This is a genomic window from Kyrpidia spormannii (assembly GCF_002804065.1).
GTDB lineage: Bacteria > Bacillota > Bacilli > Kyrpidiales > Kyrpidiaceae > Kyrpidia > Kyrpidia spormannii.
Genome location: NZ_CP024955.1, coordinates 2,879,237 through 2,994,579, shown reverse-complemented (window position 1 = coordinate 2,994,579; position 115,343 = coordinate 2,879,237). Strand labels below are relative to the sequence as shown.

Genomic DNA, 115,343 nt, shown 5'->3' with positions numbered 1-115,343 from the left:
TTTTCTATCGGCTGCGTTATTATTCATTCAAGGTCTCCCAAGCGGCCTCCTATCCAAAAACCTGGTCGACTCGGATCACGAGGTCGCTAAACATCGAAGGTGCCAGGGTGTCACCGGGCTGATATTCCCTCTGCCAGCGGAGGACGGTGCCGTCGTGGAGGTAGACGTGGATGCGATTTTCCATGGGATCGACGATCCAATACTCCCTCACCCCGGCCCTCTGGTACAGGTTCATTTTGCGGATGAGATCATTCGCCGCCGTGGAGGGAGACAGGATTTCGATGATCCATACGGGCGTGCCGATCACCCGGGGGCCGGGCGGCGCCGGGTCACAAATCACGAAAAGATCGGGCTGCACCACGTCTTTCGTTTTGGAATCCGGAGAGAAAGTCAGGTCCATGGGCGCGGCGAAGGCACGACACGCCTTGCCCCGCAGATATCCGCCGATTTCGACCGACAGTTGCATCAAAATCTCCTGGTGCTCCGTGCTGGGACTCGGCAGGAGGTAAGGGACACCGTCGATCAGCTCCCACCGTTCCTCGCCATCCCACGTTTGGTAATCTTCGTAGGTGTAGCGGCCGGAGCCGCTGGCGTTGGGTCTTGGCAACCTTCATCCCGCCCGAAGGAGAATTTCACCGTTCTGGGCCCAGTATAGCGCAAGTCTCGCCAGGGAAACAACGAAAATTCGTGCAGGTCAGTCGCACCTCTCGTTTGGCCGGGATCGCCCTGGGATCTTAACATCGTGCCGGCCCGGCCGATCTTTATGATAAAGGAGTCGGTGCGACGGACCCACTTCGGGGGGTGAGCCGGCGGCCGCCGGTGTCAGGGTGCTTGGGGCGGCTGGGGCGGGAGCAGACGCACGGCGCGACAGATGAGAGCCGAGGGGAGATTCACCATGCGCATAGACGGGAATTTGCCGGGCTGGCAACAGGTTTACGAAACGTGGCGGAACCGCCGGACCCCGGCCGGGCCGGGAGAGCGGGGACCCGCCCCCGGGGGAGGGGACGAGGTGGCTATCTCCGAGGCCGCCCGGGCCTTGGCCGGGGCGCCGGAGATCGGTTCTACGGTGGATCGCCGGGTGGCGGGTGGAGCCGGTCCGGCAGGTGGCACGTCCCAGGCAGCGCCGGCGGGGGAGAGCCGGGAGGAACGAGTCGCCCGGCTCAAGGAACAGATCGCCGCGGGCACGTATCAGGTGGACCCCGGGCGTTTGGCCGACCGAATGCTGGACTGGGTGACGGCCGCCCGTCGGCTGAGTCGGGATAGGAAGGACGGCCCGGGGCTCTCACGCTTCTCGGGACAGGTGCCCGGCCATGGGACCGGTCTACCCCTTGGCTCCGGGGATGGCCCGCTGGCTGGCCGGCTGCCTGGGGGAGCGCCCGCTGACCCCACGATACCTTCCGGGGATAGCCCGAAAGCCGTGCCCGGCGCCGGACCCGCGGCTGCGGATCGGGAAGGGGGCGGGGCGGGATGAATGAGAAGGTACAACATCTCGTGCAGGCGGTGGAGGATCTGCTCAAGGAGTACCAGGGTCTTGTGGAGGATGGCCAGCGTCAGCGGGAGGCGCTGGTCGCCGGGGATATGGAGGCTCTCGATCGGATTGTGCGGGCCATGGATGAGCGGATGAAGCGGATTGCCGCCCACGAGCGCCGCCGGCTGGAGATCGGGGAAGCGCTGGCCGAGCAGTGGGGCGTCCGGCCCGAGGAGCTTCGGTTGTCGACGGTGGCCGAGCGGGTCGACCTGGGCACCCGTCGGCGGATGGAGGAGATCGCCGGTGAATTCGACCGGGTGCTGACGGAGCTTGAGCGGGTGAACGGCCAGAACCGGGCCCTGACCGAGCAGTCCCTGACCTACGTGCGCCAGATGATCGACGTGATCACCGCGGCGCAGGATGTCGGAGTGTACAGTCCGCCTGACGGTGTGCGGGCCTACGGCCCTGATGCGGCGGGCGGCTCTGCCGGCGCGTCCGCCTACGGCCCCGGCCCGGCAGGGGGTCCCGTCGGAGCACCGGTGCCGCCCAAGAGCGGAATGCCGCAGGGCGGGGCGCGGCTGTTCGATACCCGGGCGTGAGGGGGAATCACTGTTGCTGTGGACATTCTTCGGATTGGAAACGGCCGTGCGGGGACTGCGGGGCCAGCAGGCGGCTATCAACACCACCAGCCATAATATCGACAATGCCAACACCCCGGGTTACACCCGGCAACGGGTGGATTTGGCCGCCTCCACGCCCATCGAGATGCCGTCTCTGTACAAAACGGCGACGCCCGGGCAAATCGGCACCGGGGTGCAGGTGGAGCAGATCACCCGGCTGCGGGATCAATTTTTGGACGATCAGTACCGCCACCAGAATCAGTATCTCGGGGAATGGAATGTGCGTCAGGATGCCTTGGACAAAATTTCCGCGATTCTGAACGAGCCGTCGGATTCGGGCCTGGCCACGGTGATGCAGAATTTTTGGAATGCCTGGGGCAAGCTGGGCCCCAATTCGGACGACCTCGCCGCCCGGATGCAGGTCAAGCAAACGGGGATTGCGGTGGCCCAGACGTTGAACCAGACGGCCAAGCAATTGTCCGATCTGGACGCCGACATCCAGCGGAGCCTTCAGGCGAAGGTCACCGAGGTCAATTCTTACCTTAACCAGATCGCGGCCCTGAACAATCAGATCGCCGAGATCCGCCAGGTGGGCGACCAGCCCAACGATCTGTTGGACCAGCGGGACCATTTGGTGGATCAGTTGTCGCAGTTGGCGGATGTCCAGGCCACCGAGTCGGGCGGTACCTATACACTCACCATCGGCGGGCAGACGGTACTCCAGAACAGCACCGTCACGGCCCTGGATCCAAACAACCTCACCGTTGGGGGCGGCGAACTCAAAGGTCTGCTTGAGGCACGGCAGGATGTGGCCTCTTATCGCGCTCAATTGGATGCCTTTGCCAACGGTCTGGCGAACGGGAAGATGACGATCAAACTGCCAGGGGACTGGACCTTGGTCGGCTCGGGCGGTGCCGCCCCGACTTTCCCCGTGGATGTCACCCTGGCGGATGGGCGTCAGTTCAAACAAGGGGACCAGGTGCCGGCGGACCTGATCACCACCACTCTGGCGGACGGCACCCAGGTGGCCACGATCCCCAAGGGGGCCACGGTGACCGTGAACGGACTGAACGGCCTGCACCGACTGGGGTACTCCCTGAACGGGCCCGGGGGCGATTTTTTTGTGTCGACGGATCCGAACGGCGGCCCGATCACCGCAGCAACCATTGCGGTGGCGCCGAATATCGTGAGTGACGTGGGGAACATCGCCTCGGCCCTGACCACCGCCCCCCAGAGCGGCACCGATCCGCTGACGGGCCTGGCCGGCGACGGGGCTCTGGCGATCGCCGTCAACAACATCAAGGACGCGAAGATTGATTACACCGGGCTCGGTGTGGCCACCCCCTTGACCAACGGCACGTTGGACGATTATTTTCAGGCGGTGATCGGCGGCCTCGGGGTGCAGAGCCAGGAGGCCGAGCGCCAGGTGGCCAACCAGGAGGTCCTGGTGCAGCAGCTCGACGGCAAACGTCAGTCGGTCTCCGGGGTATCCATTGACGAGGAGATGGCGAACATGATCCGGTTCCAACAGGCCTACGGGGCCTCGGCCCGGATGGTGACGGCCATCGACCAGATGCTGGACAAGCTGATTAACGGCACCGGGGTGGTGGGGCTGTAGCGGCCAGGGCAGCCTGGTGACAGGCGGGCACCCCGGTGACGTGTTCTTGGCACGGGGATGACGTGCACTTGGCACCAGTAGCTCCCGGTATTACCCCCGTGTCCTCCGGCGCGTCTACGGGGACGAGTCGGGCTCCGCCAGCACCGGCGTGATTGCGGGGGCCAGTCCCCGGGAGGACCCGTCGCGCCGGGCCTTCGGGGGCCGCCCCGTGGATACCTGACCCAACATCGCGTCCTTGGCGTGGGTCTCCCGGGTCCATCGCGTCTCCGGGGACGCCCACCACCTTGGGACCGCGCCGGTTCTCGGGAACCGGGTTCGGCGTCGTGGATGCCTCGGCAATGACGGGGCGGCCGTGGACGCCCGAAACGCCGTGTGCTCCGGGCACCGGAATGACTCCGCGCCCCGAGAGCCGGACAGCGCCGGGCTCCAAGCCGAAGTTGGTCCCACAATCCCGCCGAAGCGGGGAAGGAGGAACATGGCATGCGGGTGACCCAAGGCATGCTCACCCAGCAATTTTTGCTTGATTTGCAGAACAATTATCGCCGCCTGAGCCGGCTCCAGGACGAGGCGGCTTCGGGCAAGCGGATCAACCGGCCGGCGGACGATCCCGTCGGTGTGGGGTTCGCCATGCGCTACAAGGCCCAGGTTGCCTACTACGGACAGTATCAGCAGAATGCAGACATGGCCAAGGGCTGGCTCGATTACACCGACACCGCCATGAACCAAGCCGGGGACGTGATCAAGCGGGCCCGGGACTTGGCGGTGCAGGGGGCGTCGGACACGGTGCCGCCGGACGCCCGACAGGCCCTGGCCTCCGAGGTGGACCAACTGCTCCAGCAGATGGTGACCATCGGGAACTCCCAGTATAATGGGAAATATATTTTCAACGGTCAGGCGACCACTACGCCGCCTTATGATTCGGCGAACCCGGAGAATTCGGCCACCAACAACGGCCAGGTGCTTTACGACATCGGGGACGGGGTGCACTTGGACGTCAATGTGCCCGGCAGTCGCTTTTTCGGAGCCCCCAGCGAGGCGGACAATGTGTTCGCCGTCCTGAAGCAGCTCCGGGACGGGCTGAACAACAACGATACGACGAAGATCGAGGATGCCCTGGGCAAAATCGACTCGCGCTACAGCAAGATGCTGGAGGTGCGGGCCGACGTGGGCGCACGGTCGAACCGGGTGGATCTGGCACAAAATCGCCTGGCGGACATGGTGCAGAATTTACAGGGTCTGCTCTCGAAGACCGAGGATGCCGACATGGGGAAACTGGCCATCGACCTGAAAACGGCGGAAAATGTCCACATGGCGTCTTTGGCCGTCGGGGCACGGGTGCTGATGCCGAGCTTGGTGGATTTTTTGAAGTAGGACGCGGATAGGATGCTTTGCAACGTCACTTCGTCATAAGGCGCTTCAGTAGCGTCACGCATACAGGCTGCTCCAAAGAACGTCCCATTGGGTTTTGGCCATGGATGACACATTGTATTGAACAGCCCGTGAGACACTGCATGGGTCCGCTGGGGTCACCGAAGGTCCGGCCGTTTCCAATACGGGACAGTCCGTGTCATCAAGGGGGACGGTTTGTGATCTCGCAAATTCAGATCCATCAACAGTTTGCTCAGATCGGCCTCCGCACCGACCAGGCCCAATGGCGGATTTCCAGCCCTTCAGCGGAGTTGAACCTGCGCCAAGAACAACCCTGGGTGGAGATCCAGCAGATTCCCGGCACGCTGGAAGTCGATCAGAGAGAGGCGTTCGCCCAGGAGGGGCTGATGTCGATCTTCGACCTTACCCGAAGCGAGGCCGCCCGGGCCCGCCAGATCAATTTTGACGCCATCGCCGAGACGGCCCGGTGGGGGGACCGATTTGCACACATTGAGAGGAGCGGCAATCCCATCGCCGACTGGACCTGGCGCGATGTGACCGGGCCGTCCGACTGGATCCCGGCCCTGGTGCCCCAGCCCTTCTCGGTACATATCCGGTACGAACCCGGGCGGGCGGAGATCCAGGTGCAGCCGGGCCGGGTGGCTCTGGATCCGGCCGTCCATCCTCCGGAGGTGAGTTTCAGCCCCGGCGCCGTCCAGGTGTACACGCGCCAATACGCGTCCGTAACCGTAACCCCGCCGCTCCTGCCGGGGCTGTTGGTGGATGGGCGGGGCTAGATCTTTCGGACCCCGAGCCCGTTGGCCTTTGTCGCCTCAGATAGTTGCCGGTCGTCGCGTCCGCTGGCCCTGGCCGCCTGAGCTCTGTTTCGGTTGCTGCGGCTTTGGCCGCTCGTGTTCGGATCGCGTGCTGGCTGGTCTCTGTTGCGTTGTACGTTTCTTGTCGCGGGGGCGAGGATGGGAACCCAGATCTGGACAAGGAGGGGGAACGGCATGAATGCCACCACAGCGGGATCGAGCCGGACCGGCGGCTCGGCGGCTGACGTGCCGCTGATTCGCTTTGAGGGAGGCATTCCCGGTTTTCCGGACGTGCGTGCCTTTGTGTTGCAAACGATTCCGGACCACGAAAGATGGTTTCGCCTGATCGGGGAGGAGGGAGAGCCGGCCTTTCTCGTGGTCGATCCCTTTCTGATCGTGCCCGACTATGAAATCGAGGTGCCCGATGATCTGCTCCCCGGGGCCAAACAGGAAGATGTGATGGTGCTGGCCATTGTCCGGGTGCCGGAGGATCCCCGGGAGGCGACGGTCAACCTCCGGGCGCCTTTGGTGGTAGACATGCGGCATCGCCGGGGGGTGCAGTGGGTGCCGACGGAGTCCCCCCACAGCCTACGCCATCCCCTGTTTCCCCACCGGCCCGAGGCGGTCGGAGTCTGATGCTGGTCCTCAGCCGGCGTGCCGGAGAAGCCATTGTCATAGGCGAGGACGTGCGGGTGGTGGTCCTGGAAGTCCGGGGCGAGGTGGTGCGCCTCGGGATCGCCGCGCCCCGTTCGGTCGCCGTCCACCGGGAGGAAGTGTTTGAACAGATCCTGGAGGAAAACCGCCGGGCGGCCCAGAGCCGGGACGCCCTGGACCGGCTCTTTGGGGCGTTAGATACCGCTGGCCCCCCTCGCCCGGGTGATCCGGGTCCCAACGACGAGGGATGAAGGCGGGCGATGGAAAGGCGTGTTCAGAGCGGAAATCCGCTCTCCGAATCCTATTCGAGGCGATGTTCGCCGCCAGCGGCCGGACGTTGGCGCCCACCGGGTAAAACGCCGACTCAAAGATCAAACTCGGAGTTAAACAAGGGGCCTCCGCGTCCGATTATATAAAGTGACCGGACTCCGCCGGCGGCCGACGGCGGATCGGTCACCGGCAGGCACGGACGCCGCCGGATACACACCACTAGGGAGGGTAACGCAAGATGATCATCAATCACAACTTGGCTGCGCTTAATGCGTGGCGGCAACTGTCCATCAACAACACCGAGACCCAAAAGTCTTTGGAAAAACTGTCTTCCGGCTACCGGATCAACCGGGCGGGCGATGACGCGGCGGGTCTCGCCATTAGCGAGAAGATGCGGGGGCAAATCAGTGGTCTGGATCAGGCAACCCGCAACGCCCAGGACGGCATCTCTTTGATTCAGACCGCTGAAGGGGCACTGAACGAAACATCGAGCATTCTTCAACGCATGCGTGAACTGGCTGTGCAAGCGTCCAACGATACCAATACACAGGAAGACCGTAATGCCATTCAGCAGGAAATTACCCAACTGAAATCGGAAATCAACAGAATATCGACGACAACGCAATTTAATACCAAGAATTTGCTGGACGGAACCATTGGGAACAGCGCCGTTTTATCGAATGATAACCTGAAGTTAAAATCTGTTCAGGTCGTCGATGCAAATCTTGCTGCAGATACTTATACAGTTAAGAATGTTGCTGCCGCAACTGTTGGAGCGGATATTAAAACAAATACGACGGGACTAACGGCTGCTAATTTTGACTTTACTGATACGACGAAAGTCAGTGGCTTGGCATTGGGCGACTATACGCTTACGGTGACACAAGGTGCAACAGCCGGAACTTATGATCTCACACTACAAGATAAGAATGGTGTCACGGTTGCAAGTGCAACAGGGTGGGATCCCACATCAGCAGACGCAACTCTTAAAGGTTCAGTAAATGGTGTATCAACAACGTTCACCATCAAAAAAGGTGCTACTCCACAAGCGGGCACCATGACCTTTAACCTCAATGCAACTTATGCAGCTGCAGGTGATTTTACTATCACCAATTCTTCAAATGCAACGGTATATAAAAGCGCTGCCAGCTTGAAAATTACCGATAGCAATTTCCAAGCCGGCGGATTCCAGTTTAATATGACGGTGGACACTGCCTTAGCTGCCGCAGGCACAACTACGACAATCACGACGACAAACAACGCCCTGACTATGCACATCGGTGCGAACGAGAACCAGACCATGAAAGTCGCAGTAAGTAAAATGGATACGACCAGCTTGGGAATCGACAATATCGATGTGACGACTCAAGCGGGCGCCGAAGCTGCGATTACAGCTATTGACAATGCGACGCAAATGGTTTCCACCGAGCGTGCGAAGCTCGGGGCATATCAAAATCGTTTGGAGCATACGATCAACAACCTGAGCACGTCTTCCCAAAACATCACATCGGCCGAATCTCGTATTCGGGATGTGGACATGGCTCAAGAAATGATGAACTTCACCAAGAACAACATCCTCCAACAGGCCGCGACCGCGATGTTGGCCCAGGCGAACCAACAGCCGCAGTTGGTGCTGCAACTGCTGCGGTAACCCATGGGGCGTTTCGAGGACAAGGCGCCGTTCGCATCGGACGGCGCCTTTCGGCGCCCGGGATAGGGATGCAACGAGGTGGATCGGTATGTGGCGGCGATCTCTTGAGGTTCACGGGAAATGTCTGCGGCGGGGATTCAGGTTTTGGTGCCTGGTTACTTCGGTCGTGAACGCTTTCCCTTGAATCTGAGGAGGTCCTGCCATGGAAAAGTACAGGCTGGTGGCGCAGAGGTTATTGGAATTGTCGGACACGTGCTTGGAGGCTCTTGAACACATTCAAAAAGGGTTGAATGAAGGAAATGTCGAGAGTACGGCTTACCTTTTTGCAGATGTGGTGGAGGCAGTTCATTCCATGGATGAGGCTTTGAAGCCGTTTCTTCCCCGCCTTACCTATGCGGATCGACTTGAGTCGTACATGTTGGCGATCTGGAACACCATCGAGTCCATGGTGGATTTTTATGAGCACCGGAACGACTTGGGACTCGTCTTCCATTTGGAGGACAAATTACTTCCGGATTACAAACTATGGAAAGACCAGATCGACAAGGTATTGCAGCCGTATACCGTTTGCTGAGACAATCGGGTCGCCAGGTTGAGGACCCCAATAAAGGAGATTTGCTCCATGAACACTCAAGACCGCGGGAAGAAACGTCAGACACTGGTGCCGCAATACCTCCGCCAATTTTCCTGCATCGGTCCGGATTGTGAAGACAGTTGTTGTGTGGGATGGACCGTCTCTATTGATGAGACGACCTTCAAAAAATATAAGCGGGTGCGCGATCCCGAACTGGGTACCGTCTTTGAGAAACAGATCAAGCGGGTGAGAGCCAGCCGCAGTGCAGACAACTTCGGAAAAATAAAAATGAATCGCGATGGGTCGTGCCCATTTTTGTCCGAAGAAAAATGGTGTACGATCCAGCTTCGGCTTGGAGAGGAATTCCTGTCGAATACATGTGCCATATACCCCAGGATCAGCCATCAGGTCAACGGCGTTTTGGAGACCTCGGCGACTCTGTCGTGCCCCGAAGCGGCCCGGCTGGCGCTGTTGCCCCGCGAACCCATGGAATTCGATTTGTTAGAAGAAGGGGCCATTCAGAGGTATGTGATCTCTCGTATCCTCAATACGGCGGATCCGTCCAATGCGGCCAAACCTGCAAAATACTTTTGGGAGTTGCGGGTTTTCACCATTCAGGTGCTGCAAAACCGCACCTATTCTCTTGAGGATCGCCTGCTCTGGTTGGGATTGTTTTACCGGAAGGCGGACGAACTGGCCCGGAGGGGACAGGTGGACGGTACCCCGGCTTTGATCGGTTCCTACCTGCACTGGATGGAGCAGGGAGATCTTCACGAACACTTAAATGCCATTCCCGCGCAATCTCCTATCCAAATGAAGTTGCTCAAGGAATTGGTGGACATCCGTTTCTCTCACGGTATACCGAATCAGCGGTACCTGCAATGTTTGGCTGAATGCTTAATCGGCCTTCGGTACACGGCGGAAGAGCCGGTGGAAAACATCGCCGCGCGCTACGAGGAGGCCTATGCTCGCTTCTACGCGCCATTCGTGGAACAACACGGATACATGCTTGAAAACTATCTGGTTAACTATGTCTTCAAGAACCTTTTTCCGTGCGGCGGACGGCAGTCCGTTTTTGACGACTATGTGCTGATGATTCTTCATTACGCTCTGATCAAAATGCACCTCATCGGCATGGCGGCCTTCCACCAAGGACTGACACCGGACCAGACAATTCGGCTCATCCAATCTTTTTCCCGAACCGTCGAACACAACGAGACATACCTCCATCGCATCGAGGGCCTCCTGAAAGACAACGGTTACGCCACCTTGCCGTATATGGCGATCTTGATCAGGAATTAGAGGATGCGGCACACCATGGGATCATCAAGACGTGGTGAGACCCATGTGTACACACCAACCTTTTATTCTATCTGTACTGTGCATAGGATTGAGTACCACAAAATACTATATTAATGGAGACTTCAAAATCTATTTCATTATTTAAGTCAATGGGATAGGAGGAATAATGATGGGACGGGCAAAAAATAAGTTGATTGAGGAACAAGAACGGGGATGGTCGTCGGTAGGCGACAAATACGTCTGTGCCGAGTGTTTTGAAGACGAGGCAATCCGACGGTTCATTCGAGAACATGCAATGAAGCGCAGGTGTACATATTGCGGGCGAGTGAACAGAGGCAAGCCGATTGCCGCGCATATGGAGGAAGTTATGCAACTAATCGCAGACGGGATATTTTCCGAGTGGGAAGATGCGATGAACAGTCTTGGCTGGGACTCTAGTGAAGGAGGCTGGCAAGGAGAAGTTGTCGACACATGGGAACTCCTTGAATATACGGGCTTGATCATACATGAGGACTCTCTCCGAGAGGACATCCTCAACGCTCTGGGAATGGATACGGAATGGTGTCGCAAAGATCCTTGCGGGGAAACGGAGGATGAGGGGCTATATTTCGATGTATTTTTGTGAATATGTAAGACACGAAAATCGGTATTTTTTCATCAGGTTTCAATCGAGAGTGATCGGTCACGGGGTGCAACGTCATATGCGGCTGAAATCCTATTTTTTCTTGGTAGATTTGTCACCAAGTTAGGCATGATCAAAACTGTGCCGACCGGGAGTGTTTTTTTCAGAGGGAGGATAAACGACAACCTCCAGCCGTATACATCGGTTTCCGATCTTGGGCCGGTTCCAAAGAACAAGGCTGTTTCGTCCAACCGTATGAGTGCGGCGGGTATTCCCATGTTTTACGGCGCGGAGGATCGGGAAACTGTTCTGGCCGAGATAGCTACAGGGGACGAACCCCTGGACGCAAGTATTGGCGTAGTCCGTACATTGCGGACCCTCCGCGTGCTGGATCTGGTTGAAATGCCGAAAGAGCCAAGTCTGTTTGACCCCGAGAAACGCAGTTGGCGCGGTCCGATCATATTTTTGAATAATTTTGTCAGGAATATCTCAAAGCCGGTCGAAAAAGACGGTAAAGAACATCTGGAATACGTGCCCACGCAGGTGGTGGCGGAGTATTTTCGGTATGCTTTCAGACTGCCCGGAGGAGAACGGCTTGACGGGATCCTCTATCCGAGCACGCGCAGGCCGGGCGGCAAAAATTGCGTCCTCTTTTTAACCCAGAAAGATTGTACCGGCAACCTGAGAGATCCTAAGTTAGGAGAAAAGGTTCTGTCATTGGCGTCTACTGAAAGGATGATCCACTGTACTTGATGAAATGTATAGTAACGGGAACTAGTGCCCCTTCAGGCAATGTAGTTGGATAAATCGAAAGGGATGACCAGTTGTCTGTCGAATGATTATCCCAGGTGGTGATCATCATGTGCATCTTTGTCTGAGACTTGACGCCTGAAGAGGGCAACAAACTTGTGAAGATTGCTCTCAAAGGATCCAACCCCGTTGAAATGCGACGGGCTTTGGTCGTGTTGGCTTCCGCTCAAAAGATGAAGATGCCGGAGATCTTCGAGTTGTATCACCTCTCTCAGGAGCACATTCGTCATCTTATTCATGCCTTCAACCAGCATAGATTGGAGGACTTAAGACCCCGGTACAGGGGCGGACGACTGTGGACCTTTACCGAAGAACAACGAGTCGCGATCATTGAGTTGGCCCAGATCCCGCCAAACACCCTGGGTTTGCCCTTTACCCATTGGTCACTGTCCAAGCTCAAAGAGGAGGCCGAAAGGCGGGGCATCGTGACCTCCATTGGCATTGAGACTATCCGTGTCATTCTGGAGGAAGTCGACATCACTTACCAGCACACCAAGACATGGAAAGCCTCAATGATTCTGAGTTTGCGGCATCACCGCTCTAAACGGCTGTACGTAGTTTTGGACAATTTTTCACCTCACAAGCATCGTACTGTGACTGAGTGGGCTGCAGAAAACAATGTAGAACTGGTTTTTACACCGACCCAGGCCTCATGGTTGAACCGAATCGAATGCCATTTTGCGCCGTTACGATCGTTTGTGTTGCGTGGGAGTCACTATCCACATCACGAGGCGTTGGCCACAGCGATTCGGTCGTACCTGCGTTGGTGAAACAAGCACAGCCGCCATGTCAGACTTCTACGTGAGCAAAAGAAGATCAAGGTTGTTTGAAAGGGCACTAGGTAGTGAAGGTTAGAGAGGTTAGCCGAAAGGCCCTTTGCGCATTCTCGCCGTACGTTTAAACATGCTCCAGCGAGTTTGATATACTGTCGGATGTGTACATACATGACAGGCGGCGTGACAGACGGGGAATAGCCCCCTTCTACTTGATAACCATACTTTACCTGTGATTTCAGATTGGAGGCGATAGTATGGCAGACGTAACTTTTATTGACGCCTTTAGATCCCGTGAGGATCTCAAGATTTATGGTAACAATGGTCTCTTGTTATTTGCCCTCCAATTAAAGTGGAATATCGACGATATTCATGCTGTGGCTGCACAGTGTCTGACCGATGGCAAAGATGACAAAAAATGTGATCTCGTTTATGTTGATCGTGACAGAGGAGTAGCAGTAGTAGCTCAGACCCATTTTTCCAGCAAGTGGATTGGCGAAGCGCCTGCAAATAAGGCGTCCGATCTCAATACTGCTGCTGCGTGGTTATTAACACAGCCGATCGAAAGGCTTCCTGAACGCATTCGGCCTGCGGCCATGGAGCTACGGGATGCTCTTCAATCTAATCAGCTCGACACCATTGAGTTTTGGTACGTACATAATCTGAAGGAATCCCAAAATGTGAAACGGGAACTGATTACTGTCGAAACAACGGTCCATAATGCTTTACGCACATTCTTTGGGTCTACCGGACATCGGGAGGTTCGAGCTTCGGAAATTGGTTCGGATACAATCGAACAATGGTACAGGGATAGCAAAGCTCATATCTTGGTTACAGAACCTTATGCGATCCCTGTTCCCGGAGGATATTTGCTCGAAACTAAGAAATGGAAAGCTTATGCGACCTGTATTCCGGCTAAATGGTTACATGAAAGGTTTAAACAGCACAACAAACAATTGTTTTCGGCAAATATTCGAGACTATCTAGGGAGCCGACGTAGCGGCACCAATATCAACAATGGCATCAAACAGACGGCGGCCAGAGAACCCGATCAATTCTGGGCTTTCAACAACGGGATCACGGCGTTAGTCAATGATTTGTACGTAGAGGAAACGGACGAGGGAACAATGTTACATATTAAAGGGATCTCGATTGTTAACGGAGCGCAGACAACTGGTGCTGTTGGCTCCTTAGAACATCCTCCTAGTGATGAAGCGAAGGTTCCAGCACGCTTCATCAAGTGTAGTGATGAAAAGGTAATTCGAAGTATTGTACAATTCAATAATACACAGAATGAGATTAACCCTGCTGATTTTCGTAGCACGGATGCTGTTCAAGATAGGTTGAGAAAAGAATTCAAAAAATTTTATGGAGACACCATCGAATACCTTGGCGGTCGGCGAGGTGGCGAAGACGATACTATCCGTAGACGATCAAACTTGGTTCCCTCAGACACAGCGGCACAGTCATTGGCATCGTTTCATCAATATCCGGATCTGGCGTATAACCAGAAAGCTAATATCTGGCAATCCAATGATTACTACAACAAATTTTTTAACGACGAAACTCACGCGGATCATATCATATATGTATATACGTTACACCGGGCCATTTCTAATCTTAAAATTACGCTACAAAATAAAGGCGCCGACCAACTTACACAAAGCGAGAAGGAAATCTTGGACTTCCTTCGGTATAGAGGGTCCATTCATATTTTTATGTCCGCTATAGGGTCAGTACAAGAAATATTGTTAGACAAGCCGATTCCAACATTGTTTCTTTTGCGTTTCAAAGATCGATATCGTGATTTTCAGTCTTATGAAGGACTCTGGCAACCTATTGTTGAGTGTTGTCTGCCGTTCTGGGAGCTTCTAAAAACGCCTTTAGAAAACGGATTAAAGAACAGGAAGGAGATTCAAGAGGCGGTCGACCAGTTTCGAAACATGATTCAGGCGACAAGACGAGCGAACAAGTCGATATACGACCATTTTGCTGGAGTAGTATCTATTGATCAATGGGATCTGTGAGATTGCACAATGTCGTGGTTAGTAGTTAATCTTAAGCCCCAAAATTGGATTGGACAGCCTCCCTAATTTCTGAGATAATGAAATCAGGAGGTTGTTCAAGTGGAACGTAGGAAATTTACTCCTGACTGTCGGCAATAACAGCGTGGTCGCGCGCAAGTACGAAATTCGCCCGAATGTGAATGTGGTGAGCAAGTGGGTTCGCCGATATAAGGCTGGCCAACTCATGCAGGGCAGCAGTCCAAAAGGAAATGCCACCCACGTGACCCAGCAGGAATATGCCCAGCTCGTTGCCGAGAATCGCGAGTTGGACAAGCAGAATGCCCATCTCAAACAGCTGTTGGGCGAAAAGGACCTTGAAATCGCTATCTTGCGTGATCTGCTAAAAAAAGCCAACCCTCACTTGCGGATAAAGTAGCCATCGCGCACAAGTGGATCACAGCCGGGTACAACGCAACTCTCGTGCTGCGCATCGTGGGGGTCTCTCGATCCACTTATTATTACCAGTTGCACATGAGCCCAAGGCGCATACGACGGCTGGCGGACGTCCCATTCCTAGGTATTCGCTGACCAAGGATAACCGCAAAGTCAGCGATGAGCAGATCAAAGAGTGGCTCATGGAGTCCATCGCCGGAGATGGATATGCATACGGTTACCGGAAGTTGACTCACATGCTCCGACAGGACTACGGGTTCGTGATCAACGAGAAGAAGGTGTATCGTCTGTGCAAGGAATTGGATATCCTGCGCCCGCAGCGGAAGATCCGCCGGAACACCCGAGGAAACTGGCCCGGAACCGTACCATCATGGCACCCAATCAGCTCGGGGGGGCGATGTGAAGTACGGATATATCCCTGGCGAGGACCGATTCTTCTTTGTCTTGTCTTACCTCGATGTGTATGATCGCTAAATTGTAGGATACCATATCGGACTCACCTGTGAAGCACGGCATGCCGTGGAGACGTTTCGGGCAGCGTTGTGGAGGCGTCAGATTTTTCAGCGTAATGCTCCGCTCCCGATCATCCGCTCAGACAACGGGCCTCAGTTTGTGAGTCATCTGTTCGAATCGGAGTGTGAACGCTGGAAGGTCGAACACGAACGGATACCGCCCAAGATGCCCAACATGAACGCATACATCGAATCCTATCACCGGCTGCTTGAGGATGGGTGTCTGTCCATGTACGAGTTCGAGAGCTACACCGAGGCCTACCGGGCGGTGGAGGCGTTCATACGCAGGTATAACATCCGCCGGCTGCATTCGAGCCTGCACTACCTCTCGCTGGCCGAGTTTTACGGCCGTCATCTGGAAACAGGGTTGCAACCAAAGCGCCCTGTGAAGGACTGACGTACGCCATTGCGTACCATCGGCCTTTGCCCCTAATTACCCTCTGCCAGAGGGAGGAGGAGCTGTCAAGGGAGGGCCGAAGGTTCAGCGACAGCGGCCCTTGACAGCCCGACGACCGATGGCAATTTCTAGATGAGGGTAAAGGCCATAGCAAGAATCCGAAATAGCTCAATACCGGGAGCATGTGTCCAATCTGCAGGGGTTAATCCGGCCACGCAATTCTACACCACTACCTGAGACTTTAACTTTCGCTAGATTTTTTATTAGAGAGGAAGTGATTAAAATGAAAACAATCACTAAAGTATTAGAGGATAATCTGAGGTTAGATTTTCACAGCTATACCATGTTAGCTAGACTAGAATTGACGCTAAGGATGGCAGAGATTAGATGTCTGGATGCTTCAGATATTATTCCTATGGTAGTTTCCTTATGGGAAAATCCAGAGAAATACATGTACTGCAAGAGATTAATTGAGTTGGAACTTTCCGATGATGAACAAAGAGAATTGATAAATCAGTTTAACGAACTGGAAAAAATCTCAAACAAGTTAGGAAGTAAGCAAAAAATGAAGATTGATAGATTGATAATAAGGCTAAGCTATGCACTTAGAGGTAGGGTAGCAAGAGATTTTTTTTCAAAAGAAGTGTTTCATACACGAAAAATACGACGAATCAATGCATATAAAAGATTAGCGAATCTTGGCTTAGCAAAAAAATTAACGTCACAGCTCATAAAAGCATTTATTCATAATAAGGATCAAGAAGCATTGGAGCTTATTGCAAGAGATAGTAGCGCAATTAAATCTGTTGATTATAAATTTTTAATAATTAATTTGGATAGTGAGTACTGGAGAATGAGAGTTATTCAGAGTATTTTAGACAGTACCGACATTGATATTACTTTTTTGGAGCAATATCCGTGGGAATTGATTTATTCAATAGGCAGAAAACAGAGTGCAGAATATAAATTACTCCTTAAGAAAGTTATTAATGATTACAATAATGACTTGAGAATACTTGGAATTGCGGCCTGGGCATGTGGAAGACTTAAATTAATCAATGAACTAAATTATATCAAAGCCCGATTTTTATTTGAGATAAAAAAGAACAACGGGTCATGACATCGTTTCCACATTCTTGAGCCAACTTTTCGCCGACCTTTGGTTCATTACAGTTGGGGTCCCTGACTGGATCCCATTTTTCGCATATCGAAGAATGTCGAAACATGAAATTGATCATCTGCCTATTTCGACAAAATTCGACGTTATATCCACAAACAAGGCCTTCTCTGAGGATTCAGTTGTCACATGATATCGAAGACCCGCCCGCCGAGAGGTCGATTACCCACTTTCCGCTGGTGGCAATGAAGCTCCCATCAAGAGGTTATCCGTCCGGATCCGAATCCATCGAAGAATCTGGATCCCTGTCTCGGTAAGTCCTTGAAGATGATGGGTGACCGTCCCATCCGGCAGGCGCACGATCACAAGGGTTAACCCGTCAAACTCTTTCGGTAACGTCCGGGTGGTCGGAGAGCGAAACTTCGCACCCGCGATCGCCAGTGCCGTTTGTTGATCCTCCCGCACCCCTTGGCGCACCCGGTGTTGAATGATCGCGTACACCAGCAGCCCCAGTAAAAAGACATAGGCCAACGCCAAGACGCGTTTGGGCGTCTTGACGAAAATTCCGTGCACAAAATAGGGCTGTTTCAGGGCCCGAAACAGGTTCTCGACCTCGATCTGGCCTTTGTAATCCCGCAGCAGATCGGCATCGTCGGCCCGACGCGTCCGCGGGACGTTACTGATCAGGACAAATGTACTGTCCCTTTGCCGTCTCTGTTCAATGGCCTCTGTGTCGGGTTCCACCGTGAAGGTCACTCGCCACCGGACAACCTCTACGTTCCCTTGGTCGGGATCGGTTTTCCGAGGGCGCCCCACTCGCCGTTTCACGGCCGTTTCCTGAACGACCCGGCCTGTTACGCGATGAAATCCCCAGCGATTATGACGCCGCCGCCAATCCGTAAGCGTCAAATCCCCCACAGCGCGCCTAGCAAAGCTAGGCACAACTTGCCGGTGCAAGTCCGGCCGAGATAGGGGCCAGACCGCCTCGTAGCTAGCAGGCATCTGGTGGTGAGAGCCTAAGGATGAAGCCCTGCGAAAAGCCCCGATGGGTGAAGCGAAACTGCAGGCCGTAACATGAAGTGAATCCTGCCGCATCGTTAATGGAAAGTAAGCGTCAAACGAGGCCGGTGGCTGTAGGCTTTTTGGGCACGCCAAATAGGCCCCACCCGACCCAGGTGATGGGGCCTGCTCTTCAGTTCGGTGTTTACGTGCCCCCGGATGGCCGACGGCGGACAGACTCCGGCAGCTCGGGCGACCACGGTAACAGTCTATCCAAGACACTGGTATCGTTGACGTCCACGTTGGGCAACCGCTCAAACAGGTACCGAAGATATTCGTAGGGATTCAGCCCGTTTTCCTTGGCGGTCTCCACGATGCTGTACACCGTCGCGCTCGCCTTCGCCCCTTTCGGGGTGTTCGCGAATAACCAGTTTTTTCGACCAATCACAAAGGGCTTGATCGATCGCTCGCTCCGGTTGTTGTCGATCTCCAACCGCCCGTCTTTCAAAAACGCCTCCAACTTCCCCCACTGTCCCAAGCAGTACTGAATGGCTTGGCCAAAGGCGCTTTTGGGCAGGGCGTGTTCCTTTTGCTCCACCAGCCACGCCAAAAACTCATCCAACACCGGACGGCTCAACTCCAAGCGGCGGCGGTACCGCTCCTCCGGCGTGAGATCTTTCAGGTCTCGCTCGATCGCAAACAGCCGGTTGCAATAGGCCAAGCCTTCCTTGGCGGCCACCGGCGCCGAACGCTTCGAGGCCGGCAGGGATTTGAGTGCCTCGTCAAATTTCCTCCTGGCGTGCGCCCAGCACCCCACCAAGGTCACGTCCGCCAGTCCGTTGTACCCCGCATACCCGTCCACATGCAGGTACCCTTTAAACCCGTTCAGAAACGCCTTCGGATGTTCCGCCGCCCGAGTCCTCTGGTACTCATACAGGACGATGGGCGGACTGTAGCGTCCGGTGCGGTACAGCCACAGGTACGACGTCGTCTCTGCCGCCCGCCCCGGCTCCCGCAACACCTGCAGCGTGGTCTCGTCCGCATGCAGGATGTCTTGGTTCAAAAGCTCCCGGTGCATCCGCTCGTACAAGGGCTCCAGCCAATGCTCCGCGCTGTACACGATCCAATTCGCCAGGGTTTGCCGCGAGAGGGCAAGACCCTGGCGTTCAAACTGTTGCTCCTGCCGGTACAGCGGCATCCCCTCGACGTATTTTTGCGTCATCACGTAGGCTACCGCCGAGGGGGAGGCCAGACTTCCCGGTTGGACCGGCTTCGGCATGGGGGCCTTGACAATCGGGGTCTGGATCTCTTCGCGTTCGCAACGGCGGCAGGAGTACAACTGCCGCACGTGCTCCACCACTTTCACCTGCGCCGGGATGATCTTGAGTTCCCGCCGAACCTCGGTGCTCATCTCGTGGAGCGCATCCCCACACTGCGGGCAAACCTGTTCCTCTTCGGCCAGGCGGTGCTCGATCCGTTCCACCGGCAGCTCCTTCAGCTTCTCTTCCCGCTGACCCGGCTTTTTCACCCGGCGCACCGTCACTGTTTCCACCGTCGGCTCCGGTGGAGGCGTCTGTGCCTCCACTTCGGCCTCGTTAAACAGTTCCAACTGCTCGGAGGTCGTCTTGGAGCGCTCGCTGGAGGCGGCAAACCGGCGGCGTTGACTCAGGCGAAACTGCTCCTCATACCAGGCCACCTTGGCCGCCAACTCGGCATTTTCCTGTTCCAGGCGCTGGATTCTTTTCTCAAGGGATTCGATTGTCTCCGCAGCAACCACGATGTTGTTCATACCTATTGATTTCGGCACAAACGCTTCTTTTCCTGCCACATCCCACCACGACAGGAAAAGAAGTTTGGAGGCTTACAGGACGGTGCGCGCCGTCACCTCCCGATGGGCTTGGCTCTGATTCAGGGAAAGCCCGTCGAGCAGCCACTGCAACTGCCGGCGGTTGATTTTCAGGGTTTCCGACGGATTCTCGTCGGGCCACTGAAAGGTGCCCCGTTCCAAGCGCCGGTAATGGAGCCAGAACCCATTGTGGTCCCACTGGAGGATTTTGAGTTTATCCCGTTTGCGATGTCGGGTAAGTCGGTGGCCTTGCGGCCACCTCCTCCCCTAAGAACCGTGCATGACAGTTTCCCGTCACACGGCTCAAGCCATCCTGCAGTTTCATCGTCGTTCACGATCCCACACCACACGTCCGTCGATCAGACTTTCCTGATTGGAAAGATAGCGTTCTAGCTGGTCGGGAAGGGGATCATGGTTATAAACGGATCGGTACCTGTTATAGCACCATCGGTGCGTAACGACGACATTTGCAATCGTATTGCGGCCTCCGAGTCGCTCGGGAATCATCCGAACGAACAGGATAGGATTGTCTCCGTCGACCTGCCAGCGTCGGAAGTGTTCCGTAGAAATGGGACATCCACAGAGTGCACACCGTCCGTGGGTTTTGCGCACCACTGCCTTCTGCATGCCGTTCAACCGTTTCAGGAGCAGATGTTCTCGTCTTGCTTCAAAATACTCCTGGTCGCTTGGGCGATAAGGCGAACGTCGTCCCTGTATCTTCACGTGCCGGATGATGCGAATGTCGCTCATGATGGCGAGCGTGAGTGGGCCGTCCGCGAATACCCCCTTGCGATTTCCACGCCGAGGGAAGTACCTCCGGTGAATCCACCGGGCTCCTTTCCCCGGATGTCGTCGTTTCGCCCATCTCCAGAGCATCCAGTGAATCCTGTGGTCGCAGTAGTTAAAGATTTCCTTACTCACCTGGGTGCTGTAGTAGTTGCCCCATCCCCGGATCAAGGGATTCAGCAACCGGATGACCGTAGATGGCTTGGCCGACTTGTTCGCGTCCAGGATGCTTTTGATTTTCCGCAAAAAGGCTAGCACATTGGCCTTGGCGGGTTTAATCAATAGCGTCCCGCGGTACTTTCGGACGTTAAATCCCAGAAAGTCAAACCCGTCATCGATGTGTGTGATGTGGGTCTTCTCCAGGCTGAGTTCAACCCCGACATTCTCCGCAAGCCACTGGGCGATGACCGGTACAAACTGTTCGGCCTGCTCCTTGGTTTTGCACGTGACGATGAAGTCGTCCGCATAGTTGACGATGTGAATGCCGGGACTCGTGCGGTCTCTTCCAAATTTCATTTGCAACGCCTTTTCCCGCAACTCGTTCTCCATCCCTTGTAACGCAATAACCGCCAGTAAGGGGGATAACAGACCCCCTTGGGGCGTACCCCTGATGCTTGGAACAAGCCCATGTTCCGGATCAAAGACGGGGGCTTTCAACATGCGCCGAACGAACACGCGGTCTTCTGGAGCGAGCTTAGCCAGCAGTTTCTCGTGGTCGACGTTGTCAAAATACCCACGAATATCCCCTTCGATGACCCATTGGGGGGAGTTAGAGCGACAAAGGATGGTATAAACTTGTCCGATCGCGTCCCATGTCGACCGCTGTGGTCGGAATCCGTACGTATTGGGCGCAAATTGAATATCCCACTCAGGTTCCATGGCCATCTTGTGGATGGCCTGACACACCCGGTCGTGCATGGTGGGAATTCCCAAAGGTCGGAGCTTGCCATTCTTCTTACGGATGTACACCCGCCGAACCGGATCAGGACGACGATGTAGATTCACAAGCCTGCAGAGTTTACGGCGCTGCCTTGGCGTCGTGTAAATTTTTCCATCGACTCCTGGGGTGCGCCGTCCCCGGTTTTCTTGCGTCACGTGCCGAATGGCCAGAAGTTTGACGTGGTGGCTGGTCCGAATGAGCCACTTGTAGTGGCGCACTGCTTTACGATTGCCATTTTCGACTGCGTGAGCCAGTTGTCGCTGCAACCTGAGGACGTGACGTTCGATATCCTTCCATCCTGTCCACTGGTCCATATCATGTGGACGGGTCTCGGCCGTTTGGGCTTCCAACCATGCGCGCATGATAGGGTCTTCGTGGATTTCTCTGGGATTCTTACGAGTGTGGCCTGTTGACTCGTCTTTTGGGACGGCTTTTCGGTTCATAACAGACCACCCCTTTCGTCTCATGCTACAGGATTCCCGGCTGGATGACCTTGGGCAAGTCTGCACGCTTTCGCGTCGGGGTATCTCGGCCTTTCTGCCGCCCCTATCTGTCTCATTACAAGACAGCCTTCGCTTTTTGCCCATTCCTCTACCCCCTGAGGAGTTCGGCGTAACTTACGTTCCGCTTACTGTCTCGTTTCGGACAGACCCCATGGGGCTTACCTTGTTCCGTCGAGACCCCATCTCTGAAGTGTTTAGGTGCCCTGAATCCCGCGGTAGCACTCGGAACTGCGAATCGGCAATTTGCAAGTGCCGATTCCGGCTACATGCCTTTTGGCTCAAGCGTATCAGAGTGTTTCGCTTGTCTTCGCTGACGCGGTTTATAGAGGGTTCACGGATGTTCACCATGCACTTCGCAACCTGGCTCCGGCCCGAATTCACTCTATCTGGCGCGGCTACATTGTCCCGTGAGCTCTCGCAAGGCTGCGTTACCACTGCCCCACGTCACGGTAGGTTCGCGTCCGCAGTTCTGGACGGGTGGATTCGCACCACATGAATCTCGACGACTTTCAAGTCGCACTGCAAAACGCGAAAAGACACGGCGAAAACGGGTCCAGTTCGAACTGCTCTTTGACCAGCACAGCGAGCCCGTCGATGGACTTGCGCAAGTCGGTGCTTCCACAGGCGAGATAGACCCGTTGTCCGGGATTCTCTAACACCGGGACATCAGGGCCCGCACGAGGTCGGCGAGCCACTCGGGAGAACAGCCGGGCCGGGCTTCCAGGACGATTTGATGAACCCGGATCACCACAGAGGTCTCTGCGTCCAACGAGGTTTCGTCGATCTCAACGGGGAGCCATTGGGGCAACAGGGAAGCGCTGGGGGTCTGGGGCTTCTCCGAGGTTCGCAGTTTCCGCCGCCAATAGTACAATTGATGGGGTTGAATGTGGTGGGCGGCACACCAGGCGGCGGCGCTTTGGCCGCTGGCCTCGAAGTGGGCCACACGGTCTGCCCAAGTTTTCCGCAACTCGGTCCTTGTCATGGCGATGATCTCCTCCTCCTGCACTCAGGTGGTGTATGAGAGAATCATCGCATGCGGCTGATTGCTCGGCCAGGTGTGTCGGATTTGACGCTTACCCGGTGACAGCGAAATCATCCAAGGATCTGGTGACGTCTTGGCCGACCACGAGCATCACGGCGCGACCGATGTCAAACTTGGGTTGGAACAGCACTTGGCCAGAAATAATTTTTATGTAAAATTAGCAAAAATTAACGCCAGCACGAGTACCAATAATATCGGTATGATCCATATCAATGGAATCGAATTCCATATGTACGAGCGACGAAAATGACCTTTTTTATACCATTTCCAGCTCATCACTGAGGAACTGATCAACGCAACGGGATAGACCATGATGGCAAAAAAAATTGCGAGCAACAAGATGTTGTTTTCCGAACCGGGAGCATCGAACATCATGCCGGAGACGAAGAAAATGGCGCTCCATGGGATCAGGAAGAGAAAATAAAAAAATTGAAGAATCAGTAAAATAAAGAAAGCCTTGGTATTTTTCATGACAAAGCAACCCTCCAACTAAAACTTATGCTCATCAAGGCAACAGCAAGAGCGCGGAAAAACGGGTGACCCTGCTTAGGCGCCGCCTAAGCAGGGGTGGGTCCGATTCTCGTGGCTACCATAGTCAACTTGATGATTGCCACGCACAGGTGCGTCCCATGGCGTTACTACAGTGGTCCCTTTTTACGTTACCGTAGACAACGTCCAAGCGAGATGGCGCCGGACCGCCTCGTCTGGGTCCTGGCTACCTCGCGCTGCCAGGTTCGCCGTAGGTCAGTGCGAACACCGTATCCGTTAGCCAGCGCCGGAAGCCTTCGTTGTCGCTGAACTGTTTAAAGAGTTCGGTGTCATCCTGCAGCAGCGCGATCATGACGCGACCGAGCGCCTTGTCGTGCTCGATGCGCGCGTTCTGTTTGTCGGAATATTTGCGTGCGTTCTGGTAAGCGGCGTCGGCCGCCACACGTGCCGGAATCTCCTCGGTGATGAGTTTGCGCACCCGATCGGCGTCGGTCCAGGGGATGTTGCCGAACTGATCGTTAAAAGCCTTGATGATGTTCGAGAGACGGTCGAGCTCCGGTTCGGGTTTATGTCCCCCGCCCACCGTGGGCAGCGGTTCGATCTCGGCATCCGCATCGGCAAGCGCGATCCTCATGGTCGCCTGTTTCTCGACCCGGTAGCTGTCCATGTCGATCGCCTCGAGGATGCCCTTCGAAAGGTCCTCCTCTTTTGGCGCCGGCAATTTGGGCACCAGGAAGTTGAGGAAAATCGATAGCTTCTCCCACTCGGCGTTGGTGTAGGGGAGGATTGAAGACAGAAAATTATACGTTCGAAGAAACGCTTTGGCCTTGCCTTTGAAGTCGACCTGACCGTCTTCGTCGAGGTGCTCTATGTAGGTGGTCACACAGGCGTCAAGGATCGGGTCGAGACGGTCGCGGTCGGCGCCGTCCAGGTACAGTCGTACCAGTTCATCCACCTCTTCGGGCGCGTACACCTGGTACCCGTCCAGGTCGGCCTTGAGGTCGTGCAGCTTGTTCGGGTCGGTCTCGTCCGCGAGGATGGTCGTCCGGTAGTAGGGCTCGAAGGCCTTTTGGATCGCCTCCGGGTCGTTGACAAAATCGAGGACGAAGGTATCATGCTTCTGCGGGTGGGCGCGGTTGAGGCGCGAAAGTGTCTGCACGGCCTTGACCCCGGAGAGCACCTTGTCCACGTACATCGTATGCAATAGCGGCTCGTCGTAGCCGGTCTGGAATTTGTCGGCGCAGATCAAAAACCGATACGGGTCCTCCCGGATCTTGTCGGCGATCTGGTTCGAGGGAAAGCCGTTGAGGCTGGCCTCGGTGACCTGTTGTCCGCCATACTCGTGCTCCCCCGAGAAGGCCACAATCGCCCGATAAGGGCTTTTGCGCTCGGCAAGGTACGCCTTAAAAGCATGGAAATACTGGATGGCCCGCTCGATGCTGCCGGTCACCACCATGGCCCGCGCCCGGCCGCCGATCTTGCCTTTGGCAATCACCTGCTCGTGAAAATGGTCCACCATGATCTCGGACTTGAGCCGAATGGCGTGCTCGTGCCCCTCGACGAAGCGGCGCAGCTTCTTCTGCGCCTTTTTGACGTCGAATTCCGGGTCGTCCTCAATTTTCTTGATGAGCTTGTAGTAGCTGTTGACCGGTGTATAGTGGGCCAGCACATCCAGGATGAACCCTTCCTGAATGGCCTGTTTCATGGTGTAGCTATGAAACGGCCGGTGTTTGACCGTGCCGTCGGGCTGCGGGTCGGGTTCACCGAACATCTCGAGCGTCTTATTTTTCGGGGTGGCGGTGAAGGCGAAATAGCTGGCGTTCGGCAAAAGCTTCCGGGTCTCCATGAGCCGGTTGATCCGGTCCTCGAAGGTTTCCTCTTCATCCTCCGCACCGGCTTCCGACAAAGCCATGCTCATTTTGGCCGAGGTACGGCCCCCCTGCCCCGAATGCGCCTCGTCGATGATGATGGCAAAATGGCGCCCGCGGTGCTCGCCTCCGATTTCGTCGAGGATGAACGGGAACTTCTGCAGCGTCGTGATGATGATTTTTTTGCCGCCCTCGATGAAGCGCCGCAGATCGCCGGAATGTTCGGCGTGCCCCACCGTAGCGCTCACCTGGGCAAACTGCTTGACCGTGTCCCGGATCTGCTGGTCCAGGATGCGCCGGTCGGTCACCACGATAATGGAATCGAAAATAGGCCTGCCATCCCTCGCGAGACCGATCAACTGGTGGGCCAGCCAGGCGATGGAGTTCGACTTGCCGCTGCCGGCCGAATGCTGGATGAGATACCGCCGCCCTGCGCCATGTTTCCGGGCATCTGCGAGCAGCTTGCGCACCACGTCGAGCTGGTGATAACGGGGGAAAATCTGCTTGCGCGACTTCCTCCCGCTTTTTGGGTCCTTCTCCTCGACGAGTTGCGCGTAGTTTTCGAGGATGTCGGTCAGGCTCTCCCGGGTGAGGACCTCCCGCCAGAGGTAATCGGTTTTGAGCCCCTGCGGGTTGGGCGGATTGCCCGCGCCGTCGTTGTAGCCTTTGTTGAAAGGCAGAAACCACGACGCCTTGCCCGCAAGGTGCGTGCAGAACCACACCTCGTTGTCGTCCACCGCAAAATGTGCCACGCAGCGGCCCAGCTCAAACAGTTTCTCGCGCGGGTTGCGGTCGCGCCTGTACTGTTCGATGGCGTCATGGACCGTCTGCTTGGTCAGCCGGTTTTTGAGCTCGAAGGTGAAAACCGGCAGGCCGTTGATAAAAAGCACCAGGTCCAGCGCCCGCTGCATCTCGTCGCGGCTGTAGCGGAGCTGGCGCGTGACGGTAAAGCGGTTCTGCTCATAGAGCGCCCGCGCCACCTCGTTGCCGGGCGAAGGCGTGCCGTAGAAAAGCTCGATGCGGTGCGGCCCGTGCTGGATGCCGCCTCTCAGCACGTCCACCACCCCGCGCTTGCTCACCTCGCCCTGAAGGCGCGCCAGAAACTTCCGCCGGGTGGGGCTGTCGTGATCCAGATCGAGCGCTTCGGCCACTTCGGGCTGGGTCGAGCGCAGAAAGGCTGCGAGCTGAACCAGATCGACGCAGTACTCCCGGTCGTAGTCGGCCGGGTCGCCGGGGAGCCAACCCAGCCCGGCGTAGGCCGCCGGCGTTTCGGCGACGACCGCCGGAGTGCCGGCCGGCCGGGGCGTGCAGTCACTGCCCGCCAGCGCCCGGCAGATCAACGTTTCAAGCCCGGCTTCACTGGTATCGGTGGGTTTCATATTTCAACTTCCTCCTCCGCGAGAGCTTCTGCGGCGGCATCATCATCTGCCGTTTCAGCTTCGGCCATGTCTTCCGTGTCCCCCCACTCGGACTCCTCCTCGGGCGGTTCCTCCGGCAGCCGCGCAGCGACCTCGCGCACATCCACTTTGCCGGTGACTACATCGACAATCAAGCGCTCGAGGTATTCGTGCAACAGTTCGATTTCGCGGCGGGCGGCGGAGATGGCCGCGTCGATCTTGGCCGACTGGGCATCGAGGTATTCGGCGATGGCGGTTTGTTCCCTATATGGCGGCACAGGTATTCGCAGACTATGAACGATTTCGGAATTTATGTTGGGTTGTCCTCCACCATATCCTTGCCGGACAAGATACCCTTTAGCAGCAATGACCGCTGATTGTATAAAGCGAACTAGCACACCCCTACGTGGTTCAGCTAACACACAACATGCTTGATTGGTACAAGCCTCAATCCCGAGGATTGCTGTTTTGCCTATGGTCGCTCCATACATTGCGACTATCAAAGAATCTTTTGGATATAGACGAAGTGCAGAGAAGGTTTCTAGTGCTCTCGCATTGACTGCACGCGTAGTGTTCGTAAGGACTGAGTCATTTAAATCGCCAGTGACGACCCACGGGATGTCGCTCCCGTAAAACTCTTCTCCTGAAGGTGTGGTCCCACTTCCTGCTTTAGTGAACAAGGCCCTCAATTTCCGCAACTCCCAATGCGCCGGCACCTTTCCCAGCCATTCCACGCCGGAGTCCTTGTAGGCCGGGTAGGGCTGTCCCGTGCGGACGTCGATCTGGCCCGTAACGGCCTGGTGGATGAGGGCCTGCTTGTACTCCTCCAGCAGATTAATTCGCCGCTGTCGCGCCCGGATCACCCGCCGGATCTTCCGCTCCGCCCACTCCAGAAACCGCACGATGGCGGTTTGTTCGGGGAGGGGAGGAAGTGAGAAGTAGATGCACTTGAATTCCTCTGCCCGCAGACTCCACTGATCCGAAGTAATGCCATACGACCATCGCTCGGCCTCCGAAGCGAAAAGTGGTGTGCGAAGAAGAAAGTGCATGTAGCGGGGCAAGTTCTCGACGCTTCTTAGCCGCTGGACGATGTAAGCCGGGCTCACGATCCCCCGGTAAGCCGAGACACCCACCGCCCCCTGCCAGGCTCGCATCTTGTTGTACACCAGGTCACCCGGTTGAACGAGTTTGTAGTTGGACTTGTCCTCGTTCGAGGAGTCTTTCTTGGAGCTGTTTGCGAGCAAGTCTGCTTGACGCAGTACGCCGCGTGTGATGGTTACCGACAGCATTTGTTCGTCAGGGTGACCACGGTCATTGATTTCACGAAACACCGCACGCCCGGGCAACACCTCCCAATGCTCCGGCACCTGGCCGAGCCATTCCACGCCTGAGTCTTTGTAGGCGGGGTAGGGTTTGAGGATATCGGTCATTCGAGACATATAATTTTCCGTCATTTTTTCAGCTCTCACTCACCGCCGACTAACCTAAGTGTCCGCTTTACATAGGCATGCAATTCGTCCTCGTTTATCGGTTCTATGTCGGCATTTGGATTCTGCTGATGGTGGTACTTCTTGGAGTAGTCGTTTATCGCTTCCAGTTCGCTGAGATCGGCTCTGGCTAGTTGCAAACCGCTTGCCTCATCAGCCGCTCGTATTTTGGTAATAAAATCACCAAGCCACTCGTTCGGTTGAAAGTGTCCAGGAAAACGGGTTCTCAGCAGGCATTCGAGGAAGGGCCTAATGGCTCTAGCAACTGCGCGCGGGTCGCCTGTCCTGTCATCGTAAAACCCGTGCAGTGTCCTATAGTCTTTCTCATATGAACTTAGCACCTCCGCTTCAATGTCCCATTCCCCAATGACGGTGGCATTTCCCGTCTTGCTCATTCGGAGCGTCTTGGTGTTAGTAGTCGCGGAGGGACACTCGTCATGGAGCAACTTCAGGAAATGCGCGTCGTGCGAAAGGACGATAACCTGTTGCGCCATCTTCAAAAGCCGTTGAATGAGTTGCTGAGTGGAGGTTCGGCGGAATCGATCGAGACTCGTAAACGGATCGTCGAACACGACAATTTTCCGCTCAATGTCCGATTCCTGTTTTAGCACAGCCAGAAAGAAGGCCAGCGCCAAGGCGTTCCGGTCGCCGGAACTCAAGGCCGTCTTGAAGCAAGGCGTTCCGGCAGGAGTACGCGCGTCGCCGAGGTCCACGGGTTTCCTGTTGATCTCAATCTGATAGTGTGAACTCGGTGTGCCGCCTTTGTAGAGATGACGCGAATTGGTGATGCGGAACCCGGTGTTGAAATGGTCAAGGTACTCATTGATAGACTTCTCGTAGGTACGCATAATGTTTTCGCAATATTGATCAAGCTGTCGGCGGAGCTGCTGTTTCTCCTGATCAAGTGATGCCTTCTTCGCGACTGCATCTTTGTACGCTTGGCAAGCCTTCGCGATCTCCGGCTCAAACCGCTTTTTTCGTGCCTCCAGTTGAGCCAGTTCATTCTTAACCCCTACGATGTCAGGCTGTGAGCGCGCGGCAGCCTTCTGCTCGTTAACACGCGAATTCACCGCGTCCACGGCCGCGTTGTATTTAACGACGGCCGTTCGCAGGGCATCCACTTCCGCGAGGGCCGTAGTGAATTCCGCGTCCAACTTGACCGACTCGGTCGGGCTTTCCTGCTTTCTCGTGGCGAGCTTCAGGCACTTTTCGCGGAGTGTGGCGTACTTCTGCTGTATGTCCGAGAAAGAAATATGAGGCAAGTCAACAGCAGTGAACTGCCTCCAGAACTCCGCGAGGGCCGCGTTGGCGGCGATTGCTTGCTGCACCGAGCTAAGGGCCGCCTCACCAATGGCACTGTTCACCCGCTGGGTCAGTTGGGCGACTTCTTGCTTGAGGCCCCTGTAGGCCGCGCTGAAGTGCGAGCGATAAGCCGCGATCAAATCGTTGGCTTGCACCCCTTGCCCGCAGAAGGGACACCGGTCATCTTTGACGTAGGCCAAGCCTTGGGACAGCCAGGACTCGCCTTGATGTCCCATCTGGTGTCGTGCAATCTGTTCTCGTACCTTCCTTTCGGCATCGATGACGATATCCGTCAGTTGCTTTGACAGGATCTCAGAGAAGTTAGACGGCAGGGAAGGGAGTTGAACCTTTACAAACAGCTGCTTCTCCTGAATCTCGCCAGCTCTCGCGGCAGCACGCTGCCTGTTGCTCAACTCCTCAGTCTTCTGTTGTATCTGCGCCTCGATATCAGCGAGAGGTTGCCATTCCAGGTAGTCATCGAACTCGGTACCGGACGGCACGTGCTTGGAGATTGATTCCTTCTTCTCTCGTAGATTCGCGTTCAAATCTCGGATTTGCCTGTCCAGCTCCTCAATCTGCCTGGCGAGCTGGACGCCTTGCGCCCCTACGATGACGCGGTAGAGGTTCTTTTTGTGTTCATGCTCGACATAGTCGCCGGAGTAGACGTTCTCATTCACGAACACGGAGTCAAAGATGAGGATGTCGGGATGTGAGTTGGTCCAAGCATTGCCGTCGAACTTGTAGTCGGCATTGTTGAGCCGGATGTGCACAAATGGCGCATCCGTCGCCCACAGGGTCTGTCGCTCGGAGATGAACTCGGGCTGGCCGCTTTGCAGGGAGCGAAGTATCGCACAGAGAGTTGTCTTGCCACGGCCGTTTTCTGCATATACAAGCGTCAACTTGCGGAATGTTACGTCTCCCTTAGCGGCGTAGTCCAGAAAACGACCAATGTTTTTGATTCGAACGATCTTTTCAAGCATTGCTATTATTCACCTCCAATAATTCCTTGTAGTAATCCTTTGCTTGCCTCCTGCAATTTCAGCAAATCCGTGCGGATTTCTTCCAGCGAGCGCAGAGCCTTTGGCTTGTAGAAGTACCGGTTGAAGTTGATCTCGTAGCCGACCTTGACGCTTGCCGGGTCGTACCAGGCGTCCGGCACGTAGGGCAGGACTTCGCGCCGCAGGAAGGCCTCGATGGCCGTGCGCTGGTCTTCCGGGCTCGGCAAGTAGCCCGGTTGATGGCATGCCGGGCACTCGAGGAACGAGATCTGCTCGCTGTCGCGCAGCTCCGTGTCCGGTTCATACTCCACCACCCGGGGCTTGCCACCGATGACAACCTCAAACAGCCCGTGTAGCGGGTCGGGCTCGGTGCCGGGTTTGTGAATCTTTTTGATCACCGGCGGTGCGTCCTCCGCCCGCTCGGCCGTTTCCCGAAGCGCCTTGATCTCCTTGGCGGTGTAGGCGCGCTCGGGGTCGATGCCTTTCAGGCGAAGGGGACGTTCCACCGTCACCTTCCAGTAGCCGAAAGCCGCGTTGGGGAAGATCTTGGACTGCTCGGTTTCCTCAAGTTTGAGGAAGGTGTCGAGGACGCGACGGATGTCCTCTTCGGACAGCTCACAGTTCTTCTTGCCCAGGTTCTTGCGCAGGGGCTTGTACCACTGGGTGGCATCGATGAGCTGCACGCGGCCTTTGCGGTGCCCGGGCTTCCTGTTCGTGAGCACCCAGACGTAGGTGGCGATGCCGGTGTTGTAGAACATGTTCAGCGGCAGGGCGACGATCGCCTCGAGCCAGTCGTTTTCGATGATCCAGCGGCGGATGTTGCTCTCGCCCTGGCCGGCGTCCCCCGTGAACAGCGACGAGCCGTTGTGCACCTCGGCGATGCGACTGCCGAGCGGGGTGTCGTGCTTCATCTTGGAAAGCATGTTCACCAAGAACATCATCTGGCCGTCGCTCGAGCGGGTAATGAGCGACAGCTCCTCGCCCCGGTGCTGCACGACGAATCGCGGATCCTTGATGCCCGCTTTGCCGCCCATGCGCTCTAGGTCGCTCTTCCAGCTCTTGCCATATGGCGGGTTCGAGAGCATGAAGTCGAACTCACGGCCGGGGAAGGCATCGTTGGAGAGCGTCGAGTGCTCCGGCCCGCCGACGATGTTGTCGGCGGCGTCACCCTCACCCTTGATCAGCAGGTCGGCTTTGCAGATGGCGTAGGTTTCGGCGTTGATCTCCTGTCCGAAAAGGTGCACCGAGACCTGTTTGCCGCGTTCTTTCGCCAGTTGCAGGAGGGTTTCCTCGGCCACCGTGAGCATTCCGCCCGTGCCGCAGGCGCCGTCGTAAAGAAGATACGTGCCGGATTCGATCCGGTCGGCGATCGGCTCGAAGACCAGATGGGCCATCAGCCTCACGGCGTCGCGCGGCGTCCAGTGCTCACCGGCCTCCTCGTTGTTCTCCTCGTTGAAGCGGCGCACCAGCTCCTCGAAGATGGTGCCCATGGCATGATTGTCGAGGCCGGGAAGCCGGACGGTGCCGTCGCTGTTGAGCACAGGGTAAGGACTCAGGTTGATGGACGGGTCGAGAAACTTCTCGATCAGGGTGCCCAGGGCGTCGGCTTTTGCCAGGCGAGGGACCTGATTGCGGAACTCGAAGTTGTCGATGATCTCCTGCACGTTTGGCGAGAAGCCATCGAGGTAGGCACGAAAATCCGCCTCCAGTTGCTGGCGGCTGGCACGCGCCTTGAGGTCGCGCAAGGTGAACGGCGAGGTGTTATAAAATGCCTGTCCCGCCGCCCTGCGCAAGGCGGCGTCCTGGTGCGTGATGCCCGCCTTGTCAAGGGACGCCTTCATTTCAAGCACCGCCTGCTTGCTGGGCTCCAGCACCGCATCCAGCCTGCGGATAACGGTCATCGGGAGAATGACATCGCGGTACTTGCCGCGCACGTACAGATCGCGCAACACATCGTCGGCGATGCCCCAAATAAAGTTCGTGATCCAGGTCAGTTGGCCGTTCTCCATGTCAAATTTCCTCCATAGAAGTCACATGCTTTCTACTGACGGCGATCCACACTTCCACCGCTTGTCCCCCCGGAGGCGCTCGCCCGCCCCAATCGCTCATGTTCAAGTGAGGATAGTATAAGGACGCAGCTGGCCTTCAAGTCCTGGAAGGCATCATGGTGAAACGGGTCGCCGTGGACAATCTGGCTGTCATTTCCGCGTATAGTCACGTTGTTCTTTCAGAACCGCCAGGTGGCACAGGTGGACACCGCCGTATGTCAAGATGTCACCCCTAGCCTTGCCCCCGGTGTCGTTGCCCGTGGCGTGGGATTCGATGAACCCGATGGGCCGTTTAATGCGGTGCATGCGTTCGAAGCGCCGCTCGATGCGGCTCCGGTTCCACGGCAGGTCGTCGTTCAACCATGAGGTGCGCACGCTGAAGATTGATCGCCTCGCCCGCCGTGTCGGTTGCAACCAGCACCTGGACCCCGGCGTCGTGCGGGAACGCCCTCTGCGCCTTATGCCACTCCTCACGGTCCATGCCGCCGGGGATGTTGGCCATAGGCCTGTGGCCGGACGTCTTCCAGCCTCATTATAGCGAGCACCTCTTGCTGCCAGTGGACGCGTTCTCCCAGCTTTCGTAGAAATTTGAAGGCGACGGTCGCCTAAATCCGTATGGTATAACGGGATTGGGAACAGCAAAGAAAGGAGAAAGCGACCTATCAAATCAAAGTTACACCAGATTCTGCGAAATGACCAGAGCCTGTTTTCGGCACTTGATGCTCTCAACAGTTGACCATCCAAATGTCTCATCTGGACGTGATGGAAACAGCAAGGGAAGGACTCATGCCCCAGTGGTTCACAAAAGCAAACATCATCCGGAGCGCAAGGCCGCTCGACACGAAAAGGAAAAGGGTTCGGTCATGCCGGGGGCCGAAAGGTGGCGAGTCGAGAAAATTCGGGTACGCAGCGTCGACGGCCATGAGATCTCGCTTGAGACGTACCAGGCGTTTTAGGATCCAACGTTCCTCACTGAGGCTGTCCTGGAGAGGATGATCCACGGCCCGTCGACTCGAAACGATACATTTGGTCTTGAGCCGGTGGGGAGTGAGGTGGAAACGCCCGGCACGAGCAAGAGTGCAGTCAGCCGCCCTTTCATCGCCGCCACGAAAAAACTGTTAGAAAAGCTCATGCAGCGGCGCCCGGCTGACCGCCGGAACGTAGCCTTGGTCATCGACGGGATCGTCATGGAGGAGCACACCGTGGTAGCCGCACTGGGCATTGACGCAGAGGGAAAGAAGCAGATCCTATTCGTGTGGGAGGGGGCGACCGAGAACGCGACGGTGTGCAAGGGGCTGCTGACAGATCTTGTGGAGCGGGGACTGAGGACCGACGACGGGATTCTGGTGGTCATCGACGGCAGTAAGACCTTGAGTCCAGCAATGCGGGACGTGTTTGGAGAGACGGCGCTGGTTTGGCTGCCGTGGTGGGCCTGCATTCCCTAGGACGCCCAGTATCCCGATTCCCGCTTCTGGTCTAAAGTACACCATCTTTTTTCATGCTAGGCAACTACTTGCAATCACTGACAGGAACCATGCTTTTCTTTTTTTAATTCCCGTTGCCGCCCCCCAAATGTTCGTCGGCCGGGTGAAAGGGGTTCGCCAAGGACGTAAAGTTTGTCGAGTTATAATGGGCTCGGGCATAGGAGTATAAGATCTGTACCTGTTGAAAGCTCAAGTCCGCATCGTACGCCGTTACGAATGGAGCATTGGGAAGTTTGTACTAGCACTCGGACTGGCCGGCATTCGCGTGATTGCCATGGATCCTGTGAATCCTCCCCCCCACTGAAGTGGCAGGCATCCATACATAGGCACGGGAGAAGCCTCGGCATCCGGCAACGGGGCTGCCGCCCAAGCTTTCCTGACCCCTTAGGCTGGACGGGTTCCTGGATTCCCGGACGCCTACCGGGAACATCGTCCCGGCGGCGACCCCTCCCTTTCGGGAGTCGCAGGCTTTCGCAATATGGTTTAAGCGGTCTTTTGTTGCAACCGCTTTTCCTCCCGGATGAACCAAGCCATGCCGATGTTGATGGCGGCATTCACGTGGCTGTTGTGAACGGTGCCGCAGTTCCTGCACGCCAAGATGTTGCAGGTCCTTAAAGTATCCAGCGAACCGCACAGCGAACACCGGGTGCTGGTGCCATTCGGAGATACGAGGGCAACCAGTACACCCCGCGCTTTGGCTTTGTACGCGGTGTACTTCATGACCCTTCGGTGCAGCCAATAACCTACCCTCTGCCGTATCCTGGCCGAACCGTGCTTGTGCTTTCAAGTTCTCGAAAACAATGACCCGAGCATCCCACTCCATAGCAAGGTCAACTAAGCGTTTGCTCAGGTGGTGGGCATAATTGTCGTTTGCCGCATGGACCTTCCGCCAGAGCTTCTTGCAGGGCCGGTGACCCTCCGGGACGATTCCAAGGCCTCTCACGTTCCGGGCAATGAGCCCCAACAGGTGGTGGACATCCGTCGTGTTACACGCTGTCAGGTCGATATGCCTGACTTTGTAAACCGTACCGTCCTTGCCCACCAATGCGCATACCGCCCGGTTCTTGCGGCCCACATTCAAGTCCACGGCCAGTACCTTCGGGTTCTTGGACCGGTAGTAGTCGGCAAACTTCATCAGGTTGGACTTTTTCTCGAAGCACCAGGTAGAAAATACCCTCTTTTTCATAAATAGTGGGTACAGTCATCTCCCACGAATCATCCAGATGGAGCTTCCTCGAATGACTGGTGGGTTCCACTTCCACCGTGATGAACCGCCAGTCGCCCCCGTCCCAGACTTTTAGCTGAATTGTGTTGGTTTTGAGCGAACGATTCTTGAAGTCGCCTTTGTAACCGGGGAGCCTGTGATAAATCTTCAAATACGCTGTTTAGCTGAGATCATGTTTTTGAGTACAGGCATTTTCTTCACCTTCAACGGTTTTATTGTACTATAGAAGGGGTTACAAACAAACGTTTTCAAGGCATTTGGCCGTCTTGACCCCCATTAAAATGGGGCTGATGCGGCGGCCGGTTTCTCAATTCAAACTGCCCGGATACTGGTAGGTCCCGTCCGGGTTGATTTTGATGCTTCGATCGAATACGGCGTCCCATATGCTGTTAGAGATGGCGTTCATTCCTTTGGTGTCCAATAGTTGAATCGAGTTGAGTCTGTTGTAACTGAAAGTGAACAGCAACAGATTCGAGTCGCGGTCCCGTAACAGGAGAGCGGAATGATCCTGGTTCGTGTTCATGGAATAGCCGCGGTACAAGGAAAGCACACGGTCGAATGAGTCGCCGATGGAGGCGCCGCGTTTCGTGCCGAACTCGGGGTCCCGGGAAGAGATGTTGATGATCCGGCCGTTGAGGAAAGTGAAACTCAACTGGTTGCCGTAATCATAAACGGAGCCCGCAGTCCCCTGACTGATTCTTTGAAAATCTTTTCGGGTCGGCGCACCGAGCCTGCTGATCACCTTGTCTTGGGAATCGCCGAGTTGAAGGCCGTAGACGCCGAACTCATTGCGCAGAGATCCCGATAGGGCGGAGTTTCCTTGCCCGCCGAGCGATGACGTGCCGGAACGGGATCCGGCGGCGGTCGACTCATCGTACGTGGAACTGAGAAAAAAAACCAATGCTGAAGCGCTCATGCCCACAACGAACAGTAATCCCACCGCTCGGCGGGTGGCATATCGACCCCGGGAGGCCGCCCAGACGAGGGCTGAAATGAGGGTGAGAACGACAAACGCTAGCCCGAGAAGAAAAAGGATGATGCCCCAAGAGTGCAGGGGCGCATATCCCTTATCAGCGTCAAATGATGTGAGGGCGAGGGCAAGGAACGCCGCGGCCCCCAGCACAAGGGAGACCCAGCAAAGGGTCATCGGAAACCGGTTCCGGCGTTTCCCTGAGTGCTTCGATAGCCAATGCCTGCATCACGTCCCCGGCGGGATATTTGAACCGGTAGGGATGGTGGGGGTATTTTGCAATGCGTCGGCGGTATCGATCGATGTACTCGGCGAACTCCCGCTCGGCCTTTCGGGTTAACAAAATGTCTCCGCCGAGCACCAGCTCACCCAAGAATTGCTTGGTCGCCTGGTCTGTATCATGTTTGACATGCTCGGCGGCACGGCGGCATGAGCCAGCTATTGGTTCACTTTTCTGATTGGGGTCAAAATTCAGTGCTAACCCGGGGTCAATTCTACTTGACGATCAATATCACCGGATTGTCATTGAGAAAGACCCCACCACCGTTGCGTGATGGGGTCTTTTTTCGTTGGCGCATTGCTGGCGCAATCTTGGCGCTCAAGCATGGTGTTGGGTATGGTATAGTGGGGGTGGAAAGGTATGCCCGCTGGATGGTACGGAGCGGTGAGAATGGCGTTATGTAGACAGGTGGTTTTCCGGAAAAAATTTCTCCATCCTCTTGCACTATAGTATCATATATAGTACTATAAATGCAGGAGGTGGAGCATGGCAAGGGTAGAGAAAATCGTCCAAAAAATGAAGAGCCGCCCAAACGGGATTAGATACGATGAAGCCGTCAAGGTCCTGAGGCACTACGGATACGAGTTGGTTCGGACGAAAGGTTCGCATCGGCAGTTCAGAAACCAAGACGGCGATGTCATCACACTGAAAGAACAAAACCCATTGAAGGCGGCGTATGTGGAGGAAATCATCACAAATCGGGGAGTGACAGGCTCCTCGTCCGTTCAACTCCATTCTGCCCTTGCCAGAGAACAATGGCAAACAAAGATGTTTCGTATTACATGAATCTTCCATACACCATTCAGATTAAACCGCGAGACGATGGTGATGGTTTATACTACTTCGCCAAAGTTCTGGAACTGGACGGTTGTATGAGTGACGGGAAAACTCCGGAGGAGGCATTCCAGAACATCCGGGAGGCCATGGAAGGCTGGTTGGAAGTGAAACTCGAGCATGGCGATTCGATCCCAGAGCCGGAGTCTGACGACGAATATAGTGGTAAGTTTGTCGTGAGAGTTCCGAAGAACTTGCACCGAGAACTTGTTATGAAAGCACGTCAAGAGGGCGTGTCGTTGAACCAGTATGTGTTGTACAAGCTAAGTCGGTAAGTTTTCGAGCGGCACGATTAGGACTGTTATGTTACCGCTACCGTGAAAATCCATAGATTGTCATAGAAAAAGGCCCCTACAGAGTCCATCGGGTGGAATAGACTCTTAGAAGAGGATATTATTGTAAATCTACGCAGGTGTTCTGGCTTCCAGTGTTACCTTGTATCCGAAGCGCTCCAGACGTTTGATGCTGTTTTGGATTGCCGTTTCTCGTTGCTTTTCTTCGAAGTACAATGGACCGAGATCCTCGTAAGTCGTCTTTCGTTTTAGCAAATAGTACGCAATGACCAGGATCGTGTGCCCGACCGCCACAGCCGCTCGTTTATTCCCCCGACGCTGCGCGATGCGTCTGAATTGCGCAGATAGATAAGTGTTTCGTGTTCGTCCGGCTGCCTGAGCGGCCTCCACCAAGGCCCGCCTGAGCGTGGGATTGCCCTTGCGCGTGCGTCCCGATTTCCGTTTCCCCGCACTCTCGTGGCTCCCCGGACACATCCCGCTGCAGTGACTGCGGGAAAAGGGCTACCGCAGTTCCCGATCGACGCTGTCCGCCTATCTGGCTCGCGTACGCCGTGAACGGTACTCGAAACATCATGATTCACCGGTTCGGGTCCAACGACGGCTAGGACGGCGGGAGATGGCGAGGCTGTTGCGGCAACCCGAGGATGCGTATACCGATGAACAACGGCAGTTGTGGACAGTGTGGGTTCAGGATCAGCCGTGGCTTGCCGAGGCTCGCGAGTTGATCCAATCCTTTGAAGCGATGGTGCGACGTCGGCGGATCGGCTAGCTGGGTGGTTGAAGCAGGCCGAACATAGTGGCTTGGTGGAAATCCGTTCGTTTGCGCGAAGCATCCGGCAAAATGTGGAGGCGGTCGAACAGGCCCTGCGTCTGCCGTGGAGCAATGGGCAGGTGGAAGGCCAGATTCACCGGCTCAAGATGCTGAAGTCGAAGTGTTCGACCGGAGAAAAGGCGCGGGCCTGAACCGCTTCCTACGCCCGGCCAGCCTCAACATGTTTCCGAACCACGGCGATAAATTTCGCGAGAGCCGGGGACAGGAAAGCATCTTTGCGCCGGATGAACACCGTGGGAACCTTTCCGTAGCCGTCGGGCAGCTCGTGAACGGAGAGATCGTGTTGTTCGTTCCGAATAATGGATCTCGGCACCAGGGAAATGCCGAGGCCCGCCGCCACACAACCGAGGATCCCGTCCACCGACCCCAGCTCCACGACGGTTCGGTGCCCGATGCCGTGAGCGTCGAGCCACTGTTCCAATCGCTTGCGATAGGAGCATCCCTCACGAAAGACCACCAGATTGCGAGAAGAGAGTTCCTTCGGATCAAGGATGTTGTCATCCCCGGGTTTGGACACGAGAACCAGTTCCTCTTGAATGGTCGCCTCATCGGTGAGCAGCGGATGATGGACAGGGCCGGCCACAAATGCCCCCTCGATTTCAAAGTTCAGCGTCTTTTCCACCAAATGTTCGGTGGGTCCTGTGAGCAAGGAGATTTGGACTTTCGAGTACAGTTTGTGGTATTCGGACAGTATGGCCGGCAGGCGGATGGCCGCGGTGGTCTCCATGGCTCCGATGCGCAGCGGACCACTGGGTGATGAGTTGTCTCGAACCGCCTGTTCCGCTTCCTCGCACAAGTGTAGAATCCTTTCGGCGTAACGCAAAAAGACTTCCCCTGTGGCCGTCGGGGAAACACCCCGGGGATGGCGATGAAACAAAACGGTGCCCAAGCTGGCCTCAAGATGCTGAATTCGGGCCGTGACATTGGACTGGACATATCCCAGTTGACCGGCCGCCTTGGTGATACTCCCGGTTCTCGCCACGGTGACGAAAATGGTCAGATCCCGAATCTCCACATGCTCGCGCTCCTTTTGTTCAATCAATCATTAGGAAAGATGGTTATCATCTCGATCATTCATTTTACGAGATAAATTCCGCATTCTACAATGGGTGCAAAAATCCGGGGGTATGCCACATGTCTCGTATAAGAATAAGCCTCAATCAGGATTACCGTATTCTGGCAGGGGGAGTGTTGGCGTTGTTTATCGCTATGGGCATCGGACGATTTGCCTTCACGCCGATTCTGCCTTTCATGCAAGCCGACGAACATGTGTCGGATGCCCTGGCGGGTTATCTCGCGTCCAGCAATTACCTCGGATATCTGGTCGGTGCGTTTGTCGCGGGGTTGTCTCAGGTTGCCAAATACAGGGTACCGCTTTACCGCTATTCGTTGGCCGTCAGTATCATCACCACCGGCGCGATGGGGGTGGGCTCGGCTTCCTGGCTGTGGCTCGCCGTGCGCTTTCTTTCGGGAATCGCGAGCGGTTTGGTGTTTGTTCTTGTTTCGAGCATGGTGTTGGACGCCCTGGCCCATCGCGGCCGCCTCAGGTTGTCCGGCATTTTCTACGGCGGTGTCGGACTGGGAATTGCGGCAACCGGAATTGCAGTTGCAACGCTTGGCTCAGCGTTCGGATGGCGCGGGATGTGGTTGGCCATGACGGCGCTCGGCATAGGGCTCGGGGTTCCGGCTGCCCGGTGGATGCCCCGGCAGAGAACCGGGTTAGCTGCACCACAGCCTGGGAATCGATCAGGGGGGCGCGGTGCAGAGCGCGATTATTTTCCGTGGCTGCTGGCGTCCTATGGTTGCGAAGGCGCCGGATATATCATCACCGGCACCTTTCTTGTCAGTTTGGCGGCCGGAGTTCCAGAACTTCACGCCATTGCACCGTATGGGTGGATCGTGGTCGGGATCGCGGCGATTCCGTCCTGTTGGGCCTGGTCGGCCATCGCCGAGCGGAAGAGTGCTATAGTAAGTCTTGCGGCGGCTCTTGTTCTGCAGGCGGTCGGGGTGGTTCTTCCCGTTGTGATGCCGAATCCTGCCGGATTGATGATCGGTGCGATTCTTTTCGGCGGCACCTTTATGGGGATCACGACCATGGCCACCGGGCTCGCCAAAAGGCTTCGCCCTGAGGAAAGCAGTCGGGCCATCGGTTTGATGACCGGGGTCTACGGGGTGGGTCAAATCATCGGCGCCGCTGGGGCGGGTGTGCTCGCCGACCGATCCGGGGGATTTGCGTTGCCCATGGGGGTCGCGGCAACGGTGGTGCTGATGGGAGCCGGCCTGCTCGTCGCCGGGAAGGTGCACTGGGCCGTGGGACACACGGGGGTTTCCAACCACGGGGGGAGTGAGACATGGAAAAAGTGTTGACGGTCGATCCGTCCAATCACCGGGTTGCACGCGCCATGGCTCGCCAGGTGGCGGACATGGTGATCGACCATTTTGCCTCTTTGGCGAATCGACCGGTTTGGCATGAGGGGGACGCATGGCTGCCCGCCGACGGTCGGTCCGGAGAGTGGGCCGAGATTTTGATCGATATGCGGAGCGTTTTGGAACATTCGATGCAGGTGGCCCATCCCAAATTTTTCGGGCACATGGACTCCGGTCCGCTCTTGGTGGCTGTGCTGGCGGATTGGGTGGCCTCCGCTCTCAATCAGAATATGCTGGCTTGGGAACTTTCTCCTTTGGCCACGGCCGTCGAAGAGGAGGTGATCGCCTGGCTGTGTGCCTTATGCGGCATGGATCATGGCGAGGGGTCGCTGGTCAGCGGCGGAACCGTTTCCAACCTGACCGCACTGCTTCTGGCTTTGCAGTCCGTCACCCAAGGGCGGTTCCGGACGGAGGGAGTCTGGGCACTGCGACGTCGGCCCGTCATCTTTGCCTCTGATCAGGCCCATTATTCGGTCGTGAAATCGGCGGCGACGGCGGGCCTCGGAGAGCAATCGGTGGTCAAAATTTCCACCGATGACGCTTTCCGAATGGACCCGGAACGATTGCGAACGGCCCTTCGGGAGGTGAGAGCGTCCGATGCCTCCCCCGTCATGGTAGTGGCCACGGTGGGGACCACCAGTACGGGAAGTGTGGATCCGGTGGACGCGGTGGCGGACATATGCCGGGAGTATGGAGTTTGGCTGCACGTCGATGCCGCCCACGGCGGAGCGCTCTTGTTCAGTGAGCAGAAGAAGCACCTTTTGAAGGGAATCGACCGGGCGGACAGTGTGACCGTCGATCCCCACAAATGGTTGATGCAGCCGAAGAGCATGGGGGCGATTTTGACCCGTCATAAGGGAGCCCTGCGGAACCTGTTCGAATCCGGGGCGCCATATTTAACGCGAAAGAACGAGACAGCCGCTCGGCCGCAGAGCCGAGGTGGAATGAGCCTTCAGGGGTCTCGTCGATTCGATGCCCTTCGCCTGTGGGTGACGCGCCGATATTTGGGCGATTCGGGCCTGACAGAGCTGGTGGAACGCAACCTGGCTCAGGTTCGGGCGTGGGCCGACCTGTTGCGGGCTCATCCCGCGTTTGAACTGGCCCATGAACCCGAGCTCAACCTGCTGTGCTTTCGGTACAGACCCGCAGGAGTGGCCGACGAGCGCCTCGATGCGATCAACGAAGAGATTCAGCGAGAACTGATGCGCTCCGGGGAAGGGTTTCTATCCGTGACCTCTCTTCGCGGGCGCCGGTGGCTGCGCAGCGTGTTCATCAACCCGACGACCAGGGAGGAAGATATGCGGGCGGTGCTGGATAGCATTGAAAAGATCGGACAGCGGTTGTACGGCAGATGATTCCGGGATCCTGTACAGGAGGTGGGTTTCGTCGCCCCCGGCCGTTGTCGTCTCCGGAATATGCGAAGGACAATTCATCCTATCTGGGCAAGCTCGCGGCCCTGAGAAAGGGGAAGGACCCCGGTGAGGATGGCCGGGAGAAGGCGGCGAACGCGGCCGGAGTGATCGTTATAAAATTTACGCACCGCCGACCTGTTGCGGCGGCTCGGCGGGAATGAGTAGAGAGAATGAAAGGGGACGACATCGTGTCGAATCGAATTCGTGCGAGTAAGCCCGCGGCATACGAATTTGAAATTACGCTGTGCGATGTTCACCCGAGCGTGTGGCGGCGATTTTGTGTGCCTGCCAACATCACCTTTCAGCGCCTCCACGATGTCATTCAGGTGGTCATGGGGTGGGAGAATTATCATTTGTACGAGTTTCGATTCGGAAAGACCCGGATCAGTACTCCGGATGATGAGTTTGAAGTGGATGCCACGCACTTTGATGCTCGGAGGAAGCGACTGCCGTCCCTGGGTTTTGATAGGGATGACGTGCTCGGGTACTTGTATGATTTCGGCGACAATTGGATGCACGTCCTGCGGGTGATACGCCCGATCTACGATCTGGGAGACCGTCCCGCATACGCCTGTTTGGACGGGGCGCGATCCTGTCCTCCGGAGGATGTCGGGGGGCCGCACGGCTACGCCGATTTTCTAAAAATCATCAGTCAACCCAACCATCCGGAGTATGAACACATGAGACTCTGGAGCGGCGGAACGTTCAGCCCGATGCGGTTCGACAAAGAGGCCGTCAATCAGGAACTGCGGAGACGGTTTATGGAATGACGGTTTCTTGGGGCTGTCGGATTTTTTTCATTAACCCGATGAGAAATATCTTATAAATCCAATTCTCCGATTCTCATGGGACAAGGAGGTGTATGCCTGATGAACATCACGAATGTACAATCACAATCCCATTCGCCGGTCCGCGATGCGGCGACGGTCCTTCCCGTTCGCCCGGATGCCGGGAGCGGCTTTCTGGTGTACGCCCTGCGCCGACACCCCAAACTCCGCGCCTTTGCGGGAGTATGGGCGTTTCCCGGCGGATCGGTGGAGGAACAGGATCGCATCCCGAAATGGCGAATCCTTCTGGCTCCTTTTGATGAGCGTCAAGCCACCGAACAGACGGTGCATCGCGAACGAACCAGGCCGGCCATCGAAACGAGAGACTTCCGCCGGCGGTTTGGGGGCCAGGATATGCTGGGTGAAATCATGGTCGTTCCGGCCTACACTTTTGACTCTCAGGAGTACATTGCGAAATTGGGACGGGTTTATCTGGACCGGCCTGCATTGCACCTGGGAGAAAGACCGCAACGGTGGACGGAGCGGCTGCAACGTTTTTTGGACACCCTTGAGAAGCAGGAGCAGCCGGATGTGGTCTTGTTGGACAGTCGGAGTGGGCTGCACGACATTGCGGCGGCCTTGGTGACGGAACTGGGGGCCCACGTGCTTCTATTTGCCGCTGACACTGAGGCAACGTGGATGGGCTATCGGGTCCTTTTTCGCCATTGGCACACTTATGGGACGGCCCGGCGGATGAGGAATCGCCTCTCTTTGGTGGCGGCTCTGGTTCCCCCGAGGCGGCCGTATTATTTGGACCATTTTCGAGAAGCGGCCTGGGATCTGTTCCGGGACACCTTGTACGATGAAGTGGAGGATGAAACGGATCCGCCCGGTGAGGACCTTTTTTCGTTTGATCTCATGGATGACAATGCTCCGCACCAGCCCATTCCCATCTATTGGAATGAGGGGCTTGCAGCCGTGTCGTCGTTACAGAACGTCGACAAAAGTGTCGTGGGTTATGCTTACCAACGGTTTCTCCGGTGGTTTGACGATTGGATGGCCCAATGTGAGGGGGCGAAGCCATGAGTACGGGCAGGTTTTCTCGTTTGTCGCCGAGTGAGTTGCGCTTCCTGATGGATCATGCTTTGCCCAAAGATGTGTCTCTCCATGGTGAGGCACCGGATCCTGGAAACGTATATTTGCCCGCCTCCCATGCTAAAGCTTTGCGTCCGAATACCATGGTTGTCGAAGGTATGCGGGGGGCCGGCAAAAGCTTTTGGTGGGCTGCGTTACAACAACCCCCGATTCGGGAGTTGGTGGCGAAGCTTTCACCGGTGGCTGAACTAAAGGATCCGATCGAAGTTGCGGTGGGATTTGGAGAAACCCATAAACCTGACGAATACCCCGATCGCGATATGCTGAAACAACTCCTTCTTCAAGGCTCGGATCCGCGACTGATCTGGAAAACGGTGATCGTACACAAATTGTCCGGGACCGGAGACCCGTTGCGGCGCATGAATCTTTGGCAGGAACGCTACACATGGGTTCGGGACAATCCCGAACAGGTGGGGCGGCTCCTCGAGGCCCGGGACAAAGAATATGATGAAAAAAGCACGTGGTTTATCGTTTTGTTTGATGCCCTGGACCGGGCAGCAGACAATTGGAAAAATATGTACATCTTAATTCGGGGCTTGCTGGAGACGGCTTTGGAGTTTCGGCCGTATCGGCGCCTGCGGGTGAAGGCGTTCCTTCGGTCGGACCAATTGGATGAGAGTCGGGTGGCCAATTTTGCAGACGGATCAAAAGTGCTGTCTTCAAAAATCGTGCTTTCCTGGCCTCCACACGATCTTTATGGGCTATTCTGGCAATATCTTGGCAATGCCGCGGTGGATGAGGCGGGACAGTTTCGGGAAGCGTCCGCCGCATTGGGGTTGCGGTGGGAGGGAGTGGACATCGGAAAGCGAACGATTTGGCGGGTGGTTCCCCAGGTAATTCACGAGGAGACCCTGCAGCGGGAGGTCTTTCATGCGATTACAGGTCCCTGGATGGGACGGGATCATCGGCGCGGTTACCCGTACACCTGGATCCCCAACCACCTTTCGGATGCCATCTTTTACCGGATGAGCGACGGGCGGGTCAATATTCCGGATGTGTACCGTATCGGCTACGGTTTGGGACGCAAGGGCGGCGTCAAGCCGGTTCGCCCAAGGGACGGAGGGTGAACAGGGATATTGCCCGCCGGCCGATTCGGCTTCCGGAGTCGAAGCGGTTTTATATGAGGCGGATGCGCGAAGGAGAGCACGAACCGGTGGTGGTTGTCGACGCTCTCACCCGCTTTTCTTGCGTTCGAACGGGGCATCGTCGGTTTCACAAATTGCTGGAGCCATGTCTTATGCCGTACTTTCTTGCTTTCCGGCTGATCGTGGACACGTCGACTTTCAAGTGTTCACTGACTTCCTTCATGGTTTTATACCTTTGCATTGCATTGTGGATGATATTCCTCTCAAACTCCTCAACCAATTCTTTTAAGGATTTGTTTGCCGCGCCTTCCTCCGGCCCATCGTAGTGTCTCAACTTGTCCGGCAATCGTTCCGGTCGAATCAAGGGTTCCGAACAGGTCACCACCAACCGCTCCACAATGTTTTGGAGCTCTCGAATATTCCCGGGCCATGGGTAGGTTAAGAAATAGGGCATAACATCCGGATGGAATTGCACCTTGCGCCCATATTTCTGGTTATAAACGGATAAGAAATACTCCATCAAATAAGGGATATCTTCCGGACGTTCTTTCAAACTCGGGACCACAATCGATATGACGTTCAACCTGTAGAACAGGTCTTCCCTGAACAATCCTTGTTTAACCATTTCTTCAAGATTTCTGTTTGTGGCCGCAATGAAGCGGACATTGATTTTAATCTCCTTCACGGCCCCGATGGGCCTCAGTTGTTTTTCTTGCAAAACCCTGAGCAACTTGGCCTGCATATGAAGCGGAAGTTCTCCGATTTCGTCGAGGAACAGAGTCCCGTTGTTTGCCGCTGCAATCAGTCCGAGCTTCCCCTCCCGGTTGCCGCCGGTAAACGCCCCTCGCTCGTAACCGAATAGCTCGGACTCGATCAAGCTTTCCGGAATTGATCCACAATTGATAGCTACAAATGGTTTATCTTTCCGTGAACTCAGATTGTGTATGGTCCGCGCAATCACTTCTTTTCCAACCCCGGTTTCACCCAAGATTAAGACCGTTGAATCGACGTCCGCAATTCTAAATATCAGATCCATTATATCTTGCATAATTTGGGATTTCATGATCGGTGTATCTGCATTCGCCCGATTAAGCCGGTCTATTTCCATCTGATAATGCCTGATCGTATTTCTCAATTCCTCTATCTGATCCAGAAGTTCTTCACGTTCTGTAATGTCTCTTGAAATGTTGACTACCTTCACTAAGTCGCCCAGATCATTGTAGAGGGGGAAGGACGAAACGAGCAATCTTCGACCGGATCTGGTTGTCTGGGTCATGATGCCTCGCACGCCGGATCTCAAAACATTCACGGTTGAGGAGTGGTCGATGATCCCTTGTTCTTCAAGGATTGTCGCCGGCCTACCCACAAAGTCGGATTCTTTTACGCCCATGACTTTTTCGCACGCCGCATTGACCCGGAGTACGATTCCGTTTCCGTCGGTGATTGTGACCAGGTCCCCAACAAGATTCATGATGGTATCCAAGTCTTGCGATAGATCCAGATATATCTTGGAATGGGAAATAAGGTATTCGACTTGTTCTGCATCCAGCATGATGATAAGACCGAGTTTCGTTAAATGATCGGCTTCAAATGGAATTTCCAACAAATAAACAGAATGTCCGTTATCGGTCGTGGTCATACACACATTCGGCTTTTCGGTCTTGATCGACTTAATAATCGTGGATGTCATGATCTCCTGTATAGGTTTCTTGTTGGATTTTTGACTCGCAAGGCCGGCAAAGAGCTGTATACTCTTCTCATTGACGTAATGCACATTGCCGTTTAAGTCAACAACCACAAGACCAATCGGCAATCTGGAAAACAAATCTGCGAATTGCACGGTGGCGCGCTCCCCTCGTTGTAATACTCCAAGTTCATTGCAGATCTGCAAATACACCCTCGTTCTGGTCCTTCGCTGCATCAATTGCCCTTAAAACCGGCATGGGGTAGAATTATCTTACGACATATCTTTGCAGTATTGCAACTCAAGTTGATTCCAGATGCGTTGACAAAAATTTGGTATTCCTCCGCTATCACACGCCACAGATGCGAGCATGTCGGTCCGGCTTACCGGAGTCGGGCCGATTGTCTCCGCGACGCGAGATTTCTCTCCAACCCGACCACAGTTTGAAGTCTCCTACCAGCGACTTTCGTGAGTAATTGCACAGCATATGTGTTGGAGGCAATTCGTCGGAATACCCGTGCACTTGGCACGGCAATTGCAGAAGGCGTGTTGATGTTGGAGGTGAGGAGGCCAAGAAAAACGAGTACTGGACGGCATTTTGGCGCACACGGTGACGAACAATATCAGGCTTAAATCAATTTGAAAGGGTGACCTTGAATGGCCGAATCCACAGAACTGACCCAGCATTCAAAAAGAGACTCCCTGGCCCCCGTGGATGAGGGTGGGAGAATTTTCAGTCTTAAAAGCTATATCCCGTTTTGGATTTCATCGATGGTGGTCATTCAGCTCTTTATTATCGGGCAGTCGTTCATGCCGCCAAGTGGAAAACTGAACATTCTGCAGGCATTGACGGTTACCCTGGTGTCTTCCATTATCATTGGGTTCATGTTTGTCATCAATTCTCATCCGGGAATAAAATACGGCATTCCTTTCGTCGTGCAGTGTCGTTCGGCATTCGGGTACTATGGGGCGCGAATTGCCGTTCTCGTACGGGTGTTGCCCGCCGTGTTTTGGTATGGAATCGGATCGTGGATTGGTGCAGATGCTATGAATTACGTCAGTACCACAGTTTTGGGATGGGGCAACGTGTGGCTGTATTTTATCATTTTCCAGATTCTACAAACCGCGATTGCCTATTATGGAATAAAATCGATCAAATGGTTTGACTCAGCCTTGTCTTTTGTCATACTGGCATTCTTGGTTTACATCGTTATTCAGATTTTTTCGACCGGAAAGGTCCATTTGATCTCAAGTTGGGAAGCGTCGGGCAGTTGGGGAATGCCCTTTTGGACCGCGATCACAGCCTCGGTGGGGATTCTTATAACCGGGGCGATTAACAATGGAGATCTGGCGCGCTATCTTCGCAAGGAACCTGTGCAAAATTGGGTCGGTCATTTCGTCGGGATTGTCCCGATGTTCATCATTATGGTCGCGATCGGCATTCTCTCGGCTGCCGCAACCGGCATTTGGGATCCGATTCGGGCGTTGGTAACACTCGTCCCAAATACGGCTGTCGCGGTCGCGTTAATGATCTTCATCGTCGCCGCCCAATTTACGAGTAACTTATCTTTAAACATTGCGCCTCCCGCCCTTGTCTTGATGGAAATATTCAATATCAAGTGGGGCTTATCAGTAATCGTTGTGGGGATTCTCGGTATCATCACATTCCCATGGCTGTTATTGACAAGTTCGGCATTCAATACGTTCATCACCTTCTATTCTGCATTTCTTGGCCCTCTTCTCGGGATTCTTATCGCAGATTTTTACTTGGTTCGGAAACGTCATTTTGACCTCGACCGCTTGTACAACAGTCCTGTTAAGTTCCATATTTTAGGGTTTGCTTCCCTTATTGTGGGCGGAATATGCGGAGTGATATTCCTGCCCATTTCATGGATCGTTGGACTTCCCGTAAGTATGGTGATCTACTCAATTGGGTATCGCATTATACCTTACTATAAACGCGAATTGGCCGCCCATCGAGTCGACGAAAAAGCCGCCGTTTTTGAATGAACACATGGCCGGAGAAAGGCCGGGCCCGAGCTCGCCAAGAGGAAGTATGGCACAATGTTTGCATGATGCACTGGTCGAAGCCCTGACGAAAGGAGTACAGCTATGAAACTTGTGGGAGTGGACGTAGGAGGTACCTTTACTGACATCGTCGTCTGCGATACCACCACGGGCAAAACCGTCATTCACAAGCTTCCCACCAGCCTGGAGGACCCTTCTGTTGCCGTTGTTCAAGGCATTGAGGAGATATGCGAAAGAAACGGTATCAATAAATCGGAGATTGACCATGTGTTTCACGGCACCACGATTGCCACCAACGCAATCCTTGAGCACGACGGTGCAAGGACAGGGATGATCACCACAAAAGGATATCGGGACATCATTCATATCGGCCGCCATCAGCGCCCGCAAAACTATTCGATTATGCAAGAAATTCCATGGCAAAATCGCCCATTGGTGCAGCGCCGGTACCGCAAAGTTGTAACCGAGCGTCTTGTGCCACCGCACGGTGAGGTTTTGGTGCCGCTCAACGAAGAGGAGGTGCGCAGGGCTGCACGGGAATTAAAGGACGACGGGGTTGACTCGATCGTTGTTACATTTCTGTTCTCATACCTGAATCCCGAACATGAACAGCGAGCCCGAGAGATTATCCGGGAAAAATATCCGGAAGCATTTGTCACAATTTCCTCGGATGTATCTCCTCAGTTCCGGGAGTTTGAACGTTTTACGACGGCGGCCATAAACGGTTTTGTGGGTCCAAAGGTGAAGCGGTATGTGAGTAATCTCAAGGAACGGTTAAAGCAGGCGGGAATCTCCGGTGAACTACGCATTATGTGCTCGAACGGCGGGGTTTCCACACCGGAGTCCGTTTCCGAAAAGCCCGTCAATACTTTGCTGTCCGGTCCCGCGGCCGGGGTCCTGGGCGGTTCCTGGTTCGGCAACTTGTCCGGTCGCAAAAAACTCATCACTTTTGACGTCGGCGGAACCAGTGCGGATATCGGAATCATTACTGAACAAGGGTATTCGGAATCCACGGCTCGAGATACTTGGATTGCGGGGTATCCGGTGATGGTTCCCATGATCGACATACACACCATAGGCGCCGGAGGTGGAAGTATTGCATATGTCGACGAAGGCGGCGCGTTTAAGGTTGGGCCGCGCAGTGCCGGTTCGAACCCGGGCCCGGCGTGTTATGGGCATGGGGGAATAAAACCAACAGTCACAGACGCGAACGTCGTCCTGGGTCGATTGGATGAAGATAACTTTCTGGGCGGAGAAATGCGCATTTTTCCCAACGCGGCTCACAAGGTGGTTGGGGAACTTGCGGCGCAACTGAACTTGTCCCTGATTGAAACGGCGGAAGGTATAATTACAATTCTCAACAATAACATGGCGAACGCGATCCGTGCCAAAACCGTGCAGAGAGGCTATGATCCGCGTGAATTCTCTCTCGTGGCCTTCGGCGGCGCAGGCCCTCTTCATGCGGTGGAGGTGGCGAAAATCCTGAACATCCCCGAAGTCGTCGTACCCCTTCATCCGGGGATCACTTCGGCCATCGGTTTATTGACGACCGACTTAAAGTACGATGTGATCAAAACGGAATTTATGTTGAGTACACATCTTGACTGTGAACGATTGAACCGGGATATCCAGTTATTGGAAAACCAAGTTCAACAACAGCTCCGGGATGATGGAATTGCTGAAGAGAACATGAAGATTCAAAGGTCGGCCGACTGTCGTTACATTGGTCAGGGTTATGAGTTGCGGATTCCACTGCCGGACGGACATATCACCGAGGAGGCCTTGACGGCGGCTTTGCAACAGTTCCATCGCGTTCACGAAAGCGAATACGGTCATTTTTTTGCAGATAGTCCTATTGAGATTGTGAACATTCGTCTTACGGGTATTGGATTTATGCCGAAGGTTCAAAAGCCCGCGGCCGGGGAGGGCGGTTCATTGAGCGACGCTCTTGTGAAGACCAATCGCACAGTTTTCCGCGTGGGCGGCGAGCTCAGGACCTACGAAACCGCATTTTATAATCGAGAGAAAATACCTGTTAACACGAAGTTCCCGGGGCCGGCAATTGTATTACAGAAGGATACAACCACCGTCATTCCGCCGGACTGTGCGGCATTTGTGGATGATTCCGGGAACATGATCATTCAGGTGGGGGGATTCTAATGGGAGTTCAAACAAAATCCGCTGCGATTGATCCGATTACGGCGCAGGTTATTCGCGGAGCATTGGAGAATATCGCCGTGGAGATGGGGCACAAATTGGCCCGGATGTCTTATTCAAGTATTATACGTGAATCCGAAGATTTCGGATGTGCTCTCCTTGATGCCGACGGTCAACAGCTCTGTGAGTCAAGCCACAGTACTCCGCTGCAATCGGGCCCGATTCCCGGGTATGTTCGCGGCATCCGCAGAATTTTGGAAGAACGAGGCGACACGTTCCGTCCCGGTGACGTGATCATGCATAATTCGCCGTACCATGGAGCTTCGCACGGCCCGGATGTCGGATTTTGCATCCCTATATTCTATAAAGATGAGTTGATCGGATTTTCCGTCACCACCGCCCATCATTTGGATATCGGTGCCTTAACACCCGGCAGCTGTGGAATTGTCGATGCGGTGGACGCGTATGCCGAAGGGCTTCAGTTTAAGGCCATTAAAGTGTATGAACAGGGTAAGAAAAATGAGCAAGTATGGCACATGTTAAGAGACAACATTCGTGCCTCGCATATGGTTACCGGGGACATGGAAGCGCAAATTGCGGCCGCCCGGATTGGGGCGGACCGGTATTTGGAGCTTATTGCTAAATTTGGCCTTGAAAAAGTTCTCGCGGCAAGTGAAGACTTGATGAATTATTCCGATACGATGTTGCGCAATGCCATCCGCAACCTGCCCGACGGTGTTTACTATGCCGAAGGTTTTCTTGATGGTTATCTTGACAGTCCTGACCCAGAACGAAGAGATCTGAAGATCGCTGTTACGGTGACCATTGAGGGAAGCGAGATTACTGTGGACTTTACCGGGACCTCTCGTCAGGTTGACGACAGGCCGGTGAATATGCCGTTTGAAGGTACGGTTGATGTGGCGGTCTATTTAACTCTTCGTTCAATCTTGCTGGATTCAACGATATATGGCAACATCCCGCAAAACTCCGGTTTGACCCGGGCCATAAAAATCGTGGCTCCGGAAGGTACGTTGTGCAATCCGACATTCCCGGCTCCGACAATTGCAAGGTTTTGCTCGGGTAATATTGTGGCCGATACGCTTATGAAAGCGTTGGGACAAGTTGTTCCTCGGCAGATCAGTGCCGGGGTGGGCAACCTGAAAGTGATCGCGTACAGCGGATTAACGAACGGAAACTATTGGGTTTATATGGATATCATGGAAGGGAGTTATGGAGGGCGGTTTGGCATGGATGGGATGGATGCGGTCGACACCTTATATGCCAACACCCGCAACAATCCCATCGAAGATATCGAGTCGCACTACCCGCTTCGGATTACACGGTATGAACTGCAGGACGACGTCAGCGCACCTGGACAATGGCGAGGAGGTATCGGGTCCGTCCGGGAAGTTCAGTTCCTTGCCGATGGTAGTTTTTCTGTGGAAGGTGACGGGCACAAATATGCACCATGGGGGTTTATGGGCGGTATAGACGGACGTGTCGGGCAATTGTTGCTGACCACTGCGGAGGGGCGTGAAGAAAATCTCCCTTCCAAGATTCCAAATCGACGTGCGAAGGCCGGCGATAAGTTAACGATGACCGGTCCGTGCGGAGGGGGATACGGCGATCCGAAAAAGCGCTCGCCGCAACAAGTGTTGTCCGACGTATTGGATGGATATGTTTCCAAAGATACAGCCCTTCGAGCATATGGTGTCGTTATTAGCGAATCTGGCGAAATTGACGAAGACGCAACAAACCAATTAAGAGGTGCGGCACAATAAATAGGTGGTCGTGTTCAACAGTTGTCGCAAGTTGAAAGGAGTACCTGAATGCCCAGCAATCTGTCGATCAGCGCACCACGGATACAGTCGCGTTTATTCGAACTAGGACAAATTGGTCGGACCGGGAGTGGAGGCGTCACCCGACTGGCATTGTCTCAGGAGGACCTGCGGGCTCAAGATCTGGTGTCTTCCTGGATGAGGCAAGCGGGAATGGAGGTTCGGCGCGACCATTTTGGCAATTTGATCGGGCGCAAAGAAGGTGAAGAACCGAAAGCCCCCGCTATTGTGATCGGCTCGCATATTGATTCGGTTCCGAACGGCGGCCGTTTTGACGGCACTCTGGGAGTGATCGGCGGAATAGAAGTTGTTCAAGTTCTCCATGATGCGAATATCAGTCACAAACTTCCGATTGAGGTTGTTGCCTTTTGTGACGAGGAGGGGGCTCGATTTGAGAGCGGCCTGTTCGGAAGCCGAGGAATGGTCGGCAGGGTCACTGACGGCGATTTGAACAGAGTCGATGGAGACGGGATCAGCCGTTATGAAGCACTCTGCAATGCCGGGGTCGATCCGAGAAGAATGGCGGATTCCATCCGTCACCGGGGCGACATTGAAGTCTATTTGGAAATGCATATCGAACAAGGTCCATTCCTCGAATCGATTCATCAGCCCGTCGGAATCGTTACGGGAATTGCCGGAGTTGCCTGGTTGACGATCTCGCTCATTGGTGAGGCCGGACATGCCGGTACGGTACCGATGAACCTACGCCGGGATCCGATGATGGGAGCGGCGGAGGTCATTCTTGCCGTTGAACGGGCGTGCAAGAGCGGGCAAGTGACGACCACGGTCGGGACAGTGGGTAAGATTCACGCACAACCAGGAAGTTCCAATGTGATCCCGGGCATGGTTGAATTCACAGTGGACATTCGCGACATTGAACAAAGGCAAAGAGACGACACGATATTGCGGGTCAAATCCGCTCTTGACCGCATTTGCCGAGACCGGTCGTTGGAATACAGAATTGAAGAAGGGCTCAATATCCAATCTGTTCAGTGTTCGACGGAAGTCGTCGGGGTTATTGAGGAGTCCGCCAGGAAATTGCATCTGGATCCTGTAAAAATGGTGAGCGGGGCAGGACACGATGCCATGGCGATGGCCGACATATGCGATGTCGGGATGATCTTTGTTCGATGTCGGAACGGGATCAGCCACCACCCCGCAGAATGGGCGAGCCCGGAGGACATGGCAACGGGCACCCGGCTTTTGTTGGAAACCGTTCTATCATACATTGAATCCTGACTTTGTCTTCCCGTGGCGTAAAGGGAAGGGCAACCAAAAGAAGGCCCTTCCCTTTGGTCTTTCGCAAAAACCGGATTACAGGGGCTTCTTGGTTGCGATCGGGTCTAACTTGGCCGGTCGTTGTTCTGTCCTTATGTACTTTTCCGCCCTTCCCTTTTCAAGCCATTTCCGAATCGTTTTGCGATGCCCCCAGTTCTTCAGCAATTCTGAATCATGATTCCTCTCTCCTCCACGGAGTTTGTGATGGCATCGGGGAATTTTCAACTGATTCTATTGGGGATTTTATCACCGATCTTCACACCGTGAGTGTTCCCTGGCATGTGGTGACGGAGCTGGATAAAAGGTGTCCGGTCTTTTTTCTCCCCTCCCCGTCAATAAGGCGCGGGGGATTGGTGTATGGACGAAGGCATTACGGCACTTGCTTGCCGGGCCAAAGCGGACCCGGACATCTTCGTGGAACTGGTGCAGCGGTTTCACCCGTTAATCACGAGCATCGCCGCAATCCACAAAGCCGGCCGGTGCAAAAGTCGTGTACAGGAAATCGCAGTTTTGGTGCCGAAGAAAAGAAGGAGAAAGCTAGCAAAGGAGGTCTCCCATTGAGAGCTCCCCGAAAGAATAACCTTCGGAATCAATTATTCCATTGGCTATGGAGGCACGGGCTTTATGAGCTGTCTATAACAGTTTTAGGCGTGCTATGCCATGTATACACTGAAACACCCCTTCCTTCTTCCCTGAGGTTTTTTACCAGTCTTGCCAATGCACGGGGGCAAAAGATTGTAAATAAATGTAAATTGGGGGGGGGGGGGGGGGGGGGGTAAATCAACCAAAAATACCATTTAATAGAAATCAACGCGTTTTCATCTTGATGCCCAGGTCTCCTCCTTTGACCACTAAACATAATTACTTGGGAACAAACCCGGAAACAATCTTGGATGAGGTCAAAGAAGGAGGATCGGATATTGTTCAGATTATTTAATCATTTTAGGGTTTCGACAAAACTGTTTCTGTCAGCTCTTGCCAGTCTGGTAGCCCTGCTCGCAATGGGTATCATGGGGGTTATTAGCCTGGCGCAGATCGACGCACAAGTGCAAACGATTTACAGCGATAATGTCTTAGGCATCCAAAAAGCCGGGGACGCGGAACGGGCTGTCAGACGCATAGCGGTGGCCTGTGCTGATTACGTCCTGGCGGACGCCGCCGGCCAAAGCTCAGTGCGTCAGGACATCCAGAAGTACGATGCAGATTTTGCAAAGGCTATCGAGGCATACCTGCCCACCATTGTGCGGCCGCAGGAGCGCGACATCATCAATCGCCTCCGCCAAGCCTATGGTGACTACATGCAGGCCGTCAACCAGCTTGTAGCCGCCCAGAGTTCCGACTTGGCCGTGCAGGTGCTTCACCAGCAGGTCACTCCCAGGCGTACGGCAGTCAACAATGTGATTGGGGAACTGGTGCAACTCAACGCCCAGATGGCGGACGACATAAAAAAAGAAGCCGACGCCATGTATCACAGAGTGCAAGTAACCTTCGTCGTCGTGATCGTGGTTGGGGTTGGTCTCAGCCTGGGGCTGAACCTGCTCGTATCCCGTATAATCACCAAGCCCTTGGCCGTGGTTACCGCAGCGGCGGAAAAAGTGGCGGAGGGTGACCTGAGCGGGGAGACCGTTACAGTCAACACGCGGGACGAAATTGGCCAACTTACAGGCTCTTTCAACCAGATGGCCGGTAACCTGAAGTCGCTGCTTCGGCAAATCACCGACGCCGCTGAAACTGTCGCGTCTGCCTCGGAAGAGATGAGCGCCGGCACCGAGCAAAGCAGCCAAGCCGTCACTGAAGTCAGCCAGGCGGCGCAGGAACTGGCTGCCGGAGCAGGTTTGCAAAGCGAGAAGGTGCAAGATACCATGGCCTCGATCGAAGAATTTTCCGCAGCTATACAGCAGATCGCCGCAATCACCCAACAGGTGGCAAGTGCAGCCCAAGTTACCAGTCAGCGAGCCCAGGATGGCAACCAGGCCATGAGTCGGGCTGGGGCCGAAATGGACAAAATCAATACCTCAAGCAAGGAGATATCTGAGATTATTAACGAGTTGGGGAATCGGTCCCAAGCCATCGGCCAGATCGTGGACCTTATCAGCAGCATCGCCAACCAGACGAATCTCTTGGCTTTGAACGCTGCCATTGAGGCCGCACGAGCTGGGGAGCAAGGCCGAGGTTTCACCGTGGTGGCCGATGAAGTGCGCAAGCTCGCTGAGCAGTCCGGGCAAGCGGCCCGGGAAATCGCGGACCTCATCCGTCAAGTCCAGGAAGATACTGCGAAGGCGGTGGAAGTTATAGAAAGCAACACCCAATTGGTGGAAAACGGTTGGCGGGTGATCGTGGAAGGTGCAAAGGCTTTCCAACAAATCGAGGAGGACGTAAACAGCGTCTCCCGTCAGATCCAGGAAGTTTCCCGTTCCACAGAAGAACTGGCCAAGGGGAGTCAAGAGATGGTCAATGCCACTACAACTATCGGTGAAATCGCACAGCATGTGTCCGAAGCCAGCCAAAGTGTGGCTGCCGGCGCCGAGGAGCAATCGGCTTCCATTGAACAGTTGGCATCCTCCGCTGAATTCCTGGCCAGCCTTGGACAGCAACTGCAACAAGCGGTTTTAAAGTTCAAGCTGTGAGAAAGTTGAAGCGGAACAAATGAACACTTGTCAGTGCAGGCCATAAAACATATTCAGATTTTAAAAGAAAATAACAAAAATGCAACGCCAAATGGCGGTTAGTTAACAATGGTGTTTATAGTGAAGGGATACTTCGCTTGGCAGTCGTTTCTTTTTGACTCCTCCTCCTTGGGTTGCCAAGGGGGCTTTTTTATTCCTCGTTGGGTACATACACCCGCCTGTTGCCGATCACCTTCTGTCTTTTCGTGGTGCGAGGCGATCGGGTGCTGGAAACGGGTGACCGGATTGCCCTCAATTCCCGGTTCCCTTACTGCGGTTTAGAGTAAAAATGGGAGATCCCAAAAGGGGCCTCCCGTAGACATGTTTTCGGATTCGGCTTTATACTTCAAACCGCAATGTCAAGTTTTGCAGGGCGGAAGCTGTGTCAGACAACGAGATGGCGGATGCCGAGACTTGCTCGGCCACAGCCAATTGTTCTTCCGTTGCTGCAGACACCGTTTGGGTTCCGCTGGCCGTCTGCCGGGCAAAGGAACGAATATCGTCGATCTCCTGAACAATACGACTGACTGCACCGACAACCTGCTTGACCTGTTCGCCAGCCTTCTCCATGTGCCGAGCAGCTTGCCGAGCATTGTCGGCGATCCCTGAAAAGGTTCGCCCCGCCGCTTCCACGGTCTCGACACCATGCTTCACCTCCAGGACAGCCCCCTCGACAGCAACGGCCAGGCCATTCGTATCTTGACGGATCGCCTCGGTGAGCTGGCCGATTTCTTTCGCTGATGCTGCCGATTCCTCGGCCAATTTTCGGACCGATTCAGCCACTACGGCGAATCCCCGGCCCTGCTCCCCGGCCCTGGCCGCTTCCACGGCGGCATTGAGCGCCAGCAGGTTAGTCTGTTTAGAAATCCCTTCAATGATTTCGACGATGCGGACAATTTCCTGCAAACGGTTGTTGAGTTGGTCCATGGCCTCGGTAAGATAATTCATTTTGCCCTCCACCTGGGCTATGCTGCGAACTGCTTCATCCACCGTTCCACCGCCGTCCTCGGCGTAGGCGGCGGCTTCCGTGGCCAGGGAGAATACCTGATTAACGGCTTCTTCGGCGTTTCTAATGTCCTCGGATACTTGTTCTGCGACACGTACGAGGTTTTCGGTCTCCATGAACTGTTTTTGCGCTTCTTCCGCCACGGTCTGGGCCGCCGAGGCGATTTGTTCTGCGGATTTGCCGGTTTCTTCAGCACTCGCCGTGAGCTGTTGGGAAGCGGATGCAACCAGATTCGCATTGCCGCGAACTTCTTGGATCAATTCCGTAAGGCCATTCACAGCATGATTGAAGTGTCTGGCCAACTGTCCAAACTCGTCTTTTCTCTTCTCAAAATTCAGCCGTACCGTTAAATCACCGCGACCGAGCCGCCCGACGGCATCGCTGGCCCCTTGTATTAGTGTCATCCAACTTCTGCTTAAGATCCATGCCAGCAACAGCGCCGCGGCAAGATCGACACCGACGATGAGGCCGATCACGCGCTTGATGTTATTTGCGGCGGCCTGAAACTCGTCTTTGTAGGCTGTGGTCATAAAAATCCAATCCCAAGGGGCAAAGTATTGCACATACGCGATCTTCGGATAAGCCTGGGATTCCCCCGGATTCTGCCACAGATACTCGAGTTCTCCGTTCTTCATTTCGGCCACCCGTTTGCCTAGCCCTCCCTGGGCATCCCGGATGTTGGTCCCCTCCACCTTCGGGTGCATCACCGCGTTGCCCTGGGAGTCAATGGCCGATACATACCCGGTTTTCGCGACCCGGACGCGGGCTTGGCTCAAATCTCTGCTGCCATCCGGTTGTTTCGGTCCCAACAGCAATGTTCGGAGTTGTTCCTGAGCCTGCTCTTTGGTCATGACCCCGGCATCCACGAATTTTTGCAAGGAGGCCGCCAAGTTGACCGCCCCAACGGTGGCTTGTTCAAGTTCGTTCATCCCTTCGTTTGAGAGGGCCCTCTGGGTGGCAACATATGCGATGAATCCCGACGTGGTGGTTGGAATGATCATGCACAAAATAAGGATAATCGCAAGTTTTGTTCGGAAACTGGATAAGAACATCGTTTGTACCTCCTGTGATGGCATCGGGCATGGTGTTATGAAACAAACCACACGCTGGAACTCTCGTCGCGACGCGGCAGGTATCAAACCGAGGCCTAAACTTGAAGCATCGGTGCCAATTCTTCTATGCTGAGAGGAGGAGCCCAGAGATACCCCTGCCCCATTTCTACCCCACACTTATGGATGACTTCGCGTTCTTCTGCCCGTTCAACCCCTTCGGCAATGATCTTTCCGTACCCTTTTACGAATTCAACCACACGAACAAGGGTAGTCTGCTTGAAATATGAATCATGAATATGGCCAATGATCGATTTATCCATCTTTACAAAGTCCGGTTCGAGCTCAACCAAAGTCTTCCTCGTCTTATCCAAGGTTTTACAGTCGTCAATTGCAACACGTATTCCAAGGGAGCGCAACTGCTTGACCATTTCCTTTATTTCACCCGGGTTAAACTCGACATATTCTACAATCTCAATAATAAGTTCGTCGGATTTTATCCCATGTTTATGTAGCTGATTGCACAGTTCGGTTATAAAACGCGAATCATTCAAACTTGACGCCATTACATTCACGAAAATGTTGCTTATCTTGATCTTTGAGGGGGCATTGTGGAGAGTGGAAAGAGCGGTTTCTAGAGCTTTCAAATCGGCGTCCGCCGATAGTCCCCGCTCCCACGCTGAACGAAACCACTGCTGCGGGTCGAGTGGTTTGCCGTTGAGAGATGGACATGTTAAAGCTTCAACACCGTAGATCTCTCCCGTCGAGAGGTAAACAACGGGTTGAAATTCTGAGTGGAGTTTGTATTGGTTAAAAAACTCTCTAAACCCAAAGGGGTTGGTAATTTTTTTATCTAGAGGATAATTGTACCCCCCCTCCCCCGAGAGGGGAGGAATTTATTGCCACCGGTTGAAACGTCTGTGTAAATCATCACCGTTCCCCTTTCTATAACCAGAAATATCTCTCTCGGGAGTTCTCTGATCCGTTTTTGTGTCCCACGCCGAAACCCAAATGTAGCCGTTCTGCCATATCGCGGTCTTTTTCCACCTTGTCTTTCTAGAGCCGTAGGCTATCCCGTGCCAATTCTGTAATCATGATAGAAGGGTTGTCTGCCAGAGAGATCTCCTGCCCGGATGCAAGGATTCGCACGACCGGACGCTGCATGTGGGTATCAATCCGGATGACGATTCCCGGTTCACCATTGTTCAGTTGAACCATTGTACCTGGAGGATAGGATGGGATCCTATCGACGAACGCTTTGACGACTGATTCCAGATATTTTGTCCCGGATAAGGCCATTAGCGCTTCCAACGCTTCATGCGGAGGAGTTTCTCGAAGAGATATGAGATTCTCATACATGTTAGCCGCTCCGCAGATTTGAGCATATTCATGAATGGCAGTTCCTTTCAGTCCGCGGGGATATCCCTGTCCATCCAACGTTTCATGGTGTTGAAATGAAACATGCGCGGACCATAAACTCAAATCATGGATGCTGCGCAGAATATTGAACCCCGCTTCCGGGTGTTTCGTTTTCTCCGGTGTGATGGCTTTACCGATATCATGCAGGTAAGCCCCCAGCGCCAGATCACGCAATTGCAAATCGTTATAGTTCATTGCTTTACCAACCTGCAGTGAAAGCAGGGCAACATTTACAGCATGAGCATAAGGACGAAGTTCACTGGCTATCGATGTGGATGGTACCAGTAAAACGGTTTTGCGCCGTTTGACCTCCGAAATTAACTGGCCGATGGTTTTTTGGACCGAAACGAGCGGAAGCGGCTTTCTTGCTGCGACCTGGTTGTAGACGTTCTGCAGTCCAAGTATGGCATCCATCCATGTAGGCATATCCAGCATCTCTTCAAGCGTGATTCCATTGGATTCGGCATCTTCGACAAGGAAATGGGAGATTCCCATTTCCTTCAGTTTTTCCAAATATTTTGGATGAATAGTATTGCCGGCTCCAAGCAGGATCCGTCCTTTTCTGTCGTAAACAGGCTTTGCCAATTGCATGTTGTGATGATTGTAATCAGATACCTTAATCAGCCTCACCACTGCGCCTCCTTGCCAAGTTCAAAAACCATGAAAGGGTAAACCGCGAACAAGCGATTCCGTCATGATAAGGTCCCTGGAATCACTTGCTTATCCGTTCTGTCCGGTAGGCGGGTGGACTGACACGATCCCGTCCTGATAATCTACTGCCATTCCGAAAGCCTCACCGACAAAACGCAATGGCACCAAAGTCCGCCCCCCGGACAGCTCCGGCGGTACGTCAAGGGTGATGTTCTGTCCGTTCACCGAAGCCGACGGGTCGCCGATTCGCAAGGTGACGGTCTGTTTTTCACGCCGGATGGTCACCGTACCCTGATTCCAGTTCACCGTTGCCCCGAGGGCTTCAGCGATCTGCCGGATCGGCACAAGGGTGCGGCCGTCCTGGACAACGGGAGGGACGTCAAAACTGGGTTGTAAACCGTCCACAAAGACTTGGGTCCCTGTTTTGCCAAGGGCGTTATACATCTCTCGAAGTTGCGGCAAGACGGTGGTATCGGCCGGATTGTGCTTCAACGCCTGTTCCAGAGCCTGGGCTGCTCCCTGAATATCCTGTAACTTCTTCTTTACCGCGGCGAGGGTTTTGAGGACCTGTTCATCGGCTTGACCGGAAGCGGCTGCCTGCTCCAGGGTGTTCTCCACCTCGCGGTCGGCTTCCTCGTCGGTCTTCGCCCCCTGCTGTTTTGCCCAGTTTTCCAGGTTGGCGAGTACATCCTGCTGGGCTTCTGACGATTTGCCCGGTTTTCCTTCGTGCTTCTGAAGATTGGCCTTAATGATTTGGATGGCCTGCTGGATCCCAGGCGGCTGAGATGTCCCATTCGAGTCTGGAACCGAGATGGTGAGGGTGTCGGATGAGGTTCTGTTGTTAAAATCGCCATGATGTTCACCATCATGGTGCTTTCCATCACCATGCTCGCCGTCTCCCGCGTTGCCTTCATCGTTGGAGTCCTGTTCCCCGTTGTCGGGATTGTCTTTCTGTTCTTTAGAGTTCATCGTTTGGGAACTGCTGAGGGTTTTGTTGGCATCCGCAGTTGCATCATCGGACCCCGAAGAGAGCGCTGACAATCCGCTAGACTGGCCAACACCCGATCCGCTTCCCCCTTGGAGCGGCATAATCGTTTGCGAACCATGGCGTTCGAAATTTGCCTTTCCGTACCCTGCGGCAGAAGCGACAGGAGTTGTGAACAACACAGCAAAGGACAAAACCGCCGTGACTCGTTTCCATTGACCTGTGTCCATTTTCCGTCCTCCTTCTGATCTTGGCCTCGTTGGGTTAGTTCTCATCAACTTTCGTCGATCCGGTGTTGAATTCCTGCTCCGTGTAAAGGGGCCCTGAGGCGGGTGGGAGCTTTACAAGGACACGGACCACTACTAATACCGACAATTTTTGCCCGACGGGTCGATCAAGCGGACGAAGGTGTCGAAGGGGACGGGGGGAGACCAAGGGCCATTTGTGGAAAACCATCCTGAAGAAACAGTTGCAGGTGACCCAGGAATACTTCAACAGCAAAATCTGAGCGGTTCTTTGGAGAGGGCAGCGGCCCTCCCTCTTTTTCTCCCGCTGTCCGTACAGGACGAAGGGGCGGGTGCGGCAAGAAGTGCCGCGGCCAGCGAATGCGGCCAAAGTGAGCGCAATCTTTATGAGAGGCCCGCAAGAATCGCGGTTTTCTCCAGACCACCCCTCTCTCGGGGTCCGTTCTTTTGGGATAGGCGGAAGTCCATGGTATTGACAAAAGCATAGTCATATGCCACAGTTGTTTATAAAACAAGTAGGTTTACTATACATTAAAATGAGGAGGAGTCTTCAATGTCTGAGGTGAAGAAGCTATTTGAAGCAAACCGCACATACGCATCACAATTCTCCCAAGGCCAGCTTCCCATTCCGCCGGCCAGAAAAGTTGCGGTGCTCACATGCATGGATGCCAGAATTGACCCCCTGCGGGCTCTCGGTGCAAACCTCGGGGATATTCATGTGATTCGGAATGCAGGGGGACGAGTGACAGAGGATGCCATCCGATCGCTTGTCATTTCCGAACAGTTGCTGGGTACACAAGAAATCTTGGTGCTTCATCATACGGATTGCGGGATGCTGACATTTAGGAATGAGGACCTTTACGATAAAATCTCCCAGCGTCTGGGTCCGGATTCGGCCAAAGCGGCTTCAAATATAGACTTTTTGCCGTTTACCGATTTGGAACAAAGCGTCCGAGACGACGTCGAGACACTCCGCAATTCCCCCCTTATTCCGAGTGATGTTCTAATCTATGGAGCTATCTACGATGTGCACACTGGCGAAGTTATTCAAGTTTCGTAAATGACTGCTTCTCCCGGCCGGCCAGACAGTTGCGAACCGGCTGTTCAGGGAGAGACGCGTGCCTGGATGGTTGAGTCCGTACTGATGGCGATCCCGTACCCGAACGGGGTGGATGAGTAAGGAAAGGGCTCCGGGGTTTTCCTCGGGCCGTTTTTTTCTTTCCTGCCAGGCAAGTTTTGTGCCAGCCTGTTCTCGCCAGGCCGTACCGGTGACCCGGCTCCTTCTGCGTTCCCGTTCAAATCTGGGATATTTTCATCACGGAATGGTTGGTGTATGCTTGGAGCAGGGGGTCGATTGCGTACTTGGCTGGGGCGGTATGCGGGCCGGGTAAGAATAGGGAGGGGAACACATGGGTTTGTTTGATGCGCTCATGGGAAATGCCTCGGAGATCAGCGTGGCCGAGGTGAACCGGGAATTTGCCGCCATCATGGCGCCGGAGGAACGGGTGGAAAAGGCGTACAAACTCATCCGTGATTTATTGATTTTCACGAATAGACGATTGATTCTGGTGGATAAGCAGGGAGTCACGGGAAAAAAGGTGGAGGTCCACTCGATTCCCTACAGGAGCATTACCCACTTCAGCGTGGAGACGGCGGGGAATTTTGACCTGGAATCGGAGTTGAAAATCTGGGTGTCGGGGAAGGCCGAGCCCTTTGAGAAGACCTTTTCAAAGGGATTAAATATCTATGAGGTGCAAAGTGTGCTGGCTTCTTATGTGCTGAAGTAGTGGAACCGGCCCGTTCCCCCGTCGGCAAGGACTGCAACAGTGGAGCAACCGTTCCAACAGCTGCCTATAGCTGCCATGGGGATTCGCCAAATATCCGACCGTGACATTGTGCGTATTCCGATGCATTTGGACACCTAATCCGATAACTCTTGGACACTCAGTCCAATAACTTTTGGACACTCGTTCCGATAAGTCTTGGACAGGCAGATTGCCCACCGTGCAACTATTGCTTATTTAACAGTTTTCTCGGCCTGTGGCAAGCCATTTCTTAATTTTCGCATGGATCCCCCCTTCAGCAGGAGCTTGTGGGCGTTGTGGACGAGGCGGTCGAGCACAGCGTCTGCGACGGTGGGGTCAGCAAACGTGCCGTACCACGCCTCTATCGGCAGCTGGCTTGCCACACACGTCGAATGGTTCGATGTTCGGTCGTCCAGAATGTCGAGCAGCTCCCTTCCCTCTGGCGTGCTCATCGGTGCCAGTCCCCAGTCGTCCAGAATGAGAAGGTGTGCGCTGGCCAGTTGCCGCGCAAGACGTGAGTAGCTCCCGTCTGCCTTGGCTACGGCGATGTCTTGGAGCAGTCTGGATAGCCTATAGTATCGTACGCGGTATCCCTGACGGCAGACTGCTGTTCACCTTTGTTCGGCTTTTTTCTTACCAGTTCCGAAATGGTGTACGTATCCAGCAGGTACCTCACCATTCAACCTCCCGGGGGGCGTCGCCCTTACGCTCCATATCCAAATCCACGTCGACAAGCGGAGAGTTCCTGAAAAATTCCACCAGATTGGTCTTCGGCTGCGTGAGTCGCTCATACTCCTCCACAGACAGGACCACGACCGCCGGTTTGCCGCGGACGGTGATCGTCTGGGGCTCGCTGCGCACCGCTTTCTGGATGAGCTCACTCAGCCGATTTTTGGCTTCTTGCAATTGCCACACGTTTCCCACCGCAACTCACCCCGTCTCTATCCAGACTGTCTAGGCGTCGTATATGCCGGTTCCGCGTTCCTGTCATCATGGTATCTTCGGATCGGACGTTTTCAACCCAAGACCATGGAAAGAAAAGGCGGGGGGAAGCCTGTCCGGCCCGGGGACGGCCGGTGAACTGTGGCGCTTTCGGGCTGAGCCGTTTCAGGACCGAGCGCGGCTACTGGCTGATGTGCTGAGAGGACCAAGGCAGGGCCCGGAAAGAGCCGGGCCCCGTAGCCGGACAAAAGCAGGTACATGGGGGAATGTATGCTACCTCGTTTCAAAGCCAAAGGCGGCGGCGCCCTGCACCGCGTCCATCATTTGCTGCAAACCGCCCAGCCACTGGCCGGGAAACACCCCGATCAACAAGGTCAATCCTGCGGCGATCACCACCAGGGCGCCCACGGGCCAGGAAACCCGAAGCGGGGGCAACTCCTCCTCGGACCGGGTCCAGGCGTGGCGCAGGAGGTGGAAGTAATAGGCGTAGGAGACGACGGTGGTGGCGATCAACACAAACCCGAGCCACCCCTTGCCTCCGGCCAATGCCCCGGTGAGCACGTACCATTTGGCAAAAAAACCGGCGGTGAGCGGCATTCCGGCCAGGGAGAGCACGAGGATCGTCAGGGCGGCGGTGAGCAAGGGCGAGCGCCGGGACAGGCCGTTCAGGGCCGCCATATCGGTACTCCCCTGGGCCCGGGCCACCTGGTCGAGCACCGCGAAAACGCCGACATTCATAAACAGATAGGCCCACAGATAAAAGGCCAGTTGCTGAAAAGTCATGGCGTTGAACGCGGCGAGGGGAATCAGCAGATATCCCGCGTGGGCGATGCTCGAATAGGCGAGCAGCCGTTTCGTATTTTTCTGCCGCAGGGCGATCACGTTCCCCGCGACCATTGAGGCGGCGGCCAAGATGGCCAGCATGGTGCTCATCTCTCGCCAAGAGGGAGAACCGGGACCGCCCGGCGCCGCGAGGACCCCTTCCAAGATCCGCGCCAGGGCCGCAAATCCCGCCGTTTTGGAGACCGCCGCGAGAAAAGTCGTCACTGCGATCGGCGCCCCTTGGTAGACGTCCGGTGCCCACATATAAAAAGGAAGGCTTACAATTTTGAACGACAGGGCGGCCAGCACGAACATGAACCCCACCATGAGCAGGGGTCCGGCGAACTCCCCCGGCGCCGGGGCGGCCAGGCGGCGCCCGATCTCGCCAAGATCGGTGCCGCCCGTCCATCCCACAAGGTATGAGGCGCCGAAGAGGAAGACCGCCGTCGCCGTGGCGCCGCTCAAAATATATTTCATCGCCCCCTCGGCAGAGGCGCGGTTCCCCTTTCTCATCCCCACTAATACATAGGAAGCGATCGATAGAGTCTCCAAGCCCACAAAAAGGAGCACGAGGTCCGTGGCCCCAGCCAGGATCATTCCGCCTAGGGCAGCAAACAAGAAGAGCGAGGCGTACTCCGGGCGCCGTTCTGGGGGCACGCCCGGAGAGCGGCGGGCTAGGACCAGCAGCATCAAAGTCCCCACCAAAACCAGCGCCTGAAACAGCAAGGTAAAACCGTCGACCCGATAGGCTCCGGCAAAGGTCTCGGGGTGCGAAGTGGTGCCGAAGCGTAGCCACAAGCTGAGCAAGACTGTAAGCAGTGCCGATTCAAAAGCGACCTGGCGCAGGACCAAAGCGGCCATTGCGCCGAGCAAAACGACCGTCTCCGGCCATAGCATGGACCAGGGCAGAGACCAAAGATTGGCTGTCGGCATCACTGCACCTCCTCTCGTGATTCAGGATGAACCTGTTGTGTCCGCTCCCGCACGCCTCCGGCCTAGGCCAGGCGAAGCCACACATAGGCCAGGATCAGCGCGCCCAGCACGAAAAGGGCGCCGGCGTTGTACCCCTGAACCTGCCCATTTTCCAGGCGGGACAGCGCCCTGCCCAGTCCCCGGGCGATCCCGGCGGCGAGGTGCACGAGGCCCTCCAAAAGGTATCGCTCCACCTGTGCGGCCGCCTGCCCCAGAAACCGGTATAGCCCGAGGAGGAGCCGCTCGTAGAGGGCATCGATAAACAGCCGGTGGTTCAGGGGCATCGCCCAGGCGCTGGCTGCGGCCACCTCCCGCCGGGCCTGCCACCGGCCCATTCGGCTCGGCCTGAACCAAAAATAGACCAGCAGAAGGGCCAACAGTCCCACTGCGACAACCACCGGGCTGATCCACCCCGGACTCGGCCGGACCGGGTCCGGGAAATCGCCGGACACCCAGCGGCTGATCACCGGCGCTTGCGGCGTCTCCAAAGCGCCGGCCGTCAGCGCCAAAAGAGCCAGCAATGCCACGGGTACGGCCATCGACACGGGCAGCCGCACCGCCGGAGCCCACCGCCCCGGCTGCCGAACCGGCCGCTGGGCGACAAAGACGAGCATAAAGGCCCTTCCCATGTACAGGGCCGTCAGGGCTACGGTCGCCACCGCCAGCACAAACAATCCGAGATTGTGGCCGTAAACATGGGCGAGGATGGCCTCCTTGGAAAAGTATCCCGAGAGGGGCGGCAGTCCGATCAGTGCGAGCATGCCGATCAAGAAAGACCACCCGACAAAGGGCGCCTTTTTCCACAGCCCCCCCATCGCCCGCATATCGTAGGTGCCGACAATGGGATACAGACTCCCGGCCGCCAAAAACAACAGCGCTTTAAAGAACGCATGGGTGGTCAAATGAAACAGTGCCGCCCCGTAGCCCCCCACCCCCAAGGCGAGCATCATATAGCCCAACTGGCTCACCGTCGAGTAGGCGAGAACCCGCTTGAGATCATCCTGAACCAGGGCCAGGACAGCCGCCAAAAATGCCGTCGCGGCTCCCACCACGGCCACCACTCCCATCACCTCGGGTGCCGCAGAAAACAGCGGATAGGCCCGGGCAACCAAAAATACCCCCGCCGCCACCATGGTGGCCGCGTGGATCAGGGCGGAAACCGGGGTCGGCCCCTCCATGGCGTCGGGCAGCCACACATGAAGTGGAAACTGCCCGGACTTGCCCGCCGCGGCGACAAAGATCAAACTGGCGAGGGTCGCCGCCTGCACCGGGGCTAGAACCCCGCTTTCGAGGTGGGCAGACAGATCCGACCACGCCAAGCTGCCCGTGGTCTGAAAGGCGTACAGCATGGCCACAAACAGGCCCACATCCCCGAGCCGCGTCACGAAAAACGCTTTCTGGGCCGCCCGCCGGGCTTCGGGCCGGGCGTAGTAAAATCCGATCAACAGAAAGGAGGTGACGCCGACGAGTTCCCAAAAGATAAACACCGACAGCAGGTCCCTGGCCATCACCAGCCCGAGCATCGAAAACATAAACAGGCTCAAATGCTGGTAGAAGGACGAAAACCGCCGCTCGCCCTTCATATAGCCGTAACTGTAGACATGAACGAGAAAACCGACCAACGTCACGATGAGAATCATCAGAGCGCTGAGAGGGGTCACCTCAAACGCCAGGCTCAGGGTGACATCCCCCACCGACAGCCATCTCATCGGGACCGACTCCACGGTGCCGCCGGTGAACACCCGCTGGGCGAGGGCGAGGGAGACGCAAAGCCCGGCCAGGGTCGCGGCACTGCCAAGCCATGCGCTTCCCCGGTTCAGCTTACGGCCGAACAGGACCAGGAGCCCGTAAGAAGCAGCGGGGAAAGCGATTACCCACCACGGCCACCATTCCGGATAAACCACGTCTTCCACCCCCGTCATCAGAACCTCGGGTCCCCGTCAGGGCCCATCTTTTAATGAATCGAACGTGTCGACCTCCACCGACTCCCGCAGGCGATAGAGGGCAATCAGGATGGCCACCCCGACCGCGACTTCGGCGGCGGCGATGGCGATGTTAAACAGAGCGAACAATTGGCTGGCGGCGTTCCCGGAGAGGGCTTCAGCCGCTGGCGAACCCCCTCCGTGCAAAAACGAACCCAAAGCCGCAAGATTGAGGTTTGCGGCCCCCAGCATCAGTTCAATCGAGAGCAGCACGATGACCGTGTTGCGCCTGGTGAGCGCTCCGTACAGGCCCAGGGCGAATAAAAGGGCCGCCAGGAGCAAATAGTCTTGGAGTCCAATCATCGACGATCACCGACTTTCCCCATCTCCTCCTTGGCCATCACGATCGCCCCGACCAGGGCGACCAGGAGCAAAACCCCGAGAAGTTCAAAGGACAGCAAGTAACGCGGCGAAAACAGGGCTTCGGCCATCTTCATCGGCCCGATGACCTCGGTGGCTTGCCCGACCGCGGCCGGCGTGTCCAGGATGACCCAGGCGAGCAGTGCGAACAACCCCAGGGGCACCGCCAACCGGAACCCCCGCTTGAAACCGGTGGCGCCGACGGCGGGCCCCGCCGGCTCATGGCGGGTCAACATAATGCTGAACACCGCCAAAATGGTGATCGCCCCGGTGTAGACGATAAGCTGAGCGACGAACAAAAATTCCGCGCCCAGCACCGCGAACAACCCCGCCAGGCTCAAAAAGGACAGGGCGATGGAGAGGACCATGTGCACGATCCGCTTCGAACGAAACATCAAGAAGGCGCCTGCGAAGGCTATCCCCGCCAGGAGAAAAAAGGCGATTACGTTTTGCGCCACGGCAGATTCACCTCCCGGGCCTCGGCGGGATTTTCTGTGAGCCAGGTCATATCTTTCTGCAGGGCATCCCGGGTGTATTCCGCCAATTCAAACCGGTTGGTCATCACGATGGCCTCGGTGGGACACACCTCGGTACACAGATCGCACAGAATGCAGGTGTCGAAGTGAATCTCGAAAGCTTCCAGCACTTTCCCTTTTTTGGCCGGGTCGGGATGGGGCTTGCCCCGGATCGTGATGCACTGGGTGGGGCAAACCATGGCACACTGATTGCAGACAATACATTTCTCCGGATACAATTTTTGAATCCCGCGAAAACGGTTCGGGAAGGTGTACGTCTCATCGGGATAGCGAGTCGTGACCTTCGGCCGGATCATCTCTTTCAGGGTCACGGTCAAACCTTTCAGCACACCGCCGCCAAACATCGCACTCACCTCTGCTTGGGTTGGGATCGCCGATTTTCTCGCCCCAGGTCACCCAGGGTTTCTCCCGTCTCAGGCCACCCAGATCGTTTTTAAACCGACGGTCAGGGCCAGGTTCACCAGGGACAGGGGTAACAGCACCTTCCAGGACATGGTCATCAACAGATCGATGCGCATCCGGGGCAGGGTTGCCTGGAGCCAAAAGGGGACAAAGGCGAAAAACAGGGCTTTGAGCAAGAACCACACGATTCCCGGCACGAAGGCCAGGGCGGGATGGGGCGGAAGCCATCCCCCAAAGTAGAGCACCGCCGTCAAAGAGCCCATGGCAAAGAGATACAAGTACTCCCCGAGCATGAAAAATGCGAATCGAAAACCGCTGTATTCCACCTGGTACCCGGCGATGAGTTCCGATTCCGCCTCGCTGAAATCGAAGGGCGTGCGGTTGAGCTCGGCCAGGGAGGCGATAAAGAAAATCACAAACCCCAGGATCTGCGGCAGAATGAACCAGTGGCTTTGGGCCTGGGCGTCGACGATGTGCGAGAGATTGAGAGAGCCGCTCAGCAGCACCACCCCGAGGACCGCGAGCACCAGCGGAATCTCGTAACTGATCATCATCGCCGCCGCGCGCATGGCTCCAATCAATGACCATTTGTTATTCGAGGCCCAACCTCCGGTGATCACCCCGAGGGTCGATAGGCCGGCGATCCCGAAATACAACAACAGCCCTACGTTAAAATCCGAAAAGACCAGCGAGGACGTGTACGGGATGACGGCCAGGACCACGAAGGCCGGCGCAAAGGCGATGATGGGCGCGATGAAAAATAGCACCCGATCCGCTTTGTTCAGTTGAACATTTTCCTTGACCAACAGCTTGATCGTATCGGCCACGGTCTGCAGCAACCCCCAGGGCCCCACCCGGTTAGGCCCGACCCGGCTCTGCATCCAGCCGAGAAGTTTTCGCTGCACGTAGATCGAATACGTGACGAAAAAAAGACCGAACCCGAGGAGCAGGAGGCTGGCGACGATGTAGCCGAGCCACGTTTCCCACGTCGGCGGCGCATGGAGCCACTCGCGCATCGTTACGCATCGACCTCCCCCATGATGACGTCAATTCCCCCGATGATCGCAACCATGTTGGCGATGTGCTCTCCCACCAGGAGGCGGGGCAGAATCTGCAGATTGACGAAGGAGGGGCGCCGAAAATGAACCCGATACGGCTTGGGCCCGCCCTCACTGCGAATATAGACTCCGAGCTCCCCCCGGGTGGATTCCACCGAGGTGTAGACCTCCCCGGCGGGGGCCCGCAGGACCTTGGGCAGCTTCGCGATGATGTCGCCGCCTGTGGGAAATTGGGCGACCGCCTGTTTGACGATGCGCCGGGACTGTTCCATCTCCTCCATGCGCAGGCAGTAGCGCGCCCAGAGGTCGCCCTCTTCCCGGGTGGGAACATGAAAGGCGAAACGGTTGTAAATGGAATAGGGTTTCGCCCGGCGCACGTCGTAGTTCACCCCCGTCGACCGCAGATTCACGCCGGTCAGACCGTAGGCGATGGCTGTGGCGGCGTCGTATTGTCCTACCCCTTTTAGACGGGCTTGGATAATCTCATTGCCCGTGACCAAATCGTGAAACTCTTCCAGGGCTCCGGAGAAGGCGTCGAGGAAGGCGTCCACCCGTCCCAGCCAGCCCTCGTCCGGCACATCCCATTTCACCCCTCCAATCCGCATATAACTGTAGGTCATCCGGGAACCCGACAGTTCCGCCAACAACTGCAGGATTTTCTCCCGCTCCCGAAACGCGTAGAGAAAGGGCGTGATGGCCCCCAGGTCCAGCAGGTACGTGCCGAACCAGACGAGGTGGCTGGCGATGCGGTTGAGCTCCATGGCAATGACCCGCAAGTATTCGGCCCGTTCGGGCACCTCGATCTCCATGAGGGTCTCGACGGCGTGTACGTAGGCATAATTCCCGAGCATGGCGGAGACGTAGTCCATGCGATCGGTGTACGGAATGATCTGGGTGTACATCAAGTCCTCGGCCAGTTTTTCGGTGCCCCGGTGGAGATACCCGATCACCGGCGTGGCTTCGATGATCGTCTCTCCGTCGATTTTGACGATGAGGCGAAACACGCCATGGGTGCTGGGGTGCTGGGGCCCCACATTCAGCAGGAGCTCGTCGGTGCGGATCATTGTTTCACCTCCTTATCCTTCGGCACGTAGTCCTTGCGCAGCGGATGGCCCACCCAGTCCTCGGGCAAAAGAATGCGCTTGAGATTCAGGTGTCCGACGAAGAGGACGCCGAACAGGTCGTAGGCTTCTCGTTCATGCCAATCAGCCGTCGGCCAAATCTCGGTTACCGAGGGCACCCGGGGGTTATCCCGGGGCACCGTTACACTGACGGCGAGCATGTGACGATGATTGAAGGATTGCAGAAAGTAGTTGACCCGAAACTCTTCCCCCAGGTCGACGGCGTGCAGGTCGTTCAGATAATCGAAAGACCACGCCGGGGTGTTGCGCAGATACTGGGCGACCTCCAGCCATCGTTCCGGGACGACATCGAGCTTCGCCGCACCAAACATGTGATCGGCCACCCGGGCGTCCTCCAGGGTGTGGGGTCCAAAAACGGTTTCCAGTTCCCGGGCCAAGGCTTCCCCCCAGTGGTCTTGGAGGGCTTGGGGATCATAGACCATCCTCGACCACGCTCCTTCCCGTGCGGGCTTCGTAACGAATTTTTTCCTGGAGTTTGTTAATTCCGTAAATGAGAGCGACTGGGCTGGGTGGACATCCTGGGATGTACACGTCCACCGGAACGATTTGGTCCACCCCGTTGACCACGCTATAAGAGCGCACGTAAGGACCGCCCGCCGTGGCGCAACTTCCCATGGCAATCACCCAGCGCGGCTCGGCCATTTGGTCGTACAGCCTGCGGAGCAGGGGTGCCATCTTCTTGGTGACGGTGCCGGAGACGATCATCAGATCGGCCTGCCGGGGCGAAGAACGAAAGAAGACGCCGAAACGGTCCGCATCGTAATGGGCCCCGCTGGTGGCCATCATCTCGATGGCACAACAGGCCAGGCCGAAGGTGAGGGGCCACATGGAATTCGATCGCGCCCAAGCTTTGACTTTCTCCAAAGTCGTCAACACGACGTTGCGCTCAAGCTCCTTCTCCTCCAGCTGTCCGACCCCTTCGAGGGGAAACCCTTTCACTTCCATTCCAGCACCTCCTGTCGCCATGCGTAGTACAAACCGAACACCAAGATAAAGAGAAAGATCCCCACTTCCGCCAGGGCGAAGGTGCCCAGGGCGTCATAGGCGACCGCCCAGGGATACAGGAAAAGCGTCTCGACATCGAACACCACGAACAAGAGGGCGAACAAATAATATTTCACGTGGAAGCGAACCCAACTGGTGCCGACGGTGAGGTTGCCGCTTTCGTAGGTCTCGCCCTTTTCGCGATAGGCGTGGTGCGGTCGCAATAGACGGCTCAGGGAAAAGGCGACGATGGGCAGACCGACGCCGATGGCGACGAAAAGTGCGATGAGAAGCACGCTGGTGACGTAGGACTGGGACATCGCCTCATCCTCCTCTGCTGGAAAATGCGCCTCCCGGCTCCATTCCCGGGGACGGGCTCCGCCTGGATCGGCCTCGGCTATGGAGATGCGAGGGACTGCTCGATTTGGGCGATTTTGCCCAAGCGCCGATCGTGGCGCCCCCCGCTGTAAGGCGTCGTGATAAAGAGGCGGACGATTTCCCGGGCAATGTCCGGGCCGATGAGTCGGCCGCCCAAGGCGAGGACGTTGGCGTCATTGTGCTCCCGGGCGGCCCGGGCGGTGAACAGGTCGTGCACCAGGGCGGCCCGGATGCCCTTGATTTTGTTGGCGGCGATGGACATCCCGATGCCCGTGCCGCAGATGAGGATCCCCCGATCCACTTCTCCCCGGGCCACCATCCTGGCGACGGGAAGGGCATAATCCGGGTAATCGACAGATTTTCCATTCTGACAATCGGTGCAGCCCGTGTCGACGACCTCCACGCCAAGTTCGTCGACGAGCAGCGAATGGATGGACGTCTTTAAGGCAAATCCCGCATGGTCGGATCCGATGGCCACCCGCATCTCCATCACCTCCATCAATGAGTGTCCAGCGCAGGTTCCGGTGGTCGCCGTCCAGAAACTCCATATCCCGGCGCGCTCAGGAGGGCAAGGCCTCGATGGCGGCCAGGGAAGCATGGGCCAGATCCCCCATGAGAAACGGAAACACGCCCAGAAGGACGATCCCCAGGGACAGGGCGGCAATCGGCGCCATATCGGCAGACCGGGCGTCCTGTACGTGAGCAAGGGCATCGGGCAGCGGCCCGTGCATCGCCCGCATCACCGCCCGTAGAATATAGAGCGCACTGGTGACGATGGACAAGGCTCCAATTATTGCAAAGGGCCGAAAGGGGGTGGTGAACAACCCCAACAGTGCCAGCCACTCGCCCACGAACCCGGACAGGAGCGGCACGCCCAGGGAGGCCAAGGCAGCGAACATCAGGAAACCGGCCGTCCTGGGCATGCGCGCCCCGAGTCCACTCAGCCGATCCAGGGAGGAAGTGTGGGTTTCGGCGTAGGTCACCCCGGCCAGGAAAAAGAGAAGCGCCGAGATCAAACCGTGGGACACGAGTTGAAAAAGGGCGCCGAGCAAGCCGATCTGGTTAAGGGCGGCCAGGCCGAGCAGGACGATACCCATTTGACTGATACTGGAGTAAGCGATGATCCTTTTAAAATCGCGATCGACAAAGGCCAGGAGGGCGCCGTAAAACACATTGATCAGCCCCAGGGCCACCAGGAGCGGGGCGAGACGGGCAAAGGTATCCGGGAAAAACCCGAGGGCAAACCGGATGAGCCCGTAGGCGCCCACTTTGAGTAAGACGCCGGAGAGCATCATCGACACCGGGGCCGATGCGACGGGATGAACATTTTTTACCCAGGTATGAAAAGGAAAGATCGGCAGCTTAATCCCGAAGGCCACCAGAAGACCGATGACGAGCCACATTTGCTCCCCGGGAGGTAGGGCCTGCCGCTCAAAAGCGGCCCGGATCTCCCGGATGTCCGAGGTGCCCGTTGCGAGAAAAAGGGCGACGAATACGATGAGCATCACCAGGGAACCGAGACCGTTGTACAGAAGCAGTTCGTAGGCCGCCCGCCACCTCCCCTCGCTTCCCCAAATCCCGACGAGGAAAAACAAAGCAATTAACGCTAATTCAAAAAATATAAAGAATAAAAGAAGGTTCTGGGCCGTCCAAATGCCGTTTACCCCGGCTTCGAGCAAGAGGAACCACAGGGTGTAGGCTTTGACCCGCTCCACCGTGCGCCAGGAGGCCACCATGGCCGCCGCTGCCACGAGGGTAGACATCGCCAAAAGGGGCAAGGACAATCCGTCGACCCCGAGGTCGTAGCCGACTCTCACCAGGGTGACCGACGGTCCGGACTGGAAGGGCTCCAGACCGGGCAGGGGAAAGGTAAACCATTGTCCGTGCTCGGTAAACTGCAGGGTTCCCGAACCGCGGTCAAACAGGAACCAGATCACAAGGGACAGTAGAAGCGCCAGGATAGACACCGCGATCCCGACAGCGCGAATCGCCGTGGTTTTTTCCCGGGGGATCCCGGCGGCGATCAACATACCGAAAAGGGGCAGGGCGAGGAGGAGGGACAGGACGTGCGTCACCGCATTCACCCCCTTTCTTCGATGACGGCCCGTACCGCCTCGACGACATTTTCCACGGTAAACCCATAGTTCTCCACGACGATGTCGCCCGGGGCCGAGGCGCCAAAGGTATCGACGGACAGGATCCGCCCGCCTTTCCCCACGTATCGCTCCCACCCCAAAGACCGCCCCAACTCGATGGCCACCCGGGCCTCCAGGTGAGGGGGCAGGATCCGGTCTTTCTCCGCCTCGGTTTGCGCTTCGAAACGCTCCCAACTCGGCATGCTGACGACCCGGGTGGGAATGCCCGCCTCAGCGAGGGCTTGGTGGGCCGCCAGGGCGAGGTGGACTTCGGACCCGGTGGCGATCAAGATCGCTTGGGGATCGGGAGAGTCGGCCACGACGTAAGCACCCCGGGCCACTCCCTCGTAGATGGCGTCTTCGGTATCGTCCCCCCGGGGAAGAAGGGGCAGAGCCTGGCGGGTCAACACGATGGCCGTGGGCCCGCCGGCCCGGTCGAGGGCGTATCGGTATGCTGCGGCTGTCTCTCGGGCGTCGGCGGGGCGGAACACAGTCATTCCGGGGATCGCCCGTAGAGCGGCCAGGTGTTCCACGGGCTGGTGGGTGGGGCCGTCTTCTCCCACGGCCAGGCTGTCGTGGGTGAGGACGTAAACCACCCGCAGACCCATGAGGGCGGCGAGTCGCATCGCCGGGCGCATGTAATCGGAGAAGACCAAGAAGGTCGCTCCGAACACCCGGAGTCCTCCGTGGAGGGCCATGCCGTTTAGGATGGCCCCCATGGCGTGTTCCCGCACGCCGAACCAGATGTTTCGCCCGCTGTAGTCGGGCGGTCCGAAGGCCGGCTCATCGGCAATGGCTGTCTTATTGGACGAGGCGAGATCCGCCGACCCCCCGATCCACCAGGGAACCACCCGGGCGATACCTTGGATCGCCCGGTGGGAGGCGTCCCGGGTGGCCATGGCCGGTCCGCCTTCGGGAAAACGGGGCAGGGCCTCCTCCCAACCCGAGGGGAGCCCTTCCCGCCAGGCGTCTTCGAAGTGTTTGGCAAGATCCGGGTGTGCCTGGCGATAAGCGGCAAACATCTCCCGCCAGGCCGCGGACGCCTGGCTGCCCCGGTTCCGGACTTCGAGAAAATGATCCCGGACATCCTCAGGGATGTGAAATGGGGGAGAATCCCAGCCGTAGAACTCCTTGGTGCGCCGTAGTTCGTCCGGCCCGAGGGGAGCGCCGTGCACCCGGGATGTTCCCTGCAAGGTCGGGCTTCCGTAGCCGATCACCGTGCGCACTTCGATCAAGCTCGGCCGATCCGTCACAGCTTTCGCCGTCTCCAGCGCCCCCAGGATGGCGTCGACGTCGTTGCCGTTTTCGACGAGCAGGGTGTGCCACCCGTAAGCTTCGTAGCGAAGACGCACGTTTTCGGTAAAGGCCAGAGAGGTGCTTCCATCCAGGGAAATGCCGTTCGAATCGTAAAGCACGATTAATTTCCCGAGTTTGAGGTGGCCCGCCAGGGAGGAGGCCTCTTGGGACACGCCCTCCATCAGGTCCCCGTCGCTCGCCAACACGTAGGTGTGGTGGTCGACGATGGGAAATCCCGGCCGGTTTAACCGCGCGGCCAGATGGCGTTCAGCCATGGCCATTCCGACCGCCATGGCGATTCCCTGACCCAGGGGACCGGTGGTGGCTTCGACCCCCGGGGTGTGACCGTACTCCGGGTGTCCGGGCGTTTGGCTTCCCCATTGGCGGAATTGCTTGAGCTCCTCCAGAGAGAGATCATAGCCCGTCAGGTGCAGCAAACTGTAGAGCAGGGCGGAGCCGTGCCCGGCGGAAAGGATGAAGCGGTCGCGATCGGGCCACTCCGGGTCGCCGGGGTCGTGGCGCAGGTGATGCACCCAGAGCGCGTAGGCCATCGGTGCGGCCCCCATGGGCAGGCCGGGGTGTCCCGAACGCGCAGTTTCGATCGCATCGATCGAAAGGACGCGCAGGGCGGATATCGCCTTTTGCTGGAGAGTTTTCGTCTCGATGGCGCTCATGCGCGCCCTCCCTCCTTATCACCGGGGATTTTGGATACCGAATCGGCGCGGGACTCGGGTTGTGGTGCCGAGTTGCCCGAGTCCCACGCCTGCCAAACGGATTACCGCGAACCCGTCGTCACGCGGTCCACGGGCATATCGGTGCGACTGGAGCTGTGACCCGGGTTTGTGCGGGCGCTGGGATCGATATACGTTTTTGCGTGGTTGACCGCGATCGTCGCCTCGCCAAAACCGGTGACGATCAATTTTACCTTGCCCGGGTAGGTATTGATGTCCCCTACAGCGAACACCCCGGGGATGTTGGTCTCCATCCGGCTATTGACGACGATTTCATTCCCCTCGATATTGAGTCCCCAAGTCTTCATGGGGCCAAGGGAGGCACTGAAGCCAAGGCCGCTGAGGATGACGTCCACGGCGATCTCCCGGGTTTCTTTTGTCCGGTTGTTGAGGAGCGTGGCTCCTTCCACCCGGTCCCCGCCGAGAATCGCCTGGAGCTCGGTGAACACGTGAACGTTGATCGAACTGTCATAGAGCCGCCTGACGCTGTGCTCATGGGCGCGGAACTGATCCCTCCGATGGATGAGGGTGACCTGCCGGGCCACGGGTTCGAGCATGAGCGCATAATCCACCGCCGAATCCCCGCCTCCGACCACCAGCACTCGCTTGTCGCGGTAGGCTTCGGTCTCCTTCATCAAATAGTCGATCCCCCGCCCTTCAAAATCCCCGGCTTCGGCGGCCGGCAGTTTGCGCGGCGTGAACATGCCGATCCCACCGCAGATGATGACCGCTTTGGCGGTGTGCACCCCTTGGGTCGTATGGAGGGCGAAAAGGCGCTCATCCAGTTTTTCGAGTTTCAGAACCTGTTCAGACAGGCGAATATCCGGTTCAAATTGCATCATTTGCGCTTTCAGGCGCTCGATCAGATCCCCGGCCCGGATTTTCGAAAACCCCGCCACATCGTAAATAAACTTTTCGGGGTATAAGGCCGTCAATTGGCCGCCCAACTGAGGCAGACTTTCGATGAGCCTGCAGGAAAGTCCGCGCATCCCGCAGTAGAATGCCGCAAACAATCCGCTTGGGCCGCCGCCGATCACAGCGACGTCGGTTTGTTCCGCGCCGTGGTGGATGTCCATTCCCATTCTCACCTTCCCGATCTTCGTCAGTTTAGGTGGCGCCGGCCTGGCTCTGCTGCAGGACCCGGCTCGCCATGATGTCTTCTTCCTCGATGGTCATCAGGTCCTCGACCGAACAGGTGCAGGGCCGCGCGAAGAGGCGGTTGGCCTGGCGAAGCCGCGCCCGGTCGAGGGCGTTTCGCACGCTGCGGGCATTGGCAAAACGGGGCATCTGTTTTCGCCGTTCGATATAACTCCGCAATGCCCGATCCGCCGCGGGGCTGAGGCGATAACCCATGTCGGCCAGCATCAGCTTTGCAATGTCCATCAGTTCATCCAGGGTGTAATCGGGAAACTCAATGTGGTGTGCGATGCGCGAGCTCATGCCCGGGTTGGATTTAAAGAACTGCTCCATGCGGTCTTTGTACCCGGCCAGGATGACCACCACATCATCTCGCTGATTCTCCATCACCTGAAGCAGAATCTCGATCGCCTCTTGACCATAATCTCGCTCATTCTCTTGCCGATAGAGGTAATAAGCTTCGTCGATAAATAGCACACCGCCCATGGCCCGTTTGAGCACCTCTTTGGTTTTGGGCGCCGTGTGTCCAATGTACTGGCCGACCAGATCATCCCGGGTGACGGCCACCATATGGCCCTTGCGCACGTACCCGAGGCGGTGCAGGATATCGGCCATCCGCAGGGCGACGGTGGTTTTGCCCGTCCCCGGGTTCCCGGTGAAGGACATGTGCAAGGAGGGAGGAGGTGTCTTCAGTCCGACCTGTTTGCGCATGCGGTCCACCAGCAGGAGGGCGGCGATCTCGCGAATCTTCGTCTTGACGGGCCGCAGTCCGACCAGCTCGCGGTCCAACTGATCGAGCACCTCATAGATGGCCGTTTCTTTTGCGATTTCGTGCAGATCGACCTGCGGGGATTCGGCCTCCGCCATTGTCCTTCCTCCTTCGCCGCGTCCTTCAGGAATCAAACCGAGCGCCTTTGGGCCGGTCCGTGGCATAACTCGTCAACGTGTAACGGATCTGGCGATCACTTTTTTCTTGGCGAATGACGTGGAATCCAGGGTCTTCTTTGGGACGTTGGACGATGAAAGAAAGCGCTGTCGTCTGCCGGCCGTAACTGCGATCGTAGGCGTTCAGTCGGATGTAGCAATTCGGATACGCGGTGCGGCAGGCCCGGAGTTCCGTCAGGACCGCCGCGGCGTCCTGGATGTCGAACATCGGCAGTCCCCACATATCCCAGTACACATTCCGCGGGTGCGGATCATCGGTGAATTCAATACTGATCGCCCAGCCATTTTGTATAGAATATTCAACCTGTTTGGCGATTTCTTCATCACTGAAGTCGGGTAAATAGGAAAATGTCCCCTGTGTCAGTCGGAAATGGCTCATTGTCCCGCCTCTCCTCTCCAAATGGTCATGTGACTTCGCGGGTCTCCCCGGTTTAGAACGTCGGGGTGGCGACAACGTCCGGAGTATCGGTAGAGGCGTAGTTAAAGGTCACGTCTTTCCACACGTCCAATGCCGCCCGGAGCTCCGGAGACCATTTGGCCGCTTTCTCCAGAATTTCGGGTCCTTCCCGCAGGATATCCCGCCCTTCGTTCCGCGCCTGAATCATGGCTTCGATGGCCACCCGGTTGGCCGTGGCGCCGGCTGCGATGCCCATGGGGTGTCCGATGGTCCCGCCGCCGAACTGGAAAATGACATCTTCACCGAACAGGTCGATCAATTGATGCACCTGGCCGGCGTGGATTCCACCCGAAGCCACGGGCATGACCGCGGGCATCGAACCCCAGTCCTGCTCGAAAAAGAGCCCGAGCCGCGGATCGGCGTCGTATTTCATCCCGCGCAGGGTTTGATAATACCCCTTGGTGATGTTCGGATCTCCTTCCAATTTCCCAACCACGGTCCCGGCGTGGAGATGGTCGACCCCGGCGAGGCGCATCCATTTGGCGATCACCCGGAAGGACACCCCGTGGGTTTTCTGCCGGGTGAAGGTGCTGTGCCCCGCCCGGTGCAGGTGCAAAAGGACGCTGTTGCGCCTGGCCCACTTGGCCAGGGATTGGATCGCCGAGTAACCGACGGTCAGGTCGATCATCACGATGACGCTTCCCAGCTCCTTGGCGAATTCCGCCCGCTCGTAGATGTCCTCCATCGTCGCCCCGGTGACGTTTAAATAATGGCCCTTGATCTCGCCGGTTTCCGCCATCGCCCGGTGCACAGCTTCCATGGCGTACAAGAAGCGGTCCCGCCAGCGCATGAACGGCTGGGAGTTAATATTCTCGTCGTCTTTGACAAAATCGAGTCCGCCCCGCAGCGCCTCGTAAACGACGCGGCCGTAGTTGCGCGCCGACAACCCGAGCTTTGGCTTGGTCGTCGCTCCCAGAAGCGGGCGGCCGTACTTGTTGAGCATCTCCCGCTCCATGACGATCCCGTGGGCTGGCCCCTGGAAGGTCTTCACGTAATGCAGCGGGATGCGCATATCCTCCAGCCGGAGGCTTTTGAGGGCTTTGAATCCGAAAACATTGCCGATGATCGACGATGCCAGGTTGGCAATGGAGCCTTCCTCGAACAGATCGATGTCGTAGGCGATATACGCGATGTACTGGTCGGTTCCGGGGACGGGATCGACACGGAACGCCTTCCCTTGGTAATGTTCGTACGTTGTCAGTCGATCGGTCCACACCACGGTCCAAGTGGCGGTCGAGGATTCTCCGGCCACCGCCGCGGCCGCTTCTTCCGGATCGATCCCCTCTTGGGGAACCACCCGGAATGCCGCGATGACGTCCGTATCTTTCACCTCGTAATCCGGCTGCCAATATCCCATTTCCTTATACGGAATGACCCCGGAGGCCCAGCGTTTTTTCGCATCCTGTTCCACGGTCGTTTTTCTCACCCCTTTATTGGTGTCCCCGGGACTTGCTCCCAGTGGAGAGGAAAATCTGGATCGTTCTTTTGGCCCTCATTATAAAGAGAACCCTTTCCGTTGACTAATACCGATCTTTCTGGATATTGATAAGCGTCCGCTTATGCGTCCCCAGCCTCCACGGGTGTTGGCGTGCCCTTGGGGATTCCCGCGGCCGGGGAGTCCTGCTCGCCTCGATAGGGGGTAGGCTTGCTCGGCAGGTGATGGCGTCCGTGAATCTCTCGCACCGTCCGGGTCCAAGCCCGGGCGACGATGGTGTGGGTCAGAGCCGTCTCCCCGGGTAGAAAGCGCACGCCTTGCAGGAGGGCGCCATCGGTGATGCCCGTGGCCGCGAAGAGCGCATCTTCGCTCTTGACCAGATCCTCCAGCATCAACACCCGCGCCGGGTCCTGGATCCCCATGGATGCCATCCGGGCCAGCTCTTCCTCGTGTTGGGGCACCAGGCGGCCCTGGAAATCCCCGCCCAGGCATTTAAGCGCCACGGCGCTGATCACGCCTTCCGGCGCCCCGCCCCGGCCGAGGAGCATGTCGACCCCGGAGCGTTCGTCACAAGTGGCGAGGGCCGGGCTGACGTCGCCGTCCCGAATCAGGCGGGCCCGGGCGCCGAGGTTGCGGATCTCCTCCAGGATGTGCTCATTCCGCGGCCGATCGAGAAGCACCACCACCACATCTTCCACCCGCTTGTCGAGGGCTTTGGCCACGGCCCGGATATTGTCCCGAACGGGGGCGTCCAGGTGGACGTGGCCCCGGGCCCGGGGTCCAACGGCGATTTTGTCCATGTACATATCCGGGGCGTGAAGCAGTGCCCCTCGGGGCGCGGCCGCGATCACGGCAATCGCCCCGCCTTCCCCCCGGGCGAGGATGTTCGTCCCCTCCAAAGGGTCTACGGCGATGTCCACCCGGGGACCCGCGCCGCTGCCGACATGCTCGCCGATATAGAGCATCGGGGCCTCATCGAGTTCCCCTTCGCCGATGACCACCGTGCCGTCGATGTCGATCTCCCGCAACACTTCCCGCATGGCTTTGGTCGCCGCATCGTCCGCATGCCACTTATCCCCCCGGCCGAGCCACCGCGCCGCGGCCAGGGCCGCCGCTTCGGTCACCCGGGCCATCTCCATGGTGAGCGCCCGCAACTGACCATTTTGCCACAGGGTGGCGTCTTCGGGTTTCGTCATGTCTGATCCCCCACCGGATAAGCGACTTTGTTCCGCAGTCCAACATACTCCATCAGGTCGACCATGCGATGGGCAAAGCCCATTTCGTTGTCATACCAGCCGAGGATTTTGACCGTGCGCTCGCCGATGAGCATGGTGGAAAGGGCATCGACGACGCAGGAGTGGACATCCCCGATATAGTCCGATGACACCAGCGGCTCGAAAGACACCTGGAGAATGCCCTGAAGGCGTCCCCGGGCGGCCTCGGTGAACACATGGTTGATCATTTCTTCGTCAGCCGGCTCTTGTAGGGTCGCGACCAAATCCACCAGGGATACGTTCGGGGTCGGTACCCGAATGGACACGCCATTTAACCGGCCGGCCAGCTCTGGGAAAATCTTTCCGATCGCCCGGGCGGCCCCGGTGGTGGTGGGCACGATGGACTGGCTGGCGGCCCGGGCCCGACGAAGGTCTTTGTGCGGGTTATCCAGGCTGCGCTGGTCGCCCGTAAAGCTGTGCACCGTTGTCATGGCGCCTTCCACAATCCCGAAGGCATCCTGGAGAACGGCGATGATCGGGGCCAAGCAGTTGGTGGTGCAGGAAGAGCTGGAGATGATGTGGTGTTTTTCGGGATCATACAGTTCGTGATTGACGCCATAGACCACCATGAGATCGTCAGACTTGGCGGCGGTGGTGATGATCACTTTCCGTGCCCCGGCCTCCAGATGGGCCGCAGCCGCGTCCCGGGTGGTGAACTTGCCCGTCGCCTCCAGCACGATTTCGACGCCGAGCTCGCCCCAGGGCAGACGGAGCGGGTCGCGGTCGGACACGACGCGAATCCAGCGACCGTTCAGGCGGATGCCGTCGCCGTCCGCCACCACTTCCCCGGGAAACCGGCCGTGTACACTGTCGTATTTGATCAGATGGGCGAGGGTCGCCGGGTCGGTCGTCGCATTCACCGCTACGACGTCGAGCTCCGGCCGGGAGTCCAAAGCCCGGAGCACCAGTCGTCCGATCCTCCCCATCCCGGAGATCCCCACTCGGATGCTCATTCGCTTACCCTCCTGTCCTTTTGTGAGTCAGTTTTCGTGGTCAATTGGCCCATGCTCCTTGGATGCCCTGCCGCCCGTAAGCCAGCTCCATGATCATGTTCGCAACGAGAAACTGGGTGACTCGAATGGGGTCGTAATCCCGCTCGTTCATCTTTTCCTTGAGATGGGCCGTGTCGCTGATCATCTCCATCAGCGCGCTCATGGAGGTCGGTGCGGTCTTGCCCTGGATATCGGCAACCTCCATCTCCTCGCCGACGATATTTTCGTAATAGTGTACCGCTTCGATCAATCCGAACCTGGAACCGAGGGAAAGCCATTTCACCAACCGCCGCTTGGGTCCGCGCAGGCGTTCGGCGATCTGGACTTTAATCGGCTCGGGGTTATCTTCCGTGGGAGCCCGGTCGTCATCCGGTACGTACTTAATGACCAGGTCGGCCCAGGCCTTCTGGGGTTCGATATACCGGACAACATCGGTTCTCCGCCGCTCGATTTCCGCCAGGACCTCCTCCTCGGTGTAACCCCGGGTTTCCCGGTCCCGTCGCACCTTCCAACGCACCCGCAACCGGGTGTCGGTGTCAAAATAGATTTTTAGGTCCAGAGCTTCCCGCAGTTTTTCCAAGTAGAGGATGTGCAGCCCCTCCAAGAGGATGATGTCTGTGGGGGTGACATTCTCCGGTGGGGCGATGGTGCCCGTGCTGTGGTCATAAATCGGTTTTTGAATCGTCCGGCCCGCCTTCAGCTGCCAAACGTGGTCGACGAGCAGGCCGAGGTTGTTCGCCTTCCACGGGTGGAGGGCGGTGACGCCGATTTGATTGCGTTCCCGCCGATCCAAAGAATGGTAGTCGTCGATGGAGATGGTCATCACGCGGTCGGAACCGATCAACTCCCGCAACTCTCCGACAAAGGTGGATTTTCCCGCTCCGCTATCGCCGGCGATCCCGATGAGAATGGCCTTGGGTCTCCGCTGCATCGCCTCTCCCCCCCTGACATCAAAAATTGTTCAGCCGCTGCGCCCTGGCCGCGGATCGGGAATGCGCGCCATCAATATCGATTGTGACTGCCGAACAGACGAATCTTTTTCCGCACGATCTCTTTCACGGCTTCCCTTGCTGGACCTAAATATTTGCGCGAGTCGTACAATTTAGGATCATTATCGAGCTTTTCGCGAACAATCCGGTTAAATTCCATCTGGGCCTCCGTGTTGACGTTGATCTTCGCCACTCCCAGGGAGATCGCCCGCCGGACATCGTCGTCGGGGACACCGGATCCTCCGTGTAGGACGATCGGTTTTCTCGTCTTTTCGAAAATGTTCTCAAGGCGCCCAAAATCGATCTCCGGTGCTGTCCGATACATGCCGTGGGCCGTCCCCAGGGCCGGGGCTAAGGCGTCAATCCCCGTCTCCTCCGCAAAGCGGATCGCATCGTCGACCCGGGCGAGCATCGCCTCCCGCTCGTCCACGGACACCTCGTCCTCCGTCCCGGCGATCTGCCCGAGCTCCCCTTCGACGTCCACGCCCGCGGCGTGGGCGGCGTCCACCACCCGGCGCGTTTCGGCGATATTCCGGTCCAGTTCGTGCTCGGAGCCGTCGTACATCACCGAATCAAACCCGCCCCGGATGGCCTGCTGGACCACTTCGAAATTCGGCCCGTGATCGAGGTGCAGGATGACCGGAACCCGGGCACGGAGTTTCGCCGCATCGGCCAGGGCGGTCAAATAGTGCAGGCCGATGTACTTCATCGAGCTGACGCTCACGCCGAGGATGACCGGGGATCGTTCTTCTTCGGCCACTTCGACGATGGCCTGGAGGTACTCCAGGCCGTTGAGGTTAAATTGGCCGACCGCGTATCCTTTGGCATTGGCGTCTTCGAGCACTTCCCGATACGATGCTTTGGGATGGACGTGCAAACGTGTTCGCCTCCTTCATCCGTCTGTGTTGGTATCGACTGTACCCAGGGGCCCACCCGCCGAGCCCGGTCCGGTGGGTCGCCCCGACCCCGGCGGGGCCGATCCCTGCCGACTCCCGGCGGGTGTTCCACGTGGCGGTACAACCGAATTGCTACCATGATAGCAATCACTTTTTTAAGACGCCAATCGATCTTTTCGCATGCTACGATACGTGGTTGCTTATGTCTTCCTCGGATGGTAGAACTTCGTTACACAGGTCGGAATGGCCAATTTTATCCATACGGCGGCCAGGGTTATGAATTAAGCAGTAAATTACGGAAAATTTTTGCGAATGGGGAGAGGCTGCGTTCATCGGCATACACCACATACCATTTTCGCATGATCGGCAAATGGTCGACGGAGAGGACTGTGAGTTTTCCCACCTCCAGTTCCGTTCGCACCGCCGCCTCGGAGACGATGGAGAGCCCGAGTCCCGAAGCCACCGCCTCCTTGATGGCGGCGATACTCCCGAGCTCCATAGTGATACGGGGCGCCAGGCCGTGTTTGTCAAAGAACATCTCCACCGTGCTTCGGGTTCCCGAACCGCGCTCCCGCATGAGAAACGGTTCCTCCACGAGCCGATCCAGGGGAATGTTCGCCTCCCGGGTCAGGGGATGATCGGGTGGTGCGATGACGACCAGGGGGTTGTCTTTGAACGGATCGGCGTTCAGGTTGGCGGGTACCCTGGGATAGCCCATCACCGCGAGATCGACCTCCCGGCGAACCAGGCGTTGCAAGACCATACTGCGATTGCCGACATCGAGTTTGATGTTGACCCGCGGATACAGGTCGTGAAACTGGTGCAAAAAAGGGGGGACGACAAAGGCTCCGGCCGTCGTATCCGCGGCGATTTTCAGACTGCCGATATGATGGCTGCGGATGTCCCGCACCGTCTGATGGATGGCTTCGAGCTGCTTGAACAGCTGGTTGGCCGCGTCCTTCAGGTACAGACCGGCTTCGGTCAGGACGATTTTTTTCCCCGACTGCTCAAAGAGCTCGACGTCAAAATATTCTTCTAATAGTCGAATATGTTGGGAGACAGCGGGTTGGCTCAGGTACAGTTCGTCGGCCGCCCGGGAGAAACTCAGGTGTTTGGCGACCGTTTGAAAGACGTACAGTCTGCGAAGGTTGAGGTATTCCATCGGACATCACCGGTCACGCCCGGTCCTGCAAAACGGCGACGCCCGGGAGTATTTTTCCCTCCAGGAATTCGAGGGTGGCGCCTCCGCCTGTGGACAGGTGGGAAATCCGGCGGGCAAGTCCTGCGCCCTCAATGGCGGCCAGGGAATCTCCGCCGCCGACCACCGATTCCGCTTCCGAGTCGGCCACGGCCCGGGCCACGGCGTAGGTACCTTCGGCAAAGGGCGGGACTTCGAACACGCCCATGGGCCCGTTCCAGAGGATAAGCCTTGCACTCATCAGCTCCCGCCGGTAGTGTTCGACCGTTTTCGGTCCGATGTCCAGGGCCTGGGAACTACCTGGGATCGCGGAAATGTCGACGATCTCACGGGGTGCATCCGGTTCTGGCGCCGGCGCGGTGACGACATCCACGGGTAAACGAAGGTGGGTTCCGCGGGATTCGGCCTGCTCGACCAGCCGGCGGGCCACGTCGACTTGTTCAGGTTCGTAGAGGGATGCCCCGACGTCAAAGCCCTTGGCCGCGAGAAAGGTGTTGGCAAGGCCGCCGCCGAGCAGAAGCACGTCCACTTTCTGCAACAAGCTTTCGATGACGCCGATTTTGTCCTTGATTTTGGCCCCGCCGATGACGGCCACAAAGGGGCGCTTGGGGGCCGCGAGCACCCGGGACAGCACGGTGATCTCTTTGTCCATGAGGTACCCGGCGTAGGCGGGCAGATGTTCGGCCACTCCCACGGTGGAAGCGTGGGCGCGGTGCGCCGTTCCGAAGGCATCGCTCACGTAAAGTTCGGCGAGATCGGCCCAGGACCGGGCCAGTTCCGGGTCGTTGCGGGTTTCGCCCGGGTGAAACCGCACGTTCTCCAGCAGGAGGACCTCCCCCGGCTGCATGCGCTGGGCGAAGTCGGCGACCTCTGGCCCGGCGACTTGGCCCGGGAAGGCCACCGGGCGGCGGAGAAGCCGAGAGAGGTGGGCGGCGACCGGCGCAAGGCTGTACGCGGGGTCGGCCGTACCCTTGGGTCGGCCGAGGTGCGACGCGAGGATCAGTTTGGCCCCCCGTTGAATCAGGTCTTCAAGCGTCGGCAGACTGGCTCGGATCCGGGTATCGTCGGTGATCTGCCCGTCTTTCATCGGCACATTGTAGTCGACTCGAACGAACACCCGGCGATGGGTCACATCCACGTCGCGAATCGTGGCTTTCACAGGCGTACCTCCTTTGCGCGAAATGATCGTCGCATGGCGAACATGCACGATTATTTAATTCTTTTCACAAGTGAATCGAAAGTCAAGCGGGGGGATTGGCCCGATTGTTGAATATTTCGTGAACGGGCGGGTGTCAAAGGTTCATCGAAGTCTTATCGTGGTACGACAACCACCAAGTATTAAAAGGCATCCACCTGTCTGTCAAGACCCATTCCATCACCGCGCTGATCGGACCGTCGGGATGTGGGAAGTCGACGTTCATTCGTTGTCTCAATTGCATGCACGAGGTGGTGCCCAGCGTCAGAATGTCAGGTAATATTTACATCTACTGAGAAGATATCTATCGGAGTATGACTCCTGCCCAGGTCCCCGGCGGGTGGGGATGGTGTTTCAGACGCCGAACATTTTCCCCACCCTGTCGATTTTCCAAAATGTCGTCGCCGGGCTGTACCTCAACGGGATTCGAAACCACAGGCTCCTGGAGGACAAGGCCGAATCCTGCTTGCGCCAGGGGTTTGGCGTGTCAAAATAGATGACCAAATCGTCCCCCTGCCGGCGGACTTCCAGGACCCGGTGGGGGGCGAGAAGTTTTTCCACCCGTTCGTTGATCAACTCGTCCAGGGCGGTGAGCACCTCCCGGCTGTGGTGAACGCCGTAGATCTGTTCGGTGGATACCTGGGCTTCGGGGGATGGTCATGGGACGTGTTACTTAGCGGGGGATTGTCGGGGAAGAGACGGGGGCGCGCTCCACCGGCGAAAAAAAGAAACGCAGGGGCGCGTCATAAAGGCCGTTATCGGGCGCAAGGACGCGGGGGCGACGGGGCGCTGCCCACCGCCCTCCGAGCCTTCATCGGGCCGCTCGTCTTGCTCACTGTGCCTGGAGAAATTTCAACGTCTCCTCCAGCAAAACTCCGCGGTTCTTCTCATAAATGGCCCAATGGGTGGCCTCGGGAATAACCACTTCTTTTTTCTCTTTCGCGGAGGTCAATTTGTCAAAAAGCGTGGGATCGGCAAAGAAGTCGGAATCTCCCCGGACCACCAATGTCGGGCACTGGATTTTGCCGGCGTCAAAAATGGGCCGGTTGGACCAGATGGCATACAGGTCCACCATGGGTCCCATGGGCCGGCGCACCGAGGGAGGATTGCGGTCCCCGGCAGTGGGATCGGATTCCATAAAGATCTTTTTTGCCCCCTCCACAGCGTCGGCGCTGACCAAGGGGCGGCCGTTCATCATCATGTTCCAATGCTGCATGGTCATGGCGAAGGTGGCCAATTGATAGGCCGGGATGTCTTTTTTCAGTACGCCGGGTTTCTCCTCCATGGGTTGGGTCATGCCGGGCAATTGGAACCCGTGCATGGCGCCGTAGAGCACCACACGGTGAACGTTCTCCGGGTGCTGGGCCGCGTAGGCGCCGGCGGCCACGCCGCCGTAGGACCAGCCGATGAGATCTACCGAGGGCACACCCCGGCTGGTCTTGATGAAGTTGACAGCGGCATCCACGTCTTTGAGGACGTCGTTCAGTCGAACCACGGGAGCATTCTGGTTGGGCGGCTGGGTCATGGCCGCGGGGCGGGTGGATTGGCCGAACCCGCGAAAATCCAATGCCCAGGTGTCGAATCCCTGTCGAGCGAGATGGTCCATCCAGGAATACCCGGGGAGGTCGAAGGCTTCGGCAGTGGGCACCCCGAAGGGCTCCAGGAACAGGACCGCTTTGGTTGGGGATGGGGTGGCCGCAGTGCCGGTTGCCAGGACTTTTTCTTTCAAGTAGAGTTCGATGCCCGGATCCGCACAAGGAATGCGGTGCTGGTGGGTGACGACGGCGCCGGTGGTGGCCTTGGATTTGTCTTTCGATTCTGACGAGACAGCGGCGTTGTCTCCGGGAGCGCATCCGGTGAGCAGCATGCAGAGGCCGACGGCCCACATGGCGATCGTTTTGGCCCGGGTCATGGGGCGAAAGGGGCGGGGGCGGGCGGCCAGACCCCGGCTGGGAGCGGGATCCGAAGCTCGGGAGATGGATTGAATCGATTTCATACAGGCGCCTCCTTGGTGGAGAATGATGAGATCCACAAGTCTATCTTTGATGGTACCCGGGTCCATCCCGAGGCGCCCATGACTCGAAAGGGCCAATTTTGCGACGAAGGTGTGAAAAGATGAACGAACTTATGCGAAAGTCGGCAGGAGGCCCACCGGGCGAGTCCGCTCCTGGCTTGGATGGTGGCTCATGGGCATCTGGAGCTGAAGGTGGCTCTGCGCGTGCATCGGGATACCGGGAAGCCCCTCCCGTTTGATTCAGTGGAAGACGGCTATGTGCACGAAAAATGCTTCATCCTCCGGGACGAGTTCGGGAATTGCCGAGAATATCGATGTTCATTGCGATTGGTGGGAGGGGCGGGACCGTAGGCGTGTGGACGAAGACGAGGCGGATTTTCAAAATCTGTGGGAGGGAGACCCGAAGAGTCTGCGGATCATACCATTGCCCGAAGCGGTCCAGAAGCTGTGTACCGACGCGTCGGCCGAGGACCTGAACCTCCAAACGGCCGACATGCTCATCAATTTTGACCTCGGATGGAACCCGATAAAAATCGAACAGCGCATCGGCCGGATCGACCGTATCGGCCAACGCCACCCGGAAATCTTTGTGGTCAATTTGTGTTATGCCGGAAGTGAAGAAGAGGTTGTTTACGGGCGGTTGTTACAGCGTCTGCAACAGGCCAATCTTGTCGTGGGCTCAGCAAATGTCCCTGTTGCCAGTGCAGCCGGATGAGTTTCATGATCTGGCGGAAGGCACGCTGGACATATCGGAATTGGAGAAGCGGCTGAGGGACCGGTTAGAAAAGCAGCGCGAGCAAGAGCAAACGATGCAGATCGTTAAGGAGCAGGAGCGCCGCTGTATACCCGTCGATTTGGACGCGATTTAGGAGGCGCTGGGCGGGTCGGCATATACTGTAATCAGTGCTGCACGAGGGCTCCCGGCCTATGGAAATACTTTGTGGTCGATTGCCGCCACAAGGAGATGGCTGATGTTTGTGGAGGGCGAAAACCAGCGTCCAAATCCTCTGAAAGCGGGGGCCGGGTGCCGCCCGTTCGCCTGTCGCGCCCCCGCTTCTATCCCCATCAGCGCTTCCGCACAGTAAAATTGTCCTCCAACAAAAGCCAGTTCTGGGGAAACGGGTAGCCCAGCACCCAGTAACTCACGCCCCGCAATTGATAACTTTTCACCAGGTTGAACTTCGCCTGGGCGCTTCGGGCATCTTCGAACCACACCTCGTGGCCCTGACCCCGGGCGTCCCAATAGCGAAAATAGGGCGACTGGGCGGTCCAGTCGTACTGGATGACGGCACCGTGCTGCACGGCCCGGCGCACCGCTTCCTGGTTGCTGATGGTCTCCGCCTGCATCCCGGGCCGGTGGGGAATCCGCCAATCCCGGGCGTAGATTTGAAAGCCCATCAGAATCTTGTTCCGCGGAATCACCGATACCGCGTAGTCGAGCACACCGCGGATCAGGTTGACGGGGGAGATGGCCCTGGGCGGCCCCAGGCGATAGCCCCATTCATACGTCATGAGCACGACAAAATCGGCGATCCGCCCGTGAGCCGGGTAGTCGTGGGCCTCATACAACAATCCCCGCTGGGCGCCGCTGGTTTTTGGGGCCAGGGATGTCGAGACAAAATAGTTCTCCGCGTGCAACCGGTTGACCGCCCGCTGGAGGAAGGCGTTGTAGGCCTGACGGTCCGCGGGGAGAACATTTTCGAAATCGATGTTCAGTCCGCGGTAGCCTTTGTTCCTCATCATGGCCACAATGTTGTTGAGCAGGCGGTCCTGCACGGCGGTGCTGCTGAGCACGGCATGGGCCCGGTCCGTCCCCAACTCCCGGGACGTGAAATTGGTGATGGCCATCATCGGCACCACCCGGGTGGCGACGGCAGCCTGAATCAGGGCCGTATCGTCGATCGTCTCTAAAGTACCGTCGCTGCGGATGCGATACGCAAAGGGTGACATGTACGTGAGGTGTCGTCCGTGCCGGCGAACCTCCTGGGCGCCGGCGGGACTGAATTGAAAGGTAAAGGCGTTCACATCGATGGTCGGCTTGGGGCCGGGGGAGGGGGTGGGGATCACCAGCGCCAGGCCGGGGACCAGGCGGTTGGGATCCGGCAATTGGTTCGCAGCGGCGATTTGGTTCAGCGCCACCCCGTATCGGCGGGAAATGCTCCACAGGCTCTCCCCCCGCTGCACCACGTGGATCTGCATGATCGTACCCCTTTTCTCCATGATGGTCTAGGGTACTGTATTCCGCAGACGCCGGGTGCGTGCGCCCAAGGGCGGTCACCCCGCTACAGGGCGGCTTACTCGAAAGTGGGCAGGCGGTCGAGGTTATTCTCTGTCGTGCCGTCCGCCTCGCTGCGCAGGATGTCACGATCGTATCTCTGAACCACATCCACGTGCTCGATCTCCCCTTTTTTCGCCTTCTCCACCGCTTCATCGTATTGGAGAATTTTCCCCGAACTCAACTTCACCGCCACAATGTCGCCGTCCGTGTTCTTTTTCACGGAGATGATCCGTTCTCCCACGAGACCAATCCTCCTTTGGCGAGAAGGAATTTCCGGGGCGTGGCTTGCCATCTCGCAGTGCGAGTGCGGGCCCTGCAGCCTGGCGACCCCGGGTTCACGGATAGTGTGTCCCGTCATTTACCAATCGATCAGGAGCGGCGCCGGCGATCTCGAATTAAATGGGAGAACGGAAAAAGCAGATAAAACACGGCGAGGATGCCGAGCAGGGTTGCGCTCACCACCACAGTCCCGGTTTCGCTGTACAGATCGGCAATCCGGCCGCCGAGAATCGGCCCGATCATCACGCCGATGCCCTCCACGCTGGAGAAGACCCCCCAGCCCAGCCCCTGCTGGTCGTCCGGCACCTGGTAAGAGAGAACAGCATTCCACACCGGGAGCACCGCGGCGTAAGACAGCCCTAAAACGATCGCCACCAATATAGCGGCGCGAAGGCTTCCCACCATGGTCAGGGCGTACAGGGTGAGGGCGAATCCCGCAAAACCGCCCACCAGAAACCATTTTCGCCCTCGGCGGTCCGAGAGCCGTCCCATGGGCACCATGGCGATCACGGCACAGAACCCTCCGGCGAGCAGCACGTAAGAATATTGGCTGTAACTGAGCCCCACGTGGTGGGCGGCGTAACTCGGGAGAATCGGCACCAGCATGCTGGCGGCGGTGGTCTGAAGCATCATGCCTGGCAGAAGGGGCCGCATGGTTCTCAGCCGCAGCCACAGCGCCCGAAACTGGGCGGCAAAAGAGGGGGTTTCCACTTCGGAGATGGTCTGGTCCGCCAGGCGCAGGGAGAGCAGCCATCCCAGCACCCAGAAGGCGACCATCAGCCAGAAAGACAGGTGATATCCCTTATCGAGGAAAAAATTGAGGAGGATCGGGCCGGCCCCAAGTCCCGCCAGCCACAGGGTGTACAAAGCGCCCATTTGTGTCGCCCGGGCGGCGCTGGCTTTCACGGTGCTCAGGGCCACGATCCACACCGGCGAAATGCCGATGCCAAACACCCCGGCCCCGGCGATGACCAGCCAGGCAAAGGGCGCCCCGTACGTCATGAACAGTCCGAACATTGAAATGAGCAGCCCACCGAATACCACTTTTCGGGAGGAAAAACGGTCCAACAAATGACCGAGAAAGCTCTTTGTAAAAGTGTCCATCACGAAATGAGCGGTGACAGCGGCACCGACCGTGGTGACGGACAGCCCCAGCCCGTTTGTCACATATGTGGGCAAAAAAGAACCCAAGTACGCCCCCCGGACCAGTTCCACGAAAAATAACACCATGGATACGGGCAAAAGGCCTTCTGTCATCCCCGCTCGCTTCAATATCTCCATTCGATCCCCTTCCCGACGGCGGCCATTGGCCCGGGGCAGGGCATGGCTGGGCAAGGCTTTTGTCTCTAGGACCGACGCCCTGCTGCCGCCCACATCCTGATGACGCCCCCCGCCCGGGTCCACAGCCCCGACACTTGCCGATGCACCGACACCCTTCGATGAGTCGATGCAAAATGGCGCTCACCGATGGACCGGGGTCATGCGGATCTGCGATTGTATCAAATCTAATGTATCCTTGACGATTGTATCGGCAGCAAAGGGCTTTTGCAAGGCCGCCATCGCCTGTCTCATCTGTCCGAGGCGGCGTTCGTCCCGGAGCAGCGGCCCCACCCGCACCCGAAATTCGTCCATGTCCTTGAAGACGATCACCGCGCCCTTGCCCGCAAGGTACGAAGCGTTCTCCCGCTCCTGCCCCGGAGCGGGCCGAAAAATCAAGGTGGGCAGTTTCATGGCCAGGGCTTCGGACAGGGTGATGGCCCCAGCTTTGGTGATCATCGCCGAGGCCACAGCCATGAATTCGTGGATCTGTTCGACAAAACCGAACACGTGAATGGACGGCTGGTCGGCCAAGGTGGTTTCCAGCACTTTACGTAACGGCTGGTTTTTGCCACACACCACCACAACCTCCAGGTTCGGGTCCTGGGCCAGGATTTTGCAGATCTGCCGGGTGTTCTGAAGCACCCCATAGGCTCCGGCCATCACCAGGACGATTTTCTTCCTCGGGTCAAACTGGTATTTTCCATAGATTGTGTTTCGGTCCACCGGCGTCGCAAAGGACTCGCGGATGGGGATGCCGCTTACCACGACGCGGTCTTCCGGGATCTGCCGCCGGACGAGCCCCTGCTTTAAATCCTCCGTGGCCACGTAATAACGGTCGATCGCCGGGTGAAGCCAGCGCTGATGCAGCGCAAAATCGGTGATCACTGCGGCGAGGGGGATCTCCATGCCCAGTTTTTGCCGCAGCTCCGGCATGGTCGAGACCGGAAACGTGTTAATGACCGCGTCGGGCCGCTCTTCTTTCAAGATCCGCCGCAAAGTCTGTTCCCCGAAGGAGCTGAGCAAGCGGGCAAACATCCCGTCCTGTTCCATATCCCGGGTGGACGTGTACATCCATCCGTAAATCGACGGCGCCACCCCATAACCCATGAGATAGGCGTAGCGCGTGACCTGATTGATCACTGGGTGCGCCTCGGCAAACAAGTCCAACACCCGGACCTTTCGAACACCTTGTTTCTGGAAGCCGTTTCGCAACACCCGGGCCACCTGAAGATGTCCATCGCCAAAACTTCCGGTTAGAATGAGAATGTTTGGCTCTTTTGACACTCCCCACGCCTCCCGTCATCCAAACGGCTGACCCGGGCACCGACTCGTCGGTCGGGCCTGAGCCTTCTTGGGCATGCTTACGCCCGTCTATACCATAGGATGACCGTTTTGCGGGAGATTCGCAAGACCTGCGGAACATGTTCAGTGCGCTCTGGGCGGCCCCAGGGTTTACGCAGAATTGGAGAATGGAACTCGGCCTATGAACCCCGGCGGTTACATGATATGCCAAAAATGGAGCCAGCAAGGAGTTTGCCGAAAAATCCGCCTCACTGGCTCCAGAAAGCCACTAATGACCGACCATCCAAGGACGGCCGGGACGGGAGCCATTTGCTTGACGTTGCCGCTCGGTATTGACAGTGGAATTCGTTCCGTTGTGTGGCTCAACAACACGTACCGAGGTGGATCGTCCAGCCGTTTTTAAGACATTTGGGACCCCATAGGTTCGACGTGCCACTTCTCCACAGAAAGGGCAAATGCAAGTATCTTGGGCATCCTTCATGGCCATCTGTCGCTCAAACGGTCCGCATCTTTGACAGTTAAATGCATAGGTTGGCATCGGATCACGCCGGGGACAGGTCCCGATCAAAGATTTCCAGCGGTATGGCTAAGGTACAGCAGGCGTTGGGAATATCGACAATTCCACTGATGCGGCCTTCGACGGGGGCAGCGCTCAGAAGCAGGTAAGCCTGGTCCCCTGTATACCCGAAGTGTTGTAAATATTCAATGGCGTTCAGGCAGGCTCTCCGATAAGCAATGTGGGCGTCTAAATAATGCTGTTTTCCGCTTTCATCGACTGAAATACCCTCAAACACGAGATATTGGGAGAACTTTGGTTCCACAGGTCCCGGTTTGAAAATTGGATTGGCGACACCGTACTTGGTCATGCCACCTTTGATCACATCGACATGAAGATCGATCCATCCAGCCATCTCAATGGCTCCACAAAAAGAGATTTCTCCGTCACCCTGGCAAAAATGAAGGTCGCCGACGGATAATTTCGCCCCTTTGACATATACGGGTAGATACAATCGGGAACCCTTGGAAAGGTTCTTAATATCACAGTTACCGCCATGTTCACGGGGCGGGACTGTGCGAGCGGCCTCCCGTGCAACTCGGTCGAACTCGGCCCCCTTCAGACTGCCCAGCACAGCACTTTGCGGATTTGGAAGGTTGGCAAGCGGTGGGATTCGCTGGGGATTCGCGGCCACGAGTTCAGCTTCTCTCCGATTCCATTCATCAAGGAGCTCTTGGGATGGGGCACATCCGATCAGTCCGGGGTGGAGGACTCCGGGCAAACGAACCCCAGGTATGTGTCGAGATACGGCATAAATTCCTTCAAAGTCCCATATTGCTTTCCGGGCTTCTGGAAAACGATCCGTCAAAAAACCACCGCCGTTTTCCCGAGCAAAGATTCCGGTAAACCCCCATTCTGAGTCTGGCAATGCACCGATGTCCAGGATATCGACCACCAGGAGATCACCGGGTTCCGCTCCGTTAACCCATACCGGTCCGCTTAAGACGTGTACCCGGTTAAGGTCCACATGGGCAATATCAGAAGGGTCATCGTTATTATGAATCTGCCCATCGGTCCAATCCTTACATTCGATACGGAAAATTGAGCCAGGGTTTATTGAGACTGCCGCCGGGATATCCGGATGCCACCGATTGTGCCCAGGTATGTCTTGCTCATCCATGGGTTTTGTCAAATCCACATGAAACAAAACATCTGGCATCTTTTTCCCTCCTCAATGAGTTCTCTTTAATCGTATCTGTTCGATCGGGTAGGTTTTTTCGAGAGTTGCACCTCCTTTCTTAATTGGCAAGCAACCTTGCCATGTAAGAATTATAATCATTGACTTGACGCACTTCTGGATTGATAATAACAGTGGCAGAAAGATGTGTCAAATAAGATTCCACAATGCAACTAAAAGGGTTTATCCATGTGCGACTGTGAGGTCATTTGAGTTAGCTTTTCAAACTAACGCAGAACTGATTTGCAGCAAATCACCTAGGACGATTTTGCAACTGGCGCGTGAGAAGCTCTTGTTGTCACCCAAGCCCAGGTGAAAAGCGCGAGGACGAAGAGCACTGCGATCCAGACCACCGTGGCGCTTATATGGGTCCAAAGTCCGGTCATAGACAAAAACGCTGGAATCGTACAGGTTGCCCAGGACTCTATGAGTGTAACCCACCCTGTAAATCGGCCGATATCGCGTTTTTGCGCGAGCAATAGAAAGAACAAACCCCAAAGAAACGCCCACATTAGCCATATAACGCCAAACTTGATATCTCCAAAATGGTAGAAATTAACAATGCTATAGCCAATCGCGAGCATAGAGACCCACAGCGAATACCAACCGACACCCGAACTGTTGTTGCCGGTTAAATTTGATATTCCGACATACAGATAAGTAAACCCGAACAAGAAAATACCTGAGGCACTAAAAATGTCCCAGCTATTCTGGGCGGTCATGATTAGGTAGACCGGCGTAAATACTTGCAGTGCACCAACGAAAAGATTAAAAATGCCCGCACTTTTTGAATCGATTTTGCCCAACAGCATAAGTGCATTGACGAACAGAACGGCTCCAACGTAAAGAAGCCCAACGTTTGCCATTCGATGACCTCCTCCATAGGCGTGCGACAGTCTATCATTCCTTCTGCAAATCCTTCCGAAAATGTGTGTCCCCGTTCCTCCAAGCCACAATGACCCTTTCAGAAGGCATTTCCGATTCCCAGCTACGAGAAAGTAAATATTTAGCCAATGGGACTTCCACGTACCGGCGAATAGCTCGCTTTAATGATCTTGCCCCGTACCGCTGGTCAAATCCGACTTCTGCGAGGTGCGCAAGCATTGAGGGCTCTAGATGGATGTCGACCCGATGATGCAGCAAACGCTGATTCAGTTGCCGGATGTGGAGCAAAATAATATCCTCGACGGCGGTTTCGTCCAACCAGTTGAACGTAATGATGTCGTCGACACGATTAAGAAACTCAGGAGACAATCGGGTCTCGAGTTGCTCCTGGATGAGTTTCCGAGTTGTCTCTATACTCAGCGGTCGTGTAACCCTGAGAAAGTGGCGGAGTTTTGAGTGAGACTTGCGTCTCGCATATTCTTGTACCTCACGGGCACCAATGTTGCTCGTCATAAAAATTAATGAGTTACGGAAATTAATCGTTATTTGTCCTGATGCCACAGTCATGAGCCCGTTGTCAAAGACGTTTAATAGGGTTTGCAGAACCGTGTTGCTTGCCTTCTCCATTTCATCAAATAACACGATACCTGGTGTTCTGTAGGAACCTACTATCTTTTCTTTGTCGAGAATGGTGGTTCCCTCTTTACTTCCCACGTATCCGGGCGGTGCTCCCGTTAAAGACGCCGCGTAGTGTTCTTGGGACAGCGTGTTCATGTCCACTCTACAAAAAGCTTCTCGGTTTCCATGAAGTGCCTCTGCCAAGAGGCGAACAATTTCTGTTTTTCCCACTCCGGTTGGGCCTAGGAAAAGTGCAATGTACAGTGGACGGCTAGGATCAGCAATATCGGCTCTTACCAAGCGTAGCATCTGCTCGATGGCATTGAGTGCTTCCTGTTGCCCGGCAATATGGCTTTTCAAATGTTGCATCACTTTATTGACGTCGAAAGTAAATCGGGTGACTACCGTTGCTGACGATGACTTGGTCGACTGGTTGGGTCCAGTATTCTCCTCTTCTTTCGCTATTTTCTGTTGGGCAAAGCTTTGGAGCATATCGTTTACGAATGGCATTAACCGTATCCCCTTTTTACAACTGATGCTGCTATACAGGTCAGATCCGCCGCCGGGATCCGATGGAAGCTTACCTTTTGGTTCCCGGCGGCGCTCATGGATCAACTACCGATCCGCTTCGCGTTCTGCACCGTTATAGGGCAGACCGCCAACTGGACAACATGCTGTTGTTAGCTCCGTTCGGGTAATTTTCTCTACATTCTCTTGAGCTTTCTTTGCATCTAACACCCATGTCCGATAAAAATCAAACGGACATTCTGCCAATCCTTTGTCGCCGTCCCCTGAATTATAGATACCTGTATATCCGCGATGTAATAATTTGAAGAGCTGATTTTGCGATTGCCAGTTCTGCCGGGCGTCACGAATCGCTGAAATCGACAGCTCCGCATACTGGATACCGTACTCTTCTTCGCCACATTCGCCCAATGTACGGCCGTCGAATCCAATAATTGCTGAGTGACCAAAGTAGGAATAGACTCCGTCAAATCCGGTCGCGTTCGCCACAGCGACATAAACGTTGTTTGCCCATGCCATTGTCTTAGCCATCATGATCTGCTGTTCTTTGGCCGGATACATATATCCCTGTGGACGAACAATCAATTCTGCGCCTTTCATTGCACAATCCCGCCAAATTTCGGGATAGTTTCCGTCGTCACAGATGATCAGACTAACTTTAAGTCCTTTGGGTCCATCGGAGACATAGGTCTTATCCCCCGGATACCAGCCTTCGATAGGAGCCCAAGGTAGTATCTTTCGATATTTTTGCACGATTTCTCCTCTGTTGTTGATCAGCACCAGCGTATTGTACGGGCTTTTTCGCGGGTGTTCCTCATGCCGTTCCCCGGTTAGAGAGAACACTCCCCAGGTGTTGGCTTCACGGCATGCCCGGCCAAAAATCTCCGTTTCTTCCCCGGGGACTGTACATGCAGTTTCGAACATTTCATCCGGGTCATACATAATGCCCATCGTGCTGTACTCGGGAAAGACGACCAAATCCATTCCTGGCAGGCCTTGCTTCATTCCGACGATCATGTCCGCAATCTTCCGAGCGTTATCCAGTACCTGCTCCCGGGTATGGAGCCGCGGCATCTTGTAGTTGACAACGGCAACACCTACAGTATCTGGACTGCTAGCAATGTCCCCATGTCTCATTGAGAACACCCTCCGTCATTTGTATATTTTAGAAATGTAACTTCTCTTTTTAACCTCTTTGCAGGTTTCATGCCAAATACGTGAGCAGAAACGGATTTATCTCAACGCAGCAGTACAGCTAACCACGACCGTCTGGAAGCACGGTAGGGAAGCTCAGAAAGGGCGAACCGCGAATCTGGTTCCCTTGCGGTCTGTATCGTTATGTCCTCATCTGTTTAATCGTGTTCTAAGACGACGAACGCCAGGGATAAACAAACCGATGCAAAAGCGCAACATTAGGAAACATTGCAAGACATCTATAGAACACAGAATGATATAATGTCCCTAGCAGGTGAAAAGGAGGGCGAACCAGTGCCTGGCGGTCAGGACATCCACATCGGCCTACTTTTCTCGCTCACGGGCACGACAAGCGTAACAGAACGGGGGCAATACCAATCCGCACTGTTGGCGATCCGCCAAATCAATGAAAATGGGGGGGTCTTGGGGCGAAAGCTCATTCCCATCACAGAGGATATCGCCTCTGACCCTATTTTGTCGGCAGCGAAGGCCGAGAAACTGATTCATACACACCATGTTGCGGCGATCATTGGTCTATATACCTCAGTTTGTCGCAAGCTTACTATTCCCGTATTAGAAAAGTACAATAAATTGCTCTTTTACCCCACATTGTACGAGGGCGAAGAATTGAGCCCTTATGTGTATTATTGTGGTCCAGTTCCGAACCAGCAGCTTGAAACTTTCATCCCTTGGATTTTTGATCACATTGGTAAATCGGTTTATCTTGTCGGGTCTGACTATGTATACCCCAGAGAGACGAATAAGCATATCCGTAGACTCGTGAAGTTGCACGGGGGCACTATAGCGGGCGAGCAGTATGTTGCTTTAGGTGCTCAAAGATTCCAGCAAATACTTCGGGAGATTACGGCCGTAAAACCGAATGTAGTGTTTTCAACGCTCGTAGGGGAGAGCGTGATTGCTTTTTATCAACAGTTTTACGGCACTCGTTTAAATATACCGATTGCCAGCGCAATTACTGCGGAAACGGAGATTCAGGCAATGGGTATCAAATATGCTGTCGGCCATTACACATCATTTCCATATTTCTCATCCATCCGTACAAAACGAAACTCGGAGTTTCGCAGTCTGTACAATGAAACCTATGGGACGCAAACGATAAGTGCGGTTATGGAAAGTGCATATTATAGTGTTTGGTTATTGGCGGAGGGGATCCGTCGGGCGAGGTCAACAGATACAGATGAGATTCGTGAGGCACTGCGTGATATAGAGTTCGAGGCTCCCCAGGGGTGCATTCGAGTAGATCCAAAAAACCAACATCTGTGGCTGCAGTCTAGAATTGGACGCGTGAATGCCAATGGGGAATTTGACATTGTGTGGGAATCAAATGGGTTGATACCGCCCATACCTTTTTACAACGACGAAAAAGAGAATCCTGCACTGCTGCGAAGTGACAGCGCGAGTGCCCCCATTCACGTGCTCCGGACTGCCCAGGATCAATACAAGCCTTTGATCGATGCAATCAAAAATATGACAAAATATTTTCCATACCGATTTGGAATCTTTAACGCTGAAGGTTTGACCTTAGCCGTTTTTCGCCACGATGTAACAGACACACCCGAGCTCCCCCCCTTTTTGAGCCCTGGGATCAAGGCCAATCATGCGTTAATTGGTCATTCCGGAATTTCCCTGGCGTTAATGGGTCGAAGTGAAGCTGTTGTTCGGGGGAGCGAACATGAACGAGAGGAATTGAAAGACTGGATTACGATAGGAATACCCATTCAGCGTAAATCCGGCCGATTCTATGGAGTGCTTGGTGTATTCATCGATGATTGCTCGTTGAGTCCTGATACCATTACAACCCTTTCTAGGGCTTTGAAACAGTTGCTAGAATGTGCTGTTGGCATCGTCGAGGAACAGGGTAAAAAAGCGGAAGTTGATCGTCTTTTCGTGGGTGCTATAAATGCGATACCGGAAGGATATATTAGTGTAGCTAACAATGAGGTACTCGTGAAAAATCAACTTGCCAGCGATTGGTTGGCAGATGATCCAAACCTGCTTCCTTTCCTTAGATCTTACCTAAGCAGCGTACAAGATCACCAATTCATGACTCGTTTCAGTCGAGATCAACACGTGTTTGAGATTAAGGGCCAGAAAATAGGGGAAGTGTACCATATCTTCATTCGCAAGATGCGTATTTTATCCCGGAAATCTCAAAAAAACCAGGTGGAACTCGTCGGTTCAAACGTATTGTTTTTAAAGAACATTCAGCTTGCGGAGCTTGCTGCACAAGCTGACGCCAATGTCCTACTTTTGGGAGAGAGTGGGACTGGAAAAGAACTTTTTGCGCGGTTTATTCATAACGCCAGCCCGCGTCGTAACAAGCCGTTTATTGCCGTGAACTGTGCGGGTCTACCGCGGGATTTGGTCAGTGCCGAGCTGTTTGGTTATGAGGATGGAGCATTTACCGGGGCAAAACGGGGGGGACGTCCAGGCAAATTCGAACTTGCGAATGGCGGAACACTGTTCCTGGATGAAATTGGGGATATGCCGATCGACCAACAAGCCATCCTACTGCGTGTATTACAAGAAAAAGAAGTTGTTCGAGTAGGGAGCGGCACCCCGATTCCGGTTGATGTACGAATCATTTCCGCGACAAACAAACGCCTAGCTCAGGAAATCGCATACAATGGGTCGTTCCGAAGCGATCTTTACTTCAGGCTCAATGTCTTCACCATAGAACTTGTACCCCTCCGTTTACGAAAAGATGATATTCCGGAACTCGCGAGGCACTTTCTTACTGAGTTCTCGGAAGCCACGGGAACACCTGAGAAATCATTGTCTGAGGAGGCGACAAGAGTCCTTATGCAGTACGGGTGGCCAGGTAATGTCAGAGAGTTGCGTAATGCCCTAGAACGAGCCTTTTATGTAGCAGGCAACGAACCCCTCATTACATTGGACCACTTACCCGATTACTTACGGACGGATGACACGTTTCAATTGATCTCGCCGGAATTCGAGCCCAAAATGCCACAGGCTGTACAGGCAAACGTGCTCTCGCAAGACGAAATCGAGTCTATTGACTCCGGAGTACAGGGAAGGCGGGATGAACAGCTTGTGCAACGGGACGCTCGTCTTTTACGTAACGTCGAATCGATACGGCTACAATATGCCCAGGATGAACGGTTGGAGATTGAGCGTGCACTCATGATGTACAAAGGTAACATTAGCCGTACTGCACGGGAACTCGGAATATCCCGTACAACGTTATACCGTAAACTTCGAGACTACAAGTTGATCTAAAAGCGCTCGGGGGTGACGCAGTCCTTCTCCCAACTGCTGCAATCCTGCAAACCTGTCCTGTTCGATGAGAGCGGGGAGGGCTCGTGCCCTCCCCAATCGAGGGGAGGATCTCCTTAGATGTTCGGAGCAGTTGACTTGGGCCACCATGAGGCCGCTATCCGGCGCACCTCGGCGATGCGCTTGGGCAGAGGGGGATGAGTGGACATTTTTTCCGTCATGCGAAGTATAAAGCCGCGGTTTTGTTCGCTGTCGTGCAAATATTCATCCACATCGATGTCTGCGTACAGATCTCTCCCTACGGCGAGCATCGTCAGGCCTCGCTCGGCAGCGGCAGGGCTGGCTGTCACATAGGTCGCGATGCGGTCACAGGTGAATTCGCATGCCCGGGAATAGGCATTGCCGAGAAAAGGGATCAACCGGGCCGGGAGAATCAAGATGTTATGGCTGACGTGCTTGCGCCGGATGTGAGCCAATTCATGGGCCAAAACAAAGTCGAGCAACTCATGCTCTCCGGTACGGATCACCTCGAAAATATCCGAGTACACCGTGACCATGTTCTTGCCGAAAAAGCGTGCGGCAAAAGCATTTAATGCGCCTCCAGCCTGGGTGACGTACACGTCTGGAACCTTTGAGATGTCCATTCGATCGCAAAGTTTGCGCACCCGTTCATAGACCTCTGGAAATTGGCGTTCGCTGAGACGCACCCCGTTCAATCGCACAAAACCGAGGGTCATTAAGTTCAAGGCGAAGGCCAGCAGCAATCCGATGATCAAATACACAATTCCTACAAGGGAGATGATCAGGGCGAGATAGACGATGATACTAAATATGACGCTGAGGACATAATACCGTTTTTCTTTCGGGTGAACCAAGGATCTCTCCATGTCTTGAAATGACATCGGCAAACCTCCTGACGTTTTTACAAATGTGAACCGTCGGGCACTGCGGTGCATGTGGCGTGTCCTTACCCAGGACAAGGGCATGTTTTATAGCTGTATTGTATGAAAGAGCGTGGTAAAAATCTACCACATTCGGAACCGTTCCAATGCCGAAACTTTACATTGCTCAGCCTCAGTTTTTGCTGAAACATCAAGGTGTCCATGAATGATGACAAGATCGGCGCCGGGCGGGAGTTACTTATTTTTAATCCAATCTTACCAAATCGCACCTTTGCGATTGTTTATACTTCGGACCGAGGTGTGGAGAGAGCGAGCGCAGGGCGATGGTGGGTTTCCACTGCCCCACAGGGGATAGGCACCTGGGAAGGCTGGATAGCGTACATTGGGGGCAGAAGTCCACAAACCCTCGATGTGAAGGGGGCCCAGGGGATGCTGTTTATCTACGGTGACAAAATGCCGCTGCGCATTCTCGATGAGGCGGATTTCTGGAAGCAGCAGGAGGCGGAGCACACGGTGGTGATCCGCCAGTTGGTGAACAACCTGGAGCCGCGTTTCGTGCGGGCGCTACAGATTTGGGGGCAGATGTTGGAACGCACCCGGGGGGCGGTGCGCCGGATGATCGAACTTTACGTGTGGACAGATCCACGGGCGGCCGCCGCGTTTCACGGGGATCTCCTCCACCTCGTCGATCACTGCCTCCGAGAAAGTCGGGCCTTCATTCACCTCTTAGACCAACTGGGTGTGGAGAGCCCGGCCATGTACAGCAACCCCACGGTGATGGTGGTCCTCAATCACATCCGGCGGGAGTCGGAGTATTTTATCGGCGTCGCCCAGGCTATCCTAGCGAGTCGGCCTCATCGCGCCGGGCACCTCCGGGAAACCTTTGTGGCTGGTTGACAGAATGCCCAGGCCTATCGAAGGGCCACGGGCCCGGCGCTGTGGGGCTGTTCATGTTGTGGTTGACGCACGACCGGCGAGGAGCAAGTGATCGCGTGGGCGCTCGGGGAGGAATGCAATCCGCCCCTCCCGATCACCACGGAAATGGTGGGGAGGAGAGTGGACATAACCCGCTCCCATTGCCACCGTGCGGTTTGTGCCCGCCGCACCGGTGCCCGCTGACCTATCGTCCGCGGTGCGCGCCCACCGGCTGCCCTCCCGCCGACCCTTGAGGCCCCTGTGCTGCAGCGATGGTCAGTCTTTCCAAATGCTGCAGTCCTCCGGCCAACAACAGCCCCACCCCGAGCAGCCCCACGATCAGCCCGATCACCCCAGGCCATCCGAAGCGAGTCCAGAGAAACCCGCCGGTCACGCCGGCCAGGCTCGAACCGGCATAATAAAATAGCAGATACAAGGACGAGGCCTCGGCTTTTTCCGTTTTTGCCCGCTTGCCCACCCAGGCACTGGCAATGGCGTGGCTCCCGAAAAATCCCGATGTGAACAGGGCGGTGGCGGCAATTTTCACTCCCAAAGGCTGAGCGAGGGTCAACAGGGCCCCGGCGATGCTGAGTCCGAGCCCCACCCAGAGGATTTTGACCCGTCCGTGCCTATCCGCCAATCGTCCCATCCAGGTGGAACTGAAAGTTCCGGAGAGATACACGAGGAAAATCAGCCCCACCCAGGTCTGGCTCAGGTGGTACGGCGGTCCCATTAGCTCATAGCCCAGGTAGTTATACAGCGTCACGAAGCCCCCCATGAGCACAAAGCCCAGTCCATATAAGGTCAAAAGCCCCGGATCGCGCAATTTGGCCGCCAAAGACGGCGCCAGCCGCCGAAGGGCTCCGGGTTTTGGCGTAAAATGCCGGGATGCCGGCAGCCCCCTCCAGAAAAGGATCGACGCCGCCAAGCTGATGACTCCCAGTCCCGCCAGGGCTCCGCGCCAAGACCACAGGTCCGACATGGCGCCCACGAGGATTCGCCCGCTCATTCCGCCCACACTGGTCCCGCTTACGTACATCCCCATCACGATGCCTAGGGTGGCCGGGTGGAACTCTTCGTTCACGTAGGCCATGGCGATGGCCGGAAGCCCCGCCAAGGTTGCACCCACCACCGCCCGGAGCACCAGAAGCGAGAGGAAACTCGGGACGAGGGCCGTGAGGATCGCGAGAACCGAAGAGGCCAGCACCGAGGCGACCATGATTGATTTGCGCCCCCGATCTTCTGACCACGCCGAGGTCAGAAGCATGAAAATCGCTAGGATCGCGGTGGTCAGCGAAACCGACAGACTGGCGACCGCCGGACTGACGTGAAAATCGGCGGACAGTACGGGGAGCAGAGGCTGGGTGGAGTACAGAATGGCGAAGGTGACGAAGCCTCCGGCGAACAGGGCGGCCAAAGCCCGCCCGAATCCTTTTTGTCCCCGTTCCAAATACGGCATGTGCACGCGCCTCCGGATCCAAAACTTTCTTCTTGGGATTCATCTCAACATGGTCTCATTCTACTCCTGCCCAATCCATACTGTCTAATTGACGTTTTCGATCATTTTGATGCATCGTATGCATAGATACGACGAAAGTGGGGATGGCCGTGGAATGGGCACAGTTGGAGTATTTTCGCATGGCGGCGCGGTTGCAGCATTTTACCCGGGCGGCGGAGCGCCTCGCCGTCTCCCAATCCGCCCTCAGCCGTTCCATCGCCCGGCTGGAACAGGAGCTCGGGGCGCCATTGTTCGAGCGGGAAGGGCGCAGCATTCGCCTGACTCCCTATGGGCAGCGATTTCTCCGCCGGGTGGAGAGGGTGATGCGGGAAATGGACGAGGCCCGGCGGGAGATTCAGGAGCTGGCAGATCCCGAGCGAGGCGAGGTGCGCCTGGGCTTTTTGCATACCCTTGGCGTGCACCTCGTTCCCGATCTGATTCGGGATTTTCGCAGCCGTTTCCCGAAGGTTTCCTTTGTTCTGGTGCAGAATGCGGCCGGACCGGTTTTTCGTCAACTGGAGTCCGGGGAGATTGATCTGTGTTTCCTGTCTCCGCCGGTGCGCCGGGAGGGGGTGGGTTGGGTGGATCTGAAGACCGAAGAGCTCTTTTTGATCGTCCCCTCGCAGCACCCCCTGGCGGGACGGGATAGAATCGAGCTCGGGAATGTGGCGGAGGAGCCGTTCATCGCTCTCAAGCGGGGCTACGGGATGCGGACCATCACCGAGGAGCTTTGTGCCCAGGCGGGATTCTCGCCCCGGATTGCTTTTGAAGGGGAAGAAGTGGCCACCGTGGCCGGACTGGTGGCCGGCGGCCTCGGTGTGGCGATGGTTCCTGATTTTCCCGGTTTGGAGTTGTTGGGGATCAAAAAATTGCCGGTCCATGCGCCATTGTGCCGCCGGGTGATCGGCATGGCCTGGATCGAGCACCGCGCTCTGTCCCCGGCGGCGCAGCGGTTCCGGCGCTTTGTGGTCGGGCGGGAGGAGACCGGGAGCTCGCGCTAGGCAAGGAAAGTCTTCCTAAGACTGCCCCATGTCTCGCCCCTGCCCCAGCTTACCCCAGGGGACGAGGGGCTTCTCCGGCCCGATGGGGGTGCGGGGTGTGGTTAACAAGGTAGATACTCGCGGCGATCAGCAACAATCCTGCAAAAAGCCATCCGCTGATCGTCTCATGTAGGAAGAGGGCGCTCAGCACCACGGAGATCACAGGTACCAGAAAGGTCAGCGCGGCCACCCGACTGACCTCGCCCATCTGGACCAGGCGGAACCAGATCAGCCAAGACGAAGAGACGCCGAAAAACATGGCGAAAGCCACCGTTGCCAAAAACGGCCAGGTCCACTGAATCGCGGACCAGCTTTCAAACAGGCTCCCGGCCCCCATCATCCCCGCGCCGCCGAGTAAACATTGGATAGCCACCAGCCACATCATATCCACTTGGGCCTGCACGCGTTTGAGGTACACGGTGCCCACCGCCCAAGAAATGGCTGCCGCCAGTCCAAGCAGGATCCCCAGACCCGAGGCGGACCCGGGCAGGCGGTCAAAGCTGCAGGCCGCGACCCCGAGCAAGCCGAGAAAAAGGCCCACCATTTTGGCGGGTGTGAGGGTTTCTCCCAGCCATTTCCACGCCAACAGTCCCACGATCACCGGCTCGGAATAGACAAGGACCGAAAACATGCCTGAGGGCAGGTACACCAACCCCACAGTCTGAACTCCGAAGAACAAGAAAACATTTAATAAGGAAGAAATCACGTAAATCTGCCAGTTCCTCCGCCATTGCAACGCTTTCCATCGGGGTAGGGCCAGAGCCGCCATCAGTACGCCGCCGAGAAGAGTGCGAATTCCTGCGTAAAGGAGCGGAGGCGTATAGGTTAAACCGAACTTATAGACCGGCCAACACACTCCCCATATCAACACCAGGGCCGCGATGTAGCCGATCACCGGCCAGGCGAGCTTTCGAGTCACCTCCACCCCTCCTTTGTCGTCATTTTGTACAATCCTTTGGGATCTACAACCCTTTATACTTTATAACGATTTTATCGAATCGGCGAGCCCCTGACGATCCCCCGCCGGGGCGGCGCGGCGGGCCGCCCGTAGCCATAGGGAGGGCACGCCGGGAAAACGGCATTTCCCGCCCGCCCGTGCGGAAAAATGACGCTTTTTCTTGGATGGTGGGGATTTTGGGCTTAATGGTTGGTCGGGGGCGGCCGATTCGTATAATAAGGAAATCTTCGGGCGGGAACGAGGAGACGACCGGAGCGGGAGGGATCGACGATGAATGGTGGCATCGTGCCGCCCCTGCATACGGGAATGCCCGTGGGGCGGGAGTTGGTGGATGCGGCGGCGGCAGAACAAACGGCGCCGGTGGTTCGGGTGGAAGCGCCGACACCGGTGTTGCCGGCGAAGACAGGCAACGAAACACAAGGGGACCCGAGGAAGCCATCTCCGGAGCAGGTGGAGCGCTCAGTGGCGCGGATGAATGTGGCCGCCCAGATGGCCAGGACCCATTTGCGGTTTGAACTGCAGCAAGACACGCACCAGGTCATCGTTCGGGTGATCCGGGACGATACCGGCGAGGTCATCCGCCAGATTCCGCCGGGGGATCTCATTGCCATGGATGAACAGATGCGCTCGGTGTTGGGCGTATTCTTTGATCGGACCATTTAGGGGGTGCAGGTATGATTCTCGGGGCGACGGGGTCGACGAACTCCGGAAGCGGATTCAATGCCATCGACTACAGTCACATTGCCGGTTTGGCCTCCGGGATTGACACGGACAGCATGGTCAAAGCCATGATGCAGGCGGAAAGTATCCCCCTGAACCGCTTGATGCAACAAAAGCAGCTGTGGCAGTGGAAACAGGACGACTACCGTCAGGTGAACAGCGCGCTGTTGGATTTTCGCACCAATGAGTTGTTCTCGATGAAGCTGCAGTCGACGTTTTTGGCGAAAACGGTTTCCAGCTCGGACACTTCGGTGGTGACGGCCACGGCGGCCGCCACGTCCCCGGCCGCTTCGTATTCCGTTTCGGTGAGCCAGTTGGCCCAGGGGGTGACAGTTGCGTCCGCAACGGCCTTGACGGCGGCGGGGAAGCCGCAACTGAATCCGAACGCGCCCCTGAACCAGTTGAGCACGGCTACAGGTTGGAGCCCCGGGGCGGGGCCGCACCAAGTGACGATCAACGGGGAGACGGTGACCTTCGACCCGGCCACGGACACGTTGAACACGTTGTTGGCCAAGATCAGCAGCGATCCCAAGACTGGGGTGACGGCTTTTTATGATGCCGTCCAGGACAAAGTGGTGTTTCAAACGACGGCCACGGGCAGCGGGGCGAAGATTTCCGTCAGCGGGGACAACGACAATCTCTTTGCGGGCCTGTTTCACCTGAATCCTGCAGGGAATGTGGCCTCGGTGAACGCCATCGGGACGCTTACAAAAGATGCGAGTTTGCGCATCAATGGAGTTTCCTTCAATTTCTCGGCGGGGCAGACTCTTTCGGACATCGTGACTGCGATTAACGGTCAGACCGCCGTGACGGGGGTACAGGCTCAGGATGACGGCTCCGGGCATCTTAAACTTTTGCCGGTAAACGGTGGGGCGGCGGGTCCCACGTTGTACTCGCCCATCAGTGTGGAGGTGGTCAGCGATCCCGGGAATGCCTTTGGCGGGTTCCAGGGTGTCAGTGCGAACGCGGCGAAGGATGCCATCTACACCGTCAATGGCTATACGTCGTACAGTGCCACCAACACCGTGGTCTACAATGGTGTAACGATGACCCTCAAAGGTGTGTCCGCGAAAGACGCGAACGGAAACCCCGTTTCTTCGAGTTTGGTGGTCACCACCGATGTGGATACGGTGGTCAAAGCGATCGAAGGGTTTGTGGATAAGTATAATAGCCTCATGAAGACGATGAACGATCTGTACCACGAGAAACGGAATTACGACTATCCGCCTCTCACCGACGATCAGAAGTCCCAGATGACCCAGGATCAGATTACAAAATGGGAAACAATGGCTAAAAGTGGCATGTTGTCCAGTGACCCCCTTTTGGGGAATGTTATCGACAGCCTGCGGGGAATTGCCGGGTCGGTTCTTCAGGGACAGGCGCCTTCCACGGTGAACGGGCAGACCGTGACCCTGAACAGCTTGGCGTCTATCGGCATCACCACGGGAGATTGGTGGGAGTATGGGCAACTGCACGTGAACGAAGATCAACTCCGGGCGGCGGTGCAGGCGGATCCCCAGGCGGTGATGCGGCTGTTCACCAATCCGACCTCGAGCGTGACGGATACCAGCAGCCCGGGGGCCGGGATCGCCGCAAAACTCTATAATGCGGTCAATACCGCCATCGACCAGATCAGCCAAGAGGCGGGCAGCGCGTCGGACCTGGTCGACAACAGTTGGATCGGTCAACAGGTCCGGGAGATCGACACCCAGGCGGCGGAGATGCAGCAGCAATTAGACCAGAAACGTCAGTATTACTACCAGCAGTTTACCGCCATGGAACAGGCCTTGTCGCAATTGAACAGCCAAGCGGGATTTTTTCAATCGATGATGGCCGGTCACTAATTTGATAACTGGTCATTGAACGGACGGCGATGGATCAAGCAGTGAAGGGGTGACTCGGATGACCGATAGGGACCAGGCGTCAGTCGCTTATCGCAATACGGCGGTGCAGACGGCGGCGCCAGACCGGTTGCTGCTCATGTTATACGATGGATTGATCCAGTTTCTCGAAGCGGCCAAGCGGGCTCTTGAGGAGGGGCGCCGTCCGGATGCCCATGCGTTTCTCTTGCGGAGTCAGGATATCTTGCGGGAACTGACCGTGACGTTAAAGATGGATTACGAGATCTCCCATTCTTTAGCGGCTTTATACGATTACTATCACCGTCGTTTGGTGGAGGCGAACGTTACCAAGGATCCGGTGCCGGTGGAGGAAGTCTTGGAACAGGTTCGGGAGTTGCGCGAGGCGTGGGCGGACGCGGCTCTCGCGCTCCGACAAGCTTCTGCCCGCGCCCAGCAACTCGGTTCCATATAGAGAGGAAGCGACCATGAGTTTAGACAAAGAGGGACTATTAGCGGTCTTGCATACTCAACAAGAACTTTTGAAGCGGATGTCAGAACTCGGGGAAGACATTCTGCGAACGGCCAGTCAAGAAGATGCTGTGGAACGGGTGATGACCTTGTCGGACACCCGGAAAGGAGTGTTCGAACAACTCCGAGATGTCATCTCCCCCGAGGATCTCCGCCTGGCTGCACTGTTGGACCATGCGGATCCGGAGATCCGAGAGGCGGCCGAGCGAGTTAAAGATCAGTTTGAAGCCGTGATGGAGCAGGACCGTCGCCTGCAGCAAACTTTCGTCAATCTTCTCGGGAAGGTGGGCGATATGCTGCTCGGATTGCAACAGTCGCTCAAAGTCGAAAAGACCTACCGTTCGGGTGGGGCGACACCGGACGGGGTGTTTTTCGACCGTAGAAGATAACGGTTTCAGGAGGACACGAGAGGGGCCGGGTTCACCTCGCGGTGTCGGGGAGCCGTCCGGGATCACCGATCAGGAAAGAAAAAACGGGCCGCACGGGGATCATCGATCCCTCGTGGCGGCTTTTTTTGTGGGCAATGTGGATATCTTTGTGGACAGACTGTGGTTAACGGGAGTTATCTGTGCATTTATACACCTTCTCCTTGTGGATAGTGTGGATAACTCCCTCTTATCACGAGGGCCGGTGGCTTGGGCTGTGGATAAATTTGTGGGCTCGTGGGTGTTGGCCGGTTGGGTTCACGGTTGGCGATGACGTGCGGGCGTGGTATGGTGATCGAGTACGGAGAGGGGGTGGAGGATCATGGGTCACCTGGACGTAACCCCTGTCGGAGATTCGGCGGTGCTGATCCGGTTCGGGGACGCTGTCGAGGCGAGTACTCACGCCCGGATTATGGCTTTTGTGGATCATTTGGAGGCCGCGCCGATCCCGGGCATGGTGGAATGCGTCCCCGCCTTTACCACGGTGACCGTTTTTTACGATCCCGTCCTGGCCTCGTATTCTGAAGTGAAGGCCGAATTGGTGCGGCGGCTGGCCGATGCCCCGGCTTCCACGGACCGCCGCGTTCGGGTGGTGGAGATTCCCGTGTGTTACGGCGGGGAATTCGGCCCGGACCTCGAGGATGTGGCCGCTCACAACCATTTGACGCCGGAGGAAGTGGTCCGTATTCACACCTCCGGGGAGTATATCGTGTATGCCATCGGCTTTGCGCCGGGGTTTCCATATCTCGGCGGGATGTCCGATAGAATCGCCACTCCCCGCCTGGCGACGCCGCGCCTTGCCATTCCCGCGGGGTCGGTGGGGATCGCCGGCGGGCAGACAGGGGTGTATCCCATCGAGACGCCGGGAGGCTGGCGGTTGATCGGCAGGACCCCCCTTCGGTTGTTCAGGCCCGAGGACGATCCTCCCAGCCTTTTGGCGGCGGGGGACCGGGTGAGATTTTACGCCATCGATCGCGACGAGTACGACCGCCTGGGCGAAGGGGATGACAGGGGATGATTCGGGTCATCAATCCCGGTCTTTTGACCACGGTCCAGGATGGCGGGAGATATGGGTATCAGAAATACGGGGTCATCGTGAGCGGAGCCATGGACGGTTTTTCCCTGCGGGTCGCCAATCTTCTGGTGGGCAATCCGGAGGGGGCTCCGGCTCTGGAGATCACCCTGGTGGGGCCGCGGCTCAGATTCGAGGAACTCTCCTTGATCGCCGTCGCCGGTGCGGGCCTGGCGCCCCGGGTCGATGGCATCCCGGTTCCTCTTTGGCGGCCGGTGCTGGTGCACCCCGGGGCTGTGCTCGATTTTGTCGCCGAGACCTCGGGGTGCCGGATGTACCTGGGGGTGGCGGGGGGAATCGCCGTTCCCCAGGTGATGGGCAGCGCAAGTACCTATTTGCGGGCGGGGATCGGAGGGTATAAAGGCCGGGCGCTTCAAGCGGGGGACGATCTGCCCCTCGGGCCACCGGGGGAATGGGCCCGGACTGTCATGGCCATGTGGTCATCCCGGCTCCGGGGGAAAAGCTTTGTCGCGGCTCCCTGGGGGGTGGATTCTCGACTTTTGCCGAAGTACGAACCCAATCCCCGGGTCAGGGCCATGCCCGGACCGCAGTTTGAGGCTTTCGACGAAGAAGCCCGGCGAAAGGTGTTTGAAGCGGATTTTGTCGTTCTGCCCCAGTCCGACCGCATGGGGTACCGTTTGGATGGGACAAAATTGGCGCTGGCCCGGCCCATCGAGATGATCTCCGAGGCGGTCACCACGGGCACCCTCCAGGTGCCCCCCGACGGCCGGCCGATTCTCCTGTTGGCGGACCATCAGACGATGGGCGGCTATCCGAAAATCGCCCAGGTGGCGACGGTGGATCTGCCGGTGGTGGCCCAGGTCCGCCCGGGCGGGCGACTCCGGTTTACCCGGATCGAGTTGGAGGATGCCCAGAGGCTGCTGAGAAAGCGGGAAGAGGATATCGGCCGGCTGCGGGCGGCTTTGTGCCACGCCCGGATATGAGCATCGCCCGGCGCGGCAAACCGGCGGTTAACCATAAAATTTCATTTGCATGGTGGATGTCCTTTCTTGTAACATGTTAACGTTGACGAAGATACCGAGATCAGGTAGAGTCATATTGACAGAGAAGTGCGGCATTGCCGTTTTGCTGCAGACCGGGTGGACAAACCTTTCGCAGGCGAGATCGGGAGCCGCAGAACACACAAAGGGGGATCATACAGGTGAGAGATTGGGTCCGCAAAGGTTGGGCCGGGGTCGCCGCTTTGGCACTGGGGGTAGCCCTGGCGGGGTGCGGCGCGTCGTCCAGCGCACCTTCCGGGGCGTCATCGACGGGCGGGGGGACCAACAATAACAGTCAAGTTTATGTGGTGGGCACCGACGCGGCTTACGCGCCCTTTGAGTCGGTGAATCCCCAGACCAATCAGATTGAAGGATTCGACATCGACTTACTGAATGCGGTGGCGAAGGCGGCGGGTTTTCAGGTGAAGTTTGAAAACACCCCGTGGAAGGGCATCTTTCAGGCCCTGTC

105 protein-coding genes and 5 pseudogenes (1 of these 110 cut by a window edge) are annotated in these 115,343 nt (G+C 56.4%); 49 read left to right on the top strand and 61 right to left on the bottom strand.

From position 1 onward, the window contains the following. Positions 1-49: 49 nt before the first annotated feature. On the bottom strand, positions 50-607 hold the full coding sequence (locus tag CVV65_RS14730) for a Uma2 family endonuclease (protein ID WP_100668779.1): 558 nt from the start codon (positions 605-607) through the stop codon (positions 50-52). A gap of 288 nt (positions 608-895) precedes the next feature. Between CVV65_RS14730 and flgM the strand changes: the two genes are divergently transcribed. The 18 genes from flgM (at position 896) to CVV65_RS14640 (ending at position 17,033) form a co-directional block, all read left to right on the top strand. Next, on the top strand, positions 896-1,471 hold the full coding sequence (gene flgM, locus CVV65_RS14725) for a flagellar biosynthesis anti-sigma factor FlgM (RefSeq protein ID WP_157935544.1): 576 nt from the start codon (positions 896-898) through the stop codon (positions 1,469-1,471). Continuing rightward, the gene (locus CVV65_RS14720) at positions 1,468-2,067 is read left to right on the top strand and encodes a flagellar protein FlgN (RefSeq protein ID WP_100668777.1); all 600 of its coding nucleotides are present in this window, start codon (positions 1,468-1,470) and stop codon (positions 2,065-2,067) included. Before flgM ends, CVV65_RS14720 begins: the two co-directional genes overlap by 4 nt. A 13-nt stretch (positions 2,068-2,080) precedes the next feature. Continuing rightward, positions 2,081-3,706 (top strand): flagellar hook-associated protein FlgK, encoded by a 1,626-nt coding sequence (gene flgK / locus CVV65_RS14715; protein ID WP_198592051.1) that lies wholly within the window; start codon positions 2,081-2,083, stop codon positions 3,704-3,706. A gap of 480 nt (positions 3,707-4,186) precedes the next feature. Then, on the top strand, positions 4,187-5,077 hold the full coding sequence (flgL, locus tag CVV65_RS14710) for a flagellar hook-associated protein FlgL (protein WP_100668775.1): 891 nt from the start codon (positions 4,187-4,189) through the stop codon (positions 5,075-5,077). Positions 5,078-5,292: 215 nt separating this feature from the next. Next, positions 5,293-5,871 carry a DUF6470 family protein gene (locus tag CVV65_RS14705; RefSeq protein ID WP_100668774.1) on the top strand — a complete coding sequence of 193 codons (579 nt, stop codon included), beginning with the start codon at positions 5,293-5,295 and terminating at the stop codon, positions 5,869-5,871. 213 nt (positions 5,872-6,084) lie between these two features. Then, positions 6,085-6,525: a flagellar assembly protein FliW gene (fliW, locus tag CVV65_RS14700; RefSeq protein ID WP_157935543.1), complete on the top strand. Its 441-nt coding sequence runs from the start codon at positions 6,085-6,087 to the stop codon at positions 6,523-6,525. Then, positions 6,525-6,794 (top strand): carbon storage regulator CsrA, encoded by a 270-nt coding sequence (csrA, locus tag CVV65_RS14695; protein ID WP_100668772.1) that lies wholly within the window; start codon positions 6,525-6,527, stop codon positions 6,792-6,794. The genes fliW and csrA overlap by 1 nt, the downstream gene beginning before the upstream one ends. A gap of 257 nt (positions 6,795-7,051) precedes the next feature. Continuing rightward, positions 7,052-8,464 carry a flagellin N-terminal helical domain-containing protein gene (locus CVV65_RS14690; RefSeq protein ID WP_100668771.1) on the top strand — a complete coding sequence of 471 codons (1,413 nt, stop codon included), beginning with the start codon at positions 7,052-7,054 and terminating at the stop codon, positions 8,462-8,464. Between the two features lie 202 nt (positions 8,465-8,666). Continuing rightward, on the top strand, positions 8,667-9,038 hold the full coding sequence (locus CVV65_RS14685) for a DUF8042 domain-containing protein (protein WP_100668770.1): 372 nt from the start codon (positions 8,667-8,669) through the stop codon (positions 9,036-9,038). Positions 9,039-9,086: 48 nt separating this feature from the next. After that, positions 9,087-10,340, top strand: coding sequence for a flagellin lysine-N-methylase (fliB, locus tag CVV65_RS14680; RefSeq protein WP_100668769.1), 1,254 nt, complete (start codon positions 9,087-9,089; stop codon positions 10,338-10,340). Between the two features lie 169 nt (positions 10,341-10,509). Next, a complete protein-coding gene (locus tag CVV65_RS14675; protein WP_100668768.1) occupies positions 10,510-10,965 on the top strand; it encodes a HEPN-associated N-terminal domain-containing protein in 456 nt (151 codons plus the stop codon). Positions 10,966-11,091: 126 nt separating this feature from the next. Next, positions 11,092-11,715, top strand: coding sequence for an RES family NAD+ phosphorylase (locus CVV65_RS14670; RefSeq protein WP_100668767.1), 624 nt, complete (start codon positions 11,092-11,094; stop codon positions 11,713-11,715). Between the two features lie 155 nt (positions 11,716-11,870). Beyond that, a complete protein-coding gene (locus CVV65_RS14665; protein ID WP_100668766.1) occupies positions 11,871-12,542 on the top strand; it encodes a transposase in 672 nt (223 codons plus the stop codon). A 260-nt stretch (positions 12,543-12,802) separates the two neighbouring features. Continuing rightward, a complete protein-coding gene (locus CVV65_RS14660; RefSeq protein WP_100668765.1) occupies positions 12,803-14,572 on the top strand; it encodes an AIPR family protein in 1,770 nt (589 codons plus the stop codon). 91 nt (positions 14,573-14,663) lie between these two features. Beyond that, complete coding sequence (locus CVV65_RS14655) at positions 14,664-14,987, top strand: helix-turn-helix domain-containing protein (protein WP_198592050.1); 324 nt, start codon at positions 14,664-14,666, stop codon at positions 14,985-14,987. Between the two features lie 13 nt (positions 14,988-15,000). Beyond that, the gene (locus tag CVV65_RS17480) at positions 15,001-15,471 is read left to right on the top strand and encodes a helix-turn-helix domain-containing protein (RefSeq protein ID WP_407928362.1); all 471 of its coding nucleotides are present in this window, start codon (positions 15,001-15,003) and stop codon (positions 15,469-15,471) included. A 52-nt stretch (positions 15,472-15,523) separates the two neighbouring features. Then, a complete protein-coding gene (locus tag CVV65_RS17210; protein ID WP_157935542.1) occupies positions 15,524-15,913 on the top strand; it encodes an integrase core domain-containing protein in 390 nt (129 codons plus the stop codon). Positions 15,914-16,196: 283 nt separating this feature from the next. Continuing rightward, positions 16,197-17,033 (top strand): hypothetical protein, encoded by an 837-nt coding sequence (locus CVV65_RS14640; RefSeq protein ID WP_100668762.1) that lies wholly within the window; start codon positions 16,197-16,199, stop codon positions 17,031-17,033. A 219-nt stretch (positions 17,034-17,252) separates the two neighbouring features. Here CVV65_RS14640 and CVV65_RS14635 read toward each other — a convergent pair. The 12 genes and pseudogenes from CVV65_RS14635 to CVV65_RS16990 all read right to left on the bottom strand — a co-directional run. After that, a pseudogene (locus CVV65_RS14635) lies at positions 17,253-17,933 on the bottom strand (IS1634 family transposase); the annotation flags it as partial. A gap of 301 nt (positions 17,934-18,234) precedes the next feature. Then, positions 18,235-19,818 (bottom strand): IS66 family transposase, encoded by a 1,584-nt coding sequence (gene tnpC, locus CVV65_RS14630; protein WP_100668761.1) that lies wholly within the window; start codon positions 19,816-19,818, stop codon positions 18,235-18,237. Positions 19,819-19,890: 72 nt separating this feature from the next. Further along, positions 19,891-20,097 (bottom strand): annotated as a pseudogene (gene tnpB, locus CVV65_RS14625) (IS66 family insertion sequence element accessory protein TnpB); the annotation flags it as partial. Positions 20,098-20,196: 99 nt separating this feature from the next. Then, a complete protein-coding gene (ltrA, locus tag CVV65_RS14620) occupies positions 20,197-21,963 on the bottom strand; it encodes a group II intron reverse transcriptase/maturase (protein ID WP_157935541.1) in 1,767 nt (588 codons plus the stop codon). Between the two features lie 650 nt (positions 21,964-22,613). Continuing rightward, positions 22,614-22,763 carry an IS66 family insertion sequence element accessory protein TnpB gene (gene tnpB / locus CVV65_RS17475; RefSeq protein WP_100668758.1) on the bottom strand — a complete coding sequence of 50 codons (150 nt, stop codon included), beginning with the start codon at positions 22,761-22,763 and terminating at the stop codon, positions 22,614-22,616. Beyond that, positions 22,757-23,086, bottom strand: a complete 330-nt coding sequence (tnpA, locus tag CVV65_RS14610) for an IS66 family insertion sequence element accessory protein TnpA (RefSeq protein ID WP_100668757.1) — start codon at positions 23,084-23,086, stop codon at positions 22,757-22,759. Before tnpA ends, tnpB (CVV65_RS17475) begins: the two co-directional genes overlap by 7 nt. A 207-nt stretch (positions 23,087-23,293) precedes the next feature. Then, on the bottom strand, positions 23,294-23,617 hold the full coding sequence (locus tag CVV65_RS14605) for a hypothetical protein (protein ID WP_100668756.1): 324 nt from the start codon (positions 23,615-23,617) through the stop codon (positions 23,294-23,296). Between the two features lie 244 nt (positions 23,618-23,861). After that, positions 23,862-26,882, bottom strand: coding sequence for a type I restriction endonuclease subunit R (locus tag CVV65_RS14600; protein ID WP_100668755.1), 3,021 nt, complete (start codon positions 26,880-26,882; stop codon positions 23,862-23,864). Beyond that, positions 26,879-28,354 (bottom strand): restriction endonuclease subunit S, encoded by a 1,476-nt coding sequence (locus CVV65_RS14595; protein WP_100668754.1) that lies wholly within the window; start codon positions 28,352-28,354, stop codon positions 26,879-26,881. Before CVV65_RS14595 ends, CVV65_RS14600 begins: the two co-directional genes overlap by 4 nt. Positions 28,355-28,365: 11 nt before the next feature. Next, the gene (locus tag CVV65_RS14590) at positions 28,366-30,669 is read right to left on the bottom strand and encodes an AAA family ATPase (protein ID WP_100668753.1); all 2,304 of its coding nucleotides are present in this window, start codon (positions 30,667-30,669) and stop codon (positions 28,366-28,368) included. 5 nt (positions 30,670-30,674) lie between these two features. Beyond that, positions 30,675-32,696 (bottom strand): type I restriction-modification system subunit M, encoded by a 2,022-nt coding sequence (locus tag CVV65_RS14585; RefSeq protein WP_100668752.1) that lies wholly within the window; start codon positions 32,694-32,696, stop codon positions 30,675-30,677. Positions 32,697-32,885: 189 nt separating this feature from the next. Then, on the bottom strand, positions 32,886-33,149 hold the full coding sequence (locus tag CVV65_RS16990) for a hypothetical protein (RefSeq protein WP_198592048.1): 264 nt from the start codon (positions 33,147-33,149) through the stop codon (positions 32,886-32,888). A 271-nt stretch (positions 33,150-33,420) separates the two neighbouring features. Between CVV65_RS16990 and CVV65_RS17560 the strand changes: the two are divergent. After that, positions 33,421-34,150: pseudogene (locus tag CVV65_RS17560) on the top strand (transposase); the annotation flags it as partial. Between the two features lie 552 nt (positions 34,151-34,702). On the opposite strand, the gene CVV65_RS17205 reads toward CVV65_RS17560, so the two are convergent. Both CVV65_RS17205 and CVV65_RS14565 read right to left on the bottom strand, forming a co-directional pair. Next, complete coding sequence (locus CVV65_RS17205; protein WP_232796638.1) at positions 34,703-34,939, bottom strand: transposase; 237 nt, start codon at positions 34,937-34,939, stop codon at positions 34,703-34,705. 812 nt (positions 34,940-35,751) lie between these two features. Continuing rightward, a complete protein-coding gene (locus CVV65_RS14565) occupies positions 35,752-36,591 on the bottom strand; it encodes a hypothetical protein (RefSeq protein ID WP_100668750.1) in 840 nt (279 codons plus the stop codon). A gap of 589 nt (positions 36,592-37,180) precedes the next feature. Here CVV65_RS14565 and CVV65_RS14560 point away from each other — a divergent pair. Continuing rightward, positions 37,181-37,480: a type II toxin-antitoxin system HicA family toxin gene (locus tag CVV65_RS14560; protein WP_100668749.1), complete on the top strand. Its 300-nt coding sequence runs from the start codon at positions 37,181-37,183 to the stop codon at positions 37,478-37,480. Next, on the top strand, positions 37,450-37,803 hold the full coding sequence (locus CVV65_RS14555) for a type II toxin-antitoxin system HicB family antitoxin (RefSeq protein ID WP_100668748.1): 354 nt from the start codon (positions 37,450-37,452) through the stop codon (positions 37,801-37,803). Before CVV65_RS14560 ends, CVV65_RS14555 begins: the two co-directional genes overlap by 31 nt. Before the next feature lie 129 nt (positions 37,804-37,932). On the opposite strand, the pseudogene CVV65_RS14550 reads toward CVV65_RS14555, so the two are convergent. Next, positions 37,933-38,301: pseudogene (locus CVV65_RS14550) on the bottom strand (transposase); the annotation flags it as partial. Between the two features lie 136 nt (positions 38,302-38,437). Here CVV65_RS14550 and CVV65_RS16815 point away from each other — a divergent pair. Next, positions 38,438-38,590: a hypothetical protein gene (locus CVV65_RS16815; RefSeq protein ID WP_157935540.1), complete on the top strand. Its 153-nt coding sequence runs from the start codon at positions 38,438-38,440 to the stop codon at positions 38,588-38,590. Between the two features lie 8 nt (positions 38,591-38,598). After that, positions 38,599-38,784, top strand: a complete 186-nt coding sequence (locus CVV65_RS14545; protein WP_100668746.1) for a transposase — start codon at positions 38,599-38,601, stop codon at positions 38,782-38,784. 8 nt (positions 38,785-38,792) lie between these two features. Here the strand turns inward: CVV65_RS14545 and CVV65_RS14540 are convergent, their stop codons facing one another. After that, positions 38,793-39,668: a LysR family transcriptional regulator gene (locus CVV65_RS14540; RefSeq protein WP_100668745.1), complete on the bottom strand. Its 876-nt coding sequence runs from the start codon at positions 39,666-39,668 to the stop codon at positions 38,793-38,795. Between the two features lie 119 nt (positions 39,669-39,787). Between CVV65_RS14540 and CVV65_RS14535 the strand changes: the two genes are divergently transcribed. The 5 genes from CVV65_RS14535 to CVV65_RS14515 all read left to right on the top strand — a co-directional run bounded on the left by CVV65_RS14535 (position 39,788) and on the right by CVV65_RS14515 (position 45,481). Continuing rightward, positions 39,788-41,020: a YbfB/YjiJ family MFS transporter gene (locus CVV65_RS14535; RefSeq protein ID WP_100668744.1), complete on the top strand. Its 1,233-nt coding sequence runs from the start codon at positions 39,788-39,790 to the stop codon at positions 41,018-41,020. Further along, on the top strand, positions 41,005-42,435 hold the full coding sequence (locus CVV65_RS14530) for a pyridoxal phosphate-dependent decarboxylase family protein (protein WP_100668743.1): 1,431 nt from the start codon (positions 41,005-41,007) through the stop codon (positions 42,433-42,435). Before CVV65_RS14535 ends, CVV65_RS14530 begins: the two co-directional genes overlap by 16 nt. Before the next feature lie 227 nt (positions 42,436-42,662). Further along, complete coding sequence (locus tag CVV65_RS14525) at positions 42,663-43,262, top strand: plasmid pRiA4b ORF-3 family protein (RefSeq protein WP_100668742.1); 600 nt, start codon at positions 42,663-42,665, stop codon at positions 43,260-43,262. A gap of 99 nt (positions 43,263-43,361) precedes the next feature. Further along, positions 43,362-44,345: an NUDIX hydrolase gene (locus tag CVV65_RS14520; RefSeq protein WP_100668741.1), complete on the top strand. Its 984-nt coding sequence runs from the start codon at positions 43,362-43,364 to the stop codon at positions 44,343-44,345. After that, positions 44,342-45,481, top strand: a complete 1,140-nt coding sequence (locus tag CVV65_RS14515; RefSeq protein ID WP_100668740.1) for a hypothetical protein — start codon at positions 44,342-44,344, stop codon at positions 45,479-45,481. The genes CVV65_RS14520 and CVV65_RS14515 overlap by 4 nt, the downstream gene beginning before the upstream one ends. Before the next feature lie 145 nt (positions 45,482-45,626). Here CVV65_RS14515 and CVV65_RS14510 read toward each other — a convergent pair whose 3' ends face one another. Then, the gene (locus CVV65_RS14510; RefSeq protein ID WP_198592047.1) at positions 45,627-47,396 is read right to left on the bottom strand and encodes a sigma 54-interacting transcriptional regulator; all 1,770 of its coding nucleotides are present in this window, start codon (positions 47,394-47,396) and stop codon (positions 45,627-45,629) included. 444 nt (positions 47,397-47,840) lie between these two features. Here CVV65_RS14510 and CVV65_RS14505 point away from each other — a divergent pair, with 444 nt between their 5' ends. The 6 genes from CVV65_RS14505 to CVV65_RS14480 all read left to right on the top strand — a co-directional run bounded on the left by CVV65_RS14505 (position 47,841) and on the right by CVV65_RS14480 (position 57,111). Continuing rightward, complete coding sequence (locus CVV65_RS14505) at positions 47,841-49,193, top strand: NCS1 family transporter (protein WP_100668738.1); 1,353 nt, start codon at positions 47,841-47,843, stop codon at positions 49,191-49,193. Between the two features lie 102 nt (positions 49,194-49,295). Next, on the top strand, positions 49,296-51,371 hold the full coding sequence (locus CVV65_RS14500; protein WP_100668737.1) for a hydantoinase/oxoprolinase family protein: 2,076 nt from the start codon (positions 49,296-49,298) through the stop codon (positions 51,369-51,371). After that, positions 51,371-53,149, top strand: coding sequence for a hydantoinase B/oxoprolinase family protein (locus CVV65_RS14495; RefSeq protein WP_100668736.1), 1,779 nt, complete (start codon positions 51,371-51,373; stop codon positions 53,147-53,149). Before CVV65_RS14500 ends, CVV65_RS14495 begins: the two co-directional genes overlap by 1 nt. A 48-nt stretch (positions 53,150-53,197) precedes the next feature. After that, entirely contained in the window at positions 53,198-54,445 is a 1,248-nt protein-coding gene (locus tag CVV65_RS14490; RefSeq protein ID WP_100668735.1) for a M20 family metallo-hydrolase, read from the top strand. 396 nt (positions 54,446-54,841) lie between these two features. Further along, on the top strand, positions 54,842-55,045 hold the full coding sequence (locus CVV65_RS14485; RefSeq protein ID WP_100668734.1) for a hypothetical protein: 204 nt from the start codon (positions 54,842-54,844) through the stop codon (positions 55,043-55,045). Between the two features lie 359 nt (positions 55,046-55,404). Further along, the gene (locus CVV65_RS14480) at positions 55,405-57,111 is read left to right on the top strand and encodes a methyl-accepting chemotaxis protein (protein ID WP_198592046.1); all 1,707 of its coding nucleotides are present in this window, start codon (positions 55,405-55,407) and stop codon (positions 57,109-57,111) included. Between the two features lie 378 nt (positions 57,112-57,489). Here the strand turns inward: CVV65_RS14480 and CVV65_RS14475 are convergent, their stop codons facing one another. The 4 genes from CVV65_RS14475 to CVV65_RS14460 all read right to left on the bottom strand — a co-directional run bounded on the left by CVV65_RS14475 (position 57,490) and on the right by CVV65_RS14460 (position 62,490). Beyond that, positions 57,490-59,208 carry a methyl-accepting chemotaxis protein gene (locus CVV65_RS14475; protein ID WP_198592045.1) on the bottom strand — a complete coding sequence of 573 codons (1,719 nt, stop codon included), beginning with the start codon at positions 59,206-59,208 and terminating at the stop codon, positions 57,490-57,492. 95 nt (positions 59,209-59,303) lie between these two features. Next, positions 59,304-60,050 (bottom strand): EAL domain-containing protein, encoded by a 747-nt coding sequence (locus CVV65_RS14470; RefSeq protein WP_232796797.1) that lies wholly within the window; start codon positions 60,048-60,050, stop codon positions 59,304-59,306. Between the two features lie 211 nt (positions 60,051-60,261). After that, positions 60,262-61,254, bottom strand: a complete 993-nt coding sequence (locus tag CVV65_RS14465) for an HD-GYP domain-containing protein (RefSeq protein ID WP_100668730.1) — start codon at positions 61,252-61,254, stop codon at positions 60,262-60,264. 90 nt (positions 61,255-61,344) lie between these two features. Further along, a complete protein-coding gene (locus CVV65_RS14460) occupies positions 61,345-62,490 on the bottom strand; it encodes a copper amine oxidase N-terminal domain-containing protein (protein ID WP_100668729.1) in 1,146 nt (381 codons plus the stop codon). Between the two features lie 568 nt (positions 62,491-63,058). On the opposite strand from CVV65_RS14460, the gene CVV65_RS14455 reads away from it, so the two are divergent. Further along, positions 63,059-63,565: a beta-class carbonic anhydrase gene (locus tag CVV65_RS14455; protein ID WP_100668728.1), complete on the top strand. Its 507-nt coding sequence runs from the start codon at positions 63,059-63,061 to the stop codon at positions 63,563-63,565. A 349-nt stretch (positions 63,566-63,914) separates the two neighbouring features. After that, a complete protein-coding gene (locus CVV65_RS14450) occupies positions 63,915-64,292 on the top strand; it encodes a PH domain-containing protein (RefSeq protein ID WP_100668727.1) in 378 nt (125 codons plus the stop codon). Positions 64,293-64,522: 230 nt separating this feature from the next. Here the strand turns inward: CVV65_RS14450 and CVV65_RS14445 are convergent. The 25 genes and pseudogenes from CVV65_RS14445 to CVV65_RS14325 form a co-directional block, all read right to left on the bottom strand. After that, positions 64,523-64,903: pseudogene (locus CVV65_RS14445) on the bottom strand (ATP-binding protein); the annotation flags it as partial. 79 nt (positions 64,904-64,982) lie between these two features. Then, positions 64,983-65,234: a type II toxin-antitoxin system Phd/YefM family antitoxin gene (locus CVV65_RS14440; RefSeq protein ID WP_100668725.1), complete on the bottom strand. Its 252-nt coding sequence runs from the start codon at positions 65,232-65,234 to the stop codon at positions 64,983-64,985. A gap of 291 nt (positions 65,235-65,525) precedes the next feature. After that, positions 65,526-67,007, bottom strand: coding sequence for an NADH-quinone oxidoreductase subunit N (locus tag CVV65_RS14435; RefSeq protein WP_100668724.1), 1,482 nt, complete (start codon positions 67,005-67,007; stop codon positions 65,526-65,528). Between the two features lie 62 nt (positions 67,008-67,069). Then, positions 67,070-68,968, bottom strand: a complete 1,899-nt coding sequence (gene nuoL, locus CVV65_RS14430; RefSeq protein WP_100668723.1) for an NADH-quinone oxidoreductase subunit L — start codon at positions 68,966-68,968, stop codon at positions 67,070-67,072. Between the two features lie 18 nt (positions 68,969-68,986). Continuing rightward, positions 68,987-69,331 carry an NADH-quinone oxidoreductase subunit NuoK gene (gene nuoK, locus CVV65_RS14425; protein WP_100668722.1) on the bottom strand — a complete coding sequence of 115 codons (345 nt, stop codon included), beginning with the start codon at positions 69,329-69,331 and terminating at the stop codon, positions 68,987-68,989. Next, complete coding sequence (locus CVV65_RS14420) at positions 69,328-69,846, bottom strand: NADH-quinone oxidoreductase subunit J family protein (RefSeq protein ID WP_232796637.1); 519 nt, start codon at positions 69,844-69,846, stop codon at positions 69,328-69,330. Before CVV65_RS14420 ends, nuoK begins: the two co-directional genes overlap by 4 nt. Beyond that, positions 69,831-70,268, bottom strand: a complete 438-nt coding sequence (nuoI, locus tag CVV65_RS14415; protein WP_100668721.1) for an NADH-quinone oxidoreductase subunit NuoI — start codon at positions 70,266-70,268, stop codon at positions 69,831-69,833. Before nuoI ends, CVV65_RS14420 begins: the two co-directional genes overlap by 16 nt. Positions 70,269-70,337: 69 nt before the next feature. After that, positions 70,338-71,342 (bottom strand): NADH-quinone oxidoreductase subunit NuoH, encoded by a 1,005-nt coding sequence (nuoH, locus tag CVV65_RS14410; protein WP_100668720.1) that lies wholly within the window; start codon positions 71,340-71,342, stop codon positions 70,338-70,340. 2 nt (positions 71,343-71,344) lie between these two features. Then, on the bottom strand, positions 71,345-72,448 hold the full coding sequence (locus CVV65_RS14405) for an NADH-quinone oxidoreductase subunit D (RefSeq protein ID WP_100668719.1): 1,104 nt from the start codon (positions 72,446-72,448) through the stop codon (positions 71,345-71,347). Continuing rightward, positions 72,445-72,948 carry an NADH-quinone oxidoreductase subunit C gene (locus tag CVV65_RS14400; RefSeq protein WP_100668718.1) on the bottom strand — a complete coding sequence of 168 codons (504 nt, stop codon included), beginning with the start codon at positions 72,946-72,948 and terminating at the stop codon, positions 72,445-72,447. Before CVV65_RS14400 ends, CVV65_RS14405 begins: the two co-directional genes overlap by 4 nt. Beyond that, the gene (locus tag CVV65_RS14395; protein ID WP_100668717.1) at positions 72,938-73,471 is read right to left on the bottom strand and encodes a NuoB/complex I 20 kDa subunit family protein; all 534 of its coding nucleotides are present in this window, start codon (positions 73,469-73,471) and stop codon (positions 72,938-72,940) included. The genes CVV65_RS14400 and CVV65_RS14395 overlap by 11 nt, the downstream gene beginning before the upstream one ends. After that, complete coding sequence (gene ndhC, locus CVV65_RS14390; RefSeq protein ID WP_013076796.1) at positions 73,462-73,830, bottom strand: NADH-quinone oxidoreductase subunit A; 369 nt, start codon at positions 73,828-73,830, stop codon at positions 73,462-73,464. The genes CVV65_RS14395 and ndhC overlap by 10 nt, the downstream gene beginning before the upstream one ends. Before the next feature lie 77 nt (positions 73,831-73,907). After that, positions 73,908-74,372 carry a ribose 5-phosphate isomerase B gene (gene rpiB / locus CVV65_RS14385; RefSeq protein WP_100668716.1) on the bottom strand — a complete coding sequence of 155 codons (465 nt, stop codon included), beginning with the start codon at positions 74,370-74,372 and terminating at the stop codon, positions 73,908-73,910. Positions 74,373-74,448: 76 nt separating this feature from the next. Next, entirely contained in the window at positions 74,449-75,963 is a 1,515-nt protein-coding gene (locus CVV65_RS14380; protein WP_232796636.1) for a complex I subunit 4 family protein, read from the bottom strand. A gap of 5 nt (positions 75,964-75,968) precedes the next feature. Beyond that, positions 75,969-77,993 (bottom strand): transketolase, encoded by a 2,025-nt coding sequence (tkt, locus tag CVV65_RS14375; protein WP_100668715.1) that lies wholly within the window; start codon positions 77,991-77,993, stop codon positions 75,969-75,971. 101 nt (positions 77,994-78,094) lie between these two features. Further along, positions 78,095-79,132 (bottom strand): NAD(P)/FAD-dependent oxidoreductase, encoded by a 1,038-nt coding sequence (locus CVV65_RS14370; protein WP_100668714.1) that lies wholly within the window; start codon positions 79,130-79,132, stop codon positions 78,095-78,097. A 25-nt stretch (positions 79,133-79,157) separates the two neighbouring features. Then, entirely contained in the window at positions 79,158-80,054 is an 897-nt protein-coding gene (gene cbbX, locus CVV65_RS14365; protein WP_100668713.1) for a CbbX protein, read from the bottom strand. 25 nt (positions 80,055-80,079) lie between these two features. Continuing rightward, a complete protein-coding gene (locus CVV65_RS14360) occupies positions 80,080-80,511 on the bottom strand; it encodes a ribulose bisphosphate carboxylase small subunit (protein WP_013076790.1) in 432 nt (143 codons plus the stop codon). A 52-nt stretch (positions 80,512-80,563) separates the two neighbouring features. After that, positions 80,564-82,000 (bottom strand): form I ribulose bisphosphate carboxylase large subunit, encoded by a 1,437-nt coding sequence (locus CVV65_RS14355; protein ID WP_100668712.1) that lies wholly within the window; start codon positions 81,998-82,000, stop codon positions 80,564-80,566. Positions 82,001-82,146: 146 nt separating this feature from the next. Next, positions 82,147-83,220, bottom strand: a complete 1,074-nt coding sequence (gene glpX, locus CVV65_RS14350; RefSeq protein WP_100668711.1) for a class II fructose-bisphosphatase — start codon at positions 83,218-83,220, stop codon at positions 82,147-82,149. Beyond that, positions 83,217-84,251, bottom strand: a complete 1,035-nt coding sequence (gene gap / locus CVV65_RS14345; RefSeq protein ID WP_100668710.1) for a type I glyceraldehyde-3-phosphate dehydrogenase — start codon at positions 84,249-84,251, stop codon at positions 83,217-83,219. The genes glpX and gap overlap by 4 nt, the downstream gene beginning before the upstream one ends. A 40-nt stretch (positions 84,252-84,291) precedes the next feature. Next, on the bottom strand, positions 84,292-85,221 hold the full coding sequence (locus CVV65_RS14340; protein WP_100668709.1) for a phosphoribulokinase: 930 nt from the start codon (positions 85,219-85,221) through the stop codon (positions 84,292-84,294). A gap of 71 nt (positions 85,222-85,292) precedes the next feature. Next, positions 85,293-86,156 carry a class II fructose-1,6-bisphosphate aldolase gene (gene fba, locus CVV65_RS14335; RefSeq protein ID WP_100668708.1) on the bottom strand — a complete coding sequence of 288 codons (864 nt, stop codon included), beginning with the start codon at positions 86,154-86,156 and terminating at the stop codon, positions 85,293-85,295. Positions 86,157-86,449: 293 nt separating this feature from the next. Beyond that, positions 86,450-87,337 carry a LysR substrate-binding domain-containing protein gene (locus tag CVV65_RS14330; RefSeq protein ID WP_100668707.1) on the bottom strand — a complete coding sequence of 296 codons (888 nt, stop codon included), beginning with the start codon at positions 87,335-87,337 and terminating at the stop codon, positions 86,450-86,452. A gap of 13 nt (positions 87,338-87,350) precedes the next feature. Beyond that, the gene (locus tag CVV65_RS14325) at positions 87,351-88,532 is read right to left on the bottom strand and encodes a phosphoglycerate kinase (protein ID WP_100668706.1); all 1,182 of its coding nucleotides are present in this window, start codon (positions 88,530-88,532) and stop codon (positions 87,351-87,353) included. A 143-nt stretch (positions 88,533-88,675) separates the two neighbouring features. On the opposite strand from CVV65_RS14325, the gene CVV65_RS17470 reads away from it, so the two are divergent. Beyond that, a complete protein-coding gene (locus CVV65_RS17470; protein ID WP_100669558.1) occupies positions 88,676-88,864 on the top strand; it encodes an ATP-binding cassette domain-containing protein in 189 nt (62 codons plus the stop codon). 58 nt (positions 88,865-88,922) lie between these two features. Here CVV65_RS17470 and CVV65_RS14315 read toward each other — a convergent pair whose 3' ends face one another. Beyond that, positions 88,923-89,165: a hypothetical protein gene (locus CVV65_RS14315; protein ID WP_100668705.1), complete on the bottom strand. Its 243-nt coding sequence runs from the start codon at positions 89,163-89,165 to the stop codon at positions 88,923-88,925. Positions 89,166-89,400: 235 nt separating this feature from the next. Continuing rightward, a complete protein-coding gene (locus tag CVV65_RS14310) occupies positions 89,401-90,564 on the bottom strand; it encodes an alpha/beta fold hydrolase (protein ID WP_232796635.1) in 1,164 nt (387 codons plus the stop codon). 253 nt (positions 90,565-90,817) lie between these two features. Between CVV65_RS14310 and CVV65_RS14305 the strand changes: the two genes are divergently transcribed. Both CVV65_RS14305 and CVV65_RS16600 read left to right on the top strand, forming a co-directional pair. Beyond that, the gene (locus tag CVV65_RS14305; RefSeq protein ID WP_198592044.1) at positions 90,818-91,297 is read left to right on the top strand and encodes a helicase-related protein; all 480 of its coding nucleotides are present in this window, start codon (positions 90,818-90,820) and stop codon (positions 91,295-91,297) included. Continuing rightward, on the top strand, positions 91,269-91,451 hold the full coding sequence (locus CVV65_RS16600; RefSeq protein WP_133121321.1) for a hypothetical protein: 183 nt from the start codon (positions 91,269-91,271) through the stop codon (positions 91,449-91,451). Before CVV65_RS14305 ends, CVV65_RS16600 begins: the two co-directional genes overlap by 29 nt. Positions 91,452-91,647: 196 nt before the next feature. On the opposite strand, the gene CVV65_RS14300 is transcribed toward CVV65_RS16600, so the two are convergent. The 9 genes from CVV65_RS14300 to CVV65_RS14260 all read right to left on the bottom strand — a co-directional run bounded on the left by CVV65_RS14300 (position 91,648) and on the right by CVV65_RS14260 (position 100,659). Then, positions 91,648-92,781 carry a glycosyl hydrolase family 18 protein gene (locus CVV65_RS14300; protein WP_100668703.1) on the bottom strand — a complete coding sequence of 378 codons (1,134 nt, stop codon included), beginning with the start codon at positions 92,779-92,781 and terminating at the stop codon, positions 91,648-91,650. 95 nt (positions 92,782-92,876) lie between these two features. Further along, positions 92,877-93,101 (bottom strand): DUF3892 domain-containing protein, encoded by a 225-nt coding sequence (locus tag CVV65_RS14295; protein WP_232796634.1) that lies wholly within the window; start codon positions 93,099-93,101, stop codon positions 92,877-92,879. A 128-nt stretch (positions 93,102-93,229) separates the two neighbouring features. Further along, positions 93,230-94,420: an MFS transporter gene (locus CVV65_RS14290; protein WP_100668701.1), complete on the bottom strand. Its 1,191-nt coding sequence runs from the start codon at positions 94,418-94,420 to the stop codon at positions 93,230-93,232. Positions 94,421-94,600: 180 nt separating this feature from the next. Then, a complete protein-coding gene (locus tag CVV65_RS14285; RefSeq protein ID WP_100668700.1) occupies positions 94,601-95,743 on the bottom strand; it encodes a diglucosyl diacylglycerol synthase in 1,143 nt (380 codons plus the stop codon). A gap of 286 nt (positions 95,744-96,029) precedes the next feature. After that, positions 96,030-96,299, bottom strand: coding sequence for an FmdB family zinc ribbon protein (locus tag CVV65_RS17465; protein WP_133121320.1), 270 nt, complete (start codon positions 96,297-96,299; stop codon positions 96,030-96,032). 4 nt (positions 96,300-96,303) lie between these two features. Beyond that, entirely contained in the window at positions 96,304-97,476 is a 1,173-nt protein-coding gene (gene fmdA, locus CVV65_RS14275) for a formamidase (protein ID WP_100668698.1), read from the bottom strand. Positions 97,477-97,751: 275 nt separating this feature from the next. Continuing rightward, positions 97,752-98,360: an AmiS/UreI family transporter gene (locus CVV65_RS14270; protein WP_100668697.1), complete on the bottom strand. Its 609-nt coding sequence runs from the start codon at positions 98,358-98,360 to the stop codon at positions 97,752-97,754. 34 nt (positions 98,361-98,394) lie between these two features. After that, positions 98,395-99,612, bottom strand: a complete 1,218-nt coding sequence (locus tag CVV65_RS14265) for an AAA family ATPase (RefSeq protein WP_133121319.1) — start codon at positions 99,610-99,612, stop codon at positions 98,395-98,397. After that, a complete protein-coding gene (locus tag CVV65_RS14260; protein WP_100668695.1) occupies positions 99,613-100,659 on the bottom strand; it encodes an aliphatic amidase in 1,047 nt (348 codons plus the stop codon). 351 nt (positions 100,660-101,010) lie between these two features. Here CVV65_RS14260 and CVV65_RS14255 point away from each other — a divergent pair, with 351 nt between their 5' ends. Continuing rightward, positions 101,011-103,977 (top strand): transporter substrate-binding protein, encoded by a 2,967-nt coding sequence (locus CVV65_RS14255; protein ID WP_198592043.1) that lies wholly within the window; start codon positions 101,011-101,013, stop codon positions 103,975-103,977. A 113-nt stretch (positions 103,978-104,090) separates the two neighbouring features. Here CVV65_RS14255 and CVV65_RS14250 read toward each other — a convergent pair whose 3' ends face one another. Further along, entirely contained in the window at positions 104,091-104,876 is a 786-nt protein-coding gene (locus CVV65_RS14250) for a M48 family metallopeptidase (RefSeq protein WP_100668693.1), read from the bottom strand. A 429-nt stretch (positions 104,877-105,305) separates the two neighbouring features. Here CVV65_RS14250 and CVV65_RS14245 point away from each other — a divergent pair, with 429 nt between their 5' ends. Next, entirely contained in the window at positions 105,306-105,773 is a 468-nt protein-coding gene (locus CVV65_RS14245) for a DUF2935 domain-containing protein (RefSeq protein WP_100668692.1), read from the top strand. 223 nt (positions 105,774-105,996) lie between these two features. Here CVV65_RS14245 and CVV65_RS14240 read toward each other — a convergent pair whose 3' ends face one another. Further along, on the bottom strand, positions 105,997-107,250 hold the full coding sequence (locus CVV65_RS14240; RefSeq protein ID WP_100668691.1) for an MFS transporter: 1,254 nt from the start codon (positions 107,248-107,250) through the stop codon (positions 105,997-105,999). Positions 107,251-107,399: 149 nt separating this feature from the next. On the opposite strand from CVV65_RS14240, the gene CVV65_RS14235 reads away from it, so the two are divergent. Further along, positions 107,400-108,290, top strand: coding sequence for a LysR family transcriptional regulator (locus CVV65_RS14235; protein ID WP_100669554.1), 891 nt, complete (start codon positions 107,400-107,402; stop codon positions 108,288-108,290). 49 nt (positions 108,291-108,339) lie between these two features. Here CVV65_RS14235 and CVV65_RS14230 read toward each other — a convergent pair whose 3' ends face one another. After that, a complete protein-coding gene (locus CVV65_RS14230) occupies positions 108,340-109,248 on the bottom strand; it encodes a DMT family transporter (RefSeq protein ID WP_100668690.1) in 909 nt (302 codons plus the stop codon). Between the two features lie 309 nt (positions 109,249-109,557). Here CVV65_RS14230 and CVV65_RS14225 point away from each other — a divergent pair, with 309 nt between their 5' ends. From CVV65_RS14225 to CVV65_RS14190, 7 genes are all read left to right on the top strand, one after another. Next, entirely contained in the window at positions 109,558-109,950 is a 393-nt protein-coding gene (locus tag CVV65_RS14225; protein WP_100668689.1) for a flagellar protein FlaG, read from the top strand. Between the two features lie 11 nt (positions 109,951-109,961). Then, positions 109,962-111,851 (top strand): flagellar filament capping protein FliD, encoded by a 1,890-nt coding sequence (gene fliD, locus CVV65_RS14220; RefSeq protein WP_100668688.1) that lies wholly within the window; start codon positions 109,962-109,964, stop codon positions 111,849-111,851. A 58-nt stretch (positions 111,852-111,909) separates the two neighbouring features. After that, a complete protein-coding gene (gene fliS, locus CVV65_RS14215; RefSeq protein WP_100668687.1) occupies positions 111,910-112,320 on the top strand; it encodes a flagellar export chaperone FliS in 411 nt (136 codons plus the stop codon). Between the two features lie 13 nt (positions 112,321-112,333). Beyond that, the gene (locus CVV65_RS14210) at positions 112,334-112,765 is read left to right on the top strand and encodes a hypothetical protein (RefSeq protein ID WP_100668686.1); all 432 of its coding nucleotides are present in this window, start codon (positions 112,334-112,336) and stop codon (positions 112,763-112,765) included. Positions 112,766-113,123: 358 nt separating this feature from the next. Next, positions 113,124-113,819 carry a 5-oxoprolinase subunit PxpB gene (gene pxpB, locus CVV65_RS14200; protein WP_100668684.1) on the top strand — a complete coding sequence of 232 codons (696 nt, stop codon included), beginning with the start codon at positions 113,124-113,126 and terminating at the stop codon, positions 113,817-113,819. After that, positions 113,816-114,817 (top strand): 5-oxoprolinase subunit C family protein, encoded by a 1,002-nt coding sequence (locus CVV65_RS14195; protein ID WP_100668683.1) that lies wholly within the window; start codon positions 113,816-113,818, stop codon positions 114,815-114,817. The genes pxpB and CVV65_RS14195 overlap by 4 nt, the downstream gene beginning before the upstream one ends. 218 nt (positions 114,818-115,035) lie before the next feature. After that, a protein-coding gene (locus tag CVV65_RS14190; RefSeq protein ID WP_100668682.1) for a basic amino acid ABC transporter substrate-binding protein crosses the window boundary here: on the top strand, positions 115,036-115,343 show its 5' end (the start). It continues 520 nt past the right edge of the window; 308 of the gene's 828 nt are visible here — the first part of the coding sequence; its start codon is at positions 115,036-115,038; the stop codon falls past the right edge of the window.

Excerpts from the sequence above, each read along its gene's own strand:
- CVV65_RS14370 (WP_100668714.1), bottom strand. The coding sequence starts at position 79,132 with ATGGGAATGGACATCCACCACGGCGCGGAACAAACCGACGTCGCTGTG.
- CVV65_RS14450 (WP_100668727.1), top strand. The coding sequence starts at position 63,915 with ATGGGTTTGTTTGATGCGCTCATGGGAAATGCCTCGGAGATCAGCGTG.
- nuoL (WP_100668723.1), bottom strand. The coding sequence starts at position 68,968 with ATGACGGGGGTGGAAGACGTGGTTTATCCGGAATGGTGGCCGTGGTGG.
- glpX (WP_100668711.1), bottom strand. The coding sequence starts at position 83,220 with ATGACGAAACCCGAAGACGCCACCCTGTGGCAAAATGGTCAGTTGCGG.
- nuoK (WP_100668722.1), bottom strand. The coding sequence starts at position 69,331 with ATGATTGGACTCCAAGACTATTTGCTCCTGGCGGCCCTTTTATTCGCC.
- CVV65_RS14670 (WP_100668767.1), top strand. The coding sequence starts at position 11,092 with ATGATCAAAACTGTGCCGACCGGGAGTGTTTTTTTCAGAGGGAGGATA.
- gap (WP_100668710.1), bottom strand. The coding sequence starts at position 84,251 with ATGAGCATCCGAGTGGGGATCTCCGGGATGGGGAGGATCGGACGACTG.
- CVV65_RS14520 (WP_100668741.1), top strand. The coding sequence starts at position 43,362 with ATGAACATCACGAATGTACAATCACAATCCCATTCGCCGGTCCGCGAT.
- CVV65_RS14600 (WP_100668755.1), bottom strand. The coding sequence starts at position 26,882 with ATGAAACCCACCGATACCAGTGAAGCCGGGCTTGAAACGTTGATCTGC.
- CVV65_RS14485 (WP_100668734.1), top strand. The coding sequence starts at position 54,842 with ATGGACGAAGGCATTACGGCACTTGCTTGCCGGGCCAAAGCGGACCCG.
- CVV65_RS14590 (WP_100668753.1), bottom strand. The coding sequence starts at position 30,669 with ATGCTTGAAAAGATCGTTCGAATCAAAAACATTGGTCGTTTTCTGGAC.
- csrA (WP_100668772.1), top strand. The coding sequence starts at position 6,525 with ATGCTGGTCCTCAGCCGGCGTGCCGGAGAAGCCATTGTCATAGGCGAG.
- CVV65_RS14290 (WP_100668701.1), bottom strand. The coding sequence starts at position 94,420 with ATGGAGATATTGAAGCGAGCGGGGATGACAGAAGGCCTTTTGCCCGTA.
- CVV65_RS14360 (WP_013076790.1), bottom strand. The coding sequence starts at position 80,511 with ATGAGCCATTTCCGACTGACACAGGGGACATTTTCCTATTTACCCGAC.
- cbbX (WP_100668713.1), bottom strand. The coding sequence starts at position 80,054 with ATGGCGGAGGCCGAATCCCCGCAGGTCGATCTGCACGAAATCGCAAAA.
- CVV65_RS14210 (WP_100668686.1), top strand. The coding sequence starts at position 112,334 with ATGAGTTTAGACAAAGAGGGACTATTAGCGGTCTTGCATACTCAACAA.
- ndhC (WP_013076796.1), bottom strand. The coding sequence starts at position 73,830 with ATGTCCCAGTCCTACGTCACCAGCGTGCTTCTCATCGCACTTTTCGTC.
- CVV65_RS14260 (WP_100668695.1), bottom strand. The coding sequence starts at position 100,659 with ATGAGACATGGGGACATTGCTAGCAGTCCAGATACTGTAGGTGTTGCC.
- fliD (WP_100668688.1), top strand. The coding sequence starts at position 109,962 with ATGATTCTCGGGGCGACGGGGTCGACGAACTCCGGAAGCGGATTCAAT.
- CVV65_RS14195 (WP_100668683.1), top strand. The coding sequence starts at position 113,816 with ATGATTCGGGTCATCAATCCCGGTCTTTTGACCACGGTCCAGGATGGC.
- CVV65_RS14330 (WP_100668707.1), bottom strand. The coding sequence starts at position 87,337 with ATGGAATACCTCAACCTTCGCAGACTGTACGTCTTTCAAACGGTCGCC.
- CVV65_RS14460 (WP_100668729.1), bottom strand. The coding sequence starts at position 62,490 with ATGGACACAGGTCAATGGAAACGAGTCACGGCGGTTTTGTCCTTTGCT.
- CVV65_RS16815 (WP_157935540.1), top strand. The coding sequence starts at position 38,438 with ATGGCGAGGCTGTTGCGGCAACCCGAGGATGCGTATACCGATGAACAA.
- fmdA (WP_100668698.1), bottom strand. The coding sequence starts at position 97,476 with ATGCCAGATGTTTTGTTTCATGTGGATTTGACAAAACCCATGGATGAG.
- CVV65_RS14250 (WP_100668693.1), bottom strand. The coding sequence starts at position 104,876 with ATGTCATTTCAAGACATGGAGAGATCCTTGGTTCACCCGAAAGAAAAA.
- nuoH (WP_100668720.1), bottom strand. The coding sequence starts at position 71,342 with ATGCGCGAGTGGCTCCATGCGCCGCCGACGTGGGAAACGTGGCTCGGC.
- CVV65_RS14675 (WP_100668768.1), top strand. The coding sequence starts at position 10,510 with ATGGGACGGGCAAAAAATAAGTTGATTGAGGAACAAGAACGGGGATGG.
- CVV65_RS17205 (WP_232796638.1), bottom strand. The coding sequence starts at position 34,939 with ATGAAGTACACCGCGTACAAAGCCAAAGCGCGGGGTGTACTGGTTGCC.
- CVV65_RS14405 (WP_100668719.1), bottom strand. The coding sequence starts at position 72,448 with ATGATCCGCACCGACGAGCTCCTGCTGAATGTGGGGCCCCAGCACCCC.
- CVV65_RS14560 (WP_100668749.1), top strand. The coding sequence starts at position 37,181 with ATGGCAAGGGTAGAGAAAATCGTCCAAAAAATGAAGAGCCGCCCAAAC.
- CVV65_RS14505 (WP_100668738.1), top strand. The coding sequence starts at position 47,841 with ATGGCCGAATCCACAGAACTGACCCAGCATTCAAAAAGAGACTCCCTG.
- CVV65_RS14455 (WP_100668728.1), top strand. The coding sequence starts at position 63,059 with ATGTCTGAGGTGAAGAAGCTATTTGAAGCAAACCGCACATACGCATCA.
- CVV65_RS14720 (WP_100668777.1), top strand. The coding sequence starts at position 1,468 with ATGAATGAGAAGGTACAACATCTCGTGCAGGCGGTGGAGGATCTGCTC.
- CVV65_RS14555 (WP_100668748.1), top strand. The coding sequence starts at position 37,450 with ATGGCAAACAAAGATGTTTCGTATTACATGAATCTTCCATACACCATT.
- CVV65_RS14400 (WP_100668718.1), bottom strand. The coding sequence starts at position 72,948 with ATGGTCTATGATCCCCAAGCCCTCCAAGACCACTGGGGGGAAGCCTTG.
- CVV65_RS14435 (WP_100668724.1), bottom strand. The coding sequence starts at position 67,007 with ATGCCGACAGCCAATCTTTGGTCTCTGCCCTGGTCCATGCTATGGCCG.
- fliB (WP_100668769.1), top strand. The coding sequence starts at position 9,087 with ATGAACACTCAAGACCGCGGGAAGAAACGTCAGACACTGGTGCCGCAA.
- nuoI (WP_100668721.1), bottom strand. The coding sequence starts at position 70,268 with ATGTTTGGCGGCGGTGTGCTGAAAGGTTTGACCGTGACCCTGAAAGAG.
- CVV65_RS14310 (WP_232796635.1), bottom strand. The coding sequence starts at position 90,564 with ATGAAATCGATTCAATCCATCTCCCGAGCTTCGGATCCCGCTCCCAGC.
- CVV65_RS14585 (WP_100668752.1), bottom strand. The coding sequence starts at position 32,696 with ATGGAGAACGGCCAACTGACCTGGATCACGAACTTTATTTGGGGCATC.
- CVV65_RS14300 (WP_100668703.1), bottom strand. The coding sequence starts at position 92,781 with ATGCAGATCCACGTGGTGCAGCGGGGGGAGAGCCTGTGGAGCATTTCC.
- CVV65_RS14565 (WP_100668750.1), bottom strand. The coding sequence starts at position 36,591 with ATGACCCTTTGCTGGGTCTCCCTTGTGCTGGGGGCCGCGGCGTTCCTT.
- CVV65_RS14340 (WP_100668709.1), bottom strand. The coding sequence starts at position 85,221 with ATGCAGCGGAGACCCAAGGCCATTCTCATCGGGATCGCCGGCGATAGC.
- pxpB (WP_100668684.1), top strand. The coding sequence starts at position 113,124 with ATGGGTCACCTGGACGTAACCCCTGTCGGAGATTCGGCGGTGCTGATC.
- flgM (WP_157935544.1), top strand. The coding sequence starts at position 896 with ATGCGCATAGACGGGAATTTGCCGGGCTGGCAACAGGTTTACGAAACG.
- tkt (WP_100668715.1), bottom strand. The coding sequence starts at position 77,993 with ATGAGCGCCATCGAGACGAAAACTCTCCAGCAAAAGGCGATATCCGCC.
- CVV65_RS14490 (WP_100668735.1), top strand. The coding sequence starts at position 53,198 with ATGCCCAGCAATCTGTCGATCAGCGCACCACGGATACAGTCGCGTTTA.
- CVV65_RS14605 (WP_100668756.1), bottom strand. The coding sequence starts at position 23,617 with ATGAAAAATACCAAGGCTTTCTTTATTTTACTGATTCTTCAATTTTTT.
- CVV65_RS14525 (WP_100668742.1), top strand. The coding sequence starts at position 42,663 with ATGAAAGGGGACGACATCGTGTCGAATCGAATTCGTGCGAGTAAGCCC.
- CVV65_RS14685 (WP_100668770.1), top strand. The coding sequence starts at position 8,667 with ATGGAAAAGTACAGGCTGGTGGCGCAGAGGTTATTGGAATTGTCGGAC.
- CVV65_RS14475 (WP_198592045.1), bottom strand. The coding sequence starts at position 59,208 with ATGTTCTTATCCAGTTTCCGAACAAAACTTGCGATTATCCTTATTTTG.
- CVV65_RS14640 (WP_100668762.1), top strand. The coding sequence starts at position 16,197 with ATGAAAACAATCACTAAAGTATTAGAGGATAATCTGAGGTTAGATTTT.
- CVV65_RS14270 (WP_100668697.1), bottom strand. The coding sequence starts at position 98,360 with ATGGCAAACGTTGGGCTTCTTTACGTTGGAGCCGTTCTGTTCGTCAAT.
- CVV65_RS14515 (WP_100668740.1), top strand. The coding sequence starts at position 44,342 with ATGAGTACGGGCAGGTTTTCTCGTTTGTCGCCGAGTGAGTTGCGCTTC.
- CVV65_RS16600 (WP_133121321.1), top strand. The coding sequence starts at position 91,269 with ATGTCCCTGTTGCCAGTGCAGCCGGATGAGTTTCATGATCTGGCGGAA.
- flgL (WP_100668775.1), top strand. The coding sequence starts at position 4,187 with ATGCGGGTGACCCAAGGCATGCTCACCCAGCAATTTTTGCTTGATTTG.
- CVV65_RS14500 (WP_100668737.1), top strand. The coding sequence starts at position 49,296 with ATGAAACTTGTGGGAGTGGACGTAGGAGGTACCTTTACTGACATCGTC.
- CVV65_RS14530 (WP_100668743.1), top strand. The coding sequence starts at position 41,005 with ATGGAAAAAGTGTTGACGGTCGATCCGTCCAATCACCGGGTTGCACGC.
- CVV65_RS14245 (WP_100668692.1), top strand. The coding sequence starts at position 105,306 with ATGCTGTTTATCTACGGTGACAAAATGCCGCTGCGCATTCTCGATGAG.
- tnpA (WP_100668757.1), bottom strand. The coding sequence starts at position 23,086 with ATGACAAGGACCGAGTTGCGGAAAACTTGGGCAGACCGTGTGGCCCAC.
- fliS (WP_100668687.1), top strand. The coding sequence starts at position 111,910 with ATGACCGATAGGGACCAGGCGTCAGTCGCTTATCGCAATACGGCGGTG.
- CVV65_RS17465 (WP_133121320.1), bottom strand. The coding sequence starts at position 96,299 with ATGCCAACCTATGCATTTAACTGTCAAAGATGCGGACCGTTTGAGCGA.
- CVV65_RS14225 (WP_100668689.1), top strand. The coding sequence starts at position 109,558 with ATGAATGGTGGCATCGTGCCGCCCCTGCATACGGGAATGCCCGTGGGG.
- rpiB (WP_100668716.1), bottom strand. The coding sequence starts at position 74,372 with ATGCGGGTGGCCATCGGATCCGACCATGCGGGATTTGCCTTAAAGACG.
- CVV65_RS14660 (WP_100668765.1), top strand. The coding sequence starts at position 12,803 with ATGGCAGACGTAACTTTTATTGACGCCTTTAGATCCCGTGAGGATCTC.
- CVV65_RS14495 (WP_100668736.1), top strand. The coding sequence starts at position 51,371 with ATGGGAGTTCAAACAAAATCCGCTGCGATTGATCCGATTACGGCGCAG.
- CVV65_RS14535 (WP_100668744.1), top strand. The coding sequence starts at position 39,788 with ATGTCTCGTATAAGAATAAGCCTCAATCAGGATTACCGTATTCTGGCA.
- CVV65_RS14690 (WP_100668771.1), top strand. The coding sequence starts at position 7,052 with ATGATCATCAATCACAACTTGGCTGCGCTTAATGCGTGGCGGCAACTG.
- tnpC (WP_100668761.1), bottom strand. The coding sequence starts at position 19,818 with ATGAACAACATCGTGGTTGCTGCGGAGACAATCGAATCCCTTGAGAAA.
- fliW (WP_157935543.1), top strand. The coding sequence starts at position 6,085 with ATGAATGCCACCACAGCGGGATCGAGCCGGACCGGCGGCTCGGCGGCT.
- ltrA (WP_157935541.1), bottom strand. The coding sequence starts at position 21,963 with ATGCGCGCATGGTTGGAAGCCCAAACGGCCGAGACCCGTCCACATGAT.
- CVV65_RS14240 (WP_100668691.1), bottom strand. The coding sequence starts at position 107,250 with ATGCCGTATTTGGAACGGGGACAAAAAGGATTCGGGCGGGCTTTGGCC.
- CVV65_RS14595 (WP_100668754.1), bottom strand. The coding sequence starts at position 28,354 with ATGACGGAAAATTATATGTCTCGAATGACCGATATCCTCAAACCCTAC.
- CVV65_RS14395 (WP_100668717.1), bottom strand. The coding sequence starts at position 73,471 with ATGGAAGTGAAAGGGTTTCCCCTCGAAGGGGTCGGACAGCTGGAGGAG.